This is a genomic window from Amycolatopsis sp. NPDC005961, from assembly GCF_040629235.1.
GTDB classification, from domain to species: domain Bacteria; phylum Actinomycetota; class Actinomycetes; order Mycobacteriales; family Pseudonocardiaceae; genus Amycolatopsis; species Amycolatopsis camponoti.
Map to the genome: position 1 here is coordinate 1 of NZ_JBEXVF010000019.1, position 113,161 is coordinate 113,161.

Genomic DNA, 113,161 nt, shown 5'->3' on the forward strand with positions numbered 1-113,161 from the left:
AGCTGACGCCGTCGAGCTGGGACAGCATGAGCGCGCCGTAGACGGCGGCGCCGATGGTGCCGGCGGCCGCCGCGACCAGCATCGCGCGCATCTTGGAGTAGGAGGCGAGCGCGAAGCAGGCGGACGCGCCGGCCCCACCGAGCACGACGAGCGGCAGCTGCTGCGGCGTCGACCCGCTGACCTCGGGCAGCGGCGTCCGCGGCAGGCCGAGCATGACGGCGATCCGCAGGGCGAGCACGACCCCGGCGATCAGGCCGGCGGACATCAGCGCGGTCTCCATGGTGCGGCCGGCGGCGGTGACGTTGTAGCCGGTGATGGCGTCTTGGACGGCGGAGACGGTGGAGAGCCCGGAGAGCAGCACGGTGACCGCGGCGGCGACGACGAGCGTCGGTTTGTCGGTGGTCAGGAGGTTGCTGCTGACGATGGCCATCGCCGAGAGGGTCGCGACCAGCCCGCCGATGACCTGCTGGAAGAAGAAGGGCAGCCCGTAGCGGTTGACGAGCCGCCCGATCCGGTCGATGACACCGCTGATGACGAACGCGACGAGCGCGATGTCGATGCCGCCCCCGAGCAGGATGGTGATGAAGGCGGCGACCCCGCCCCACGACAGCGTCGCGACCCAGCGCGGGTAGGGGTGCGTCGCCGAGGTGATCCGCTCCAGCTCGGTCTGCGCCTGCTCGGCCCCGACGTTCCCCCGGACGATCTGCCGGATGAGCTTCTCGGTCTCGGTGAGCCGGGTGTAGTCGAGACTCCGGCTCCGCACGACCCGCAGCGCGGTGACGGGCGAGAGGTCGGTGCCCCGGTGACAGGTGACGGTGATCGAGGTGAAGATGACGTCCACCTCGCAGTGCGGCAACCCGAGAGCGGCGGCGATGGCGATGATCGTCGCGGTGACGTCCGAGGCGCCGGCGCCGCTGGACATCTGGACCTCACCGATGCGCAGGGAGAGGTCGAGGACGAAGTTGACGGTGGCCTCATCGGGCAGCTGAGGCCCCATGGCCTCATCGGCGTCAACGGCGGGGAACTCCCCGGTGGGAGCCTCGAGAACGTGCCAGGGGCGGCGCTTGAGGAGGTTGGGGCGGTGGGTTTTCGCTTGTTGCGGCGGACCTTCGAGGAGGGGCCATCTGGTCACGGTGCCCCCGTTGGTGCGCTCGTTGATCTTCAAGATCCACCTCCTCGCTCTACGTGTCTCTCCGGGACCATCGACGACAGTGTGTCGTTCGTTGCAGTGGCGTGCACCACGTGGCTCCATAGTGGCCTGGAGCTGGGGATCATGCCTCTCGAGAGGATCTTGTGGACAGCCCGATACACTGGTGCTGGCGCTTGGGCGTCAGGCCGCTATAGCTCAGCTGGTAGAGCATCTGTCTTGTAAACAGAAGGTCAGGGGTTCGAGCCCCCTTGGCGGCTCCGAAAGGCACTACGCGCGCTTACGCGATCGTCGCGTTCGGTGCCGCTGCTACAAGCCGTTGCGGCAGACGAGTGCCGCGACCCGGTCGGCTTCGATCTGCCAGCGCCGCGTCCGGTGCCGCAGCGTCACGATGACGAGGGCGACACTGCTCAGCACACTCGCCGTGGCGACGTCGGCGACGTCCCCTTGCAGACCGCCGGTGACCGCCCAGACCAAGCCGATCGCCGCGGCCGCCGTGCTGAGCACGAACGCGTTGGTCGGCGCGCGCCACGTCCACGTCTCGCCTGCCTCGATCTCCTTCCGGAGCGATCGGGCCGCCGACTGAACGGCGTTGCCACCCGCGCCGAGCTCGATGATCCGGTCGGCCGCGGCCGCGCAGAACTCCCGCTGCCCCCGCGTGGTCATGACCGGACGGCGATCGCGGGTCAGGCTCCGTACCCGCACGGTCGATTCCGCCAGCGCGCGTGCGAGCCGATCGCGGATTTCCTCATCGCCAGGATCTGCGGTCATCGCGTCTTCCAGACGTTTCAAGTCGACGAAAAGATCTTTCAGGGAACTGTTCACGGGAGGATTCTCCAATGTGTTCACATCGGGTCGGGGGCACCATGCTACGGTCTGCGCCCTCGGCTACGCGGCCAGATCACAGTTTTGGGGAGGATCTTGGAAATGTCCGCGAGCAACACCCGGTTCGCAGCTGTTCTCGGCGCGGCGAACTTCCTTGTTTGTGCGGCGGTCGGAACGGTACTGCTGCTGGTGAACGGAAGCGAAGGGCAAACCGTCCAGTCGGTTTCGGCAACGGACTCGGTTTCGCCCGGAACCACCACGAGCTACGAATCTTCGACCCCGGCCGCCGGGGTTTACCCGAGCACGCCGGCGGCGGTCGGTGAGAGCTACGAAACCGTCACCGCACCCGCGGGGTTCAGCACCGTCGTCCCGCGAGGCTGGCTGAGCGAACCGAAGAACCCGGGCTCCTTCCAGGCCAATGATCCGGTCGACGAATCGCACTACGTCCGCTATGGCGCAAGCGAAGCGAACGGTGATCTCGTCAAAACGCACGTGGACGCGGAGAAGAGCGCGGCGACTCGGCTCACCGGCCTGCACCGCGTCCGGATGGACCGGACCGATGTGCGCGGCAGCGAAGCCGTCGACTGGGAGTTCACCTGGGAGTCGTCGACGGAGGGAACGCGGCACGTGCGCGCGATCTATTGGCGCACCGGAGGAACGGAGTACTTCGTGTACGTTTCCGCCCTGGACTCGGCGTGGGGGCCGATGCCGGAGCTGCTGACCACGATGGTCGACCGGAGCCGCCCGTGACCATCCACGAGCCGTCGACCGACTGGACACGCTTCGCCGCGGCCGAGCACACCCAAGCCGAACTGCCACCGCTCGACGAAAACACCCGCTACCTCGCCGCGGCGGCCCACCTGGACCGCCGTTATGCCGACGACGTCGTTCGCGAACTGCTGGTCGAAGACACCCGCCAGGTGCCGTTGACGCCCGGTCTGGACACCGCCACGGTGCTGACCGAAGTCGTCGCGGCGCGGACCCGGCGCAAGTTCCGCGACGGTGCTCTCGGGCTGCTGACGATCGCCTTCGTGACGACCAGCTTGGGAGGCCCAGGCCTGGCCGCGTGGCTGAGCTGGGCCGCGTTGCTGTCGATCAAGCCGATCTGGAAATCGGCCCGGTGGGGCCGGCCCGGCTCGGGACTGGTCGTCTTCGGGAAGTTCTTCGCCGTGTTCTGGCTGCTCACGGTGGCCGCCCTGCTCCCCGTGATCGGTGAACTGGAGTCCACGCTGCAGAGTTCTTCGAGCCGGTACGCCCGCGGTAGCTCGGAGACCAATCCGCTCGATTTCGCCAACCTGCTTCCCGGCTGGTTCGGACTGGACGCGGACGTGATCTCCGGCTCCTCGGCATTGCTGATGCTGGTCATCCTGGTCGCGGACCGCGTCATCGTCTGGCGGACGGTCAGGCGGTACTTCGGCCGCCGTGCCCGGGTGCCGGGCGCGGTGGAACGCCCGTCATCCGATCGCCTCTCGCTCCTCTGCAGCCCGCCCCGGCTCCGCCGGGCACTCGATCGCCACCGCGCCGGCCGAGTCGCCGAGTCGCCCGACGCCCGGGTACCGCTGGTCGTCTACCGGGGGCGCAACCCGTTCGTCGGCGCCGGGACCAGTGTCACTCCGTGGTCACTGGCGTTGCCGTTGGAGCGGCTGGGTGACGTCGCCTCGCCGGCCGAAGAGCCGCTCACCACCGCGCGGTTCTACCAAGAAGTCGGGAAAGCGGTCGAGGAACTGCAGCGGCACGCGGCTCTCTCACCGGACGAACGCCTCCGGGACCTGCGGGTCGAAGGCATGGTGTTCAGTCCGGCCGAGGGCCTGATCGACCACGTGCACGAACCGGTCACGAAGCCCTACCTCGGCAGCGTTTCCCAGCCGCCCGCGCACTACCTGCCGACGGAGGAGGCGGAGCGGATCTACCACCGCCCGAGGGAGTGGGCGCGGTACTACCTCTGCTTCCAGGTCGAGACGTGGAACCGTGAACTCGTCCTCTCCGCGTTCCTGCACGCGGCCGTCGAGGAGAGCACCCTGTACATCGAGTGGACGCCGTGCGTGCTCCTGCCGATCCGGCAGGAGTTCCGCGCCGGGGACACGATGACCGCGGACTGGTGGCGGCCGGTCTGGCAAGGCGTCCTCCGGTGGCTGAAGCTCCCGGTCACCGGCCCGGGCCGCTTCTGGGCCGCTCTCAAGGTGATCCGGCCGCTACCGCACGACGGGCACACGCTCAACGCCGATCGCTACGGCTCGGCGCGCACGTTGCGGGAACTCGGCGCCGCCGAGGCCGCCCGCGACTACTTCCAGGTCGTCGACGCCGAGCGGTACACGAAGCTGCTGGAAAGCCGGCTGGTGCCGGCGATCAGCAAGGTGCTCAGTGATTCCGGGTATTCGCCGGCGTCGTTCGAGCGCCGGGTCGCCGCTGTCACGACGAACAACGTGACCATCCACGGCAGCAACACCGGTCCGATGGTCTTCGGCGGCGTGGTCGAAGGCGATGTTTCCGGCGGAACTTCCGTGCCGGCACCCCGGATTTGAGGTCTTCCATGCCCGAGCAGAACTCCTTCACCAACGCCGGGACGAACACCGGGCCGGTGATCTTCGGAGGCACCATCCACGGTTCCGTGCGCGGGGGTAATGTCCAGCGGGAAGTCGCCGTACGCGAGGTGGCCGAGGAATCGCGGCCGCCACGGTCCGTGTCCTCGGGTTCGATCGCGGTGACGCCGGGCGTGGGGAAGCCGCCCAGGGTTTTCATCACCTATTCCCACGACGACGAACGGCACCGTGTCCTCGTTCGTGAGTTCGCGACGTTCTTGCGCGCCGACGTGGGAATCGACGTCCGGCTCGACCAATGGGCCGACGACGGTCGCCGGGACTGGTCGCTCTGGGCGATCGATCAGCTCGCCGAAGCGGATTTCGTGCTCGTGATCGCGTCCCCGGACTACAAGCGACGGGCGGAGGGCACCGAGGAACCGCACCTGGGGCGCGGTGCTCAGTTCGAGGCCGCGATGATCCGGGACAACATCACCCAGGACCTGCCCCGCGCCACCCGGCGGATCCTGCCCGTCGTGCTGCCGGGCCGACGGGTCGACGAGATCCCGTCGTTCCTCAACGCGCATTCCACCACGCACTACGAGATCAAGGAGTTCACGCCGGACGGCGTCGCGGAACTGCTGGTCGCGATCACCGGCGTGGCTCGCTTTTCGCTGCCCGATATCGGCACCTTCGCGGGCGCGCCGCCCGAAGCGACCGGGCGAAGCGGGTCTTGCTGACTTCCGTCGGTACCCGGGTTCGAGGCGCGGCGCTTGTCCCCCTCGCGAGCTACATCCGACTGTCCTCTCCGCGGTGACGTTTCCCGGGGCCGAAATCCCTAGCGTTTCCCTCGACCGCAGCACTTCCGCCGCGGGAATGCGAAGGAGTCGTCGTGCGACTGTTGTTGCAGCTCGTGACCGTGGCCGCCGTGGCCATGGCCGGTAGCCTGGCCGTCAGTGCCGTGCAGTGGAACACCCTGCTCACCCTCGTCCTCGGGCTCGGCACCGCCGTCCTCGCCGTGGTCGCCTACCGGTGGATCGTGCGGAAGACCGAGGACCGCGTTCCGGTCGAGATCGCGAAGAACCGCGCCGCGCTGGGGCGGGGCCTCGTGCTCGGGACCGGGTTGTTCGGGCTCGTCATCGCGGCCATCGCCCTGAGTGGTGGCTACGAGGTGCTCGGCTGGGGCTCGCTCGCCGGTGCCCTCGCGTTGTTCGGGTTCAGCGCCGCGGCCGCCGTCACCGAAGAGCTGCTCTTCCGCGGCATCCTCTTCCGGTTTGTCGAGGGACGCATCGGTACCTGGGCCGCGCTGACGCTGACCGGGCTGCTCTTCGGCCTTTCGCACCTCTTCAACGCCCACGCCACCCTCTGGGGTGCCATCGCCATCGCCGTCGAAGCCGGGGGCATGCTCGCCGCCGCCTACGCCGCCACCCGGAACCTCTGGGTGCCGATCGGGCTGCACTTCGCGTGGAACTTCGCCGAGGGCGGCCTCTTCGGCACCCAGGTCTCCGGCACCGACGCTCCGAAGGGCCTGCTGGACGGCGTCATGTCCGGTCCCACCGCGATCAGCGGGGGCGAGTTCGGGCCGGAGGGGAGCGTCTATGCGGTGCTGGCCGGGATCGTCGTCACGACCGTGTTCATGGTGCTCGCCCGCCGGCGCGGGAACATCGTTCCGCTTCGGCGTCGCGACGCCGCTACGCTCGTCCCGTGATCGACCACTGGCGGCGGCTCGACGTCACGGTCCGGGACCTCGCGCTGGGGCTGCTCCTCGCCGGCCTGGCACTGGTCCCCGCGCTGGGCGGGCACGGGACCCAGGTCGGGGACCTGCCGACGCGGCCCATGGACGCACTGGGCTTCGTGGTCATCGCCGTCGAATGCCTGCCGCTGGCCATACGGCGGCGGTGGCCGGCCGCGTGCCTCGCGCTCGTGTCGCTCGGCTTCGCCGTCGACCAGCTTTGGGGCTACCACACGGTTTCCGGCACCGCGTTGCCGATCGCGCTGCTGAGCGCGGCGGCCCACCTCGGGCGCTTCCGGTGGACGACGGTGGCCGTCGCGTCCGCGGCGTACGTCCCGCTGGCCTTCGCGCTCGCCCGGCGCGGATCGACCGAGGGCGTGACCGGCTTCGTCACGTTCTACCTGGCGCTGGCCCTCGCGTGGGGCATCGGCGCCTGGCTGCGGCAGACCCGCGCCGCCGAGGCGGAGCACCGCCGCTTCGTCGCCGAGAGCACCCGCACCGCCGAACGGACGCGCATCGCCCGCGAACTGCACGACGTCGTCACCCACCACGTGACGGCGATGGTCGTGCAGACCGAGGCGGCGCGCTACCTGACCGCCGCGCCGGAGCGGCTCGACCAGGCGCTGACCGCGGTCACCGACACCGGCCGGCTGGCCATCGCGGACCTGCGGCAGCTGCTCGACCTGCTCAACCCCGACCACGGCGCCGAACGGCTTCCCGTCGGGTCCCTGCGGACCCTGGTGGAGCAGACGCGGCGCTCCGGCCAGCCGATCGAGTTCACCGAGGCCGGTACGCCGGTCGCCGACGACGTCGTCTACCGCGTCGTGCAGGAGGCGCTGACGAACGCGCTCAAGCACGCGCACGGCCGCCACACCGAGGTCCGGGTGCGCCGCAGTGATGTGGACACCTTCGTCGAGGTGGCCACCGACGGCCCGAAACTGTCGGTGCCCGCCGGTAGCGTGGAAAACGGGGGCGCCCCCGGCGGCCCGGTGTCGCTGCGGGGGAGCGGGCGCGGCTTGGCCGGGCTCCGCGAACGCGTCAGCGCGCTCGGCGGCGAGTTCACCGCGGGCGATCGTGACGGCGGCGGGTTCGTCGTCCGGGCCCGGATTCCTGCGGAAAGGTCGTCGTGATCAAGGTTCTCGTCTGCGACGACCAAGCGCTGATCCGCACCGGGTTCGCGACGATCATCGACGCCCAGCCCGACCTCGAGGTCGTCGCCGAGTGCGCGGACGGGCGCGCGGCGGTCGACCTCGCCGGGTCGCTGCGGCCCGACGTCGTGGTGATGGACGTCCGGATGCCGGTGCTGGACGGCATCGAGGCGACGCGTCTGCTCGCCGGCGCCGGCGTAGCGCAGCCGGTCAAGGTGCTGGTGGTGACGACGTTCAACCTCGACGAGTACGTCTACGAGGCGTTGCGTGCGGGGGCCAGCGGGTTCCTGCTCAAGGACGCGCCGCCGGCGCAGCTGCTGCACGGCATCCGGACCGTCGCGACCGGCGCGGCGCTGCTGGACCCGGAGGTGACGCGCCGGCTGGTCGGCCAGTACGCGGCGCGGATCCGGCCCGCCGCGTCCGGCGAAGTCGCTTTGGCGCCACGGGAACTGGAGGTGCTGCGGCTGATCGCGGACGGGCTGTCGAACAGTGAGATCGCCGCGGCGCTGGTGATCAGCCAGGAGACGGTCAAGACGTACGTGTCGCGCATCCTGACGAAGCTGGACCTGCGCGATCGCGTGCAGGCGGTGGTCTACGCCTATCGCACCGGGCTCGTGCGTTAATGCGTTGACCCGCCTCCGCGGGGTGGGTGATGATGCTTTCACACGATCCGGACCGAGGAGTTGTCGTGACGCATATGCGGGAACACAATCTTCAGGGGCTCCCACCTGTGACGTAAATCGTCGTCACGCCACGGGAGCCGCCCATCGGGAAACCGATCCGGGCGGTTTTTTCATGCATTCTTTTTTCCCGCGCTCGTCTTCGTCGTACGGATACGGCGGACGCGAGTGCCCTCCCCGGTCGGTGCGACCGGGGACCACGGCGCGTTGGTCCAGCGGTACGGATCCCCGGTTCTCACCCGGGAGACCCGGGTTCGACTCCCGGACGCGCCACGGTGGCCGAAGCCGAAGGAGGCGAGGCCCCGGGCTGTGACCCCGGGCGAAACCGGTGCGAATCCGGTCGGCCGCCCCACGCGCGCGGTTCGGTAACCAGCGGGGTCTCATACGCCCCGCCCACGTGGATCGACACCACGGCGCGCGACCACGCGAAACTGTCGGTACCCCGGTTTACGCTGCCCCCGAGACCCGGACCAGGGGGAGGAACCCATGACCACTCATACGTTGGAAACGCCCGAGGCCGACATCGTCTACGACGTCCACGGCACCGGTGAGGGCCCGCCGCTGCTCATGGTCGGGCAACCCATGGAAGCCGGCGGGTTCAGCACGCTCGCGTCCTACTTCCCCGACCGGACCGTCGTCACCTACGACCCGCGGGGGCTCGGGCGCAGCGTCCGCAAGGACGGCCGGGAAGACCACGTGCCCGCCACCCAGGCCGGCGACCTCCACGACGTCATCCAGGCGCTCGGCGCCGGGCCGGTCGAGGTGTTCGGCAGCAGCGGGGGCGCCGTCACCGCGCTCGCGCTCGTCACCGCCCATCCCGATGACGTCAGCACCCTCGTCGCGCACGAACCGCCGCTCGTCGGGGTGCTGCCCGACGCCGCGGCGGCCGAGCGGGCCGGGAAGGCCTTCCGGGACGTCTACCAGGCGCGGGGCTTCGGCGCCGGCATGGCCGCCTTCATCGCGATGACGTCGTGGAAGGGCGAGTTCACCGACGACTACTTCGCGCTGCCCGCGCCGGACCCGGCCCAGTTCGGCATGCCGTCCGAAGACGACGGCCGCCGGGACGACCCGTTGCTGACCGATCGCTCCTTGGCCGTCACGGCGTACGAGCTGGACGTCGCCGCCCTGAACGCGGCGCCGACGCGGATCGTGATCGCGGTGGGCGAGGAGTCCCTCGACGTCATGACCGGACGCGCCGCGCTCGCCGCCGCCGAGCGCCTCGGCCAGGAGGCGACGGTGTTCCCCAGCCACCACGGCGGTTTCCTCGGCGGCGAGTTCGGCTACGCCGGCCAGCCCGAAGCCTTCGCGCGCAAGCTGCGGGAGGTCCTCGAAGGCTGACCCGTCGTACATCAGTGCTCGACCGGTTCGCTGGTGGAGACGGCCGGGCCGCTCTGGCCGGGCGTGCTCGCCGGGGCGGCGGGCCCGGCCAGGGACACACCGGCGACCAGAGCCACCGCGACGATGAACAACGCGGTGCGGAGGAGGGCGGAAAAAGAACAGACGACCATCATGGCAGGCTCCTCGGAAACGGGGGTTTCGCAATTCCGCGATTTCCGCGGAATTCGGGACTGCTTCAATGGTGCGCGCCGGAAGGGTGTTGCTACAAGGCGTTTCCGTTGCCCGAAGCGGCGGGAAACCCGTTCACTTCCGCGCCGGCGAGCCGATTCCGGTACGCGGCCTCGCCGAGCACGGTGGGATCGAGCGTGACCCGGTACGCGGCGGCCTCCGCCCACCAACGGGCCGCCGCCGGTCGATCGCCGCGGCCGGCTGCCGTGTTGCCCAGGCCCGTCAAGGCCCGCGCGTGCTCGTACTCGTTGCCCGCGTCGTCCGCCAGTTCGGCCGCGCGGCGGTAACCGCGCTCCGCGTCGTCCCACTGCCCGGCGCGGAAACGCACCCACGCCTCGCCGTTGACCGACATCGCCCGGTCGACCGGCAGCTGAGCGAGCTCGACGGCCTCGCGTGCGCTGGACAGCGCTTCGGGGAACCGATCGAGAGCCGCCGAAGCGAGAGCGATGCCGCGCAGGGCGATGACCTCGTTGCGGGTCCGCCCGGTCCGGCGGTAGACGTCCAGCACCGTCGTCAAATCGGCCAGCGTCGCTTCGGCTTCGCCGCGGTACAGGCGCGCCCAGGCCAGGCTGGACAGCGCGTCGATCGCGCCGCGGTCGTCGCGGGCCTGCGCGAAACACTCCTGCGCCTGCTGGTGGAACCGGACGGCCTCGTCGACGCGGCCCGACTCGATGTGGGCCATGCCGAGGTTGTTGAGGATCATCCCGGTCGCGCTGAGGTCGCCGGACGCCCGCGCGGCCTCGAGCGCGCGCTCGTGCGTCCGGATCCACGGCTCGAACAGCTTCTCCCGGAAGAAGAACGCGCGGAGCACGAAAGCGAGCTGCCAGCAACGGTCGTGAAGCCCGTGCCGGAACGCGGATTCGACGATCTCGGCCAGCGCCGGCCACTGCGCGGCGAGCCAGGTCAGCGCGCCGTCCGCGTCGGTGAACGGAACGCCCGCCGGAGCGGGGAGGCCGGTGGCGGGCCGGTACCGGTAGGGCTCCGCGAGCTCGTCGGCCGCGAGCGTCGTCATGAGCGCGTGGTCGACCAGGCGGCTCACGGCGACTTCGCGGTCGGCTGGCTCGACGTCGGGAAGCGCGTGCGTGGCGGCGAACATCCGCATCAGGTCGTGGAGCTCGACGTACCCCCGTTCGTCCCGGACGACCAGGTGGGCGTCGTGCAGCCGGTCCACCAGCCGATCCGCCTCGCCGGGGCCGAGGCCCGCGAGTGCTTCGACGGCGGCGATCTCCGCGGCGGTCGCGGGGTGGAGGGCCAGCAGGCCGAGCAGCCGCCGCTGGTCGCCGGGCAGGGACTCGTAGGAGACGGTGAACGCCGTGGCGACGCTTCGCTCGCCGTCGTCCAGCGTGCCGAGGCGGGTCCGTTCGTCGGCGAGCCGGTCGCGCAGCCTCGCCGCCGTCCAGCCGCCGGCGACGAACCGGGCGGCCACGATGCGGATCGCGAGCGGCAGCCGTCCGCAGTGCCGGACGAGCTCGGCCGCCACACCGTCGTCGTCCGGTGCGTGTCCGCCCGCGACGGACCGCAGGAGCCGCACGGCGTCCTCGAGCGGCAGGACGTCGACGGGGAAGTGCCAGGCGTCGTCGAGCGCGGGGAGCCGGCCCCGGCTGGTCACCAGGATCCGGGACGCCGTCTCACCGGGGACGATCGCGCGGATCTGTTCGGCGGACCGCACGTTGTCCAGCACGAGGATCATCCGCCGGCCGCGCAGCTGGTCGCGGACCAGGTTGGCCAGGCCGTCCTCGTCGGCGGGCAGCTGGTCGGCCGAGACGTCCAGCAGCCTCAGCAGCCGGCCGAGGGCTTCGCCCGGCGAAAGCTCGGTCGCGCCCGGGGTGTGCCCGCGCAGGTCGAAGAAGAGGGAACCGTCCGGGAAGGCGTGCTCGACCCGGCGGGCCGCGGCGACGGCCAGCGTCGTCTTGCCCGCTCCCGCCATTCCGTGCACCACGCCGACGCGGGCGTCGTCCGGGTCCAGCAGCAGCGCGGAAAGCGCGTCGAGCTCGGTTTCCCGGCCGACGAACCAGCGCCCGCCGTCCGGCAGCCCGGCAATGCCGCCGGCGCTGCGGCGCGCGGGCGTTCCCGGTTCCGTGGCGAGGGCGAGCAGTTCTCCTCCGGCGCCGAGTGCTAGGTCGCAGGCCTTGGCCAGGTCCCGGTTCACCCGGGCTTTGCCGTTCTCCACTTTGCTGAGATAGCCCTTGGTGAAATGCACGGCGGTCGCGAGTCCGGTCAGTGACATACCGACCGACGTCCGGCGACGTTTCAATTCCGCTCCAAAGTCCGGCATAGGTCAATCATCCTGTATTCGGTGATCGGGGGGAAGGACGGCCGGCGGCCCGGGCCCGCCGGCCTGCAGCTGATCAGCCCAGCAGGGAGACCAGCTGGCCGAGCACGATGATGAGGTGCGTGTGCATCGTGTTCACCTTTCCGGATCGAATTTCTTGTTCTCGTCGAAGGATTTCGACGACCCAAGCTTCACCCGGTGAATTCGGTGATAACAGATGTTTCCCGTTGCCCGTCGAGAGGAAACGGTGCTGACCAGTTCAACCTGCGCTGTTTCCCGATTTCGGAAACAGGCGGGAAACGGGTGACCGCACCGCGGTGGGCGGGGACGATGAGTACACTTCCCCGCAGCGACCGAGACGGAGGTGGCGGCTTGGCTCAGGAGGCGGCCGAAGCGAAGATCAACGCTCTCTCAGTGGAGCTGAAACTGCTTCGCAAAGGTGTGGGCGTCCAAGCGAAGAACCTGCCCGGTGTCGTCGGCGAAGAACTGCGCGCGGTGTGCGGTGTCCGCGAAGACGACAACCCGGGAACGGTTCGCGCCAAGGTCCTCGCCGGGCTGAGAGCCTTGATCGACAAGCTGCCCGAATCGCAGCGGAAAACGGCGCGGATCGTGCTGGGTTTCGGCACCGGCGCGGACCAGCGGTACACCGCGCGCCTCGAACTGCTGGGCACCGGCGCCGATCGCAACATCCGGACGATGCAGCGCCGCGCCGACGACGTCGTCTACCTGATCGCCGAGGCCGCGTACGAGACGCCGTCGGCGTCCGGGGGCTCGCTCGTGAGCAGCGAGGGACCGTGGCACACGTCGGCGCTCGCGGTCCGGCTGACCCTCAGCGGTGCCGCGGCCGAGGTCTTCGAAACGCGGCGGATCGTCAGCCACGTCACCGGGCTCGAGGAGATCGAGCACGGGGTCTCCCTCGCGCGGCCGGTCAGCACGACCGGTGAGCCCGACCTCGACGGCCTCGGCATCGACGTCGTGTCCGGCGGGGAGGTGCATTCCGTGCGGATGGTCTCCTCGACCCGGGTGGCGTTCCGCCTCCGGCCGCCGCGGCCGCTGGACGCCGGTGAGCAGCACGAGTTCTTCTTCCGCATCCGGCTGGAGGAGCTGCCGGCGCCGTTCTACTGCTGCACGCCGGAGTTCCCGTGCGAGAGCTTCGAGCTCAATGTCCGGTTCGACCGGCAGGAGCCACCGCAACGGATCTGGCGCATCGACGGCGACCTCTCCAAGGACGCGGGCGATCCGGTGCCGGCCCGCAAGCCGCTCTTCCTCGACAACGCGGGCGAGGTGCACACCGGTTTCCGCGGCCTCCGGCCCGCGAGGTCCTACGGAGTGGGCTGGCAGCCGGCTCACTGACCGGCCGTGCGGGGTGCGCGCCATGCTCCTCCTCGCGTGAGCGCCTTCTTCCAGCGTGCCGTATCCGGCCGGGGAAAGCCGCGTCGAACCCACGACAAGAACACGACAGTTCCCCGCGCCCGAGCGGAGCGGTGAATCGGCTGACCAGCACCGTGCGTGCCATGATCGGGCATGGCCACCCTTCGCGACGCCCGCGAGCCGGAGCTCAACAGCGGGATTCTGCCCGGGAATGTGCGGGCCGACGACTGGATCATGCTCGTCCTCGCCGCCGGGTCGGTCGGGTTGCTCGGGTTCATGGTGCTGAGCCCGCCGGCGCGGGACGTCGGCCTCGTGATCTTCTACGTCGACTGCGGGATCTGCTCGATCTTTCTCCTGGAGTTCCTCTGGCGGTGGCGGAAACGCCGGTGGGCCAAGAAGTTCCTGGTGCGCAACTGGTACGAGCTGTTCGCGATGATCCCCGTCGCGCACCCCGCGATGGTCGCGCACAAGTTCGTCAGCGTCGTGCTGCTGCTGGTGCGGATCGGGCGGGCCGCGGACCGGGCGCTCGGGGAGCAGTTCACCTACCGGCTCGTCGACAAGCTGTCCGAGCCGATCGTCAAGGCCATCAAGAAGCCGATCACTATCGCGGTGCTCGACGAGGTCGTCAAGGTGCTGGAAACCGGGAACTACCCGGAGAACCTCGCCAAGTCGCTCGGTGCCAACAAGGACGAGCTGCGCACGATCATCGCCGAGAAGATCGCCGCGGATCCGCAGCTCGGGAAGCTCAAGCGGCTCCCGTTCCACGACGAGATCGTGCGGACCGTCGTCGACACCTCGTTCCGCGTGCTGCTCGAAGTGCTCGTCGACCCGCGGATCGACGACTTCTTCTCCGCCGTCGTGCGCGACAACCGCGAGCAGATCCGGCAGGCCGTGCAGCTCGGGCTCAACGAGGTCGACGACGACGAGAAGGAGCAGTCCCTTCCCGTGCGCACCCAGCACTCGGCCGCGCTCGAGTACGACCGGCTGCACCCGAAGTCACGGCTGTGAGGCGAGGTACTCGCCGAGCCGGGCGGCCGCGTCGAGCATGGCGACGCCCCGCGCGGTGAGCCTTTCCTGCCACGTCCGCAGCGCGTCGGCCAGGGATTCGGTGCCGCCGGCGGTGCGGACCTGGCCGACGACCGTCGCGATGTGCTCCAGCGGGTAGCCGCCGCGCCTGAGCAGGTGGGTCAGCTCCGCGTCGCGGACGTCGGCCGCCCGGAAGACCCGGTAGCCCGTGGCGGGGTCGCGCGACGGGGTCAGGATGCCGGCGCGCTCCCACGCGCGGATGGTGGCCGCGGTGACGCTGAGGCGATGCGCGAGTTCGCCGATCGGCCAGCCGGCCCCGGCCGGTTCCGCGGACGGCCCGGCGGTGAGGTCGCCGATGGCTCTCCGCACCGTGTTGAGGGTTTCGCGGTCGCGGAGCAGCTGTTCGTGGCCGCGGTCGACGAGCGTCAGAGCGCGATCCAGGTTTCCGGCGTGGACCGCGTGCATGATCCCGCCCCCCGTCGCGTGCCCGTACGCCCGGACCGAAGAGAGAAAGGCCCGCAGCGCCGCAGCATGGATCGGCGTGTAAATCCGGTAGCCACTCGAAGTGCGCGAAGCCGGGGGAAGGAAGCCGTCCCGCTCGTAGTTGCGGACCGCTTGCGTGGAAAGGCCGTGCTCACGGGCGAGATCCGCAGGTCTCAATGAAGTGTTCAAGGATACGATTCAACCACATGGACATCACGGACTTCACCGCCGAACTGCTCGCGTTCGGCGAGCCGACGCATTTCGAACCGGCCTTCGCGCGGATCCGCAACGACCTCTTCGCCCGGCTGGCCAGCCACGGCTTCCGGGCGATCGCACTGGAGACCGACCGCGTCGCCGCGCTCGACGGCGAGTTCTCACACGGCTTCGGCGACCTGGCCGCCAACCGGCAGCTGCTCGCTTGGATCCGCGAGTACAACGAAACCGCCGACGAGCCGCTGACGTTCCACGGCTTCGACGCCCCGACCGAGATGTTCAGCGCGCCCAGCCCCCGCACCTACCTCGAACACGTCCGCGACTACCTCGGCCTCGACGTCGACATCGCGGCCCTGACCGGCGACGACGAACGGTGGAGCCGCTCCGAAGCGATCCTCGACCCGGCTGAGTCGCCGGGTGCGTCCCCCGAGGCCCACGAGCTGCGAGTCATCGCGGACGACCTGCTCCTGACCCTCGACGCTCGCGTCGAGCTGGCCGCGCACGTCGCGAGAATTCACGCCATCGCCGGGCTCGACCTGCTGCGCTACCACGCGGCGTCGGCTAGGCCGGGCGACCGGGACACGCGGATCGCGCGCCTCGCGGGTGTCCGCGCGGTCATCATGGCCCGGAACCTCCTGGACATCCACGCTTCCCAACCCGGCCGGACCTTGGTGTTCGCGCACAACGCCCACCTGGGGTCCGGCGCGGGGGCGATCGTCGCGTCGCGACTCGGCGACCGGTACGCCTTCATCGCCGGCAGCCTCGGCCACAGCGAAGCCCTCGGCCTCGGTGAACCGGCCGCGGACACCTGTGAAGGCCGCCTGCAGCGCGACACCGACGGCTGGCGGCTGACCGCCGAAATCCCGGCCGGGCACACCCGGGAAGACGCCGACTACCGGTACGCCCCGCTCACCCGGGAGCTGCTCGACAGCGCCGACGCCGTGCTGCACATCGCCTGAAAAAAAGGAACCCCCGCACCGGGGTCGGGTCCGGTGCGGGGGCGCCTGTCACCCGGGTTACGGGTAGCTGACCACGTTCACCGGCACCGTGCCCGAAGGCGTGACACCGCCGGTGTCGTTGATGACGTGCGTGATCGTGCCGCGGTAGTTGAGCGACACCGACAGCAGGCTGTGGAACTTGACGCCGCTGGTGTTCGGCACCTCGAACGCGTGGTAGCTGGACACCGCGGGGTTCGTGTCGAAGAAGCAGTAGCTCCCGAGACCCCACGCCTCATGGGACGTCACGTTCGACGCGACCTTGTAGGCCGCGTACCCGGCGACGCCGGATGGCGCGTTCCACGAGGCCTGGTTCGGCACGTCGTAGGGCATCTCGTTCTGGAAGAAGATCGTCTTCCCGCCCTGGCCGTTCCAGATCACCTGGTACTTCTGGTAGTGCTCGACGAACAGGCCGGTGGCCAGCACGTTCGCGCCGTTCACCACGAGCCCGGTGTCGGCGGTGTTCGTGTTCCAGCCGACCGTGCCGCTGTTGCCGTGGTCGGCCCGCCATGCCCAGATGTGGTCGATGATCGTGTTGGCGCTGTTGACGATCAGGCTGTTCGTCGCCTTGCCGGCGATCGCGCCGCCGATCCGGAAGAACACGTCCTGGACCGTCGTCGGGTTCGAGGCGTGCGACGCCGACGAGCCGGACTGGCCGACCGTCAGCAGGGCCTGCGAGTTCGTCGTGCCGGCGTCGAAGAGCAGGCCCTTGAGCCGGACGCCGTCCACATCGGACACCTGCATGGCGTTGACGCCGTTGTCCGGCACCAGCGTCGGGTAGCCGATGCCGAGGATGGTGGTACCGGCCTTGGTCACGTTGAGCGTCTGGTTGAGGTGGTAGATGCCCGGCGTGAAGAACAGGTTGCAGCCCGCCGCGAGCGCGTTGTTGATCGACGAGGCCGTGTCGCCGGACTTGACGACGTAGAACTGGCTCATCGGCGCCGACGTGCCGGGGGTGCTGCCGTTGGCCCAGCTCGGGCCGGACGCGTTGGTGCGCAGCGAAGGCAGGAACACGCGGTACTTGCCGGTGCCGTCGACGTACAGGTAGGGCACGTCGCGCGAGACCGGGGTGGTCGCGAGCGTGGTCTCGGGCGGGTTCGGGAAGGTGTTCGCCGGCGCGCCGCTGGTGCCGGAGAAGACCATGTTCCAGACGCCGCCGTTCCAGCTGCCGAGCTGCGAGTCGCGGGTGTACCACTGCTGCTGCGAGACCGACGCGGCCTGGCCGGCCACCTTGGTGTCGGCGATGTAGCCGCCGCTCGCGTAGCCGTAGCTCGCCGGGTACAGCTGCAGTCCGCCGCGGACGTCCATCCGGCGGAACGGCGCGGCCTGCGCGACCGCCCAGCGCTCCTGGCCACCGGAGGGGTTGACCGCCATGTTCTCGGCCGAGCGCCAGAAGTTCTGCAGCGCCACGCCGTTGTCGGAGGCGTTGAAGGCGTCGACCGTGACGTCGCCGTTGATCAGGACGTCGCCGGGGTTCTGGCCGAGGCCGGCGACCGAGGTGTAGAAGCCGACGTTGTCGTGCACGTTGTTGTACGTGCCCGGCTTGAACAGGTGGGCGACGCGCCGGTCCGCCATCTGCGCGGTGAGCGTGTCCTTCTGGTTGTTGAAGTCGGTGTCGAGCTGGGCCTGGATCGTCGCCGCCGACATGCTCGGGTCGAAGATCCGCACGTTCGAGCCGAAGTTCGGCGTGTCCGACTGCGTCGGGCAGCCGGCCTGGGTGCCGATCGTGTAGGTCGCGCTCGACACCGGGGACGTCGTCGAGCCGGACTTGAGCGCGATCGCGTTGACCGTGCGGGAGTTCGGGACGCTGATCGGTCCACTGTAGAGCGTCGAAGACGCGGTCGGCGTCGAGCCGTCCACCGTGTACCGGATGGTCGCGCCGGAGGTGGCGCTGCTGATCGTCACGGTCTGGGCGGACGAATACGTGCCACCGGGCGGGCTGAACGTCGGCGCCGCGGCCGTCGTCGTGCCCCCGCCGCCGACCGTGTAGGTGAAGTGCGGGGTGTCGTACTGCGGCCCGCTCTTCTCGTAGGTGAACCAGTAGTCGAGCGTGTTCCCGGTGCTCAGGCCGTTGACGGTGGTCTGCCAGGTGCCCGAGCCGTTGGTCATCCGCACGTTCTGCTGGCCGACGCCCGGCACGCCGGTGTAGTGGACGTCCACGTACAGCGCGGGGGTCGTCGGGGTGAAGTTGAGCTGCAGCTGCGTCGAGCTGAGCTGGGTGACGCTCTGGGTGTAGTCGTCCGCGGCGAGCGCGGCGGGGGCGGTGAGCCCGGCGCCGAGCAGCAGAGCCGCGGTGAAGGCGACGACGCCGCGCCGGCGCCGTCGAAGCTTGTCAAAGGTCCGGTTCACGCCGTGACACCTCCGCCGTTGGGGATCCACGAGCATTCGTTGCGAGTCACAACAAATTAGCTCCCACTGAGCGGTGCTTCGGTCTCGTTTCGGTAACACTTGTCTGGACCAATGCGCGAACGGGTGAAGCGGTTCGTGGCCCTTCGTCGGGTTGACGGCGGGGTGGGCGAATGACTGAACCGAGAAACCTTCTTCCGTCGGGTGACCCCGAACGAGTGACATGCGACGATCCCGTGCCACACCTCGTCCCCTACCGAGGAGTAGGCCATGGCGCCTCGACGGTTGTTCCGGTCCCTCGTCGTCCTCTCCCTGATCGCGGCCCCGCTGACGGTCGCCACCTCGACGGCCGAAGCCGCACCGCTGCAGAGCGGCGGCATCGTGAACTTCGGCTGCGCCACCTCCGGCAAGATGCACTGCCTCGGCAAGGCGATCCGGTCGCCGAAGGGCAGCGGGCCGCTGATCGTCTCGACCCCGGTCGGCTACGGGCCGGCGGAGATCCAGGCCGCGTACAACCTCGGCGGCCTGCACGCGAACGGCCGCACCGTGGCCATCGTCGACGCGCAGGACGCGCCCACGGCGGAGGCCGACCTGGCGAAGTTCCGGTCCGCCCGCGGGCTTTCCGCGTGCACGACGGCCAACGGCTGCTTCAAGAAGGTCAACCAGAACGGCGCGGCGAGCCCGCTGCCGGCGCCCGACTACGGCTGGGCCGAGGAGATCAGCCTCGACCTCGACGCGGTCTCGGCGACCTGCCCGGACTGCAAGATCCTGTTGGTGGAGGCCAACTCCCCGGACACCGACCCGCTGATGACGGCGGTCGACACGGCCGCGGCGACGCCCGGCGTGGTGGCGATCTCCAACAGCTACGGCGGCACCGAGGACTCGACGATCCTCGCCGCGGACGCCCACCTGAACCACCCGGGCATCGCCGTCACGGCCTCCTCGGGCGACTCCGGGTACGGCGTCAGCTGGCCGGCGTCCTCGCCGTACGTCACGGCGGTGGGCGGCACGACGTTGAAGAAGTCCACGACCACCACCCGCGGCTGGACCGAGACGACGTGGAGCGGCAGCGGCAGCGGCTGCTCGGCACTGGAAGCGAAGCCGGCATGGCAGCACGACACCGGGTGCGCCAAGAGGACGGTCGCGGACGTCTCGGCGGTCGCGGACCCGGCCACCGGGCTCGGCGTCTACGACACGTACAACAGCTGCGGCAGCTCGTCGTTCTGCGACTTCCTGTTGGCGCTGGGCCTGGCCCAGGGCGCGGACGGCTGGGTGCAGGTCGGCGGCACCAGCCTGTCGTCGCCGGTGATCGCGAGCGTGTACGCGCTGGCGGGCAACTCGGTGACGTCCGGGTCCTACCCGTACGCGCACACCGGCGGGCTGAACGACGTGACGTCCGGCTCGAACGGCAGCTGCGGCGGGAGCTACCTCTGCACGGCGGGCGCCGGGTACGACGGGCCCACCGGGCTGGGCACGCCGAACGGGACGTCAGGCTTCTGACCGCCGGAGCGGCTCGCCGAGCGCGGCGGTCAGCTCGGCGTCGATCCGCGTGAGGAGCTCGCCCCACACGCAGACCGTCTCCTCCCACGGGTGCCCGAAGGTGCCCAGGCGGAGGTCGTGGGTCAGGTAGAGGTGGTAGTCGCCGTCCGGGAAGACGGCGCCGGGCCAGCGCGGTCCGGCGCCGTCGACCCTGGCCGGGTCGAAGCGGTACCCCGCGTGGTGCCAGTCGAGCCAGTACAGCTCTTCGCCGACGGCACGCAGTCCTTTGTGGACGATGTCGGACAGGGCGTCCAGCCGGGTGTCGTCCAGCTCGCCGACGTGCCAGGTCGCCGAGCCCGCCGGTTCGGTGATGCCGGGGAACGCCCTCATGTCGGGCCGGAAGGCGAACTCTTCGTAGAAGCGGGCCCAGATCTCGTCCTGCTCCGGCTCGGCGAACAGCCGGCGGACCGGCCGGGTCCGTGCGGGCTCGCCGGGGGACGGCAGGCGGTACCGGGTGACGGTGGTGGTCTCGCGCATCCCGGCCGCCTCGAAGGCTTCGCGCAGATCGCCGTCGGCTTCCGCGAGCAGCGACCGCACGCCCGGATGGGACCCGCCGACGCGGGGCATCGCCCGCCAGTCGTGGCCGGCGAGCGTGGCGGCGAAACCGGGATCGGTGACTCCGCCGACGACCATGACGTCACCGATTTCTTCGAGCCACGCGGCCCGATCGCCGTCGAGGACGACCTCGGAAGACTGGCCCAGGTGGGCCGAATCGGCGAGGAACTCGGTGTAGGGACGGCGGTGCGGGCCGGTCCTGGCGGCCAGTTCGGCGATGCGCTGGTGCCCGGGCCAGTGATCGCCGATTCGGGGGAGCGCGGTGGTGTCCGTCCCGATCGGACAGACCAGCACCGACCGTTCCGGATCGGGAGTGAAGCCCGCGGCGAGGAGGGCTTCGGCGAGCCGTGGGTCGCCGTAGACCGGCCACACCACCGGTTCGTTCCGGCGCGCGAACGCCTCGACCTGCCGCGCGACGAGCGCGTCGAGGTCGCCGTCCGGCAGCGGCCCGTGGCTCACCTCGCCGTGGGTGCCGTAGTGCGTCCGGACGATCGGCCCGTCCCGCTCGATCACCGCGCCCACCGGAGGGAGCCGGGGCAAGTCGTTCAGCATGCTGTCCATTTTCCACGGACGGGTGACCTTCGTGTACGGGCTCCCGGTGCGGGGTAAGGATCACTGCATGCTGGACACGGAAGTCCTGTCACGGACATCCCCGCGGGCGCTCGACGTCGTCACTCCGCTCGGTGACGTGCGGTTCGCCGTCCGCATCGGCGGGTGGGACGTGCCCGCGAAACCCGAACACACCTGGGGGCTCGACTCGGGTGCGCGGCTGTGCCGGTGGCGGCACCGGTCCGTGCGCCTCGACGTGCTCTCCGGGACCACCGAGCCCGAACAGCCCCACGTCACCCGGGAGACGGCGATCTTCCGCGTGCTGGCCAGGGAACCGCTCAGCGAGTTCGTCGTCCAGGCCGAGCTGGACGCGCCACCCGAGGACGTCCGGGCCGGTGACGGCGCCTTCACCGCCGGAACCGCCGACGCCGTGGTGAGCGTCGGCGGCCCCGCCACCGAGATGCTGCGGCACTGCTCGCGGGCCGGGCAGCACGCGCCGCCGTACTGGTCCACCGCGCTGCCCGATGACGCCGTCGAGCTCGACGGCGCGCGGCTCACCTGGCAGCTGCCCGGCGTCGAGCGCGGGGACTACGCCGAGCTGTGGGTGTCCGTCGCCTGGAGCGCGTCGGGCGACGGCCCGGCCCGCGCCGTCGACATCGACCCGGCCCGCGTGCTGCGCGAGCTAACCCAGTGAAATCCGGTCCAGATCCGGAGCCCCCGCCCGGTCGTTGCCGATCCGGATCGAGTTGGCGTCCGCGTTCAGCGTCACCGGGACCGAAGTGGTGTACGGCGTGCTGTTGCCGGCGCCGCTGACCTTCACCTCCACCGGCGCACCGCCGTTGACCGACACGAAGTACGACCGGTCGCCGTTGACGGTGAAGTCGAGGTAGAGGGTGTACTGCCCGGCCGTGGCCACCGTCACGCCCGGGAACGTCACCGCCGCGCCCGCGCCACCGCCGATGTTGCGCACCTTCTGGCCGCCCGAGCACGGCGAGCAGCTCGTGACACCGGCGTCCCCGATGTCGTTGGCCGAGTCCTCCGCCTCGCGCATGAACACGCGGTCGGCCGGACGTTGCTTCACCTGCACCGGCTTGCTCACCGACTTCGCACGGCCGAGCGTCGAGAACGACGCCGTCACCGGGATGGTCACGTCCTGCGCGACCGGGGACGTCACGGTCCACGACCCGCTCAGTACCTGGCCGAGCCGGAGGTTCGCCGCGGTCACCGGGGCGCCCTGGAGCGTCCAGCCCGCCGGGACGACCGGCGCGAGCGTCACCTGGTCGAGCGGGTCGTCGACGTCGAGCCGCAGGGAAGCGGTGATCTTCAGGGCCTGCTGACCCGGCGAAACCCACTGCACGCCCGCGGGTTGCACGGTCAACGTCGTCTTCGGCGTGTGCGACTCGGGCGGCAGCGGCGCCACGGCGATCCGGTCGAGGCCCACGGTCCCGGAAACCTTGATGGTGTTGGCTCCCGCGTTCAGCGGCACGGCGATCGCCGCCGGGGCGTTGACGGTGATCGGCGCGGCGCCGTTCACGCTCACCGCGAGCGAGCCCGGCCCGGTGGTGTCCAGCTGCAGCCGGGAGGGGCCCGTGGCCTGGACGTTCCGGAAGGTGACGGCGCCGCGGTCGAGACCGGTGACCGCGGCCGTGCCCGAGCACGCCTCGCACCACACCGGCGACGCCTTGCCGTCGAAGCCGTTGCGGGGTGACTCCGCCTCCAGCGGCACCTCGCCGCGGGGATCGGGGTAGCCGTAGGCGACGTCGATCTCGTCGAGCGCGAGCTGGTGGAAGAACGGCTTGGCCTGCGGGCCGGACCACGTGTTCAGCACCTCGAGCTTGAGGTAGCGCGCGTGCACCTCGCCGACGTCGACGAACTGCACGCCGCGCGTGCTCGGCAGGGCGCCGGTGCGCACCGGCTGTCCCCAATTCGTGCCGTCGTCACTGGCGTAGACGAGGTAGTCCTTGATCCGCGCGGAATCCTCGGCGCGGCCGAACGACTCGCGTGCGGCCGTCGGCGACGACTCGCGCTCGTGCACGGCCAGGTAGGCCGTCGATCGCTTCCTGCCCAGGTCCAGCGTCACGGACACCGGCTGCTGCCCGCCCGCGTCCCAGTAGTTCAGGTAGCTGCCGTCGGTGAGGTTCGCCGCCGGGTGCCCGGGCGCCGAGGCCGACGCGGTCGCCTTGATCGTGCTCTTGTCGTAGAAGTACTGCTGCCCGGCGGTGTCCACTTCGAACACCGTGTCGTAGGTGTCCCAGTCGGTGATGTCCAGAATGGACAGATAGCCGCCGGACTGGGCGAACCGCATCGGCTTTCCGGTGCGCACATCGGACACCCGCGTGACGCGGTAGCCGTTGTCGCGCAGGCGGACCAGGTTCGTCGACGGCCGCGTGACGACGTGCACGTACTGCGTCCTGGCGCCCGGCTTCACGGTGATGACGCCGTGCGCGCCGTCGTTCCAGAAGCCGGGTTGCATGCCGCCGTACATGTACCCGCCGCCTTCGGTGCCCTCCAGCGTCTTCTTGATCGGCTGGGTCCAGGACGCCATGAAGTTGTTGAACGCCTCCTGCTGCGGCGGGAACTTCCCGTTCAGCATGGCGGTTTCGGCCATCAGCGACTTGATCGACGAGCCCGCGTTCGTGATGTAGCGGCCGGTCGAGAGCCGGACGTCGACGGCCTGGTCGCCGCCGCTGTACCACCAGTCGCCGTTGGTCGGCAGCTTGTAGTCGGCCTCGGTGAGCCGCGGCATCGGCGTGTAGATCGCCTGCGGGTAGTCGTACGACGGCGTCATGCCGGTCTTCTGCTCGTTGCTGACCGTGTCCATGATCGGCGTGTCCTCGTTGTTGTTGCTCAGCAACCAGGACGGCCGCTTCTCGCGGATGTGCTCGTAGAGCCCGTGCTGCTCCCAGTACTCGTTGTCGTTGTCGATCCAGAACCCGGCGAGGCCGGCGTAGCGGTCCATGACCTCGTCGAACAGGTCGTAGCTGTACTCGCCGAAGCCGGGGCGCGTCGTCAAGTCGACTTGGTGGCCCTTGTACGCCGAATAGGCGGCCGAGTCGAGCGACTCGTGGCCGGTTTCGTTGTGCCACTGGGGGTCGTCGGTCATGTAGAGCATCACGCGGACGCCCTTGGCCTGGCCCGCGGCGATCAGCTCGCCGAGGAAGTCGCGCTGCGTCGAGCAGCTGCCGGGGATCTTCGACGGCCACGGCCGCGCGTAGCCCAGCCGGCTGTGGAAGGTGGTGAGGACGACGTAGGACGCGCCGAGCTTCTTCGCCTCGTCGATCCAGTAGTCCGGCGTCCAGCCGCCGGCGGTGACGTCGTGCTCCCAGGCGGCGCAGTCGGTGTGCCGCGGCGCGGTGAACATGCCCCAGTGCAGGAACAACCCGGCCGTCGAAGCCCGCAGCCAGTCCTGGCGCGGGTTGAACAGCTCGGCGCTCGCGGGGGTGACCAGGCTCGCCAGCAGCACGATGACCGCGGCGAGGCAGGCTCGGACTCTCATGGCCGCTCCTTTGTCCAGAGAGATCCGATGATTATGCGGTCATATATCGTACGTCAAGGGAGGATGCCGCTCAGCGGTACCCAGTCGTCCGATCTGTCACATCTTCACCGCCGGACACGTCAAGGTGACGACGCCCCGCGAAAGGACCGGCCCGTGAACGACGACCTGCTGGCTGACAGCTTCGAGACCCACCGCGCCCACCTGCGGTCGGTCGCCTACCGGATGCTGGGTTCGCTGACCGAGGCCGAGGACGCCGTCCAGGAGTCGTGGCTGCGGCTGAGCCGCAGCGACTCGGCCGCCGTCGAGAACCTGGGCGGCTGGCTGACCACGGTCGTCGGGCGCGTCTGCCTCGACATGCTGCGCTCGCGCAAGGCCCGGCGCGAGGAGCCGTGGGACGTCCTCGTGCCCGACCCGATCGTCAGCCGCGACGACGCCGGGCCCGAGCACGAGGCGCTGATGGCGGACTCGGTCGGCCTCGCGCTGCTGGTCGTGCTCGACACGCTCACCCCGGGCGAGCGGCTGGCGTTCGTGCTGCGGGACATGTTCGCGATGCCGTTCGACGAGATCGCGCCGATCGTCGGGCGGTCCGAAGCGGCGACCCGGCAGCTGGCGAGCCGCGCCCGGCGACGGGTCCAGGGCGCCCCGGTCGCGCCGGACCCGAACCTGTCCCGGCAGCGCGAGGTCGTCGACGCCTTCCTGGCCGCGGCCCGCGGCGGCGACTTCGAGGCGCTGGTCTCGGTCCTCGACCCGGAGGTCGTGCTGCGCGCCGACCGCGGCGCGGCGCTGGGCGGGTCGATCGAGGTGCGCGGCCCGTCGGCGGTGGCCGACCAGGCACTGACGTTCTCCCGGCTCGGCGCGGGCGGCGGCGTGGTCCACCGCGCGCTGGTCAACGGCGCGGCGGGCGTGGTCGGCACCCGCGACGGACGGCCGTTCTCGGTGCTGGGCTTCACGGTCGCCGGCGGGCGGATCGTGGAGATCGACATCCTCGCCGACCCCGCGCGCCTCGATCGGCTCGACCTGGCGGTGCTCGACTGAGGTCGTGAGTGGGAAACCGTGTGCTAACCCTGTGCTTCAGTTCAGGACATCGCCGACAGTTGATGTCTCAGGACCTCACAGACACTGGTCGGCTTGTCGGTGTGGTGACCAGGGCTTTCGTGGTGACCATGCGTCGATGGGCAGAACGGGGTTTTCGATGGATCCTGAGTTCGTCGCCGCGGTCGCTCGGGTCGCTCACGGCGAGAAGATCAACGTGGCGCGATTCTGCCGCGAGCACGGCATGTCCCGGGACACCTTCTACAAGTATGTAACACGGGTTCCGCACCGAAGGAGCGGACGGGTTCACCGCCCGCAGCACCGCCCCGCACCACCGTCCAAGCGCCCTGGGGCCGGAGGTGGCCGAGGCGGTCCTGCGGGCCCGCAAGGAACTGGCCGACGAAGGCTGCGACAACGGCCCGATCTCCATCCGCTGGCGGCTCGAAGACACCGGGCAGCTGCCGCTGCCCTCCCGCGCCTCGATCCATCGCATCCTGTGCGCCCACGGCCAGATCGTGGCCCAGCCGCGCAAAAAACCGAAAACCCGCCGCCGCTTCACCTACACCGACCCCAACGGCTGCTGGCAGATCGACGGCACGGAGCACTACCTCGCCGACGGCACCAAGGTCTGCATCCTCCAGATCCTCGACGACCACTCCCGCCTCGACGTCGGCTGCTACGCCGCCACCGGCGAGACCACCACCGCCGCCTGGGCCGCGCTGCAACAGGCCTTCGCCGGCTACGGCGTGCAAGGCGACCGGGTCACCATCATGATCGGCAACACCGTCGTCCGCCAGCTCACCCTCGACCGATCAGTACGCTACCAACGTCTCACCAACCACAAACTGTCCGGAACCTCCTGAGACATATCCGTCCATGAGGTCGTGAGTGGGAAACCGTGTGCTAACCCTGTTTCTCACTCACGACCGCGCCGGTCTCGTCGGTGACCAGTGCGACGTTGTCGGCCGCGTCGAAGTGCAGGTGGTGGCGGCGGCCGTCCGCGTAGCGGCGGACCGTGCCCGCCACCACGACCACCAGCTCGCCGTCCTCGACCGCGTACAGGTCGTCCGGGGTCAGGATCTCGTGGATGCGCGTGCCGTCCGTGATCAGCGTGCGGACGCGGCGGCCGGTGTGGTCGTAGCCGTACAGCGCGTTGACGCCGTCGTCGCCGTGGACCCCGCGCAGCCGGCCGAACGCGTCGCGGATCTCGCTGCCCGACGGCGGTTCCGCGGGCTCCCGCGGCACCACCTCGTGCAGCAGGCCGCCCGGGCCCGTGATGACGTGCACCGGGGTGAAGAGCTCGCTGACGCCGTTCGCGTGGTGCACCGCGGTGCGGCGGCCGTGCAGGTCGTACTGGACGGCGTCGACGAAGCCGGGCACGCTCACCAGCCGGCCGACCTCGTCGTACTGGTGGCGGACGGTCAGCCGACCGTCGCCGGCGTCGGGGTAGACCACTTCGGACAGTCGCCCGTCCGCGCGGCGCACGACGTCCAGCCGGTACTCGACGGCCACGTGCGCCGGGCGCCAGCGCCGGTCGGCCGGGTGGCCGAGCGCGTCGTAGCCGAACAGCGTCACGCCGGATTCGTCGGCGACGCGCACCAGCCGCCCGCAGCTGTGCGGCCCCGCTTCGGGTGGCACCGGGAGGCCGCCGTCGTGGTAGGTGAACGTCGTGACCGGGGTGCCGCCCGGGTCGTCGACCAGCACCGCCACCACGCGATCGGCCGCGTCGTGCACGCGGTACACCGTGTGGCCGTCCGCGGTCCGCGTCTCGACCGGGTTGCCGGCGGCGTCCCGCGCGTGCACGACGCCTTCCGCGTCGCGGATCTCCCGTCCGAGCAAGTCGCGGACGCCCGCGATCGAAGAGTCCGATGTGGACGCTCCGAGGAGCCGGCCCAGCGCGTCGTAGCGGAACTCTTCGCGGGCGAACGGAGGCTCGCCGTCGCGGAACGCGCGGCTCGTGCGGCACACCAGGCCGCGTGCGCAGTACTCGTGCTGCTCGTCGACGACGTCGCCGAGCAGCTCGGCGTGCCGACGCTGCAGCAGCCGGCCCGCGCCGTCACGCAGCTCCGACGTCACGAGCACCTCCGCCTCACCGGACACCGCCCGCTGCTCGGTGGTGACTCGCGGGCCTTCGTAGCGGTAGCGGACGGTCGGCAGGTCCGCCGAGTCGCCCGGCCGCACGACGGTTTCCGGGCGTCCCAACGGGTCGAGCGTCACCGTCGTCACCGCGCCCGCCGGGTCGGTCACCTCGCACACCCGTGCCGTGCGGACGTCGTAGCGCGTCGACGTCACGTTCCCCAGCGGGTCCGAGGCGACCTCCGGGAAGCACCGGTCCGCGGAGTAGCGCACCTCGTGGGTGTGGCCGTGCGGCCCGGTCGTCGTGGTGCGCAGCCCGGCGACCGTGTCGAGCCGTCCGTGGAACGTCGTCGTCCACCAGCCGTCCTCACCGGGACGCCGGTGGTAGCCGTGGTGGCGGAAGTCCGGCGGGACCGGGCCGTAGACGTCGGCGACGAGCGCGTCGGTGAGCACCAGCTCCTCCCGCGAGGTGAGCAGGCCGTGGGACCCGGCGTGGCCGTCGGGCCGCTCGTCGTAGCGGAACACCCTGTCGGACAGCACTTTCCCGCCGGCGTCCAGCTCGCGCACGCGGGCGGGCAGCGCGCCGAACCGGCGTTCGGGAGCGGTCGCGTACGTCGTGCGCGTCTCGCGGACCACCGGCTCGTGGCCCGGCCGCTTGGTCGTCTCCACCTCCCGGACCGGGTTGCCGGCGGCGTCGAAGGCCGTCTCCGTCGTGGTGACCGAGACGGGCCGATCCCGGCGCTCGAACACGGTCGCCACCGACCGTGTCCACTGGGGACGGCGCGAGTGCTCCACGCGGCGGTACGGCCGGTCTTCCTCGGCGGAGCCGTCGAGGCCGTAGGTCTCTTCCTTGTCGAGCAGGCCGTCGACGCCGAACCAGCGCACGGTCCGCAGCGTGGGCGCGTACTCGTCGCCGAGCTCGTCCTGGACGACGCGCCCGAAGCCGGCGGTGCGGCTGTCGTGGTATTCGAACTTCGTCACGCCGGTCTGCCCGGTGGCCGCTTCGCGCCGCGTGACGCGCCGGACCACCGGCACCGCCTCGACGGTCGCGTACTCGACCGACGTGTGCAGCCCGATCCCGTTGTCGATCTCGCTCAGCCGCCCGGTGCGCGGCAGGCCCGCGGACTCCAGGGAGAAGTAGGGCACCGAGTCGTCGAGGAGCATTACGCCGCCGCCGGTCCGCGCCTTAGCGGCGCGCTGGAGCCGCCGCGGAGCCGGCGGTTCCGAGAGGGCGTAGGCCAGGCGCAGCACCGGCGCGGCCGCCTCGGCGCCGTGCGCGTCGAACCCGGTGAGCGTGACCGACGTCAGCAGCGACGAGCCGGTGACGTCGTCTTCGTCGTAGCCGAAGCGCCACCGCCGGACCAGCGGCCGCGCGTCCGCGGGCACCCGCAGGTCGACCCGGGCGCACCGCAGCGCCGTCGTGACGAGGGTGCCGCCGCGGCCCCAGCGCAGGACGTCCGGCCGCGGTTCGTACGTGAAGTCCACTTCGTACGGTCCGTAGGACACGCGCGCGAGGTACGCCTGGCCGCTGTGGTGGACCCAGCCGAACGCGACGGCGTTGCCGAACGCGTCCTCGGTCCGCTCGAGGTACCAGGCCGAGCCGGCGGACCGGCCGCCGTCGGTCGTGCCGAGCAGGTGCCGGACCCCCGACCGGGTGGTCAGCACGAAGCCGTCGCCCCGGCGGCTGAGCCGGCCGTCGGCGGCGGAGCGCGCGTCGCCGCCGGCCAGCCGGACCTGCGGCAGCGGCAACGCGAACCCGCCGCCGAAGGCGCCGTTCGGCGCGCCGGTGGTGTGGCGCAGCGCCAGGACGGGCGCGATCCCGCCGGGCCCCGGCGGGAGGTCGAGCGGCACCGCGAAGCTGCCCCCGCCGGTCGCGGGGTCCGGGGTGAACGCGCCGCCCAGCCCCCGCACCGGCGCGGGCCGGCTTGCTTCCTGCGCGCTCACCCGGAGCGGAACCATGCTGATCTCCCCGACTCGATCCGTGACGTACGGACGGCCAAGTGGGTGAGCAGAGCCCGCCAGATACGTCGTCACCCGTTTGCCGCGTCCGTTACCCATTCGTGATGTCCGTGTCGTATCCCGGTGGCGGCTCACCGGTCTTTCCCGGGTGCCATCAGTGATCAATGGCGGAGGGTGGACCCGATGGTCGTCAAGTTCGTGCGGGACGAGACCGTGGAAGCGGCGGCGGAGGACGCGAGCACGCTCAACGAGCTCCCGACCCCGCCCCGGCAGTTGCTCGACCGCCACGGCGCGCGGGTGCTCGACCCGGCGACCGCGGTCGTCGTCGCCGGGCAGCCGGTCCCGCGCACCACCGTCTACCGGCCGGGGACCTTCCTGCTTCCCAACCGGTACCTGCGCGACCAGGAGTCCCTGGCCGCGATCAACCGCGTCCTCGCCCGCATCGGCATCCAGGCCGAGCCGGCCGACCGCGGCGGCGACAGCAAGGGCTATGGCCGCGCCCGGCAGCTCGACGACCTGCCCGTCCGCGCCCTGCTGCGGGTCCGCGAGGACTCCGACCCCGTCGTCGTCGACTGCTGGAAGGCGCTGCAGCTGCTGCGGTCGGCCGCCTCGGGGGAGAAACCCGAAATCGACCCGGAGATCGTCCGGAACGTCTCCGTCGAGCACCTGCTCTTCACCTCGCCGGTGTTTGGCGGGGTGCCGTGGGAGACCAGCGGCCTCGGCGGCACGCCGTGGGAGACCAGCGGGTTCGGCGCGGGCAGCTCCTACGGGCGCACCCACGGGGCCAACCGGATCCCGGTGACGCTCGCCGCGGACCCGCCCTACCGCAGCAAGAAGCCCGCGCACCGGCGGCCGGTCGTCGCGGTGCTCGACACCGGCATCGGGCCGCACCGCTGGTTCGGGATGACCGACCGCAGCGGCCCGCCGCCCGCCGGCTCCGGCCTCACCGTCGCCCCCGGTATCCAGGCCGCGATCCTGCAGGCCGAGCAGGATTCCGGCACCACGCTGCCGACCCAGTTCCTCGAGGACTACTGGGACGCGCCGACGACCGGCCAGCCGCTGATCGGCGACGTCGACACCGACACCGGGCACGGCCTGTTCATCGCCGGCATCATCCGGCAGGCCTGCCCCGAAGCCGACACCCTCGCGATCCGCGTCGTGCACAGCGACGGCGTCGCGTACGAGGGCGACGTGCTGCTGGCTCTGCACCTGCTCGCCGACCGCGTCCGGAACGCGCAGGCGAACAACCGGCCGCAGGACATGGTCGACGTCGTCTCGCTCTCGATGGGCTACTACGTCGAAGACCCGGCCGACGTCGCCTTCACCGGCCAGTTCGCCGCGGCCATCGCGGACCTGCTCGGCCTGGGCGTGCTCGTCGTCGCGGCCGCGGGCAACGACGCCACCACCCGCCGCTTCTACCCGGCGGCCTTCGCCGACCAGCCGCTCGGCAGCGGCTGCGGCCCGCAGGTGATCAGCGTCGGGGCGCTCAACCCCGACGTCGGCACCAGCAAGGCGCTGTTCTCCAACGAAGGCCCGTGGGTGCGCTGCTGGGCGACCGGCGCCGGCGTGGTCAGCACGTACCCGACCGACGTCCGCGGCAGCGCGGCCGCCGACCACGAGCTGCCCGGCCGGAACTCCTTCGACCCGGACGACTACAGCGCCGGCTTCGCGGTGTGGGACGGGACGTCGTTCGCCGCGCCGCTCGCCGCCGCGGAGATCGCCAAGGCGCTCGTCCTGTCCGGGTCGGACCTGGCCACGGTCGACCGCGACACCGTCGTCAAGCGCGCTTGGACCGCGCTGGGCTCGCTGTGACCGTGGCCAAGACCGACCACAGCCGGGTAGCGGCACTGTTCGACGCCGCGCGGGAGGGCGACCGCGCGGCGCTGGACGAACTGGTTTCCCTGCTCACGCCGCTGCTCTGGCAGGTCGCGCGTGATCAGGGCCTGGACGCCGATCAGGCCGCCGACGTCGTGCAGACGACGTGGCTGCGCCTGCTCGGTTCGTTCGCGGAGATCCGCTCGCCGGTCGCGCTGACCGGCTGGCTGATCACCGTCACGAAGAGGGAAGCCTGGCGCACTGGGGAAAAGCGCCAGGTCGAGCGGCCGCTTCCGGAGCTTCCGGAGCGGCTGTCCGAAGCGTCACCGGCACCCGAGGAGGGGGTGCTGCGCGACGACCAGCGCGTGCGGTTGTGGCGCGCGGTCGACGCTTTGCCCGAACGCTGCCGCAGCCTGCTGCGGATCGTGGCGTTCGTGCACCGGCCGGACTACGCCGAAGTGGGCGCCCGGCTGGGAATGCCGAGGGGGAGTATCGGCCCGACAAGGGGACGTTGCCTCGCGCGCCTGCGCGAGCAGCTACTCGCCAACGGCGAAGGAGATTGGCTGTGACCACCGTCGAACCACCCGGCGCGAACGAGCCCTTGGACGAGCTCGACTTCCGGCTGTTGACCGGATTGCGCGAGCTGTGGGAAGACGCCGACCCGATGCCCGCCACGCTCGTGGAGCAGATCCGCTTCGCGATCCAGCTGGAGGACGTCGACTTGGAAGTGATGCGCATCCGGGAACAGGAGGGGATCGCCGTCACGCGCAGCGCGGCGGAGCAGGGCCGGCTCATCACGTTCGACAGCGAGAGCTTGACGATCATGGTGAACGTGAGCCCCGAGCCGGGAGGGACGATCCGCCTGGACGGCTGGCTGACGCCCCCGGCCGAGCACCCGATCGAGGTCCGCACGGCAACCGGCCCGCTGACGACCACATCGGACGCCGAAGGGCGGTTCGCGGTGAGCGGGGTGCCGCACGGGATGGTCCAGGTGCTGGTGCGGACGCTGGGCCGGTCGAGGACGGTGAGCACGCCGGCCATCGAACTCTGAGCCCCGGCCGTCGGGACCACCCCGGTTGTCGCGCCCCGACGTGAAAATCTGCCCGTCCGGCAAGAACTCCCGGACCACCCGGACCCGGAGGTACGATCCGGGGCGTCCTTCTCGGCCGAGGGGGACGGCCCCGGCCGGAAGGGCAGCCTGTGGTCGCGTCGCCGAGGGCGGAAGACCGGGTGCGCGACCTGCATCGGCGTGCGGTCGCGGCGACCAACAACGGCCAGCCCGTCGTCGGCGGCCGCCTGATCCGGTCCGCCGCGCGGCTTCTCGGGCTGCCCGCGAACCAGCCGCCGCCGGAATGGCCGTCGTGGCCTGATCTCGCCACGCGCGTGCTCGGCACCTACGCCGCCGTCGAAACCGCGCTGGGCAACAGCACCCGCGGGCTCGCGCTGCTCGACGAAGCCGACGTCCTCGTGTCCGACGCCGGGCGCGGGATCCTGCGCCAGCAACGGGGTCTCGTCTTCATCCTGATCGGCCGGATGGACGAAGCCCTCGCGTGCTTCGACGAAGCGATCCCCCTGCTGCGGCAGGCCGGCGAGTTCGTCGTGCTCGCCCGGACCCTGCTCAACCGCGCGATGCTGCACCAGTACGCCGGCCGCGTCCGGCTCGCGCTCGCCGATCTCGACCAGTGCGAGCAGATCGGGGCCGGCCAGCCCGAGGAAGAGGGCCTGGCCCGGATCTTCGCCAAAGCCGCGCACGGCCGCGGCCAGGCGCGCGTGCTCACCGGTGACATCCCGGGCGCCCTGCGGGACTTCGACGCGGCGAGCGGGTTCTACGCCGCGCAGAGCGTCGGGATGCTGCCCGTGCTGGCCGTCGACAAGGCCCGCGCGCTGCTCGCGGCCGGGCTGCCGCAGGAAGCCGCCGCGGAACTGGACGCGGCCCTGGAACTGTTCCCGCGCCTGCGGATGAACCAGGAACACGCCGAAGCCGAGCTGACCCGGGCCCTGGCCGCCTTGGCGAGTGGCGACCCGTCCACCGCGCGGAGCTGGGCCGGCCGAGCCGAACGCCGGTTTCGCCGCCGTGGCAACGAAACCTGGGCGGCGGTCGCGCAGCTGACCGTGCTGCGCGCCGACTTCGCCGCCGGACGGCGGATCGCCCGCGTCGCCACCGAGGCGACCGCGCTGGCCGGCCGGCTCACCGAGCTGGGCCTGCGCAACGACGCCGAAATCGCCGCGTTGCTCGCCGCCCGCGCGCGCATCGCGCTGGGCGATCTCGACGGCGCCCGCGCCGGCATCGCCCCGCGCGACCGCCGCGCCGCCCCGCTGGAGAACCGCCTCGTCCGGCGGCTCGCGCTGGCCGAGCTCGGCGCCGCCAGCGGCGACCGGCGCATCACCTTCGCGAACGCGCGCGCCGGCCTGACGCAGCTGGAGCGCCACCGCGGCCGGTTCGGCAGCATCGACCTGCAGACCGCGACGACGTCGCTGGGCCGGGAGCTCGCCGACGCCGGCCTGGCCGCCGCGCTGGCCCAGCGTTCGCCCGGCGTCGTCTTCCGGTGGCTCGACCGCTCTCGTGCCCAGGCGTTCCGCTTCCGGCCGGTGCGCCCGCCCGCGCACCCGGAGACCGTCGACGCCGTCGCCGAGCTGCGCTACCTCTCGATGCAGATCCGCGCGGGCGAGCTGTCCGGGAAGCCGGACACCCAGGCCGCGAAGCGCTGTGCCGCGCTGGAACGCGAGATCCGCGCCAAGGGCTGGCAGGCCGAAGGCACCGACGTCGACCACCCGGAAGCCAAGCTGCGCGAGGTCGGCGACGAGCTCGCCGCGACCGGCAGCGCGATGGTCTGCTTCCTCGCCGACCACGGCGCGCTGTGCGCGCAGGTGATCGCGAACCACCGGGTCGCGCTGATCGAACTCGGCCCGGCGTCGGCCGTCGCCGAACCGGTCGCCCGGCTGCACAGCGACCTCGACGCGTTGTGCGGGCGCCAGCTCCCCGCCCAGCTCGACCACGTCATCCGCCGCTCGGTGCGGACGCAGGTCACGGCACTGGACGGGATCCTGCTGGCGCCTCTGGCTTCCCGGCTCGGCGACCTCGACGTCGTCGTGGTGCCGACCGGCGCGCTGTCGGCGATCCCGTGGGGCCTGCTGCCGACGTTGCGCGGGCGCCCGGTGACGGTCACGCCGTCGTCGTCGGCCTGGCTGGACGCGGGCCGGCGGCCGCGCCGGGCGGCCGGGGCGCCGCTGCTGGTGGCGGGTTCGGACCTGACGCACGCGGAAACCGAGGTCTCGCTGCTGGCGCCGTTCTACCCGGAAGCCGAGGTGCTGACCGGGCCGGACGCGACGGTGGCGGCGACGCTCAAGGCGTTCGACGGCTGCCGCCTCGCGCACTTCGCCGCCCACGGTCACCACGAACAGGAGAACGTCCTGTTCTCCCGGCTCAACCTGGCCGACGGGCCGCTGATGGCCTACGACGTCCAGCAGCTTTCGACCGCACCCGAGCAGGTGGTGCTGTCGTCGTGCGACGTCGGCCAGGCGGTGGTCCGCGACGGCGACGAGGTCCTCGGCTTCACGGCGGCGTTGCTCTACGGCGGCAGCCGCACGGTCGTCTCCAGCGTGGCGCGGGTCGACGACCGGACGGCCGGCGGGGTGATGCTGGCCTACCACCGGGCGCTCTCGGCGGGCACACCCCCTGCGCGTGCCCTGGCCGACGCGGCCCAGGCGGAACCGCTGATGCCGTTCGTCTGCTTCGGCCGTAGCTGACTCTCTTTTCGACGCCTGGGCAGCTCCGAGGTTGCTTTCCGGTGATCGACCCCATCGCGGCGCATCCCCGGGCGGCCCCCGGGCATCTCTCACTGTGAGTCCAGTTGATCACGGAACGAGGGAGGATGACCATGAAGCGAACCGCAACCGCGCTGATCGTCGGGGGTCTGGCGGCCGGCGGCCTGGTCCTGGCGGCCGGGGCCGCGAACGCCATGCCGAGCGACACGCCGTGCGGTGCTTCGGACGTCCGGGTGTCCGTCGCGCCGGACCCGTCGCACGCCGCCGGGCACGAGGCCTACGTCCTCACCTACACCGCGGCTTCGCCGACGACGAACTGCAAGCTCGAGGGCGCGCCGACGGCGTTGACCTTCATCGCCGGCGGGCAGCGGCTGCCGGTCACCGCGACCCCGGACGGCAGCGAGTCCGTGCCGGTGAACCTGCGTGACGGCCACCCGGCCGTGTCGCGGATCGTGCAGCGCTCGGCCGCGACGCCGTCCGCCGTGCCGTCGTTCGTGACGTTCGACCTGCCGACCGGCCCGTACGGCCAGCCGGTGAGCGTCGAGTGGCCCGCGGGCGCGCCGCTGAAGGGCGGCACCGTGCAGGTCACGCCGGTCAGCAACTGATTTCGGGAGGGGAACTCACATGAAGCGCATCTTGGTGGGGATCGGCACCGCCGCGGGGGCGTTCGCGCTGGCGGCTTGCGGGACTTCGACGGCGGCGGCTCCGGCTCCGGCTGCCGCGGCTCCGGTGGCTCAGGCTCCGGCGCGGGGGGCGTCCGGTGGCGGGGTGGCCCCGGCGTCGGCGGGCACGCCGCGGTGCACCACGGCCGACCTCGAGGTCCTGCTGGGCAAGCCGGCCGAGAAGAACGACGCGCCGGGCCAGTTCGACATCCCGCTGACCTACCGCAACACCACGAACCACACGTGCGGCCTGTACGGCGTGCCGGGCGTCGACCTGAACGGCCCGGACGACGCGACGTTCGGCCCGGTGTACCACCTGCCGCGCGTCGACAACGGCGTGAAGTACAACGAGGTCCCCGCGGGGACGACGGCGTCGGCGACGATCACGGTGCTCACGCCGGCCGAGGGTGGCGCGTCGTGGACGCCGACCAAGCTCACCACGATCCCGCCGGGTTCGACGAAGGCGCTGACGGTGAAGTGGCCGTCGGACCTGCCGGTGCTCCGCCAGGACGCGGCGACCCACCCGGGTTCGTACGTGAACGGCATCCTGGCCGACCCGGCCTGAAAATCTCTTCGTCACTCGATCGGGTGAAGCGGGGAGCCGCGCGTCATTCCTGGCGTGGGGCTCCCTCTTTCTCGGTGCGGCGGTAACCGGCCGGCACGCCCCCCGACTGGCCGGTTACCGCTGCGGCCTTTCTACGCACGGTGGAGCAGCACGACGGAGTCCGTCTCCGCGACGCGCAGGTATCCCGTGCTCTCCAGCTCCTCCGCCGCGAACGCCTTCGTGGCCAGGGTCGTCGGCCAGGACTGCTCCGGCCTCGCCACCGCCACCCACTCCGGCCGCTCCGCCGACACGCCGTCGAAGAACAGCACCGTGCAGCGGGACGTCAGCCGCGGGGCCAGCCGGTTCGAGGCCAGGACGTCCGCGCCGTCCGGGATCCGGGCGAGCACCGCGTCGATGCCGGCCCGTTGTGACGGCGTCCAGACGCCGTCGCTCAGGTGCGCCGCCTGCAATCCCAGCGAGCCCAGCCCGGCCACCAGCGCGCACGCCGGGAGCAGCGTCCGGAAGCGCGGTCCGCAGCGCCGGACGCCGTCCGCCGCCGCGAGGAACACGATCGGCATCAGGACCGCGCTGTAGTGGTAGCCCATGCCCCAGTAGCGGTCGTTCGCCGAGACCAGCCGCCACAGCAGCGTCGGCACCGCCAGCAGCAGCACCGGGGATCGCAGCGCCGTGAACGCCGTCGGCGCCACCAGGGCCAGCAGCATCGACACCTTGACGATCGACCCGCCGAAGGGGTTGAAGCCGCCGCTGTGCGCGTAGGCGCCGGCCGGGTTCAGCAGCGGCAGCACGACCGTCACCAGCAGAACCGTGGTGGCCACGCCGAAGCCGATGACCGCCCACCCGAGCCGGCGCTGCCGGTTGAGCACCAGGACGACGCCCACCGCGGCGAGCGTCATCGGCAGGTCCTCCTTGACCAGCACCAGCGGCAGCGCGCACCACACCGCCGCCCGCCACCGTTCGCGCAGCAGGTGCTCCGCGGCGAACGCCACCATCGGGACGGCGAAGCAGACCTCGTGGAAGTCGAAGTTCACCGCGGAAAGCAGCCCCCACGAGAGCACGTACCCCGCGGCCACGACCGCACCGCGGCGGGCGCCCAGCACGCGGGAAGCGCAGCGCGTCACGGGCACCACCGACAGCGCGAACAGGAAGGCCTGCGCGACCAGCAGGCACGCCGGGGACGGCCAGAGCCGGTAGAACGGCGCGAGCAGCGCCAGGATCGGGTGGAAGTGGTCGCCGAGCGTCGGCCAGTCCGCGCCGAGCAGGTCCGACACCGGCCAGTGCCCGTGCGCGTAGGACCGCACCGCCTGCTCGAAGATCCCGAGGTCGAACCCGCTCGCGTCGAACGTCCGGAGCCGTTCCGACGACCAGCCGGCGTACCCGGCGAAGGCGACCGCGGCGACGACGTAGGGGGCCCTGCGGGTGGCGCGCGCCGGAGCCGGCGCGAGGTCGATCAGCATGGCGGGATGCTCTTGAGACCATGCTGAACCGGAGCTTAAGCGAGCTGAAGACGTCTTCAGGCAAGCGGAAGGCGCAGCTCCAGACGCGCACCGGACGCGCCGTCGGCGACGCGCAACGTGCCCCCGTGCGTGCGCGCGATCTCCGCGGCGATCGCCAGGCCCAGCCCGGAACCGCCGTCGTCTTCGCGGGCGCGGTCCTCGTCGAGCCGCACGAACCGGTCGAAGACGCGCTCGCGCTGCCCGGCCGGAATGCCGGGCCCGTCGTCATCGACCGTCAGCACGCATTGGCCGCCGGACGCGGTGAGCGTGACCGTCACGCGGCTCTTCGCGTGGCGCTGGGCGTTGTCGACGAGGTTGCGCAGCACGCGCTCCAGGCGTCCGGCGTGGCCGCGCACCACCGGAGACGCTTCGAGCTGCACCTCGACGCCGTCGTGCGGGACCCGCGCGGCGACGTGCGCGGTCACCAGGTCCGCCAGCGCGACCGGCTCGGTCCCGGCCGGCTGGTCCGCGTCCAGCTTGCTGAGCAGCAGCAGGTCCGCGGCCAGCGTCTCCATCCGCGTCACGTCGAGCACGGCGTTTTCGCAGCTGCGGCGCCAGTCGAGCCGGTCGGGGTGGGCGAGCTGCACCTCGAGCTGGGTGCGCAGCGACGCCAGCGGGGTGCGCAGCTCGTGCGACGCGTCCGCGGTGAACTGGCTCTGCCGCCGCACCGACCGGTCGAGCCGGGCCAGCATCTCGTTCATCGTCACGGCGAGCTCGGTGATCTCGTCGCCGGAGTCCGGCACCGGCACGCGGCGGCCGAGGTCGCCCGCGCGCACACCGTCGACCTCGGCGCGGAGGCCGCCCACCGCGCGCAGCGACCGCCGCACGGCGAACCAGGCGACGCCGCCGACGAGCAGCGCGGCCGCGGGCACGCCGCCCCAGAGGATCCGCTGCGCGGTGGTCACGGTTTCGAGCCCGATGGGGTCGATCGGCACCGACGCCCGGACGAAGTGCTTCTGGTCGAGGGTCCCGGACTGCGACACGACGGTGTTGCCGCCGCCGAAAGGCCGGCTCAGCACGCAGTCCGGTCCGTAGACGATGGCCTTGCCGGCGGTCGTACCGGCGGTGCCGGGGTCGGTCGGGCAGCCGGTGTCGCCCGACTTGTCGCGGCTGATCCAGTAGCCGGTGTAGTCGAGCTGCTTGGCGATGTCGACGGGCTTGACCCCGGCGTCGAGCAGCGAGCCGACCGCCCGGGCCTTCTCGCTGGCGAGCTGGCTCGCGGAGCTTTCCAGGCCGCCGCGCAGCGCCCGCACGAACCAGTACGACCCGAGGCCGAGGACGAGTGCCGAAGCGAGCGCGGCGAAGAGGGCGACCCGCCACCGGGTCGACCGGGGCAGGAGCCGGATCATGAGCAGAAGATAACCGCACCTGGGGAGACCCGGGACGCCGTCCGGCCTCCTACCGTCGAATCCGTGACGCTCGAGAAGTGGCAGGCGGTGCGCGCCGCGCTGCCGGAGACCGGTGCCCGGTTCGCGGACCTGGTGGCCGGCGTGCGGTACGGGCACGTGACGTCGCTCGGGGAGTGGACGATCGCCGAAACGGCGTCGCACGTCGGGATGATCGCGCTGATGTACACGTCGATGATCCGCGGCGACGGCGGTCCGCTGCCGCTGCCGGGTCTCGAAGAGCCGATCGACACGGCCAGCGTGGACACGATCTCGCGGATGAACGCGCTCGCGCTCGAGCTGTACCCGGAACGCGACCCCGCCCGGCTGGCCGAGCGCCTCCGCGCGGACATCGCCGAGGTGCTGCTCGTCAGCGCGGACCTGGACCCGGAGAAACCGGTGTGGTGGCTGGGCGGCTCGCGCGTGCCGGTGGCCGGCGTGCTCGCGCACCTGGTCAACGAGATGCTGCTGCACGGCCTCGACATCGCCCGCGCGATCCGGCGGCCGTGGCCTATCCCGGCGGCGCACGAGGCGTTGTTCCTGGAGCTGTTCCTGTTCGGCATGGTGCGCAACGACATGGGCCGCCTGCTCGACGACGCGACGCCGTCCCCGCGCCGGATCGCGGTCGAGTTCCGGTCGGCGCACACGAAACCCGCCGTGCTGGCGCTCCGGCACGGCGAATTGCGCTTCGAGGAACCGGACGGCGGCGCCGACGTGCGGCTGACGTTCGACCCGGCGGTCCTGGTGCCGATGATGTTCGGCCGGATCTCCAAGGCGCGAGCCGTACTGGGCGGCGGCGTCCGGATCGGCGGGCCGCGGCCGTGGCTGCTGCCCGCGTTCCTGAAGACCGTGCGGATGCCCTAGTTCAGGACGCGGTAGATCAGGTGCGTCGCGTTCGGCGTCTCCTCGACGGCGGTGCGCTCGAGCTTCACGTGCGCGCCGGTCTCGGCGTCGAACAGGCGGACCCCGGCGCCGAACAGCAGCGGGACGACGTGCAGGCGCAACTCGTCGACCAGCCCGGCCAGCAGGTACTGGCGCAGGGTCGTGCCGCCGCCCATCAGCAGGACGTTCTCCTCGCCCGCCGCCGCTTTCGCCTGCCGCAGCGCGCTTTCCGGGCCGTCGGTGACGAACGTGAACGTCGTCGGCCCCTTCACCACGGGCTCGTGCGGGCGGTTGGTGACGACGAAGACGGGCTTCTTGAAGGTGCCGTCGTCGCCCCAGGGGTCGACGCCGACGTCGAACATCGTGCGGCCGACGACGAACGCGCCCGTGCCGTCGAAGAGCCGCTTGCCGATGCCGGCCTCGGCGTCCGTGCCCTCGAACAGCCACTGGTGCAGAAGATCGCCGTCCTGGCCGAGGGGGTGCTCGGTGCTGGTGTCCGGCCCGGCGACGATCCCGTCCGCCGACACGCTGATCTCCGCGATCACCTTCACCAGCCGTCGCCCCACTCCGCGTCGCGGGCCGCGCGGTACCGCGGGCCCTGCTTCTTCGAGACTGCCACGCCGGGCTTGAGCCCGTCCGACGAAGTGCACAGATCGAGCGCGACCCAGCCCTTGTGCTTCTTCGGGTGGCGGATGATCCGCGCGTCCGGCCGCTCCGGCGCCGACCGCGACGCGACGACGTAGGCGAACTTCTCGTCCTCGAACCCGAGCGTGCCCGCCTTGAGCCGCCGGTGCAGCCCCGACCGCGGCAGCCGCGCGGAGAAGTGGCACCAGTCCGCGCCGGGCACGATCGGGCAGACGTCGTCGTGCGGGCACGGCGCGACGACGTGCAGGCCCAGCTCGACCAGCTGCGCGCGGGCGGCACGGATCCGCTCGTAGCCCGCGGGGGTGCCCGGCTCGATCAGCGCGACCGCCCCGGCCTTCCCCGCCAGCCAGCGCACGACGTCGGCACGGGTGGCGTCCGGCAGCTCGCCGAGGACGTAGGACAGCGTCACGAGGTCGGCTTCCGGCGACGGCGCGGCCGGGTCGACGAGCCCGCGCCGCCACTCGGCGTCCCGGACCGCCGCGTTCCTCGCACCCGCGGCGAGCCGCTTGCCGAGCCCGATGGCCCCGGCGACCTGCTCGACGACCGTGCACTTCACGAGCGACGGCCAGACGCCGGCGGCCGCCCAGACCGCGGCGCCGGTGCCGCCACCGACGTCGACCTGCGTCCGCGGCTCGAATCCGGGCGTGCGCGAAGCGGCCTCGGCGAGCACAGCGTGGACGGCGGCGTAGGTGGCCGGCATCCGGTAGCCGGCGTACGCGGCGACGTCGGCTTCGGAGCTGAGGATGGGTGAGGTCGCCGCGTCACCCTGGCGGTAGCGCGTGCTGAGCCGGTCGACGGACTGCGTCAGCCGCGGCACGGGGTGCCGGGCCAGCTCGTCGTCGAGCGCGGAGGAGAGGTCGTCGGGGAGTACCGCCACGACCGGAGATTCTCCCCTGTCCGAATTGCCCCGCCGAAGCGGCCCTGAGCTGCTAGTTTTCCGTCGCGAAAGTTTTTTGGCGGAAGCTGTCGATCCGGGACGCGGCCGTTCGACGCGTAGGCAGACCGAGCGAGAGGAGACCGCGATGCGGTTCATGGTGATCGTCAAGACGAACGAGGCCACCGACGGCAAGGCCCCGAGCGCCGAGCTGCTGGCCGAGATGGGGAAGTTCAACGAGGAGATGGTCAAGGCCGGCATCCTGCTGGCCGGCGAGGGCCTCGCGCCGAGCTCGGAAGGCGCCCGGGTCGTCTTCGACGGCAAGGAGACCCCGACGGTCGTCGACGGCCCGTTCACCGAGTCGAAGGAGCTCGTCGGCGGGTTCTGGATCCTGCAGGTCCGCGACCGCGAGGAAGCGATCGAGTGGATCAAGCGGATGCCGAACCCCGACGGCGAGCCCGGCGAGGTCGAGATCCGGCGCGTCGCCGAGGCGTCCGACCTCGAGAACATGACGCCCGAGCTCGAAGAGCTGGAGGGACGTCTGCGCGCGCAGAGCGCCGCCCGGGAGGCCTGATGCGGTTCCTGGTGATGGTGAAGGCCAGTCCCGAGTCCGAGGCGGCCGGGTACCAGCCCGGCGCCGTGGAGCTGGCCGAGATGTCGAAGTTCAACGAGCGCCTGCTGAACGAGGGCCGGATCGTGCTGGCCGAGGGCCTCACGTCGAGCGCGGAAGGCGTGCGCGTCGTCTTCGACGGCGATGTCGAGCCGAAGGTCATCGACGGGCCCTTCGCGGAGACGAAGGAGCTGGTCGCCGGGTTCTGGGTGCTGAACGGCGAATCGCTCGAGGACGTCGTCGAGCTGATGCGGCAGGCACCGAATCCGGAGGAGCGGGGTGGCGTGATCGAGATCCGCACGATCAGCGAATAGCGGGTTGCACCGCGCCGGATCACCCTGTCTGATGGCCGGGTGACGGTTGCGGACACCCGGAGCACGGTGGAGACGGTTTGGCGGATCGAGTCGCCGCGGCTCATCGCGGGTCTGGCCCGCATGGCCCGCGGTGACGTCGGCCTGGCCGAGGAGCTGGCGCAGGACGCGCTCGTCGCGGCGCTGGAGCAGTGGCCGGAGTCCGGCGTGCCCCGCAACCCCGGCGCGTGGCTGATGACCATCGCCAAGCGCCGCGCGGTCGACCAGTTCCGCCGCAACGAGCGGTACGCGGAGAAGCTCGAAGAGGTCGGGCGCGACCAGCAGCTCGGCGAGGGCGTCCTGCCCGACTTCGACGCGGCGCTCGACGACCACATCGAAGACGACCTGCTGCGCCTGCTGTTCGTCGCCTGCCACCCGGTGCTGAACACGCAGGCCCGCGTCGCGCTGACGCTGCGCATGCTCGGCGGCCTGACCACCGACGAGATCGCGCGCGCCTTCCTGGTCCGCGAATCGACGATCGCCCAGCGGATCGTGCGGGCGAAGAAGGCCCTCGCCGAGGCGAAGGTGCCGTTCGAGGTACCGGAGGGCGACGAGCGCGTGGCCCGGCTGTCGTCGGTGCTCGAGGTCATCTACCTGGTCTTCAACGAGGGCTACTCGGCCACCCGCGGCGACGACTGGATGCGGCCGGCGCTGTGCGAGGAGGCGATGCGCCTCGGCCGCGTCCTGGCCGGGCTGATCCCGGGCGAGTCCGAAGTCCACGGTCTGGTCGCGCTGATGGAGCTGCAGTCGTCGCGCTCGAAGGCCCGCACGGGCCCGAACGGCGAGCCGGTGCTCCTGCTGGAGCAGGACCGAGCCCGCTGGGACCGCCTCCTGATCCAGCACGGCCTGGCGGCCCTGACCCTGTCGGAGCAGATCGCCGACGGCGCGTACGGCCCGTATTCCGCGCAGGCGGCGATCGCGGCGTGCCACGCCAGAGCCCGGACGGCGGACGAGACGGACTGGTCCCGCATCGCGGCGTTGTACGAGGGCCTGGGCAAGCTCCAGCCGTCCCCGGTGATCGAGCTGAACCGCGGAGTGGCGGTGGCGATGGCGTACGGCCCGGAGGCGGGCCTGGAGATCGTGGACGGGGTAGCCGACGAGCCGGCGTTGAAGGACTACCACCTGCTCCCCAGCGTCCGCGGCGATCTGCTGGAGAAGCTGGGCCGGCTGGCGGAGGCGGAGGCGGAGTTCAGGCGGGCGGCGGAGATGACGGAGAACGCCCGCGAGCGCGCGTTGCTCCTGGACCGCGCGACGGCGGTGGGTCGCTGACACCGTGCTGGCCTCGCTGCTGCCCGGCTTCCGGGACGTCCGCAGTGCGCTGGTGGCGGGCTACATGTGGTTCTGCGCCGGCTGGCTCCTGATCGGCCACTACCACCCACCGCAGGCTGGGTTGCTGGGGAAACCGGCGCTGGACCTGCTGGAGCTGTTCGGCACCGGCGGCCGGCTCGCCGCGATCAGCGTGCTGTGCCTGCTGATCGGCGAGGTGACGGGCACCCTGGTGCAGTCGGTGTTCTTCCAGCTGAGCGTCGCCTACCTGCGGCGGCTCACCCCCGAACGCCTCGATCCGCGGCCGCGCGGGCCGCTCACGGTGTTCCTCGACGCGGTGCGGGAGGTGCTGTACATGTCACCGCGGCTGATCGTCGCGAAGCCCGAGCTGTACGCCGAATTCAGCCGCATCAAGGGGGAAAGCGAGTTCCGCGACGCCATCCTGCTGCCGTTGCCGGTCCTCGCGGTGGCGGTGTGCGCCGACCTGTCCGCGCCCGGGTGGGTCAAGGCGCTGCTCCTGGCGGGGACCGTGATCGCCGACGGCTACCTGTTCGCGCAGGCTCGCCAGCGGTTCCGCCAGGCGCACAGCCTGATCTCGCACAGCATCGCCGACGGGACGATCAGGTCGGCGGCGATCGCCGACTGGGAGTCATCGATCGCGCCAGGAGAGCGGTGACAAGGTCAGCGCCGCTTCGGCGATCTTCCGCGCCGTCTCCGTCGTGAGGCCCTTCCGCGCCGACTCGATCCACTCGTCGACGCGCCGCACCCCGACGTCCCGGTACTCCAGCGCCTGCAGCAGCATCTCCAGCTTGTCGGCGTCCTTCGCACACAACGCCTCGGCGGACGAGCGGGTCTCGTACTCGTCCACGGCCTCCCGCACCAGCGAGCGCGAACTGTCCGGCAGGGACGCCGTCTGGTCGGCCGTGATCTGCCGCGGCGACGGCTTCCGCAGGTAGTCGACGGCCGTCAGCGGAAGGTCACCCGTCCGGGTCTCCTGCGTGTCGTGCCACAGGGCGAGGAACGCCGCCCGCTCCGGCGATGCCCCTTCCTCCGCCGCGATCAGCGCCGCCAGCTGGGCCGCCCGCAGGCTGTGCTCGCCGACCGACTCCGGGTCGCGCACCCCGGCGTGCCACCAGCCCGACCGCCGGACGCGCTTCAGGAGTCCCAGCTCGTACCCGAAGGACGCCAGACCATCAGAGCTCATCCGCCCAGCCTAGGGCGTCGGGATCATCGCCGTGAGGATCGTCGCCTGCAGCAGGGAGATCACGCCGACCACCGCGGTCAGCAGCAGCGACCACAGGAACGTCTGGCGCAGCAGCGATCCCTCCTTGCCGCTCTGCCCGATCGCCGTCGCGCCGATCGACAGGTTCTGCGGCGAGATCATCTTGCCCATCACGCCACCCGAGGTGTTCGTCGCGCCCGCGAGGATCGGATTCAGGTTCAGCTGCTGGGCCGAGATCACCTGCATCGGGCCGAACAGGCTGTTCGTCGACGCGTCCGACCCGGTCAGGAACACGCCCAGCCAGCCGATGTACGCCGAGAACAGCGGGAAGACCGCACCCGTCGTCGCCAGGGCCAGGCCCAGCGTCTGCGTCGCGCCCGAGTAGTTCATGACGAACGCGATCGCCAGGATCATGAAGATCGTCGCGAGCGCCCAGCGCATCTGGACCAGCGTCTGCCGGTACGTCTTGGCCAGCAGCCCGGCCCGTCCGCCCATCGCGAAGCCGGCGATGACCGCCGCGATCAGGGCCACCGTGCCGGGTGAGTACAGGAAGTCGACCGTGAACGTCGCCGCGTACGGCGCGTTCTTCGCGGTGATCGGCGGGTGCTGGACGACGTGGTTGTGCAGCCCCGGCCAGGCGAAGATCCAGTCCGCCTTGTGCAGCAGCTTCGTCAGGTCGAGCCAAGCGGGCAGGTTCTTGAAGATCGTGCCGATCCGCGACAGGAAGATCGCCAGGATCAGGATGATGTAGGGCATCCACGCGTAGAGCGCGCCGCGTTCGGACTGCGCCGCACCCAGGCTCTTGACAGCGCTTTCTTCGCCCTCGAACCGCCACACCGACGCCGGCTGCCAGAACCGCGTCAGGATCCACAGCGCGGCCATCGCCGTGAGCGCGGCGAGGACGTCGACCAGGCTGGCGCTGATGTAGTTGGACGCGACGAACTGCATGGCCGCGAACGCGAGCCCGGCGGTCAGCACCGCCGGCCACACCTCGAGCATGCGCTTCCAGCCGGCCAGGACCACGACCAGGAACGCCGGGATGATCAGCGCCAGCACCGGCACCTGGCGGCCCACCGCCGCCGAGAACAGCTCGGTCGCCTGGTCCGGCTTGAGGTGCATGATCGGCGCGGTCAGCCGGCCGAGCACGATCAGCGGGTTGCCGAGGCCGCCGAACGCGACCGGCGCGGTGTTCGCCAGCAGCGCCAGCACGACGGCCTTCACCGGCGGGAACCCGAGCGCGGCCATCATCGCCGCGGTGATCGCGATCGGCGACCCGCCGCCGGCGACGCCTTCGAGGAGCGCGCCGAAGCCGAACGCGATGAGCAGCGCCTGCAGCCGCCGGTCCTCGCTGAACCCCGCGAGCACGCGCTTGATCGCGTCGAACCGGCCGGTGGCGACGGTGACGTTGTGGAAGTACACGGCGTGGAAAGCGATCCAGGCCACCGACCACACGCCGAAGAGCACGCCCATCGCCGCGGAGTCGAACGCCAGCGCGGCCGGCATCCGGTACAGCAGCAGGGCGACGCCGAGCGCGGTGACCAGCGCGAGCGCGGCCGAGAGGTGCGCGGAGAAGCGGATCACGCCGAGCGCGACCAGCAGCACGATGATCGGGAGCGCGGCGAGCAGCGCGGAGACCCACAGCCCGCCCGCCGGCTGGTAGTCCTGGATCCAGGTCATCCCCGCTGCCCCCGCACGTATCCGAGCCGCAGTGAAAGGGCGGCGGCGGTTCCGGCCACGGAGGCACCGAGCTCGTCGAGGCGGCGCAGCACGCGCGGCGCCGGCCCGGCGATGCTGATGGCGGCGATCGGCCGGCCGGAGTGGTCGCGCACGGCGGCGGCGACGCACCCGACGTCCGGCTCGTTCTCGACCTCGTCGATCGCCCAGCCACGACGGCTGGTGCGCGCGAGGTCGTCGAGCAGCCGGAGCGGGTCGTTGATCGTCTTGAGCGTCAGGGAATCGAGCTTCATCCGCCGGACGCGCTCGGCCCGGTCGGCTTCGGGCAGCGCGGCGAGCCAGGCTTTCCCGAGCGACGTGGCGTGCTGCGGCCGCCGGGTGCCGAGGCGGCAGGCGAGGGTGACGGCGCTGGCACTGCGTTCGGTGGCGACGTAGACCATGGTGTCGTTGTCGGGAACGGCGAGGTAGGTGGTCTCCCCGGACCGTTCGGCGAGCGACGCGAGATACCGCGGCGCACACCGGTGCAGATCGGTGGCGGCCATGGCCCGCGCGCCGAGCTCCACGAGCCGGGTCCCCAGCCGTACGCGGCCGGTGACCTGGTCGGCTTCGAGGTATTCGAGACTCTTCAGGGTGCCGACGATGCGGTAGGCGGCACTGCGGGAAAGCCCCAGTTGCCGCGCGATCGCATTGGTGGAAATCTCCTGGTGCCGACCCACGTGCTCGAGCACCGCGAGTCCGCGTTCGAGAGTTCCGCTGTTCTCCAGTGCGCGCTCCGGTCCCACGATGCCCTCCGTTGGACGTTCCCGGTTTCCGTTCAGCGGTACGCATTTCCGCTGGGTGGGGTTGGACGGTAACACCTCCGATGTATGTGGGGAAGATCTTGAAACGTCTCAGCAGAATGCGGTTACTTGCGCAGGCTAATTGGTACAACCTCCGATGGTTAAGTTTCCTACCTATGGCGGTTGCGGAGGTGTTGACGGCCTCGTTCGACAAGTTCGACCGAGGGTGGTTCATATTCGTGAATGGGTCGTGAAGGAAGTAGAGGGTTGTCAACAGGCCGGCCGTAATGTGGACAAGCGGGGGTGGGCGGGTCTTTTGGGCCGGTTTTGTCCGGGGCGGCCGATACGCTGGAAGCGGGGACGCCCCCCCCAGGGACGGGCGGGGGCTGTGTCGGCGGGGGCTGTGTCGGCGGGGGCTGTGTCGGCGGGGGCTGTGTCGGCGGGGGCTGTGTCGGCGGGGGCTGTGTCGGCGGGGGCTGTGTCGGCCCCGCAGCTGCGAGGCTGGTCGCAGCGGGCTCCACTGCGGCATGACATCACCGTCGCCCAAGCGGCGCGACGGCATCCGTAAACGCCGCCGGGAGCCGCAAGCCGGTCACGCGGGCCCACTGCGGCGTGCCGCGTCATGACCGGCTCGTCCACGACGTCAGCCGGGGCGGACGGCCGACCGGGCAACCGGCACGACCGTCCCGAATGGCTCATTCAAGACGAACGACGCCGCCGGAGCAGGGCGGGGAGACCCGAGTCACGGACTCAGCAAACTCACAGCGCCCACCGAGCACCATCCAGGCGATGACCGCCCGAAACCCCTTCCGTACCCGCGCGTCCGTGGCCGCCGGGCGGGTCAGTGCCTGGCTCTCCCGGCACGCCGGCCTCGGCCAGGGCGGCGTCATCGGCGGCCGCGTCACGCTCGCCCTCGACCCCACGGCTCTGAAGACCCTCGGCCGGGAACGCACCGTCGTCCTCGTCACCGGCACCAACGGCAAGACCACCACGGCCCTGATGATCACCCGGGCCCTCGAAGCGCTCGCCGAGGTCGCCGCCAACAGCGATGGGGCCAACATGCCCGACGGCATCCTCGCCGCCCTGGCCGCGCGCCCCGACGCTCCCTATGCCGTCCTCGAAGTCGATGAGACCTACCTGCCCTGGGTTGCCGAACAGCTGCGCCCCGCCGTTCTCGTCCTGCTCAACCTCAGCCGGGACCAGCTCGACCGCGTCGGCGAGGTGCGGTCGACCGAACGCGATCTGCGCGCCGCGATCGCCTGCCATCCTGAAACCACGATTGTCGCCAATTGCGACGACGTTCTCGTCGCCTCCGCCGCGACCGCGGCCGCCAAGCCGCTCTGGGTCGGCACCGGCCGCCGCTGGACCGGGGACTCGACCTCCTGCCCGCGCTGCGACGGCCTGATCGTCCACGAAAAAGACCACTGGAGCTGCGCCTGCGGCCTGGCCCGCCCCGAACCCACCTGGACCCTCGACGGCGACCTCGTCCGCACGCCCGGCGGTCGTCAAGTCGACCTGGACCTGCGCCTGCCCGGGGACGCGAACCGGGCCAACGCCGCCTTCGCGCTCGCCGCCGCGCACCGGCTGGGCGTGCCGCCGCACACCGCCGCCGCGCGGCTGCGGACCATCACCGACATCGGCGGCCGCTACCGGACCATCCGCCGGTCGCGGCACTCCGTGCGGCTGATGCTGGCCAAGAACCCGGCCGGCTGGGTCGAAACGCTGCGCGTGCTCGACGAAGACACCCCGGTCGTCGTCGCCGTCAACGCCCAGGAAGCCGACGGCCGCGACCTGTCCTGGCTCTGGGACGTGCACTTCGAACGGCTGCGCGGCCGCCAGGTCGTCGTCACCGGCGAGCGCGGCGCCGACCTCGCCGTCCGGCTCTGCTACGCCGAGGTCGCGCACTGGGCCGAGCCCGACCCGGTCGCCGCCATCGACGCGCTGCCGCCCGGCGGGGTCGAGCTCGTCGCCAACTACACCGCGTTCCGCGACCTCGTGGGCAGGCTGCCCGGTGCGTGACTCGATCGTCCACATCGGACTCCTTTTGCCCGAGGTGCTCGGCACCTACGGCGACACCGGCAACGCGCAGGTCCTCTGCCAGCGGCTGCGCTGGCGCGGGCTCGACGCCGAGGTCGTGCCGGTCGGGCTCGGCGAGCCGGTACCGTCCACTTTGGACCTCTACCTGCTCGGCGGCGGCGAGGACGGCGCGCAGGCGCTGGCCGCGGCCCACCTGCGGAAGTACCGACGATCCCTGACCCCCGAATCGGTGGTCTTCGGCGTCTGCGCCGGCCTGCAGGTGCTCGGCACCCGCTTCCGCGGCCTCGACGGCGTCGACCACGACGGTCTCGGCCTGCTCGACGTCGCCACCGAGCCCGGCGTGCGCCGCGCGGTGTCCGAGCTCGTCGCCACGGCGACCGAACTCCTGGACAAAGCCCCGCTCACGGGGTTCGAAAACCACCTCGGCCTCAGCAAGCTCGGCGCCGGCAGCGAGCCGCTCGGCCAGGTCGTGCGCGGCGCCGGCAACGGCGACGGCACCGAAGGCGCGGTGACCGGCCACGTCGTCGGCACCTACCTGCACGGCCCGGCGCTCGCCCGCAACCCCGCGCTGGCGGACCTGCTGCTGACCTGGACGGCCGGGTACCCGCTGCCGCCGCTCGAGCTGCCCGAGGTCGACCGCCTGCGCGTGGAACGGCTCACCGCCACGCGCCGGCGGCGGACGTCGTGACCGCGGCGTTCCGTGGTTACGCTGAGTTGGTGAAACTGGGCAGCGTGATCGCCGCGACCGGCGTGCGGATGCGGACCACCGCGGTGGCCGTCTTCGCGCTCGCGCTGGCCATCGCGGCCGCGCTCGCCGTGGTCGTGGTGCTGCTCGAAGAGTCGCTCGACCGCAGCGTCACCGAGAGTGCCCGCAGCACCGGCCGCCAGGTCGCCATCCAGCTGGTCCGCGAGGGCGCACGTGACCTCAGCGCGTCCGACGTCGCCAGCACCGGCGACACCGAGGCCGTCACCCAGGTGCTCAACGCGCGCGGCGTGCCGATCGCGAGCGACCCGGCGATCGTCGGGCACCCGCCGCTGACCACCGCCCGCCCGCCCGTCGGACAGGAAGCCATCGAGACGCTCCCGCTCGGGCTCAACGGCGACAGCGACGACTACCGCGTCGTGTCGCAGCAGGTCAACGGGCCGGGCGGGCCGTACACGGTGGTCTCGGCGCGCTCGCTGGAGCCGGTGACCGAGGCCTCGACCCGGCTGACGCTGCTGCTCGGGCTGATCGCGATCCCGCTGCTGGCGATCGCCGGGCTCGCGGTCTACCGCGCGGTCGGCTCGGCGCTGCGGCCGGTCGAGCGGATGCGCCGGACCGTCGCCGAGATCTCGACGCGCGACCTCGCCGCCCGCGTCCCGCTGCCGCCGGGTGGCGACGAGGTGCACCGCCTCGCCGTGACCCTCAACGGGATGCTCGGCCGGCTCGCGTCGGCGCAGGCCGCACAACGCCGGTTCGTCGCCGACGCGAGTCATGAGCTGCGCTCGCCGCTGTCCACGATCAGCACCGCGCTCGACGTCTCCGGGCGGCACCCGGAGAGCGCGCAAGACCTGGTGCCGGTGATCGCCAGGGAGACCGCGCGGCTGCGCGAGCTCGTCGACGACCTGCTCATGCTCGCCCGCACCGACGACACGACCGACCGGCCGGCGCGCACGGAGGTCGACCTCGACGACATCGTGCGCGCCGAGGCCGAGCGGGTCCGCGGCGAGTGCGCGCTGGACGTCGAGGTCCGCGCCGGGCCCGCGAAGGTGCGCGGCAGCGAGGCCCAGCTGCGGCGGGCGGTGCGGAACCTGGTCGACAACGCCCGCGGGCACGCGCGCTCGCGCATCCGCGTCGCCAGCTCGGTGCGCGGCGATCTCGCGGTCGTCGAGGTGAGCGACGACGGGCCGGGCGTCGGGGAGGCCGACCGCGACCGGATCTTCGAGCGGTTCGTCCGGCTCGACGCGTCGCGGCAGCGCGGGCACGGCGGCACCGGGCTGGGCCTGCCGATCGTCGCGGGCATCGCGGCACGCCACGGCGGCCGGGCGCGCTACAGCGCGTCGGACGAGCAGGGCGCGCGGTTCGTGCTCGAGCTGCCGGTGCTCGAACTGCCGGAGGAGGAGTAGTGCGCCTGCTGATCGTGGAGGACGAGCGCGAGTTCGCGGAGACGCTGCGGCGCGGGTTGGTCGCCGAGGGGTTCACCGTCGACGTCGCGCACACCGGCCGGGAAGGGCTCTGGCGGGCGACGGAGCAGGAGTACGACGTCGTCGTGCTCGACATCATGCTCCCCGAGCTGTCCGGCTACGAGGTGCTCAAACGCCTGCGGGCGGCCGAGAACTGGACGCCGGTGCTGATGCTCACCGCGAAGGACGGCGAGTACGACGAAGCCGACGCGTTCGACCTCGGCGCCGACGACTACCTGTCGAAGCCGTTCTCCTTCGTCGTCCTGATCGCCCGGCTGCGCGCGCTGCTGCGCCGCGGCGCCCCGGCCCGCCCCGCCGTGCTGGAGGCGGGCGACCTGCGGCTCGACCCCTCCGCGCGGACAGTCCACAGAGGACAGCAGCGGATCGAGCTGACCGCGCGGGAGTTCGGGCTGCTGGAGTTCCTCCTGCGGCGGCCGGGGACCGCGCTGACGAAGAACGAGATCCTCGGCCACGTCTGGGACGCGCACTACGACGGCGACGAGAACGTCGTCGAGGTCTACATCGGCTACCTGCGGCGCAAGATCGACGTGCCGTTCGGCACTCGCACCATCGAGACGGTCCGGGGCGTCGGCTACCGGCTGGTAGACGTTACTCGATCGTGATATTCGGGGCGGAATCCGGGAATTGGTTCCGCTGGCCGTCCGGTGCTGGGCCGTTTGCCGCCGCCGGTTGCCGCAGATCGCCCAGCCGTTCCCGCGAACCGGTGAAAAATACCGTGTCCCAGCTCGTCTGCGGATGGTTGTGCCCGTTGCTACGGTGGGCACCCACCCGAGACCAGGAAAGCGATGACGCAATCGCCGAAGCCGTTCCTTGCCCAAAACAACAATGTCTCCGAAAGCTCTGAGAAATCCGTTTCCCGGCTTCGCGCCGCCGATGCCATCAGGGAAGCGACGGCCCAGTTCGGCGTGGTCACGGGGCTGGCCCCGCACGCCGTGACCGGGCTCCGGACCCGCGCCGAAGGGGGCTGGTCCGTGCTGGTCGACGTCGTCGAGCTGGCCCGGATCCCGGACTCCACCAGCGTGATGGCCACCTACCGGGTGGACCTCGACGCCGACGGCGAGCTCACCGCGTGCGAACGGCTCCGGCGGTTCACGCGGGGTGCCACCGATTCCTGAAAGGAAGAGTGACACGATTGGCCGCTTCGTCCGATTCATTGGCGGACATTCTGGAACGCGTGCTCGACAAGGGTGTCGTGATAGCCGGTGACATCGGCGTCAGCGTCGTCGACGTCGAATTGCTGACGCTGCGGATCCGGCTCTTCATCGCCTCGGCCCAGACCGCCCGGGAAATGGGCATGGACTGGTGGACGAACGACCCGTTCTTCTCGCCGAACGCCGTGCGCGAAGAGCTGGCGGACAGTGCCGGTCAAAAGCTGGACTTGGCGGCGCGCGTCGCCGCACTGGAGGCCCGGGTTCCGGGCGGAAGGGACGCACAGCGGTGAGCACCCGCGAATGGCTCTGCGCGTACGCGATCACCCGCAACCGGGACGGGCTGGACCTCGGCCCGGCGCCCCGGCTCGTCGGCTACCGCGACCTGGGCGTCGTCGTCTCGGAAGTGACGCCGGCGCGCTTCGACCGCCTGGACACGCTCGACCCGGTCGACGGCGCGCTCGCCGAGCTGGCCCGCGAACACGACGCCGTCGTCCGCGCGGTCTTCCGCCACGAACCCGTGCTGCCGCTGCGGTTCGGCACGGTGCTCGACGGCGAAGCTTCCGTGCGGCGGCTCCTGGAGGTCGCCTACGACCAGGCCCGCGACTGCCTCGACGAGGTCGAGGGCCACCGCGAGTGGGGGGTGCGCGTGCGGCACGTCGAGCCGGCCGCGACCACCCGCCCGGACCCCGCGGGGCTGTCGGGCACGCAGTACCTCGTGCGCCGCCGGGAGCGGCTGAAGGCGATCCAGCAGGCCCGCGAAGACGTCGTGGGCGTGGCCGGACGGCTCGAGGAGGCCCTGCGGCGGCACGCCGCCGACAGCATGGGGCGAGCCCGGCCACACGGCGTGCTGGTCAACACCGCCTACCTCGTCGCCGAGGGCCGGGAGGCCGCGTTCCACGCCGAGTTCGAGTGGTTCGCCCGCGAGCTGCGGGAGGCCGGGGCGACGGTGGAGACCACCGGCCCGTGGCCGCCGTACTCGTTCACCGACGTGGAGCTGGGCGTGCTGGCCGATGGCTGAAGCCGAAGTCGTGGCCATCGGCACCGGTTCGGCCGCCGAGGCCGTCGCCGACCTGCTCGACCGCGTGGTGCACCGCGGCGCCGTCGTGACCGGCGACGTGATCATCTCGCTCGCCGGCATCGACCTGGTGCGGCTCGATCTCCGGCTGCTGCTGCTCGGGCTCGAAGAATGAGCGAACCCCTCCGCATCCCCGCCGACACCGGGCGCGGGCTCGGCCACCTCGTCGTCACCGTGCTCGACATCCTCCGCGAGGTGCTGGAACGGCAGGCACTGCGCCGCATGGACTCGCTCACCCCCGCCCAGGTCGAAGACCTCGGCCAGGCCCTCATCGCGCTGGAACTGCGGTTCGCCGAGATCCGCGCGGCCCTCGACGAAAGGACCTAAGTGACCAGACCGGGACAGACCGGCGGCGGCCTCGCCGACACGCTCGACATCCTGCTCGACAAGGGACTCGTCATCGACGCTTCGGTGCGGGTGTCGGTGATCGGGATCGAGCTGCTGGCGATCGAGGCGCGGATCGTGATCGCCAGTGTCGACACCTACATCCGGTACCTCGAAGCGATGCAGCGGCTGCAGAACACGACCGTGCCCGGGCAGATCTCGCAGGGGCTCGGGCAGACGACCGGGCTGATCCCGCCCCCGCCGCCGACGCCCGCGGTGGCGGTGCCGGTGGAACCGGTGATGCCGGTCGAACAGCCGTGACCCTGCAGCTCTACGGCGTCGTGCGCGCCGGGCACCCGCGGGCGCCGCGGACGGTGTGCTGGGACGACCTGGCGATGGTCGTCGGCGAGCCCGAGCCCGATCCGGCGGTGCACCTGGCGGTGGTCTCCGCGCTCGTCGAGGGCGGGCCGGTGCTGCCGGTCCGGTTCGGCACCGTCGCCGACGACGAGGCGGCCGTCCGGGACGAGGTGCTCGCGCCCGCGGCCGAGGAGTACCGCGCCGACCTCGACCGCCTCGACGGCCTGGCCGAGGTGCACGTCTGCCTGCGGTTCACCGAGCCCGGCTCGGCCTGGCGTTCGGCGCGTTCCGACGTGCTGCTGAGCGAGGTCGCCGGACGCGCCCGCGATTCGGTGGCGCTGCCGGCGGGCGAGTCGGCGGACGAGCGGTGGGCGTTCCTGGTCGGGATGGGCGACCTGCTCGTCGTGCGGGACGCGGTCAGCGGGCTGGCCCGCGGTGGCGGCGTCCAGGCGGACTGGGTCGGGCCGCTGCCCGCGTACAGCTTCCTGGAGCGGCGGACGTGCACGCGGTGGAGCTGGTGAGCGACGGCGGAACAGTCGCTGAACACTCTTTTCGGTACTGGCCGCCGTGGCTCGCGGTCGGCGATCCTGGCGTCGTGGCCACCAGTGAAGTCGCGGCGCTTCCCCGCGCTTTCGGCGGGCCCGGCTCGGGGCCGGGCCAGTTCCGCGCGCCGTCCGCGATCGCCGTCGACGTCCGCGGCCGCGTGTGGGTGGCGGACACCGGCAACGACCGCGTGCAGGCGTTCACCCACGACGGCGCGCTCGTGCGCGTGCTGGCCGGACGGCTCAAGGCGCCGGAAGGGGTCGCGGTCGACGCCGCGGGCAACGTCTACGTCGCCGACACCGGCAACCGCCGCGTGGTGCAGTTTTCGTGGTGGGGCGGGTTCGTGCGCGAGTTCGGCGGCCTGGACCGGCCGCGCGGGCTGGCGCTGGACCACGCCGGCCGGTTGCTGGTCGACGACACCGGGCGCGTGGCCCGCTTCGACACGCGCACGGGAGCGGCGCTGTCCGACACGACCGAGCCGATCGGCTCACCGCGCGGCATGGCCGATGACGGCGTCGGCGGGGTCTGGGTGGCCGAGACCGGGAACCACCGCATCGTCCACTTCGGAGCGTCGGCCTAGGTGGATTCGGCCAGCAGCGCCAGCAGGCGATCCCAGTGCAGCCGCAGAGCGGCGGGGTCGAAGGCGTCGGTGTCGGACATCGTGAAGCCGTGGACGGTGCCGGGGTAGATCTCGGACGTGTGGTCGATACCCGCGGCGTCCAGGGTCCGGTTGAGCTCGCCGAGCGCCTCGGGCGTCAGGTCGGTTTCGGCGTGGCCGAAGTGGACCCGGGCGGTGAGCCGGTGCAGGTCGGGTCCGGCGGCCCGCACCGGGGCGTGGAACGCGGCGAGGGCCGCCACCTGGCCGGGGTGGGCCGCGGCGGTGCGTGTCGCGAGGAGGCCGCCGATGCAGTAGCCGGTCACCGCGACCGGTCCCGCGCCGACCTCGGGCCGGGTGCGGAGGAACCGGAGGAAGGCGTCGGCGTCACGCAGGACGCGTTCGGTGGTGTGCGCCTCGATCATGGGCATCAGCTCGGCGAAGATCGCCGGCCGGGCCTCTTCGCCGATGTGCTCGGGAAGGTCGAGCACCGGCGCCGGGCCGGTGCGGTAGAAGAAGTTGGGGACGAGCACGTAGTAGCCGTGGCCGGCCAGTTCGCGGGCCATGTCCCGCAGCACGGGACGGATGCCGAAGCCGTCCGGGTACATCAGCACCCCCGGGTGCCGTCCGTGGCCGGGGAAGACGGCGAAGGCGTCGGCCACGCCGTCGAGGGTGGGGATCCGCAGTGGCGTCGTGAACAGGTTCGTCTCGGTGGTCATCGCCTCGGAGCATAGGGCGCCGGGCGGGCGGCACCGCCTAGTTTTTCGAGATCGCGTTCGTCGCGCGGACCACGGCGGTGCAGCGGTTCTCGACGTACTCGAGCCCGCCCTCTTCGGCGATGCGGCGCGCCTCGGCGGAGACGATGCCCTGCTGCAGCCACAGCGCCTTCGCGCCGATCTCGACGGCGTCGCGGGCGATGCCGGGTGCCTCGGGAGACGGCCGGAACACATCGACCAGGTCGACCGGCTCCGGGATGTCCTTCAGCGACCGGTAGACCTTCTCGCCGAGCAGCTCGGTCGCGGTCGGGTGCACCGGGATGATCCGGAATCCGTGCGCCTGCAGGACCGCCGGCACGCCGTGCGCGGCCTTGGCCGGGTCGCGGCTCAAGCCGACGACGGCGATCGTCTTCGCGCCTTCGAGGATTTCCTCTGCTTTCATACCGGGGGAACGCGCGGCGGGCGTCAAAGCTTCCAGAGCCGCAGGCCGCGGACGCGGTAGACGGGCCAGATCACATGCCACGGCTTCCGGCGGGCGAAGGTCGCGGCACACGTCAGGATGTTGCGGGCGGACGTCACCGCGACCTCGTGCTGGTCCGGCCAGACCGCACCCTTGGCGCCGACGGCGATGCGGAACACCGTCAGCAGCCCGCGGCCCTGGAGGTCGTACTTCGCGCCGGTGTCACCGGAGTCCGGGGCCAGCTCGGCGATCTCGGCGCCGAACGCGCGGGCGGCCTGCGGCGCGACCTCGGCGGGCACGACACCGACACTGCGCGTGATCGCCTTGCCGTGGAGGCGCCGCGCGTACCGGAACAGCAGCGCGCGTTCCCACCACGGGAGCAGGCGGTGGTGCGCCAGCAGCGTGGCGCACTCGCCGTGCCCGATCGCGAAGATGCTCGTCAGCTCGTCGTAGGCGCCGTTCGTCATCGGCTCGTTGAGGTGCAGCCGGACCTCGAACCGCGTGCGCGCGGTGAGCTCGTCGAGCAGCTCGCGGCGATCGAGGCGCGCCTTCGCGCGAGAGAGCGTCCAATCGGACATGGGACCTCCAGGCGTCGCGCACAGGCTAAACGGCGCGCGCCGCCCGGAACAGGAGTTTCAGCCGATCTTCTCGCCGTACATCTCGCCCAAAGGGTCGGAGATCAGCTCGACGCGGGCACCGTCCGGATCGGACAGGTAGATGGAGGTCTCGCTCTCCAGCAGGTACTTCACGCCGGCTTCGTCGAGCTTGTCCTTGATCACGCTCCACCGTTCGGGCGTGACGGACAGGGCCAGGTGGTGCAGTCCACCGAGGACTTCCGCGTACGGGCCGAGGTCCAGACCGGGCAGGTCGAAGAAGGCGACGGCGTTGCCGTTGCCGACGTCGAAGAAGAAGTGGCTCGAGCCGGGGTAGTCGCGGTTCTCGATCAGCTCGGTGAGCGGGAAGCCCAGGATGTCCTGGTAGAACCCGATGGTCCGCTCGACGTCGCTGGAGATCAGCGCGGTGTGGTGGATGCCGCGCCCGTTCGTCGCCGGGCGTTCGGCGGCGGGGTGCAGGTGGCGCTCGCGCAGCTCGTCGCGGATCTCGGCGAGCTTGGTGACCTCGGCCTGGGTCGGTGCCATGTCCCTCACGTCCCTTCCTGGTGGTGTCGTTCACGCTACGCTCCATTTATCTCGCGCGCAAGAGGTTGCCTGGCGAGAGTTCCGTTCAGTGGAACGTCGAGGCTTGTGTGCGGGGTGCGCTCACGGCAGAGTCCCCGGAGTGGACGACAGCTTGGTGCAGGAGGCCGCCGCCGTACTGGCGCGGGCCTACGCGACGCGCGAACCGATCGAGCCGCTGATCAAGACCTACCCGGAAGCGGGGGTCGAAGACGCGTACCGGATCCAGCAGGAGCAGGTGCGGCACTGGGTCGACGGCGGCGACGCCGTCCGCGGGCACAAGGTCGGGCTCGCGTCCGCCGCGATGCAGCGGCAGATGGGCGTCGACCAGCCCGACTACGGGCACCTGACCGGCAGCATGTTCCACCTGGAGCACCAGGCGATCCCGATGTCGGCGTTCCTGCAGCCGCGGATCGAGCCGGAGATCGCGTTCGTGCTCGGCTCGGCGCTGCGCGGCCCCGGCGTCACGGTCGCCGACGCGGTGCGCGCGGTCGACTTCGTCCTGCCGTCGCTGGAGATCGTCGACTCGCGGATCCAGGACTGGAAGATCTCGCTGTTCGACACGATCGCGGACAACGCGTCGTCCGGTGGTGTCGTGCTGGGCAGCAGCCCGACGGCGCTGGGTTCCGTGGACCTGCGGCTGGCCGGCTGCGTCCTCTACCAGAACGGTGCGGTGGCGGCGACGGGCGCGGGCGGCGCGGTGCTCGGCTCGCCGCTGAACTCGCTGGTGTGGCTGGCGAACACGGTCGGCCCGCTGGGCGTCACCCTGGAGCCGGGGCACGTCGTGCTGCCGGGGTCGATGACCCGGGCGATCCCGGTGTCGCCGGGCGACACGGTCGTCGCGACCATGGCCGGCCTGGGCAGTGTCACCGCGGTCTTCGCTCCCGCTACGGAGGAATCGTGAACGTGCGCGAGGCGGCCGCTGCGCTGCTGGGAACGGTTTCGGAGCGTTCGCCGCTCTCGGAGGAGTGGCCCGGGTTGGACGTCGACACGGCGTACGCGATCCAGGACGAGGCTCTGCGGCTGCGACGGGCCCGCGGCGAGACGCTCGTCGGGCTGAAGCTGGGCCTGACGTCGCGGGCGAAGCAGCAGCGGATGGGTATCGATTCGCCGTTGCTGGCCTGGCTGACGGACGCGATGGTCCTGCCGGCGGGCGTTCCCGTGCCTTCGCTGATCCACCCTCGCGCCGAGCCGGAGCTGGTCTTCGTGCTGGGGCGCCGGCTGGCGGGTCCCGGCGTCACCGCGGCGACGGCGCTGGCCGCGGTCGACCGCGTGTACGCCGGCATCGAGGTCATCGACAGCCGGTACGCCGACTACCGCTTCACGCTCCCGGACGCGGTCGCGGACAACGGCTCGTCGGCGTACTTCAGCGTGGGCCCGGTCGGCCTGCCGCCCGCTTCGCTGGACTTGTCCCTGGAAGCGACGCTGTTGGAGGTCGACGGCCAGATCGTCGACACGGCGACCGGCGCGGCGGTCCAGGGCCATCCGGCGGAGGCCCTGGCCTTGGCCGCGAACGCCCTGGGCGCGCGCGGCCTGGCTTTGGAGCCGGGCTGGCTGGTCCTGACCGGCGGCATGACGGACGCGGTCCCGGTCCGCCCCGGCTCCCGCATCGCGGCCCACTTCTCCCACCTGGGCTCGATCACGCTCTCGTCGTAAGCCGTGTCGTCCTCCCAATCACGCGTGATGCCCCTTCAATCACGCGTGATGCCCGCTCAATCACGCGTGTGCGCCACTTCCGCACGGTCGGCGATGCGCGTGATGCCCTTGACCACCCGCGGCCAGACCGCACGGGGCAGGTCGTGGCCCATGCCGGGGACGACGTCGAGGTCCGCGCCCGGGATCGCGCGGGCCGTCGCGCGGCCGCCCGAGACGTGGACCAGCGGGTCGCGGGCGCCGTGGACCACCAGGGCCGGCACCCGCACCTTGCGCAGCCGGGGCCCGCGGTCGCGTTCGGCCATGATCGCCGCGAGCTGACGGACTGTCCCGCCCGGGTGGACGCCGCGGTCGAACGTGCGCTCGGCGCGGTCCCGCATGCGCGCTTCGTCGAACGGGTAGCCCGGCGAGCCGATCAGCCGGAACGTCCGCACGAGCAGCTCGACGTAGTCCGCGCGGTTGCGCGGCGGCGCGCTGAGCAGCATCGACATGGCCTTCGGGCTCGGCCGGCCGACCAGCCGGCCGCCGGTGCTGGACATGATCGACGTCAGCGACAGCACCCGCTCGGGGTGCCGGATCGCCAGGGTCTGCGCGATCATCCCGCCCATCGACGCGCCCACGACGTGCGCGGCGGGAATGCCCAGGACGTCCAGCAGACCGGAGGCGTCGGCGGCCATGTCCGCGAGCGAGTACGGCGCGCGGTGCAGCAGGTACGCCTCCGCGAGGTTGGCCCGGCCGCGCATCCGGCTCGACCGCCCGGCGTCCCGGTTGTCGAACCGGATGACGTGAAACCCCTGCGCGGCAAGGGTTTCGCAGAACTCTTCGTCCCACCAGATCATCGGCGCGCCGAGTCCCATGACGAGCAGCAGTGGCCGGCCGCCCGCGTCGCCGAACGTCTCGTGGCACAGCTCGACGCCGTTGACCGCCGCGACCTGCTCCGCCATCAAGCCTCCCGGGTGTGCTCGGCGGCCAGCTTGGTGAGCTCGGCCAGCGCGTCGTGCAGGTGGTCGATCAGGTCCCAGACGTCCGGGATCAGCTCGCGGCAGGCGACGAGCCCGAAGTCCAGCTTGCCGTCGTAGGACATCACGGTGATGTTCAGCCCGCCACTCGCGTCGGTGATCGCGGACACCGGGTAGTTCGCGAGCAGCCGCGCGCCGGCCAGGTACAGCGGGCTCTGCGACCCGGGCACGTTCGACACGACGAGGTTCACGACCGGCGCGGTGGCCCCGAGGAACTTCATCGTGGCCCGGGCGGCGAGCCCGCCGAGCGCGGCCGGGAGCATCCCGCTGAAGTCGACCAGCCACGACGCCGGCAGCGGCTGGTACCGCTGCTTCGCGGCGACCATCGCCGTGGTGACCTCGGCCAGCCGCGCGGCGGGGTCGGCGAGGTGCGTCGGCAACGGCGCGAGCATGACCGACACCTGGTTGCCGGCGTCCTTGGCCTGCTCGGGCGTGCGTACGGACAGCGGAACGAGCGTGACGAGCGGCTGGTCGGGCAGGGCGTCGTGGTCGACGAGCCACCGGCGCATCACGCTCGCGCACAACGCCATCACGACGTCGTTCACCGTGACGCCGAAGGTGTTCTTGACGTGCTTGACCTCGTCGAGGGGCAGCGAGCCGTACGCGAAGCGGCGGTGCGGGCTGATCGGGCCGTTGAACGGAGTGTCGGGCGCGACGAGCCGCGGCCGGTCGGCTTCGTGGCGCCCGGAGCCCTGGCGGGTGACGCGGTTGAGCACGCTGCCGGCCTTCGCGAGCAGTCCGACGCCGGGGTAGCGGCCGAGGCCGGGGACCTCGTCGAGGTGCTGGAGCAGTTTCGGCACCTGCAGCGCGGCTTTGACGGGGTGCAGCGCGAGGCGTTTCACGCCGTTGAAAGCGAGTTCCGCGCCGCTGGGCACGGGTTCCATTTGCGGCGTCTTGGGCGGTTTTCGCGTGGGTGGCTCGGCGGTGGTGTCCATGAGGACGCCGATGAGCTCGGCCCCGGAGACGCCGTCGATGGCGCTGTGGTGGACCTTCGTGTAGACGGCTTTGGTCCCGCCGCGCAGGCCGTGGATCAGGTAGGCCTCCCAGAGCGGCCGCCGCCGGTCGAGCGGCCGCGCGGTGAGGCGGGAGATCTGCTCCGCGAGCTGCCGTTCGTCGCCCGGCGCGGGGAGAGCGATCTCGCGGACGTGGTACTCGAGGTCGAACTCGGGATCGTCGATCCAGTAGGGGTGGTCGAGCCCGAGCGGTACGGGCAGCAGCCGCCAGCGGAGCGGTTTGGCGAGGTGCAACCGCGAACCGATGTGCTCGCGGAGGTCGTCGAGGGTGAGGGTCTGGTTCGGAGCGGTCGCGGGATCGAGGATCGAGATGCCGCCGACGTGCCCCGTGGTGGTGGTCGACTCGGCGTTGAGGAACTGCACGTCCAGGGCGGTGAGCTGGCGCATCGTGTCTCCTCGGGCTCGGCAAGCCAGTCTGCCCCCGAGGTCGGCGGGGGTAAATCCGCTGGCCGGGTGCGAAGGTGCCGCCCGCTCGGACGGTCAGCGGGCCTTCACGTCGTCCGCCCCCGGCGTGCTCGTGCCGCGGGGTGCCGGGACCTCCGTGCCGTTGCGGTACGCGCGCGCCTGGATTTCGTACAGCTCGTGGTAGACCCCGCCCGTGCTGATCAGTTCCTCGTGGGTGCCCTGCTCGATCAGTCTTCCCTTCTCCAGTACCAGGATGCGGTCCGCCGAGCGGATGTTGGCCAGGCGGTGCGTCACCAGGATCGTCGTGCGGCGGCCGTCGTGGGAGGCACTTGCGTGCTGGAGGCCCGCGAATACCCGGGCCTCCGCGCGGGCGTCCAGGGCCGCCGTGGGTTCGTCGGCCACCAGGATCGAGGCGTCGCGGTAGATGCCGCGGGCGATGCCCATGCGCTGCCACTGGCCGCCGGACAGGTCGTGGCCTTCGTCGAACTTCTTCGACAGCACCGTGTTCTCCTTGGCGGGCAACGACTCGATCACCTCGTCCGCGCCCGAGTAGTCCACCGCTTCGCGCCACGCCCGGCCGTCCGGGTCGGTGCGGCCGAGGCGGCCCACCGTGATGTTGTTCGCCGCCGTCATCGGCCACTCCGCCGGCTCCTGCGCGATCACCGCGATGTTCGCGTGCACCGATGCCGGGTCGGCGTGCGCCAGGTCGACGTCGTCCCAGCGCACCACGCCTTCGTCCGGCGGGTAGAGCCCGGTCAGCAGCTTGCCCAGCGTGGTCTTGCCCGAGCCGTTCTCGCCGACGAGCGCGACCACCTCGCCGCGCCGGATCGTCAGCGAGATGTCCCGCAGTGCCGGGCTCTTCCGGCCCGGGTAGGTGAACGTGACGTTCTCCAGCCGGATCTCGCCCGGGTCGGCCGGCGCGGAAACCGCCGTCGGCGGCGGCTGCCGCTTCACCGACTCCACCAGCAGCTGGTTGTAGAACCCGATGTAGAACGAGTCCTCGTACAGCGAGTTGACCGCGCGCATGGTGTTGGACAGCGCCGTCGACGCCGTGCGCATCGCCAGCACCGCCGTGCCGGCCAGCGCCAGCTCCATCCCGCCGGAGTAGAGCAGCCAGCCGAGCACCAGGTACGCGACGGCGGTGCCGAACCCGGCCGCCGCCCGGCCGGTGGTGCGCACCAGGTTGCTCCGGTGCGCCAGCCGGACCTCCTCCCGCGCCAGGCTGCGCGAGATGCGCCGGTACTCGCCGAGCAACGGTTCCTGCAGCGTCAGCGCGTGGCGTTCGAGGGCCATCGAACGCCAGGTGGCGACCTCTTCGACGACCGACTTGCGGATGTTGCGCCCGACCGTGTCGATGAAGTGCCGGTAGTTCAGCTTCGCGATGCGCGCGGCGGCGAAGCCGTCGGCCGCCGCGGCGAGCAGCAGCACCGGCGCCAGCCACGGGTTGAGCAGGCCCGCGGTGAGCATCGCCGCCGCGAGCGAGATCGCCGACGACGTCAGGTCGGCCACCCGGCGCAGGCTCGTCTCGATCGACCGGACGCCGAACCGCGCGCCCTGCCTGGCCAGCTCCCGGAAGTCCGCGTCCTCGAACGCGATCAGCCCGACGCGCACGACCGCCGCCGTCACCGCGTCGTCCGCCGCCGCGGTGACACGGGGCCGCAGCGCCCCTTCGACGGCCGCGACCGCCGCATCGAGCATCGCGCGCGCCGCGTACGAACCCATGACGACCGCGATCGCCGGCAGCGACTGCAGCACGCGCTCCGGCGTCGGGCCCTGTTCGAGCAGCGCGGTGAAGACGTTCGCGGTGGCCAGCAGCCCGAACGCCGTGACGCAACCCGAGACGACGTGCACGAGGCCGGCCAGCAACGTCAGCTTCGGCGACGTCCGCCAGGCCAGCCGCAGCACGACGGCGATCGCGGCCGGCAACGCGCGCACGGCCTGGCCGAACCCGGCGTCGGCCACGCGTTCGTCGACGCGCGCCCATTCGGGCATCTTGATGTTCTCGACCCCGATCAGCGGGGGCGAGTCCTGAGGCGGTTCGGCGGTTCTGCGCACTCTTACATCTCTACTCCGGGGGTCCGACAATTCCGGACGCCCGAACGGGGCCCTACCCGGTTTTCCGCGTGTACCGCGCGCGCAGGAATGGGCTGAATTCGCGGTCTTCGCCCAGCTTGACGTCGATTTCGTGCGTCAGGGTGGCGCCGTCGGGGGTCAGCCGGTGCCGGGCCACCCCGCGGGCCGTCTTCTTGTCGAGCACGAGCGTGGTGCCGGTCCAGTCGCCGCGGGCGGGTGACTCGGGCGGGAAGCCGTAGCTGTCGAAGCCGTACCAGAGCGTTTCGCCGGACTGCGGGTCGACGGTGAACACGTTGTGCCCCAGGAACTCCGAGCCGTCTTCGCGGTGCTGGCGATAGTGCTGGACCAGCGCGAAGCCGTTGAGGGCCAAGCGGTATTCGCACTCGGCGCGCGCGGTCGAAGCCGGTGCCCACGGCGAGGCGGCGAGGTCTTCGGTGCCGGTCCAGTCGCCCGCGAACGCCTTCAGGGCGTCGTGCGCGGGGTCGAGGGTGGGCATGTCCATGGTCGTCTCCATTTCGACAGGTACCTGTCGATGTGCGAGACTAGCACGCATGCGGTCGCATCGAGCCGAGACTTTCACCCGGGTGGTCGACGCGGTCTTCGCGTGCAACGGCGGTTTCCTCGCGGCGGGTGACGCGCTGACGGAGCCGGTCGGGCTGACGGCGGCCCAGTGGCAGGTCCTCGGCTTCCTCGAGGACGGCCCGGCGACCGCGGCCGAGGTCGCGCGCCGCCGCGGGCTGCGCCGGCAGAGCGTGCAGGAGACGGTGAACCGCCTGCTGCGCAACGGAATGCTCGACCGCCTGCCGAACCCGGCCGACGCGCGGGCGCCGTTGTTGTCGGTGACGCGACGGGCGAAGGAAGCGCTGCGCGAGCTGGGGTCGGCGCAGGTCGGCTGGGCGGAGGACGTGGCGGGATCCGTGTCCCAGGAGGACCTGGAGACGACGCTGCGGACGTTGCGGCGGCTACGGGAGGTCGTGGCCCAGCCGCGGCTGCTCTGACGGCTGGTTCGCCGCGCCGGGGCCGGGGAGCACGTCGATGTCGCGCGCGTGCATCGACTCGCCGCAGTGGGTGCAGCGGAGGTCGACGGTGGTGATCTCGCCGCACGCGTGGTGGCGGTAGAGCACCGGCGGGCCGGCCTCGCCCGCGAGCCACTTGTCGCCCCAGCGGGTCATGGCCATGAGCATGTCGACGAGCTCGGTGCCCATTTCGGTCAGGACGTACTCGTAGCGCGGCCGCCGGTCGTACGGCCGCCGCTCGACGATCCCCTGGTCGGCGAGGTGGTTCAGGCGTTCGGTGAGCACTTTGCGCGAGATGCCGAGGTCGGCCTGGATCTGCTCGAACCGGCTGATGCCGACCCAGACGTCCCGCAGGATCAGGGGTGACCAGGGTTCGCCGATGACGTCGAGCGTGCGCGCGATCGAGCACGCGGCCAGTTCGCTGAAGTTCGTGCGCTGCATGAAGCCACTTTAGCATTCGGGGTTCCCTCAGGGAACTCTGACTGCTACGGTTTGAAGTCTCCTCAAGGAACTCCGAAAGGATCGCGGCGATGAGCAAGGTCTTGAGCGCCCACGCGGTGTCGGTCGACGGGTACATCACCGGCCGCGACGCCGGCCCCGGGCACGGCCTGGGCGACGGCGGCACGCTTTTCGACTGGTACACCGACGGCGACACGCAGAGCCGGGTGTTCGACTTCTTCAAGCTCAGCGCGCCGAGTGCCCGCGTCTTCGACAGCCTCGCCGGCCGCATCGGCGCGGTCGTCGCGGGCCGCAACACCTACGAGGACTCGGACCGCTTCGGCGGCGGCAGCCCGCACCCGGGCGCCCCGCTCTTCCTTGTCAGCAACCGGCCGGCGCCCGAGCTGACCGAGCGGCAGACTCTGTTCGGTGACGTCAAGGAAGCCATCGAGGCCGCTCGCGAGGCAGCCGGCGGGAAGGACGTCGGCCTCATGGGCGGCGGCGTCCTGACCTCGGCGCTCGCCGCGGGGCTCGTCGACGAGGTCGTCCTCCACCAGGTGCCCGTGCTGCTCGGCGGCGGCCGGTCGTTCTTCCAGGAGCTTCCCTCCCACGTCCGGCTCCGGCTGATCGAAGCCGTCGCCGCGCCCGGTGTCACCCACCTCCACTACGCGATCGCCTGAAGGAGACCGTCATGATCAACGCCGACGTCCGCCGCATCCTCGAAACCGCCGTCGTGGGTCACCTCGCCACGCTGCTGCCCGACGGCGCCCCGCACTCGATCCCGATCTGGGTGGATCCGGAAGGGGACCACATCGCGATCATGACCGGCCCGGACTCCCGCAAGGCCCGCAACCTGCGGCGCGACCCGCGAGTGGCGCTCTCCCTGACGCCGGTGGACAACCCGTTCGAGCCGGTGATCATCCGCGGACGAGTCGAGAAGTGGATCGACGGGGACGCGGGCTGGGCGATCATCGACCGGATCGCGACCAAGTACATCGGGCAGCCGTACCCGCGCGAGCAGGCGCGGGAGGTGGCGCTGATCGCGGTGGAGCGCCAGAGCGTGGGCATGGGCTGAGGGGCGGCCGGGGGACGCACTCGCGCGCTGCGGCGCGGGGAAGTCCGAGCCGGTCGTGGGACCGCGTCAGTCCGGCTTGATGCCCAGCAGTGTCAGGAACGTGCGGAACCCGGCCGGCATGTCGACCTCCGCCGGGTCGAGCAGCCACTGCAGCTGCAAGCCGTCCAGGACCGCGATCGCGATCGGCGCCAGCTGTTCCGGCGTCGCTCCCGGCGGGAGCTCGTCGCGGTGGCGTTCGAGCATCTGGGTCATGCCCGCCCGCACCCGCTCGTAGCGGTCGTGGAAGTACTCGCGCGCCGGGTGGTCCTCCGTGACGCTGTCCGCCGCCAGCACCGTGTACGTCTGGACGATCCCCGGCCGGGTCGCGTTGTAGTCGACCAGCTCGGCCAGCTGGTTGACCGTCATCGACGACTCGTCGCCCTGCGGGGCGTGGCCGAAGTGCAGCAGATCCCACTCGTCTCGGGTCTCCAGCACCGCCGCCAGCAGATCCTCCTTCGTGGGGAAGTAATGCATCAGCCCCTGTTGGGTCAGCCCCACGCGGTCGGCCACTGCCGCCAGCGAAGTGCCGCGATAGCCGCGTTCCGCGATCACTTCGAACGCCGCTCGGACGATGCTCGCTCGGCGGTCGGCGCCCCTGGCCCGGGTCATGATCCCGAGCCTACGGGACAAGCTGTCACGGAACCATAACGTTCACTACCCGGCGCCAGGTAGAGTACGGGCCCATGAGCTTCGACGTCGACGCGCTGCTGGCCGAGCTCGACCTGGACGCCAAGGCGAGGCTGCTCGCCGGCCAGGACGTCTGGAGCCTGCCCGGGCTCCCGCGGATCGGGCTCCGGTCCGTGGTGCTCTCGGACGGCCCGGTCGGCGTCCGCGGCGTCCGGTGGAGCCCGGACGACCCGTCGGTGACGCTCCCCAGCCCGACGGCCCTCGCCGCGAGCTGGGACCCGCGCCTGGCGGTGCGCGCCGGCCGCCTGCTCGCGCAGGAGGCCCGCCGCAAGGGCGTGCACGTCCTCCTGGCCCCGACGGTCAACCTCCAGCGCTCGCCCCTGGGCGGCCGCCACTTCGAGTGCTACTCGGAAGATCCCCTCCTCACCGGGATGATCGGTGCCGGTTACGTCACCGGCGTTCAGGACGGCGGGGTCGCCGTCACGGTCAAGCACTTCGTGGCCAACGACTTCGAGACCGAACGCTTCACCGCCGACGTCCACGTCAGCGAGCGCGCATTGCGCGAGCTCTACCTCGCGCCGTTCGAACTCATCGTCCGGCGGGCCAGGCCGTGGGGGATCATGGCCGCCTACAACAGTGTCAACGGCACCACGATGACCCAGCACGACGAACTGCTCAACGGCGTGCTGCGCGACGAATGGGGCTTCGACGGCTTCATCGTCTCCGACTGGCTGGCCGCGCGCGACACCGTCGCCTCCGCCAACGGCGGCCTCGACGTCGCGATGCCCGGCCCCCGCACGGTTTTCGGGGAACAGCTCGCGGAAGCCGTGCGCGGCGGCGAGGTCGACGAAGACGTCGTCGACGAGATGGTGCGCCGCGTGCTCCTGCTGGCCCACCGGACCGGCGCGCTCGGCAGCGGCCCCACCCCATGGCAATCCACTGTGGACGGTGAGGTGATCGCGCGTGAGATCGCGCACCGGTCGTTCGTGCTGCTCAGCAACGAAACCGGCGTGCTCCCCCTGCGTGCCCCGCAGAGCATCGCCCTGATCGGCGCGCTGGCCGCGGACCCCAAGATCCTCGGCGGCGGCAGCGCCACCGTGTTCCCCGAACACATCGTCTCCCCTCTGGACGGCCTTCGGAAGGCCGTTCCCCCGAGCACCGACCTGGCGTTCGCCATCGGTGCCGATCCGCGAACGACGCTACCGCCGGCCACCGACAATTTCCGGCTCCGCGCGACGGCCAAGGCGGCGGACGGCACCCGATTGGCTGAATTTCCGCTCAGGGAAGCCAAAATAAACTGGATCGGTGAGCTGCCGAGAGGGCTCGACCTGGCCACGCTCGCGTCGGTCGAGATCGAAGGCACCTACCTGCCGGAGCGAAGCGGCACGCACACCTTCGCCGTCACCGGCCCCGGCGACCTCCGCCTCACCGTCGCGGGCCAGACCCTCTTCGACGGCGTCAACCTGCCCGAAGGCGGCGACGTCTTCACGTCGATCATGCAGGTGATCGAGCAGCGCAGGGAGGTCGAGCTGACGGCGGGCGAGCTCGTCGACGTCAGCCTGACGTACTGGATCCCGTCGGAGATGGCGGAGTTCGCCCGCGGCACCTTCGCCTGGGTCACCTTCGCGCTCGGCCACCGCGGCCCGGTCCTCGACCCGGACGCCGCCCTCGACGAAGCCGTTGCCCTGGCGGGGAAGTCGGACGTCGCGGTCGTCGTGGTCGGCACCACCGCCGAGGTCGAGAGCGAGGGCTTCGACCGGACTTCCCTGGCGCTGCCGGGAAGACAGGACGAACTCGTGCGGCGGGTCGCGGCGGCCAACCCGAACACGGTGGTCGTCGTCAACGCCGGCTCCCCGGTGGAGCTGCCGTGGCGCGATGACGTCGCCGCGGTGCTGCTCACCTGGTTCCCCGGCCAGGCGGGCGGCGACGCGCTCGCCGACGTCCTCCTCGGTCGCGAAGAACCCGGCGGCCGCTTGCCGACGACGTGGCCCGCGAAGCTCGAAGACGCCCCGGTCACCGACGTGACGCCGGAAGAAGGCGTTCTCGAGTACGGCGAAGGCGTGTACATCGGCTACAGCGCCTACGCGAAGACAGAGACGCAACCCGCGTACTGGTTCGGCCACGGCCTGGGCTACACGACCTGGGTCTACGAAGAACTCGACGTCTATCCGGACGACGAAGGCGGCGCACGCGTCCGGGTTCGCGTCCGCAACTCGGGGACGCGCAAGGGTCGCGAAGTCGTCCAGCTCTACCTGGCCCCGACCGAGCGCGGTGACCGGCCGCCTCGCTGGCTCGTGGGGTTCGCGAGCGTCGAAGCGGGGCCCGGCGAATCGGTCGAGTCCGACATCGTCGTGCCGCCGAGGTCCGCCGAAGTCTGGCGAGACGGCTGGCGGCACATCGCCGGCGAGTACGTCCTAGAGGCTTCGCACTCCTACACGCAGCCGCGGCTGAGCACGCGGGTCGTCCTCCAGAAAATACGTTGACGTGCCGCCGGGCGCGCCCTAACTTCAGCGGCGCACCCCAGAACGAGCGAAAGGGAGGTGGGTCCGATGATCACGCAACCGATCACGCGCTCCCACCTCGCCTCGAGGGTGCCGGGTTTCTGACCGGGAGCGCGTACTCCCGGAAGGACTTCCATGACCGATCTGGTCGTGCGCCCGCTCGAAGCGGGCGAAGAATCACTGTTCACCTCCCTGCCCGACCGCGGCCTCGTCGGCCGCAAGCTGCTCGGCAACGACTTCGCCGAGATGGCGGCCAAGGGCGAATACCGGCCCGAATGGGTCTGGGTCGCGCTGCGCGATGACGTCGTCGTGGCGCGGGCCGCGTGGTGGGGCACGCCCAAGGACGCGGAACCGATCGCGCTCGACTGGTTCGACTTCACCGACTTCGACGCGGGCGTCGAGCTGCTGAAGCGGGTCCCGCTGCGCGCGGAGTACTCCCTGACCACGCCGCCCGGCTGGCAGGACGACCCGGACGTGGCGCACGAGGTCACCATCCGCGTGGAGGCGGCCGAGAAGGCGGGCTACCGCAAGCTCGTCGAGCGCTACCGGTTCTGCTGGACGCCGGAAAACGGCCTGCCGGCGCGGACCGGCCGGCTCGTCTTCCGGCCCGAGCCGGACGACGACGTGATCCTCGACGTCTTCAAGCGGGTGCACGCCGGCAGCCTCGACGCGCACGTGCGGAAGACGGTCGAGGAGCACGGGCTCGACGCGGCCGCCCGCGAGGACCTCGACATCATGCTGTGGATGCCGGCGCCGCGGGACTGGTGGCGGTTGGCCTACACGCCCGAGGGCGAGCTGGCCGGGTTCGTCCTGCCGAGCCGCAACGCCTACGACCCGGTGGTCGGCTACGTCGCCGTCGTGCCGGAGCAGCGTGGCCACGGTTACGCGTACGACCTGGTGGTCGAGGCCACGCACGACCTCGTCGGGTACGGCGCGGAGCAGATCGTCGCGGGCACCGACGTCGGCAACGTCCCGATGGCCAAGGCCTTCGCCAAGGCGGGCTACCCGGTGACCCAGCACCGCATCGACCTCGTGTGATCCCCGGCGGCGGCCGCGTCTTGCCCGGCGCGGCCGCCGCGCGGTACCGTCGCTAGAGCGATCTATCAAATCGGGGGTTCACGATGGACGTTCTGCAGGAAAAGGGGCTGGCACCGCTCCGCGTGATCCTCTGCTTTTCGCTGGTCAGCACGACAATCCATTACGCGCACAACGCCATCCGCGTCGCGGACTACCCGCAGCTGCCGGGCGTCTCGGCGACGGTCGCGGGCATCGTCGTCGCCTTCGGCTGGGTGCTGTTCACGACGTTCGGCTGGCTCGGCTACCGCGCGTACGTCCGGAAGAAGTACCCGCGGGCGCTGGCCTTCCTGTTGGTCTATTCGCTGGCCGGGATGATCACGCTCGGCCACTTCCTGACCGGCGTACCGCAGATCCCGGGGTTCTTCTTCGCGACGATCTTCACGGATGCCGCAGCGGGGCTCGCACTCTGGGTGTTTCTCACCTGGTCCTGGGCGACACTCGACCGGGTGACCTCGCGAGATCAAGTTTCTACACAACATTGACGTTCGTCGGAACTGTGTAGACACTCGGACGGGTGACCACCACCACACCGGTGACCTTCGAACGCCGTCCGGACGAGTACCGCCACTGGCGCCTCCAGCTCGACGGGGAGGTGGCGTGGCTGGAAATGGACGTCGACGAGCAGGGCGGGCTCGTCCCGGGCTACGAGCTCAAGCTCAACTCCTACGACCTCGGGGTCGACATCGAGCTGTACGACGCCACCCAGCGGCTGCGGTTCGAGCACCCCGAGGTCCGCGTGGTGGTGGTGACCAGCGCGAAGGACAAGGTCTTCTGCGCGGGCGCGAACATCCGGATGCTCGCCGCGTCCGAGCACCACTGGAAGGTGAACTTCTGCAAGTTCACCAACGAGACCCGCAACGGCATGGAGGACGCCACCGCGCACTCCGGCCAGACGTACGTGGCCGCGGTGAACGGCGCCTGCGCCGGCGGCGGCTACGAGATCGCGCTGGCCTGCGAAAAGATCCTGCTGATCGACGACAACTCGTCGACCGTCGCGTTGCCGGAGGTGCCGCTGCTCGGCGTGCTGCCCGGCACCGGCGGCCTGACCCGGGTCGTCGACAAGCGGCGCGTGCGCAAGGACCTCGCCGACGTCTTCGCGACGCGCTCCGACGGCGTCAAGGGCAAGACCGCGGTCGACTGGCGGCTGGTCGACGAACTGGTGCCGCGTCAGGGGTTCCGCGAGGCCGTGGCGGCGCGGGCCCGGGAGATCGCGCGGGAGTCCGACCGGACCGGTGAGGGCGGGATCGAGCTGACGCCGCTCGAACATCGCTATGTCGACACGGAAGTGGCCAAGGACCAGGTCACCATCACCGTCAAGGGGCCCGAAAACGACCCCGGTGACCTGCACGAAGAAGGCGCGAACGGCTGGTTCCTCGCGATGACCCGCGAGATGGACGACGCCATCCTGCGGCTGCGCACCAACGAGGTCGAAGCCGGCACGTGGATCCTGAAGACCCAGGGCGACCCGGAGAAGGTGCTCGCGCACGAACGGGCCGTGTTCGGCGCGAAGGACTGGCTGGGCAACGAGATCACGCAGTACTTCAAGCGCACGCTCAAGCGCCTCGACGTCACCAGCCGCACGCTGATCGCGCTGATCGAGCCCGGCAGCTGCTTCGCCGGGTCGCTGCTCGAACTCGCGCTCGCCGCCGACCGCCAGTACCTCCTCGACGGCCCGCCGATCGACGACGAAGACAGCGACGCACGCGCGACCATCAGGCTCAGCGAGGCCAACTTCGGCCCGTTCCCGATGGGCAACGGCCTGACCCGCCTGCAGACGCGCTTCTACGGCGACGACGACCACCTCGCCTGGCTCGCGCGCGAAAAGGACCACGAGCTGAGCGCGGCCGAAGCCGTCGAGCTCGGCCTGGTCACCGACGCCCCGGACGACCTCGACTGGGAGGACGAGATCCGCATCGCGCTGGAGGGCCGGGCGTCGCTCTCCCCGGACGCGCTCACCGGCATGGAGGCCAACCACCGGTTCGTCGGTCCCGAGACCGTCGAGACCAAGATCTTCGGCCGGTTGGCGGCTTGGCAGAACTGGATTTTCACCCGGCCGAACGCATCCGGGCCCGAAGGCGCGCTGCGCCGATACGGTACGGGGCAGAAGGCCGTCTTCGACAGGAAGCGGGTCTGAGCGCAGATGCCCGAGAAGATCGACTACGACGCCAAGATCCCCAACAACGTCAACCTCTCCGAGGACCGGCGGCTGCAGCGCGCGCTGGAGGGCTGGCAGCCGAAGTTCATGCACTGGTGGGGCGAGATGGGCCCGACGCTGGAGACCCAGGGCGTCTACCTGCGCACCGCCGTCAGCGTCGGCCGGGAGGGGTGGGCGCACTTCGACCACGTCAACGTGCCGGACTACCGGTGGGGCATCTTCCTCGCCGAGCGCGACCCCGACCGGCGGATCGCCTTCGGCGAGCACAAGGGCGAAGAGGTCTGGCAGCAGGTGCCCGGCGAATACCGCGCCGACCTGCAGCGGCTGATCGTCATCCAGGGCGACACCGAGCCGGCGTCGGTCGAGCAGCAGAAGCTCCTCGGGCTCACCGCGCCGAGCCTCTACGACCTGCGGAACCTGTTCCAGGTCAACGTCGAAGAGGGCAGGCACCTGTGGGCGATGGTGTACCTGCTGCACGCCTACTTCGGCCGCGAAGGCCGTGACGAGGCCGAAGGGTTGCTGCTGCGCAACTCCGGCAGCCCCGACGCGCCCCGCATCCTCGGCGCGTTCAACGAGGAGACCGCCGACTGGCTGGCCTTCTACATGTTCACCTACTTCACCGACCGCGACGGGAAGTACCAGCTCGGCACGCTCAAGGAGTCCTCCTTCGACCCGCTCTCGCGCACCTGCGAGTTCATGCTGAAGGAGGAGGCGCACCACATGATGGTCGGCACCACCGGCGTCGACCGCGTGGTGACCCGCAGCGCCGAGCTGATCCGCGAGCACGACACGCTCGACATCGCCGCGCACGGCGGCATCCCGCTGGACATCATCCAGAAGTACATCAACTTCCACTACACCGTCTCGCTCGACCTGTTCGGCAGCGAGACCTCGACGAACGCGGCGAACTACTACACCGCCGGGCTCAAGGGCCGCTGGCAGGAGGGCCGCCGCAAGGACGACCACAAGCTCACCGGCGACGCCCGCACGCTGGAGAAACCGGCCGGCGACGGCACCTGGACGTCGGAGGAGATGCAGGCGATCCTGCTGCTGAACCTCGACCTGCGCAGCGAGTACGTGGCCGACTGCCAGACCGGCGTGAAGCGCTGGAACAAGATCCTCTCCGACGCCGGGATCGACTTCACGTTCCGCTTGCCGCACCCTGGCTTCAACCGGGAAGTCGGCATAAACTCCGGCCACCACGTCACTCCCGACGGCACCATCGTCGACGAGCCGACCTGGCAGGCGGGCAAGAGCAAGTGGCTGCCCACCACCGAGGACCTCACGTTCGTCCGCTCGCTGATGCACCCGGTGTACGAGCGGGGGAAGATCGCGAGCTGGGTGGCGCCGCCGCGGCAGGGCATCAACGGGAAGCCCTTCGACTACGAGTACGTCTACCTCACGTAGGAGGCCTGGTGGCGACAGGGTTCAATGCCGCGGAGTACCTGCTCTCGGCCGGGCGACCGGACGCGACCGCGGTCGTGTCGCCCCGCCGCACGCTCACCTACGCCGAGCTGGCGGCCGAGTCGCGGCGGGTCGCGGGCGGGCTCGTCGAGCTCGGTGTGCGGCCCGAAGAGCGCGTCATGTTCTGCATAGTGGACGACGTCGAGCTGCTCACCGGGATCCTCGGCGCGATGCTGGCCGGCGCGGTCGCCGTGCCGGTGTCGACCATGGTCACCGGGCTCGAGCTGGGCAAGATGCTGGCCGACTCGCGGGCGCGCCTGCTGTGCGTGTCCGGCGAGTTCGCCGAGCAGGCGGTGACCGCGCTGGGGTTCGCGCCGGAGGTCACCGACGTCGTGCTCGACCGGTCGGACGCGGCGGCGTTCGGCGTCCGGACGCACGAATGGTCGTCGCTGACCGGCGCGTTCCGAAGTGGACAGACGTGGGAGGACTCGCCCGCGTTGTGGCTGTACACGTCCGGGACGACGGGACAGCCGAAGGGCGCGATGCACCGGCACGCGAGCATCCGCGCGGTGTGCGAGACGTACGCGCGCGGCGTGCTGGCGACGACGTCGGCGGACCGGTTCCTGTCCGTCCCGAAGCTCTTCTTCGCCTACGGACTGGGGAACTCGTGCTTCTTCCCGCTGGGGGCGGGCGGGACGACGCTGCTCGAGCCCTCGCGTCCGACGCCGGCGTTGTTCGCCAGACGAGCGCGTGAAGAGAAGCCTTCGCTGTTCTTCGCCGTCCCGACGTTCTACGCGGCCCTGCTCGCGAGCGACGTGCCGGACGACTCGTTTTCCTCGGTGCGGCACGCGGTTTCGGCCGGTGAGCCATTGCCCGCGTCGTTGTTCGAACGGTTCCGGGCCCGCTTCGGGCTGGAGATCCTCGACGGCATCGGGTCCACCGAGGCGTTGCACATCTTCCTGTCGAACCAGCCCGGCGCGGTGCGGCCGGGCACCACCGGCGTCGCGGTGCCGGGCTACTCCGTGCAGATCCGCGACGAGGCGGGCGCGGTGATCGACGCCGTCGGCAAGCCCGGCGAGCTGTTCGTGGCCGGGCCGTCGACGGCGACCGGCTACTGGGCCCGGTACGACGCGACGAAGCTCGTGTTCCAGGGCGAATGGCTGCGGACCGGCGACAGCTACGTCCGCAACGAGGACGGCACGTACTCCTGCCTGGGCCGGTTCGGGGACATGCTGAAGGCGGGCGGGATCTGGGTGTCACCGTCCGAAGTGGAGGAACGGCTGCGGCAGCACCCGGCGGTGGCGGAGGTGGCGGTGGTCGCCGCGCCGGACGCCGACGGGCTCGACAAGCCGGTCGCGTGCGTGGTGGCCGCGCCCGGGTTCGCCGTGGACCCGGCCGAGCTGATCGAGTTCTGCCGCGAAGGTCTCGCGGCGTTCAAGCGCCCGCGAGGAGTGGTCGAACTGGCGGAACTGCCGAAGACGGCGACGGGCAAGATCCGCCGGAACGTGATCCGCGAGCAGGTCCGGGACGTCCTGCGGGTGGTGCCCAGCCAGTGATCGACGGTTACTTCGTGGTCGACGCGCACGTCCACACGCCGCGCCTGCCGACGCTCAAGCCCGCCTGGACGCAGTGGGCGCACGACTTCGCGGGTTCGTACCCGTGGCGTTCGGTCTACTCCTCTTCGGGGGAGGTGATCCCGTCGGCGATGGACGAGCTGATGGAGTCCGAGGGCGTCGACCGGGTGCTGCTGTTCTGCGAATACAGCCCGCGGGCGACCGGGATCCAGCCGATCGAAGACAACTTGCCTTTGGTGGAGCACAACCCTTCGCGCTTCCGGCTGGTGGCGAACGTCAACCCGTACCTGCACCACCCGCCGGCGTCGGAGGTCGCCCGGCAGCTGGACCTGGGCGCGGTGGCGCTGAAGATCCACCCGGTGCACGGCGCGTTTTCCCCGGCGGACAAGGAGCTGTACCCGGTCTACCAGCTGTGTGCCGAGCGCGGGGTGCCGGTGATCCTCCACTCGGGAACGTCGAGCTTCCCGGGGTCTCGCACGAGTTTCGGGAACCCCGAGCTGATGTCCGATGTGGTCGAAGACTTCCCGTCTCTGCAGTTCGTCTTCGCCCACGGCGGCCGCGGGTGGTGGTACGACGTGGCGGCTTTCCTGGCCTTGGCCCGGGACAACGTCTGGCTGGACCTGGCCGGGTTGCCGCCGAAGAAGCTGCCGGAGTACTACCAGCGGTTCGACCTCGCCCGGCTGGCGGGGAAGTTCGTGTTCGGGACGGATTGGCCGGGAGTGCCTTCGGTGGCGAAGAACGTGCGGGCGTTGACCGGGCTGGGCTGGCCCGAGGACGTCTTGAACGGCGTTCTCGGCGGCAATGCGATCAAATTGATGCCGGGCCTAGCCTAGAACCTCGTGCAGGCAGAGCACGTTGCCTTCGGAGTCCGAGAACCACGCCGCCCGCTCGTTGCCCAGCTGTGCGATGTGGTCGACGGTCTTCAGGTCTTCCAGCTCGAAGTCCTGGAACCGGATCCCGCGGTTCTCCAGCGCTTTGACCTCGGCCGGGAGGTCCGAGACTTCGAAGCTCAACGCCGTGCTCTCGCTCTGCGCGCCCGCCGGCATGGTGCGGAGCCCGATGGCTCCCGCGCCCGCCGCGAAGTACAGCGTTCCGTCTTCGCCCTTCCCCGTCTGCTTCAGGCCCAGGGAGTCCGCGTAGAAGTGGCCGGCGCGTTCGCTGTCGGTCACCGGGAGCATCGTCGTGATGGTCGATTCGGTCAGCATGGACCCATCGTGCGCGCTGACGAAACCGCTGACCAGCGAAGCTTTTTCAACCTCAGGCGTTGAACGCGCGCAGTGTCCGCATGGCTTCCGCGAGTGCCGGCGCGTCGTCACCCAGCGGGGTCAGCACGATGCGGCGCAGGATCTCCGCCGCCGCCGTCCGGGCTTTGTTCGCCATGTCCAGCCCGTGGTCGGTCAGTGCCGCGAACGTGACGCGGCGGTCGTCCGGGCTCGGGACGCGGCAGATCAGGTCCGCCGCCACCAGGCGGTCGGCCACCTTCGTGAAGCCGCCGCTGGACAGCGCCGCCTCCGTGGCCAGCTTGGTCATCGGCATCCGGTGGTCGGGCGAGCGGACCAGCCGCAGCAGGATGTCGAACGACGCGGGCGCGAGCCCGAGCCGGTCGGCGATCTCGCCCATCAGCTTCTCCTGGGTGGCCAGGTAGCCCTCGATGACCAGGCCCCACCACGTGACGATCTCGTCGTCGTCGGTCTTCGGATCCACCGGCTCAGCCTACCGGAAAGTCTGTACGGAATATATCTTGCTCGCGAGAGGTTCTGCGGTTACCTTGAATCCAGGAGGCAACCATGGCGATCAAGACGTCCGGCCTGCACCACGTCACCGCGATCGGCGGCGACCCGCAGCGCAACGCCGACTTCTACCTGCGGACCCTGGGCCTGCGGCTGGTGAAGACCACCGTGAACTTCGACGACCCGGGCACCTACCACCTCTACTACGGCGACAGCGCGGGCAAGCCGGGCTCGCTGATGACCTTCTTCCCGTGGCCCGACGCGCCGAGTGGCCGCCACGGCACCGGGCAGGCGACGACCACGTCGTTCTCGATCCCCGAATCCTCCCTCGGCTGGTGGAAGCAGCACCTCGCCGCGAACAGCGTCGAGACCGGCGCAGTCCGCAACGCCGACGACGAAGAGACACTCACCTTCCGTGATCCCGACGGCCTGAAGCTCGCTCTCGTCGCGCACCCGCAGGGCGACCCGCGCGACCCGTGGGACACCGAGCTGGTCCCGGCCGAGCACGCGATCCGCGGCCTGCACTCGGTGACGCTCTCCGTGACCAAGGAAGACGCCACCGCGGGCATGCTCACCGACGGCCTCGGCCTCAGCTTCGCCCACCAGGACAGCAATCGCTTGCGCTTCGCCGCCGGCGAAGGCGGGCCGGGCGCGCTGGTCGACGTCCTCGTGACGCCGGACGCGCCGCGCGGGCTGGTCGCCGCGGGCACCGTGCACCACGTCGCCTGGCGCGCGCCGGACGAGGACACCCAGAAGGCGTGGCGCGAAGAGCTCGTCGACCAGGGCGTGCACGTCACGTCCATCCTGGACCGCCAGTACTTCCGCTCGATCTACTTCCGCGAGCCGGGCGGCACGCTGCTGGAGGTCGCGACCGACGAACCGGGCTTCGCGATCGACGAACCGCTGCTGGAGCTGGGCCGCGCGCTCAAGCTGCCGCCGTGGCTGGAGCCGCGCCGCGAAGAGATCCAGCACATGCTGCCCAAGCTCAACCTCCCCGCCGAGAACAACCCGGAGCTGTCATGACGCTGGAGCACAAGTACGTCGAAGGCTCGCCGGACGCGCCGGTGCTGCTCCTGCTGCACGGCACCGGCGGCAGCCCCGACGACCTGCTCGGCCTGGCGCACGAGCTGAGCCCGGACGCCGCCGTCCTGGCCCCCTTCGGGCCGGTGTCGGAGCACGGCGCCGGGCGGTGGTTTCGGCGGCTCGCCGAGGGCGTCCTCGACCACGAAGACGTCGTCAAGCGCGCGAACCAGCTCGCGGACTTCGTCCTCGAAGCGCGCGAGAAGTACGGGCTGGGCGACCGGCGGCTGGTCGCCGTCGGCTTCTCCAACGGCGCCAACATCGCGGCCGCGGTGACGTTGCTGCGGCCGGAGGTCGTGCGCGAGGCCGCGTTGTTCGCGGCGATGTCGCCGGTCCCAGACCCGCCGTCGCACGACCTGTCCGGCTCCCGCGTCTTCCTGGCGAACGGCGAACACGACCCGATGGCACCCCTGGCGTCCACGGAGGAGCTGATCGGGCTGCTGCGCGAGCGCGGGGCCGACGTCGTCACGCAGCGCCACCGCGGCGGGCACCAGATCACGCCCGACGGCGTCCGCGCGGCCGTCAAGTGGTTCACGCCCTGACGTTTGTACGGAGCGTATATCGGTGCGCCCTACGATCGGGCGATGACTAACGAGGCACTACAGCGTGCTACGAAACTGCTGGACGCCGCCATCCTCGCCGACGGGCACAACGACCTGCCGTGGGAGCTGCGGGAGCACGGTGGCCCGAACCCGGTGGAGGCGGCCGCGTCGCTCGACCTGACCGTCCGGCAGCCGGCTCTGCACACCGACTTCCCGAAGCTCGCCGACGGGAAGCTCGGCATGCAGTTCTGGTCGGTGTACGTGCCGTGCGAGTTCGAGGGCCACAGCGCCGTGACGGCGGTGCTGGAGCAGATCGAGGTCGTCCACCAGCTGGCCGAGCGCTACCCCGACCGGCTGCGGCTGGTCGACACCGCGGACGAGGCCGAGGCTGCGTTCGCCGACGGCCGGATCGCGTCGCTGCTTGGCGCCGAAGGCGGGCACAGCATCGCCGAGTCGCTCGGCGTGCTGCGGATCCTGCGCCGCCTCGGCGTCCGCTACATGACGCTGACGCACAACTACAACACCACCTGGGCCGACTCGGGCACCGATGAGCCGGCCCACGGCGGCCTCACCGAGTTCGGCCGCGACGTCGTGCGCGAGATGAACAAGATCGGGATGATGGTCGACCTCTCGCACGTCGCGCCGACGACCATGCGCGCGGCGATCGAGGTCAGCTCGGCGCCGGTGATCTTCAGCCACTCCTCCTGCCTCGCGGTGAACGACCACCCGCGCAACATCCCCGACGACGTCCTCGCGCTGCTGCCCGGCAACGGCGGTGTCGCGATGACCACGTTCGTGCCGGCGTTCATCTCGCCGAAGGTCAGCGCGTGGGACCAGGAGCTGAAGGCCGCGATGGAGACCGCGGGCAAGGAGTACCGGAACCTCGCCCAGCGCGGGGAGTTCGTGAAGGCGTGGGACGGCCCGGTCAAGCCGAAGGCCACCGTCGACGACGTCGTCGCGCACGTCGAGCACGCCCGCGAGGTCGCCGGGATCGACCACATCGGCCTCGGCGGCGACTACGACGGCGTCGGCACGCTGCCGGAGGGGCTGGAGGACACGTCCAAGTACCCGGTGTTGTTCGCGGCGCTGCTCGAGCGCGGGTGGAGTGACGAAGACTGCGTGAAGCTGGCCGGGAAGAACACGCTCCGCGTGCTGCGGGAGGTCGACGGCTTCGCCCGTTAGGGGGTTTGACACAGCGCTCCCCGCGCGCCGGACGGACACTGGTCACATGACGCACGCGCGCGGGGGCGCGGCCGACCGCCCCACCGGCCCGACCCACCACGACCTGCCCGGAAACGGCCGCCACAACCTGCCCGGCGACGAGGTACCCGAGGGTGCCCTCGAGCCCGCCGAGCTGCGCGCCGGCGACGTCCGGCCCGGCGCCGAGGAGGTCACGCCGGTGCGCCCGGCGCCGTCGAGGACCAGCGCGGCCACCAAGAAACGCTCCCGGCCGACGCGGATCAGCGGCACCTGGGTCGCGGTCATCGCCGGGCTGGTCGTGCTGGTGGTGCTGCTGGTCTTCATCCTGCAGAACCTCGACCCGGCGACGGTGCACTTCTTCGGCGCCGAGGGCAGCCTGCCGTTGGCGATCGCCATGCTGTTCTCGGCCATCGGCGGCGCGGTCCTGGTCGCGCTGATCGGCGGGGCCCGGATCCTGCAGCTGCGGAAGCAGGCGCGCCGCCGCTGAGCGCTAGACGATGATCGACGTCATCGTCAGTACCTGGGCGCAAACGTTTTCGTCCCCGGTGGTCCGGACGCGGCCGACGTCGGCGGCGTTGCGGGTGCAGAGCCGCCAGAACGTGTCCAGGTCCGTCGTCACGGTGGCCAAGGGCGTGCGTGACGGCGGCGCGCCGCGGTCCAGGACCCAGCCGTCGCGCTCGCGGCGGGCGTGCCACTTGCCGGCGCCGGTGACCGTGTAGCCCACCTGCTTGCCGACCCGCGCCTCGACGTCGCGCAGGGTGTGCGGCAGCGCGCGGACGAACGTGTCGGCGATCGGCTCGGCGTACTCGGCCTCCAGCGGCGTGTGCTCCAGCGCTTCGCGGATCTGCACGTGGTGGACCCAGAACTCCGAATAGTCGCGGGCCGCGTCGAGCCAGCGCGGCGCCGGCCCGTCGCCCGCCCAGCTCACGGGCTCGCCGTCGACGTCGAGATCCAGCTTCGCCCAGTATTCGGTCGTCTGGCCCATGAGCTCGTACATCATCGTGAGCAGCACGTCCGTCGAGAGACGGCGGCACGCGACGACCCACTCCTCGTTGATCCGGTCGATGAAGCGGGCGAAGGACTCACCCGGGCGGGGGGCTTCGGCGGTGTGCCCGTCACGGCTTCGCGACAGCCGTCCGGCCTTGTCACCCAGCAGGTGGGCGGCGATGTCCTTGACCGTCCAGCCGGCGCACATGGTCGGCCGCTCCCAGTCTTCCTCGGTCAGCGCGCCGAGCAGCGTCATCAGCGACTGTTCTTCCTTGGAGAAGTACGGGAGGACGTCGATCGGCGGGCCCCAGCGCGTCGGACTCATGGGGTACATGATGCCGGTCGTCACACCACCGTTCGGCCTACCCGCAGGTAGCATCAGCGCGGAAGCAGAGGGGAGCCCACCGGTGAACGCAGAGCGACCGAACGGCCGGGGCACCGGCGACGAGGTGGCCGACCTGGCGCGGCGCGCCGGGCAGCTGGCGGGCTGGGCCGCGCGCACCGGGTTCGCACTGGGGCGCAAGCTCCCCGGCGTCGAGACCGCCGAACGCGGGGTGCGGCAGGTCGAGCGCCAGCTGCTGGGCGAGCTGCGCCGCCGGCTCGACGAGGTCGACGACCCGTACCACGCGGCGCTGACGGCGGCGTCCGCGATGAACCGCCCGGCGGTGCCCGGGAAGGTCGAGGCCAGCGTCACGCTCGTGCCCGCGCGCGACAACCACGCCGAGCCGCTGCGCGCCGCGATGGCCGAGCTGCTCAACCACTCCATCGGCTTCGGCCGCGAGCGGGCCCGCGAGTACTTCTACGCGATCATCCTGCGCCAGCTCACGCCGGACGAGGCCCGCATCCTCTCCGCGCTGTCGGACGGCTCGCCGTTCCCCGTGATCGACGTCGTCGAGCGCACCGGCCTCGGCGGCACCGGGCGCGTCGCGCTGCGCAACGCGTCGACGGTCGGCAAGGCGGCCGGGGTGTCGCTGCCCGACCAGGTGCCCGGGTACGTCACGCGGCTGATCGGGCTGGGCCTGGTCGACCTCGACGAAGAGGTGCCGTCGCTGGAGACGCAGTACGAGATCCTGCTGACCGACGAGACCGTGCGCGACGCGGAGAAGCACGTCAAACGCGCGAAGTACGTCCGGCGGACGATCCACGTTTCGCGCCTGGGGGCGCAGTTCTGGCAAGCCTGCGACCCGAGCTTCGGCTGACCGCATGGGGTCGTTCCTCGCCGGCATCGTCGCCGACTTCGCGCAGCACTGGCCCCTCTACGTCTCGATCCCGGTCGTCGCCGCGCTGATCGGCTACGGCACCAAGCTCGTCGCGATCCGGATGATGTTCCAGCCGGTGGAGTTCATCGGCGTCAAGCCGTTCCTCGGCTGGCAGGGCATCGTGCCCAAGCGCGCCGCGCGGATGGCGAGCATCGCCTGCGACACGATGACCGAGCAGCTGATCAAGCCGGCCGAGGTCGTGGCGCGGCTGGACGCTTCCCGGATCGCCCAGGAAATCGAGAAACCGCTACTCGCGGGCGTCGAAGACATCGTGCGCGAGGTGGCGGGCCACTACCAGCCGGGGCTGTGGGAGTCGCTGCCGGTGCGGGTCCAGCGGCTGGTGATCGAGCGCGTCCAGCACGAGTCGCCGCGGATGGTCGCGGCCGTGCTCGACCTGATCAAGTCCGATGTGGACAGTGTGTTCGACCTCAAGGGCATGGTCGTCACCAGCCTGGTCAAGGACAAGCGGCTGCTGAACCGGATCTTCCAGGAGGCGGGCGCGAAGGAGTTCAAGTTCATCGCCCGCTCCGGCCTGGTCTTCGGCGGCGCGATCGGCGTGATCCAGATGGTCGCGTGGGTACTGTTCAAGTTCCCGCTGATCATGCCGTTGTTCGGCCTGTTCACCGGCTGGTTCACCGACTGGCTGGCGCTGCGGATGATCTTCTACCCGATCGAGCCGAAACGCTATTTCGGCGTGGAGTGGCAGGGCCTGTTCCTGAAGCGGCGCGCGGAGGTCGCGGAGGCGTACGGAGCGCTGATCGCCCAGGAGATCATCACCCCGCACAACGTGATCGAGGCGATCCTGCACGGCCCGCTGTCCGACCGGGTACTGGCGCTGATCCAGCGTCAGCTCGACCGGGAGCTGGGAAGTGTCGCGAGGCCCCTGCTGGTGTTCGCGGTCGGCAGCCGCAAGTACCAGGACGTGAAGCTGGCGATCGCGGAGCAGATCATGTCCCGCCTCCCGGAGACGATGCGCTACATCGAGGACTACGCGACCGACGCGATGGACATCAGGAACGTGCTGGTGTCGAAGATGAAGGAGCTTTCCCCGCACGAGTTCGAGCGGTTGCTGCGGCCCGCTTTCGAACAGGACGAGTGGATTTTGATCGCCACCGGGGCGGTGCTGGGCTTCGCCGTCGGTGAAGGTCAGGTGCTCTTGCTGGAGCACCTGGCCGCATAGGGCCGCGGTCGACCTCACTTGAGGGGGTTTCGGCCCGCGGTCGCTGCCAGCCTCGCGGGCATGTCTTGCATGACCCGCCGCTTGGAGCAGTCGATTGCCGCTCGCTGGCGTACTCGGACGGCCGGTGACGGTGGACGAGCGCGCAACTGGCAGACCCGCCTCGGCTACTACGAAGCTCTCGACGCCGCGCTGGAGCGGAACGGCTCGCCCGACATCGACGTCAACGACATCGTGCGGGCGCACCGGAACGGAAAGCTGTCGACCGCGTACGCCATCGTGACCAACGGTGGCCTGGCGCGGTTCTACCGCACCGAGCAGATACCCCCCGACCGACGGCGGATCGCCGACTTCGTTCCCGAGTCACCGATCCACCAGTTGCTCGCCGAAACGAAGGTCTGGAGCTTCTGGCCGGGCCGCGAAGCGTGGCTGCGGGAACTGGACGAGCGGTTTCCGACAGCGCCGTTCCGGACCGCGGCGCAACGGCTCGCGCAGGTGATCGCCGGGTGGCGGGAGCAGCATCCCCTGCTTGCCGCGACCCAGGGCGGGCTCCCGCCGCTCTGCGCGATCGAAGACCTGGTGATCCTCGGGCGCGGCGCCCTGTCCGCCGCTCGGGCGGTGGAACTCCTGCTCGGGGCCGGCCCGGCGGGTGAGCTCGAGTTCCCCCAGGAACTCGGGTGCGGCCAGGTTCCCGTCCTGAACCACTCCGCGATCGATGACATCGCGACCCGGCTCGACACCGCCATCGGCCTGCTCGGTGCGGGTGACGGGACCCGGTTCGCGATGGGTCTGCTCACCTCGGCCCGTCGCGACTTGGCGGCCTTGCGCCGAGGCAGGGCGCGGTCGCACCCCGGCTGAGCCGGATTCACCTTCCGTGGCAGGCGAACGCCGCCCAGACGGTGACCTCGGTCAGGTCGCACTCCTCGAGGTCGCCGAGCATCGCCTCCGGCATTTCCGGGAGCTCGGCCCGGCCGGCGTCGAGCATCCAGAGCTGTGCCGAACGCAGCGCGTGGGCGGGATCCTGCGCCTCGCGGGCGAGGAAGTGGTGGAAGGCGAACATCGCGGCGGCGGTGGCCTGGTCGTCGACGGGCCACCGGGACCCGACCACGGTCACCGCACCCGCCGCGACGAACGCCGTGGCCAAGGTCAGCGCTTCGTCGTAGTCCTGTTCGGTCAGGTCGCTGAGGCAGGTCGACAGGACGACGAGCGGACCCGGGGTGTCGGCGGCGCGGCCCGCCGCGTGCTCGAGCACGGCCTTGATGGTCAGCTGCCGGGTGAGCTCGAGGTACGACGCCTCGACCGCGCCCGCGTTGCGCGCGTGGCACGCCAGGTGCAGCATCGACGCGCCGAGGGAACGGTCACCCGGCAGGTTCGCGAGCACCTCTTCCGGCGTTCCGATCCCGGTGGCCGGTGCATCGCCGCCTTCGGACGGGGTGAAAGCGGACAGATCACCGAAGATCTTGGCGTCGGGGTAGAAGGCGTCGCGCAGGGAGATCACTTCGTCGGCCGCGAACGTCAGGTCGCCGAGGGGCTCGGTCACCAGGACCGGTTCCAGGTGGAGGGGCAGCGCGGCCCGGGACGCCGTGTCCAGGAACTGGCGCGCCGACGCGGCGCTCGAGAGCACGAACTCCTCGATGGCGGGCCGGCCGTCGAGGAGGCGGGCCGCGGGCCACGGCACGACGCCGAGGACACCGCTCGGCACCAGCACGACCCGCGCCGGGCGCCCCTCCGTGCCGAGTGCGGCCCGCAGCGGTTCGAAGACCGCCTCGCCGGCCCAAGCGCACACGTCGGCGATGGCCGCGGCCCTGGCGTCCTTGTCCTTCGCGCCGACGACGCGGGAGAAGCGTTCAGGCGGACCACCGGGCTGGATTCGCAGGGCCGGCGCGGGCACCGCGGTGGGTACGCCGTCCTGGTCGACGACCAGCAGGTAGCCGTCGCGGTCGCCGGCTCCGGGCAGGAGGTACACGAGAGCGTCCGCGCCCACGGCGGTGAGCGCGTCGGCGATTTCGGCGGGCGCGGGCGGCGTGAAGAGCCGGCCGCCTTCGGTTGTGCCGCGCAGCACGGCCAGCACCTTGTGCCGCAGATCGGTGGCGGCTCGCGCGTGGTCGGGCTCGCCCGCGCCGGCCGGGTCGCCCGTCGCCGCCCACGGCGCGGGTTCGTCCCGCCGTGCCGCGGAGTCGGCTTCCCACGCCGCGGCCAGGTCGGACCGGCCGATCCGGCGCAGCAGGCCGGAGACGGCGAGCGCGGAGGTGGCAGCGTGCAGGGCCAGTCCCCGGCCCAGTTCGACGGCTTGCACGGCGCCCGCGATCTCGCCGTCGTCGAGGCACCAGGCCGCCAGGGCGGCGGCTTCGGCCGTGGCTCCCCGGGCGGTCACGACGGCGTGCCCGACACCGGTCTGCAGCAGCACCGTGCCGGCGTGCACCGCGAGCGCTTCGAACGCCGTGCGCCGGGCCGGTTCGAGGTCGCCGCGCTTGCGGTAGGCGTGGGCGAGCTCCCGGAGGACGTCGGCCATCGCCACGCCCGCCCGGTGCCGCTCGAGGGTCTGCCGGGCGCCCTCGAGGTGGTCGACCGCGCGGTCCGCGGCGACCTCCGGATCGACCCCCGCGTCGTGGGCGGCGAGGTACGCCTTCGCCAGCAGCGCCTGCTGTCCCGCCTGCTGGACGGAGGCGGCCGCGGCGGCCGCGACCTGCTGTTCCATCCGGTTGATGCCGTTCACCATCGCCGCGGCGTCGGCGGTCATCAGGCCGTCGAGGACCTCGACCGTGTCCGACATGGTCGCGATCACGCCTTCGGGGATGCCGGGGAACCTGCCGCCGGTCAAGAGGCCGCGCAGACCGCCCAGCCCGGCCCGGATGTCGCCTCCGTCCGACGTCGCCAGCCGCAGCTTCGCGAGGGTCAGCACGAGCTCGGCGTTCGGGCGCATGACGTGCTGGGCGGGAAGCCGGTCCAGACTGTCCTGCAGGGTGGCCGCGGCGGCACTCACGCTGCCGTCGTCCTTCGCTCCCAAGGCCTGGATGACGCGGCTGATCGCGCCGAGGCACGACAGGAAAGTGGCCGAGCCGTCGTCGTCGTCGGCCGCGACCGCGCTGGTCGCGCGATCCAGCAGGTGCCGCGCGGCTTCGGCGTCCTCGACCAGGCCCTCCCGCAGATGACGGTCGGACAGCAGCGCGGCCAGCTGCCCCACGGCCGCCGGCCGGAGATCGTGGCCGGCGGGCAGCACTTCGAGCGCTTCGACGAGGTCCTCGAACGCCTGCTCGGGGTGGTCCTCGCCGTCGGCGTGGCCGCGCAGCAACCCGACCATCGAGCGGAGGAACAGCTCGGGCCCCGCGACGGTGGATCCGCTGTCGCGAGCTTGGGCCAGCACCTGCGCGGCGACCTGCTCGGCCCGCGCCAGGCTGTCCTCGGTGGCGTCGGTCGCGGCCGACGCCACGAGCGCTCCCGCCAGGGTTCGCACCGTTTCGCCGTAGAACGGGTGGTCTTCGGGCATGCCGGCTGCGGCCTGCTCCATCAGCTGCGTGACGCGCGCCAGCCCCTCGGGGCCGTGCTGGTCACTGCGTTTGACGAGCGCCTGCGCGAGGTCACGCCGGAGTATCGGGGTGAGGAGGTGGTCTTCGCTCAGGCCGGTGAGGGCTTCTTCGAGCTCGGCGATCCGGCCGGGTGCGGGCGTCGGCCGCAGCCACGCCTCCGTGGCCCGGAGCAGATCGAGCCCGGGCATGGCCGGGGTGGCCTGACCGACGGCCTGGGCCAGCACCTCCGCCGCGTCGGGCTCGTCCGCTCCGGAGCCGAGCAGGGGCGCGAGGGTGCGGAAGACTTCGAGGCTGGCCCGCAGGTCGGGGGGCAGGGACTCGAGATCGTGGACGTCGGCGATGGCGGTCAGGACGTCGGCGATCCCGGTCTCGACCGCGTCGGGATCGGCGTCGCGCCGCCACTTCTCGGTCTCGCGCAGCAGGTCCATGTTCGGCTTCCAGCTCCGGCCGCGCAGCGCGTGGGCCACGGTGCCCCGGCCGATCCGGAGGGCCACCCGGGCCACCGAGGCCTGCTGCCGCTGCTCCGCGGTGGCGTCCGCGTCCGCGAGCACCGAGCTCAGGATCTCGTCCGCACGCGAGCAGTCCGTCTCCACGCCCTGGTGCTCGATGTAGCGGGAGCTGAGCCCCGCGGCCAGCTTCATGCGCACGGACCGGGTTTCGGGATCATCCGCGGCGGAGCCGGTCAGCACTTCTTCGAGCTCGGCGATGCGTCTGTCCAGGTCTTCAGGCATCGTGGTCCCCTCGCATCAACTTCACCGTTCCGGTCACGGTCAGGCTGAGCCGGACGGAGTCCTCCTGGCTCAGGACGTGCTTCTTGCCCGGGGGCAGCGCTTCACCGTTCACGTGGGTCAGGTTGGTCGCGTAGTGGTCGCTGACCCAGGCCCGCCCGTCCTCGTCCAAGCCGAACACCGCGTGCCGGCGCGAGACGTTGTCATCGCTTTCGAACAGCTTCGCGTGGGGCGAGAACTCGGGGTCCCGTCCCACCATCGCTTCCGCGCCCGCCGCGATGGCGACGGTGCCGGTCTTGAAGACGACCCGCAGTTCGCGCACGGCTCGTAGCCGGGTGGTCCGCGGTGCGGGTGCGGCCGGCGCCTCGGAGACGGCCCCGTCGGCCGTCACCGGGCTGCGGTCCATCGGGCACAGCCCGTTCTCCGGCACGGCGTCGGCGGAGAACCGGTGCCCGTTTTCGCAGAGGTACGTCGGCTCACTCATCGACGACGAGCTCCAGCGCGGGCGGAGTGCTCCGCTGGTCGAAACCGGACACGGTCACCCGGGTGCCGCGGGGCAGCGGCTCGTCGAACAACGCGCGGGCGAGGGGGTTCACGAGCCGCGCTTCCACCTGGTTGCCGATCCCGCGGCCACCGAAGGTCAGGTCGGTCGTGCAGTCCTTCTTGAGCGCGCCCGTGACCCACTCCGCGAGTTCGACGGACACGCCGTGCTCCGCGGCGACCAGGTTCCGCACGTTCGCGACCTGGCCGAAGAAGATCATTTCGGCCGCGGCCTGGCCGATGAAGTCGAAGACGACGATGTTGTCCCCGATCCGGTTGAGCAGTTCCGGCCGCTTGATCTCGTAGCGGAAGTGGTCGGAGATCGCTTCGCGCACGGCGACATCGACCTTGTCGAACGCGAGGCCGGGTTCGATCAGGTTGCGCAGCACGCCGGTCTTCGGGTCCTTCTTCTGCACGCCGAGGTTGGACGTGAAGATCAGGATCGACTCCGAGAAGTACGCCGTGTCGCCGCGGCCGTCGGTCAGCCGGCCGTCCTCGAGGATCTGGAGGAACTTGTCCAGCACCAAGGGGTGCGCTTTCTCGATCTCGTCGAAGAGCACGACCCGGAACGGCTGGCGGCGCATGGCGTTCGTCAGCTGGCCGCCCGCGTCGTGGCCGACGTAGCCGGGTGGTGAGCCGATCAGCCGGTCGGCCGCGTGCGACTCCGAGAACTCGCTCATGTCCAGCCGGAGGAGTGCGCTCTCGTCGCCGTAGACGAGCTGCGCGATGCCCTTGGCGAGCTCGGTCTTGCCGACCCCGGTCGGTCCGGCGAAGAACAGCACGCCGCGCGGTCGCGTGCCGGGCTTGCCGGTGTGCGCGCCGGAGAGACCCATCGCCGCCCGCTTGAGGACGTCCAGCGCCTTGGCCACGGCCTGTGGCTGGCCCTTCACCCGCGCTCCCAGGTCGCCGGCGCGTTGCTGTAGCCGCGCCCGCAGGTGGGACTGGCGCCACGGGTTCTCGATCACGCCGAGCCGGTAGGTGGCGACGCTCTCGGCCAGCCGGTCGAACGGGACGCGGCTTTCCTGGGCGAGCTGCGCGACCCCGGCCATCGCGTCGAGCGTCATCCCGTGGGACTCGACGGCGAAGGCGTCCACCACCTTCTGTTTCGCTTCCGCGGCAACGGACTCGGCGCCCTCGTAGTCCTCGATCAGCAAGGCGGCCGCGCGCTGCCGGTCCCCGAGGTCCGGCGGCGGCACCGCGATGCTGCGGACGTGCGCGTTGCCCACGGTGAGCCAGTTCGGCAGGTCGCCTTCGTTGTCGACGAGCCAGATCACCGGGTTGTAGGGAGCGGCGCCGCCGCGGCGCAGCGCATTGACCCCGAGTTTGGCGCAGAACAGGAAGAAGTCACGCTCTTTCGCCCCGAGGTCGCTGTTGCGGAGGCTGAGGCGCGACGCGTGGGCGAGGACGAACGCGCACCGCTCGCCGGCGCCCACGACCGCGCTGATGTCCTGCTGCAGCTCGGTCAGGTCGGGGGTGCGGCCGAGGCCGTTGAGGAGCCGGCCGGCCGCGAGCTTGGCCTTGTCGGCCCCGGGCCCGGCCGCCGGCCGGACACCGAGCCCGTCGATCTGGTCGTAGGTGAACAGGCAGGTGAAGCCGTTCTCGCGCAGGACTTCCCACAGCAGCGCGGGCAGCGACGTGAGCCGGCCGCCGTCGGCGGTCACGAACTGGTCGTGCACGTTGCCGTGGAACACGAACTGGGAGTGCACGGACAGGGTCGTGGCGAACTCGCGCAGCCAGCCGGGGCTTCCGGCGGCGGAGGGAGCGAGCTCGGGTTCGGTCGCCGGGGCGTGCTCGGTCATGGTCATCGCGGGAGGGGCCTTTCTGCGAACTTCGGCGTCTGGCGCCGGGCGTATTCGTCGTCACCGATGTCGCGGACCGGCAGGTCGGGAAGCCCTTCCACATAAAGCTTCCCGCACCGGACGCCGGCTTCCTCCAGCCGTTGCCTGGCTTCCGAAGCGTCCCTCGCCCACTGCGTCAGGCGCAGATCCGCGCGGCCGGCCGATCCCGTGGCCCGGAAGTCGGCGGTGAACTCTCCGGCGTGGATGTCGACGTCGGCGTGGTGGTCGCCGCCCCAGTTCTCGTGCGTCACCCGCATACCGGTGCCGTGCTGTTCATCGACGGCGTAGCCTATGAGCTTCAGCTGCAGGGCGAACTCGGTTCGGATGGCCCGGTCTTCCGCGGCGCGCACGGCCACGGCCTGGAGCTCTTCCGCGGCCAGCCGCAGCCCGGGATCCAGCTCCCGTCGTTCGGCGAGCACCTCCTCGAGAGCGGCCAGCACCTTTCGCTGGTGAGCCGTCAGTCCGTCCGGGGTACCGGCCAGCGGGGCGAGGGCCGCGAGCCACTTCGCGGCGTCCTCGGCGTCCGCGACCCGGCGTTCCTGGCGCACCCTGGCTTCGTGGGCCTGCAGGTAGAGCTCGTCGAGGAAAGCCTTGCCCGCGCTGACGCCATCCTGGGCGAGCACTTCGGCCGCCAGCTCGCTCAACGAGGCCATGTCGTCACCACTGATCCTGCCGATCGCACCGGCCAGGATGTCGTCGACCACCGGCCGCAGGTCGACCGGGAACCGGCCGCCCGGTCCGGGGCGGGGCCCACCGGAGCCGGGGCCGCCCGACGGGGGACGGTTGCCCGGACCGGATGCCGGCCGGGAGACGACCACGCGTTGGACACGCTGGTAGACGACCCGGGCCCGGTCACTCACCGGCCGGCCGAGGGAGGCTCGGATCCGTGCGTCGGAGAGCTCCTGCTCGGTCTTGAGCAGCTGGGCGTCCACGGTGGTGCACCAGGAGGTGATCTCCTCCGTCGTCTGTCCGTTGTAGACGAACGACGGGGGTGGGCTCACCGGGGTCGACGCCGAAGTGGACAGTCCGCGCAGCCGGGCGATCCGGTTGTTCCGGATCAGCACTTCGGCGAAGGCGCGGTCCCAGGCGATCGTCTCCGCCCGGTTCTTGTTCGCTTCGGCCAGCTTGCCTTCTTCCGCCTCGGCGACCCGGCCGAGTCCGCGCAAGGCCGCCCGGGTCAGGAACACCGCACCGGCCGCGGCCGCGGCTCCGGCCACGAACGGCGCCGCCGAAGCGGCCGCGCTGCCCAGGGAGTGGAGTGCCGGGGCGAGCGAAATGCTCGGGGTCGGCGCGAACGCCGGCGTCAGGTTCATGGCCAACGCCTTGCCAGTGCTCATGACGGCTGCCTTTCCGGTGTGGCCGCAGGGCCGGTGCTGCTGTTGCGCAGCTCTTCGTGGTCGTCCTGCCAACGCCGGTACCTGCGGCGCGCCGAACGGAGATGGAGTACGAGAAGCGCCGAAGTGACGAGGTAGGGCGCGGTGAGCAGGATCGCCAGTGTCGCGGCGGCCGCGGCCGCCACACCGACGAGCAGGAGGGCCGACCGGACGAGGCCGGCGTCCTTGCCGCCGACGCGGTTCACGGCCCGCAGGAAGATCATGATCAGGGAGTACTCGCGGTGGTAGGGAGCGCCGATCAGCGCGGCCAGCCAAACCTCGCACGCCGTCTGCGCGGCCAGCCCGACCGCGACGAAACCCCAGGCGGTGCTGATCGCGTCGGCGGAAGCGAGCGAGATGGATCTCGGCAGGTTGTCGGCGCCCACGAGCAGGCCCGCCATCGCCACGACGACGATGGCCATCGAGGCCGCCGCCCAGCCCATCGCGACCGGGCGCTCGATCTCCCGCCACCGCTCCCGGCGGCGCCAGGCGAGGGTGCGGATCGACTCGTCCGCCATCAGCGACCGGCGGTGGGCGAGTTCGTCGTCGACGCCCTGCCGGACGTCCGGCGCGAGGAGGTGGAGTATCAGCAGCCCGACGAGCTCCTCGGGCACGGGCTTGGCGGATCGGCCACGCCGCCGCTCCGGCAGCACCGTGGCGGCCAAGTGCTCGAACATCGGCAGTGGCGCGCCCAGCTGAGCCGAGATGTACTCGCGCAGCCGCGAAAGATCACCGGACAGCTTCGCCTGGAACGTCCGGTCGACGGCGACCCGCAAGAAGGGCGCCCGCCACTCTTCCTCGGAAATCCGGGTCAAGGGTGCGGTGTAGGGATTGTCGCTGCGGAGCACCGATATGACGGCCCGGCAGCGGGCCACCAGTTTCCGCCACAGGTCGTCGACGTTCTTCAGCTCCCGGGCCCCCGCCGCGCCGTCCAGCTCCCTGAACAGGCGCCACCGCCAGAAGTCCTCCGCGAAATCGGCGAACTTCGGATCCTTCCACCGTGCCGCCTGCCGCATCCCGGTCGGCTCGGCCGGCAGGTCGCGGTACCGGGGGACCAGAGAAGGATCCGCGTGCCGGAGCAGGACGAGCAGCAGTGCGTCGGGGGAGCCGGGGTCCGCGCCGCTGCCGATCCGGTCGACGTGCTCGATCACCCGGGCGGCGGAGAACCCCGGGCGGCCGTCGAACTGGCTCAGCCAGTCCGCGAGCTCGGCCCAGCGGGGGTCTTCGGTGCCGAAGAGTGCCGCGGCCGCTTCGCTCCAGTGCTTCTGGAGACACTCCATCAGCGCGTGGACGTGCCAGAACTCTTCTCCCGCGAACCTGAAGGGGCGCACGGAAAGGGCCGGCTCCGGCGGCGGCGCCGAAGTGGGTTCCTGCGCGATCCACGAGCGGACCTGTTCGGCACCCCAGCGGTGGTAGTGATCACGTGTCGTGAGCCCGCGGAACAGCGGCGCGACGCGTGCGGCCAAGCCGGCCGGTTCGGGGACGTTCCAGGTCGCCAGCTGCCGCCGGATGTTGGGTTCGGACAGGTCCCCGAAGGGGTGGCGGCCGGTGGACAACTCGGCCGTGATCATGCCGAGCGACCACCAGTCCGTCTCGGCCGAAACGGAAGCCGACAGCAGTTCCGGTGCCGTGTAGGGGGTCAGGGGTCGCGAAACCTCCCAGGTGACCCCCTTGTCGAGTGGCTGCGCGAGTCCGAAGTCGACAACGGTCACCTCCCAGCCCGTGCCGCTTTCGCGAGGGGAAACCAGGACGTTCTCGGGTCGTAGGTCGAGGTGGGCCAACGAAACCCGGCCGAGCGCTTCCAGCGCGCCCGCCAGCTGGCCGACGACGTCCGCGACCGCGTCGTCGGTCAAGCCTCCCGGGTGGTCGGCCAGCACGTCGCGCAGGGTCGTCCGGCGCGCGCTCTCCGGCGCGCCGGAGCCGCCCACCCGGGCGCCGCGGTCGTCCATGATCTCGAACGTCCGCCCGGCGACCTCGCCCGAAGTGTGCAGGCGCACCACGTTCGGCGCTTTGTCCGTGATGCCCCGCCATGCTTTGTGGACACCGTCGACCGGCCCGCGGCCAGGCTTGTACAGCTTGAGGATCCGGTCCGGCGCCTTGCTCTTCCGTCCGTGCCCGACGAGCGCGACCCGCTCGACTTCGCCGGCGCCTTCGACGTCGATCCAGTGGCGGAGTTCGCAGTCCTTCGGCAACTCCACCGGGTCCGCCGGCGCACGCCCCTCCGGTTCGCTCTCGGGACGGGTCGTCGGGCGCAGGGCGGCGGGCCTGCCCGCGTCCCTGACGGTCGGCGTCAATGCCGTCATGAATTGCCCGCCGTTCCGTTGTAGCCAGTTCGTCGGCATCGAGGTTTACCCGAAGTCGCGCGCCGCTCGCAAGCTACTACACGGTTTTATTCTGATCTGTCGAAAAGCGTAACAGAGTTCGCCGCCGAGACGAACTGAAGCCCGTACAGCATGCACAGCAGGGATTTCCAGGACGATGCACCGGTTCGTGGAATCCCCGCCGCGAGCGCGGTGTGGCACCTACAATGCGGAGGCACATATGCGGAACCCGATGCGGGAGAACGCGTCCTCGTGCCGTCGCGGACCACTGTCCGAGTAAATTCGTGATCATTTCAGGGGTTGTCGAAGAACATGATTAAACGCTCTCGAACAGAGGGCTGGCCTGGTGGTTCTCCGCGCAATGCAGTGGTCCGCTTGCGGCATCGCGTCGAGGCTCGGTGGCAGGCCGCCCGGGACAGCCGATCCGGCGCCTTGCTGACGCTGGAACAGTCCGGCGGGATCACGGTCGCGTCCACGAGGTACGTGTGGAGCCTGCACGCCGAAGCCGACCGCGCGTCGAACGAAGCCCTCGTGCGGCTGCACACCGACAACGAGCCACTCATCGTCGAGATCCGGAACCGGGCGTGGGCGGTCATCCGCGCGGAAGAGCTGGGCGCCACGAAGTCGGTGCACCACCGCCGCCTCGGGCACAGCCTCGCCGAATGGGAGACCGTGGCCAGCTGCGCCGCGCACGACGTCGGCGCGGTGGTGTCGGGCCTGAACCGGATCATCGACCGCTACTGGGCTCGGCTGGCCACCGCCCACCGGGCCTTGCGGTCCGACGGGCCGGCGGCGTCCACGTCGCCGCTGCAGCCTCGCCGGATCGTGCGTGACGACCGGTGGTCCCGGCCGCTCGACCTGCTCCCGCACCGGTGCAGCCCCAACCCCGCCGTGCCGGCGGCCGTCATCGACCGCGCCGTCGAAATCGTCGTCTTCGGAGCGACCGCGTGAAACCCGCGGCCCTCCGTCGAAAGGAGACCAGATGACCACCGAACACAGACGCCGCCGCCGGCGGTACGCGGGTGTTCTGCTCGCCGCGTGCCTCTCGTCGACCCTGTCGGCTTGCGGCAGCGACGGAATCTTCAGTGACGACGCGCCGACCCGGGCCTGCGGGGTCGTCGTCGACGCGTCGGGATCGGGTGCCGACTTCCACGCGGACGAGCGGATCAAGACGAAGCTCGAGTCCTTCTTGGAACAGCAGAGCTGCGGTCAGCTGACGTTCGTCGCCCTGAACAGCCTCAGCGACACGTCGACCTGCAACGAGGAGCGCTTGGACCTCGATCCGAAGGTCGGGGACCCGCAGGCGGTGCGCGCGGCCCAGCGGCAGGAAGCGGTCACCCGGGCACTGCGGCTGCTGGACTGCGCCCGGAAGGAGTCCCACGACTCGAATGTGCTCGGCGCGCTGCGCAAGGCCGCCTCGACCCGCCCGAGCGGAACGGGACCGTACGCGGTCCTGGTCATCAGCGACATGGTCCAGGCCGACCGGCGCGTGAACATGCTGACCGCGAACATCAGCACGCCGGAGGCGCGCGCGGCGATCATCGACCAGCTGGGTGATCTGACGCCGCACCTGAACGACACCGTCCTCTACCCGACCGACCTCAGCGCGAACCTGGCCGACCCCAAGCACGGCCTGAACGTCCGCGAGTTCTGGACGGAGCTGTTCGCCACCGACGCGTCCGGCCGACCGAAGATCGAGATGAACTATGGCTGAGAACCGGAAACGAGCAGGTGCCGCCGAGTCCGAGTTGGTCCGCCGCGGACGGGCTGACGGCACCCGCGCCGCGCGGGCCGGCCAGTACGACGAGTGGTCGTTCGAGCAGGAGCAGTCGATCCCGTACGCGCAGCTGCTCGACGCACAGGAGCAGTGCGACGTCACCGAGGAGGCGATCAACCACGAGAACCGGTTGATGGCTCTCCGGACCGCGCAGGCGGCCCAGACCCGGCAACGGCGGATCGCGCGGGAGGCGGCCGAAGCCGAGATCGGTCAGGCGCGGGGACGGCTCGCGCGGAACCAGGACCACCGCGAGACGAGCCGGGCCCAGCTCGACCTGCTGACCGGCGTCCACGACCCGATCCCGGAGGACGGGGTGGACCCCGGCCCGGCCGTGCCGGGGCGGTGGATCGGGCCGGCGGACGGACGGCTGAGCCCGGTGGTGCCACCCCTGCTGAAGTACGTCCTGATGGTCCTGCTCGCCGTCGTCGAGGTTCCCATCTACTTCTCGACGTTCCGCGCGTTCGACCCCCGGAACTTCGCCCTGGTCTGGTGTTTCACCATTCCGGTTGCGCTGTGCATGGTGCTGGCACCGCACCTGTCCGGGCTGTGGCTGCGGAAACGGCTGGCCAAGCCGTCGATCGGGATCGTCCCGACGGTGGCTTCGGGCGTCTTGATGACGGCGTGGTTCGGTGCCGCGGTGCTCCTCGCCAAGCTGCGCAGCACGACGCTGGTGCAGCCGCTGTTCCTGAACGGGCACCGCATCGAGAGTCCGGTGAGCAACCTCGGGCCGACGACCCTGCTGGCGACGTTCGGTCTCGTCATCGTCGTGTCCGGTCTCCTCTCGTTCCTGCTCGGCCTCGCCGACAACCACCCCGCGGTCAGTGCGTTCGCCCGCGCCGACCGGGGGCTCCGGCAGGCGGAGGAGGCGAACCTGAAGGCCGTCAGGACCCACGCGTCCGTGCTGATCGAAGACGCCGAAGAGCCCGAAGTGTCTCCGGAGGAGAGCCTGACCTTGGAACACGAGAAGCGACTCGAGGTGCTCCAAGCCGACTACGCCGCGGCCTGGGCCGCCTACCGGGACGCCTGGTCCCTCGCCGCCGGGAACCCGTCGAGGACGCAGGCCGCCGGTTCGGCCGCTCCGCACACCGGGGTGCGGGTGTGACACCGGCGACCGTGATCCGGCTGGAGCGGCTCCACTACCCCGTCACGGCCCTCGGCCCCGGCCGGCGGCTGGGTCTGTGGGTGCAGGGGTGCTCGCTGGCTTGCCCGGGCTGCATGTCCCAGCACACGTGGGACCCGTCCGGTGGCCGCGAGACGACCGTCGCGGCTGTGGGAGACGCCTGGCGGGAGGCCCTCGACGACGGTGCGGACGGCGTGACGATCTCCGGCGGCGAACCCCTGCAGCAGGCCGGGATCGTGAGCCTGCTCGCGGCGCTGGCCGAAGCTCGGGACCGGGCCCGCCCGGAGGCGGACATCCTGCTCTACACCGGATACACGACTCGTGAAGCCGAGCTCCGGGACCCCGCGGCGCTGGCCTTCGCCGACGCGGTGATCACCGGGCGGTACGCGCGGGCCCGGCCGACCCGGCTGATCTGGCGGGGTTCGGCCAACCAGCGGCTGGTCCCGCTGACGGCGCTGGGCCGGCGCCGGTACGAGCCCTACCTCGATGCCCAGCCCGCACAACCCCCGATCCAGGTCGGCCAGGACGGCGGCGACGTCTGGTTGATCGGCGTCCCGCGCTCCGGCGATCTGGCGAAGCTCGGGCACGCCGTGCGGGACTCGGGCATCGGGTTCACCGAAACGACCTGGTCCAGAGAGGAACACACCCGTGGTTGAAATCCCCGTCGAGGCGTTGCCCGACGAAGTCCTCGCCCAAGTCGACCTCGTCGCGAAGGGCGCGGGTGATCGCAGCGAGCTGGGCGGAGAGAGGCGCTTCGGCGGCGTGGTGCTGCGGAAGCCGTTGCTCTACCCCGCCCGTCCCGACGACCTGCCGGCGCCGGCCCGAAGGCGTGCCGACCAGGGAACGACCCAGCTCCTGGGGTTTCTCGCCGCGGTCGAGCTGGAGCCGCTGCGGCGGGGACGGACCTACGGCGCGGTCGAGCTGGAAGTCACGCTGCCGGAGTCCTGCCGGATCGTCGCGTTCCCGGGTGGTGAGCCGGATGTCGTGGGTCTGCACGGGAACGTCTTCGGCCGGACCGTCAAGACCCTGGACGGGCCGGGACTGGTGGTGCACGTCATCGTGGAAGCGCCGCGTGAGCTGCTCGAACTGGCCGGCCAGGTGCGGTGCAGTGCCCAGATCTGCCGATCGGTGGGCAAGCTCGTGCACATCGTCCAGACGGAGACGGAGAAGTCCGCGCCGTTCGCCGAGCGCGTCGCGAGCGGCCGCGCCGTGCGGCTGGTGGTCGCCGCCGACGTCCACGCGTACAGCGGGCGGGACGCCGGAGGCACGGAACGCGCCCAGGACCGGCTCGCGACGGTGCTGGACCGGGCCAGCCGCGCCACGGGTTCGGAGCTCGAGGACCGGCAGGAGGGCGGCGACTCGTTCATGGTCGTCTTCCCGCCCGGTATCGACGAACGAGCCGTCCTGGTCGCCTTCTACTCCGAGCTGGCGTCCGGCCTTCGCGAGGCCAACGTCGATCTCAGCGCCGACGCCGCGATGCGCCTGCGCGTCGGGGCGGACCGGGGCCTGACCCTGCGCGGAGCCAGCGGGTGGGTGGGCCACGGGCCCATCACGGCGGCCCGGCTGCGCGATTGCCGTCAGGCTCGCGATGTGCTCCGGGGCGACGCCGGCGTTCCTTTTGTCTTCGCCGTTTCCGACTGCCTGTACCGGGACGTCTTCAGCGAGCGAGGTCTGGTGCCCACGCCCGCTTCGTTCACCTCGGCGGAGGTGGACATGCCCGAGAAGGGGTTCACCGCGAAGGCGTGGATCCACGCCGGTGCCGCGAGCTGATCAGAAACCGGCGAGCTCGTCGAGCCGCCGCTCGTCGAGGATCCGGATCCACCGGTAGCCGGTCTCGGCGATCTCTTCTTCCCGCATCGACGTGAGAACGCGCTGGATGGTCGCTTCGGTCGCGCCGGCCAAGGCGGCGAGCTCCGGCTGGGCCAGCGCGATCTCGATGAGGACCCCGCGCTCGTTCCGGGTTCCGTGCGCCGCCGCGAGCTCCCGCAGCACGCGCGCCGCCCGGACGGGCGCGGGGAAGGTCGCGAACTCCACCCGGCGGCGGGTGGCGGACCGCAGCTTCGCGGCCATGGCCCGGGAAGCGGCCCGGTTGGCGTCCGGGTGCGTCCGGAGGATCGCGTGGTAGTCGCGTTCTCCGAGCCGGAGGCACTCTCCGCGAGCGGCGGCCCGGACGCTCGCACTGCGCGGCTCGCCGTCCGCGATCCCCAGTTCCCCCACGAGGTCGCCGCCGACGCGGATGGCGAGCAGGGCCTCGCGTCCGGTTTCGGTGAGGCCGACGACCTTGTAGAGGCCGGACAGCAGGATGACCGCGGAATCGGAACGCGCGCCTTCGTGGATCACGGTTTCCCCCGCGGAGCACTGCCGGCGCGTGCCCCGGCGCAGGATGGCGGCGCGAGTCCCGGGAGTGAGCTGGCCGAAGAAGCCGGTGGACGGCCACACGGGTCCGGCGGACTCCGCGTTCGGGTTCGTTGCCATCGGTGCGACCCCGTCCTGGGTGCCGGAGTGTGAGGACGGTTCTACGTGCCCGGCGTCCGGGAGCGCAATGCGCTTAGGCCGTCCGAGGGGTCCGGCCGGGGGAGGAAGTCCACCCGAACGGCCGTACACCCGGACGTATCCCCGCGCTTACCTTGCGCCTCTATTCTGCGCAGGACGACTACGGGCGGGGGAGCCCCATGCCTCAACCAGATGAACCTTGGCAGCAGGAGATCCGGCTGGCCATGACGATGGTGGGCGGTGCCAGCCTCGCCATCTGGATGGGCGGGGTCGCCACCGAGACGTCGCAGCTGCTGCGGGAGTCGCGGGGTGATGCCGGACCCGGGCTCTACCGGCGGCTGCTCGACCTGCTGCGCGCGTCGGTGTCGATCGACGTTCTCACCGGGACCAGTGCCGGTGGGGTGAACGCCGCCTGTCTGGGCCTGGCCGAGGCCTTCGGCTCGACGCCGCAGGTGTTGCGGGACACCTGGATCGAGATCGGCTCGCTGGAGAACCTCGTGCGCGACCCCGCCGAGGCGCAGCCGCGGTCGATCCTCGACGGGGATCGCGTGCTGCTCGGTGATCTCGAACGCGCGCTGCACCGGATCACCGATCCCGGCGCGCCGCCCGCCGAACCGCCGGACATCACCGTGCTGCTCACCGGCACCATGATCGACGGCGAGACCACCCGGTTCGACGACGCGCTCGGGAACCTCGTGCGGGACACCGAACACCGGATGCTCTTCCGCTTCGATGGTCCACTGTGGACTCAGGGCGTACAGACCCCGTTGGCGCTCGCCGCGCGCTCGACGGCGTCGTTCCCGGGCGCTTTCGAGCTGTCGCGGATGCCGATCGGCCCGGACGGCGCCGACGAGCTGCACCCCGACATGACCGCCTACACCGACCTGACCCGGTCGCACTGGCTCACCGACGGCGGTGTGCTGCTCAACAAGCCGCTGCGGCCGGCGCTGCGGGAGATCTTCGAACGCCCGTCGCACGCCGACGTCCGGCGCCTGCTGCTCTACGTCGTGCCGACCGGGGAACGGGAGGCGACCGAGATCGCCTGCGACGCGGCGAACCCGCCGTTGCTGTCGAACGCGATGAGCAAGGTCGTCTCGACGGTGATGAGCCAGTCGATCAGCGCCGAGCTGGAGGACCTGACCCGGCACAACGACGCCGTCGTCCGGACCCGCGACACCCGCGTCTCGCTGGCCGCGCTGGGGCTGCGCGGCGGGCCGGAGTGCCTGGTGGACAAGGGGATCGCCACTTCGTACCTGGAGCGGCGGACGGCCGAGGACGCGGCCGAGCTCGTCCGCGTCGCCACCCGCCGGTACGCGCTGTCCGATGTGGACACCGAGGACCGGGAGTGGGCCTCGGGGATGTCGCAGCAGCTGCGCGCGGTCGCCGTGGCCGGGCTGAGCAGCGGCATCCCGCCGGAGCCGCCGTCGGCGAGCATGACCGTCGCCGACCTCGTCGCGTACCGCACGAGCGCGCTCGACGACGCCGTCGCGACCGGGCTGCAGCTGATCAACGCGGGGTTCAAGCTCGGCCCCGACCCCACGCAGGCCAAGGAGCTCAACAACGCGCGGGCGGGCCTGCACGCGGCGCGGAAGACGTCCGCCAGGGGCGTGCGGCTGGCGCAGTGGGTCGCCGCGCACGACGAACCCGGCGCGAGCAGCACGCTCGACGGCTGGATCCGCGAGCTCGCCCAGGAGTGGGCCGGGCTCGGCCGCTCGGACGCCGTCGCGCAGGCCTGGCCGATGGTGGTGACGGCGTTGCGGTCCGCGACACCCGCGTTGCGGACCCTGAGCGCGGAGACCCCCGGCACGGTCAAGACGCTGCTCGACTGGCTGGCCCTGCCCGACGGCGGTGACGACGTCGTCCAGGCGCGGCTGCTCGGCCTGCACATCGCGACGCGCGGGCTGCTCGCCCAAGCGCCGTCGGTCGACCAGCGGGTCGAGCTCGTGCAGGTCAGCGCCGATTCGCGGACGTTGCTGGACCTCAAGCGGCGCCGGTCGGGAGACAAGCTGACCGGGTTGCAGGCCGACTACTTCGGCGCGTTCTACAAGTCGTCGTGGCGCGCCAGCGACTGGATGTGGGGCCGCGTCGACGGCGCCGGCTGGCTGGTGCAGTGCCTGCTCGACCCGCGGCGGCTGGAGACCCTGCGCGACCTCGTCGGGGCGGAGACCTTCCGCGAGGAGCTGGTCACCGCGCTGAAGCCGGCGTGGCGGGTGCCCGACCGCGACGACAACGCCGAGCCCGCCGAGATCGGCGAGCTGACCGGCCAGCTCGACGCCGAGCTGGCGTTCCTCGGGCTGGACTCGGCGCTGAACACCGTGGACTTCGCCACCGACCGGCCGGTCAGCATGCCGGTGACGGCGATGGTGCTGGCCCGCACGCGCCAGGCGGAGATCGCCGCGGAGGAGCTGCCGGTCGTGGCGACGCAGGCGGCCGCCGACGTCAAGGTGGGCGGCTGCAGCGGCGCGGCCTCGGCCGGGTTCCGCGCGCGGGCCGCGCAGCCGATCGCCGACGCGGCCGCGGCTCAGCGCGTGTTCCAGGCGTGCCAGGTGTCGGCGGAGAAGCTCGCCGGCGAGCAGGGCACGGCCCAGCTCACGCGGACGCTGGTCAGGCTCGGCGCGGCGACGGTCAACGCGGGGACGGTGGCGTTCCGCCTGCCCGGCGGCTGGCCGAAGACCGTCGCGGGCATCCTCCGGACGGTGGCCCGGAGCACGGCGAAGGTCACGCAGAGCGCGTCCAGGCTGGGCACGCCGGGTTCACTGGCGGCGGGCGTGCTGGCGCTGCTGGCCGGCCTGGTGATCGGCGACAGCGGCGGCGCGATCCTGCAGTGGATCGGCCTCCCGGTGCTGGCGGGCGCCGTCATCTACCTCGCGACGGCGCTGCTGACCATGGGCCGCACCGCGCGCCGGCTGTTCGCGGCCCTGGGCGTGCTGGTCGTGGCGGCGCTGCTGCTGGCGGCGTTCCTGCCCCCGATCGCGCAGCCGTTCTTCGGCTGGCTGGGCAGCGTGGTGGCCGGCTGGCGGCGCGGTGAGGCCGCGGTGTGGTGGCTCGTGGTGTCCGGCCTGCTGATCCTGCCCGCGGTGGTGATGCCGGTGAGCGGGATCTGGCGCCGCCTGCGGCACCGGCGCGGGGCCTGACCGGACGTCTCGGCGGCCTGCGGGCGGCCGAGACCCCAACCGTCCGGCCCGGGGCGCCGCTCGTGCGGAATCGTGCGGAATGCGGCCCGTCGCCTTGCGATCACGGCGCCGAGGGTTCAAGGTGCGGGTAGGTCGCGAGCCATGGGTGCGCGACCCAGCCGCGCGTATGCCCCGGAATGATCCACATCAAACATGTTTGTGGGCCTCCTCACCGGGTACTCCGCGTCGCCGCAGGTCATTGCGGGGGTCGTGAGCTGCGTCGCTGGCACGGCGAAAATTCTCTGTTACGTTTCCTGAGTATGTCCGTAACGCACTTGATCGAATCGCCGACCAAGGCGGACGGCGCGGAGCTCTGGCGAATCGCGCGCGATTCCGCCAAGCTCGATCTCAACTCGCCGTACGCATACATGCTGTGGTGCCGCGATTTCGCCCAGACATCGGTGGTCGCGCGCGAGGACGGCAAGGCGGTCGGATTCGTGACCGGCTACCGCCGGCCGCAGGAACCCGGTGTCGGGTTCGTCTGGCAGGTCGCGGTCGACGCGTCGCAGCGGGGAAAGGGCCTGGCCGGCACGCTGCTGGATGCGCTGTACACGCGGCTCGTCGCCGACGGGGTGCGTTACCTCGAGACCACCATCACCCCGGACAACGAAGCGTCCATCCGGCTGTTCACATCGTTCGCGAAGCGGTGGAACGCCGCGGTGGAAACCAGTGTGCTGTTCGACGGAGAGGATTTCCCCGAAGCCGGGCACCTCGCCGAAGAGCTTTACCGCATCGGTCCGCTCACCGCACGCAAAGATCCGGGCGAGTAGGAGAAAAGAAACGTCATGAGCATCTTCGAAGAGCTCGAATCCGAGGTCCGCAGCTACAGCCGCGGGTGGCCGGTCGTGTTCGACCGCGCCCAGGGCAGCCACCTCTACGACGAGAGCGGGAAGCCCTATCTGGACTTCTTCGCCGGAGCGGGCGCGCTGAACTACGGGCACAACAACCCGCGGCTCAAGCAGGCGCTGATCGACTACATCCAGCGCGACGGCGTCACCCACGCGCTCGACATGTACACCGTGGCCAAGCGCGACTTCCTGCAGACCTTCCGCGACCGGATCCTCGACCCGCGCGACCTGAACTACAAGGTCGTGTTCCCGGGTCCGGGTGGCGCGAACGCCGTCGAGGCTGCGCTGAAGCTGGCGCGCAAGGTGACCGGCAAGGAGTCGGTCATCAACTTCACCAACGCCTTCCACGGCATGACGCTGGGCGCGCTGTCGGTCACCGGCAACTCGATGAAGCGCGGCGCGGCGGGCATCCCGCTGGTGCACGCCACCCCGATGCCGTACGACAAGTACTTCGACGGCGCGATGCCGGACTTCCTCTACTTCGAGAAGCTCCTCGAGGACTCCGGCAGCGGGCTCAACGAGCCGGCCGCGGTGATCGTCGAGGGCGTGCAGGGCGAGGGCGGCATCAACGCCGCGCGCCTGGAGTGGCTGAAGGGGCTCGACGACCTCTGCAAGCGCCACAACATCCTGCTGATCCTCGACGACGTCCAGATGGGCTGCGGCCGCACCGGCCCGTTCTTCAGCTTCGAGGACGCCGGGATCAAGCCGGACATCGTCTGCCTGTCGAAGTCCATCAGCGGCTACGGCATCCCGATGGCGCTGACGCTGATCAAGCCGGAGCTCGACGTCTGGGAGCCGGGCGAGCACAACGGCACCTTCCGCGGCATCAGCCCCGCGTTCGTCACCGCGACCGAGGCGATCAACGCCTACTGGAGCGACGACGAGCTCGAGAAGTCGACCAAGGCGAAGGGCGAGCGCATCGCCGCCGCGTTCTCGGGCATCGTCGAGGCCTACCCGGAAGCGAACCTGGTCGCCAAGGGCCGCGGGCTCGCGCGCGGTCTCGAGTTCGCATCCGGCGACACGGCCGGCCGCGTCTGCGCCGAAGCGTTCGCGCGCGGAATGCTGATGGAGACCTCCGGTCCCGACGGCGAGGTCATGAAGCTTCTGCCGCCGCTCACCCTGACCGACGACGAGCTGACCCAGGGCCTGTCGACCATCGACGAGTCCATCAAGGCCGTCCTCAAGAAGTAAAGGAGTTCACCCGTGCTCGTCCGCACACTCGACGAGGTCACCGACACCGACGCCGACATCAAGACCCCGAACTGGCGCAGCAAGCGGATCATCCTCGCCAAGGAGGGCGTCGGCTTCTCGGTGCACGAGACCACGCTGTACGCAGGAACGGTCAACGACTTCTGGTACGCCAACCACATCGAGGCGGTGTTCATCACCTCGGGCGAGGGCGAGATCGAGGACCTCGCCACCGGCAAGGTGTACGAGCTCAAGCCGGGGACGCTGTACCTGCTCAACGACCACGACAAGCACCAGGTCCGGCCGCGGACCGAGATCAAGTGCGTGTGCGTGTTCAACCCGCCGGTGACCGGCCGCGAGGTCCACGACGAGAACGGCGTGTACCCGCTGATCACCGAGGACTCATAAACACCGGAGAGGAAACAGGAGGCGAAGCCCGTGACGCTGACGGACACCCGGGTCGACGACACCTACCCGACCCGGATCACCGGTACGCCGGAGCACCTGCCGCGCGTGCACCCCACGGTGTGGGGCACCGAAGCCGACGGCCCGATCGACGCCGCGACGCTGGCGAACCACGAGACCAAGGGCTACACCGTGGTCGACGACATGCTCTCCGTCGGGGAGGTGCAGACGTACTGGCAGGAGCTGGTGCGGCTGTCCTCCGACCGGGAGCTGGCCGGGGACGAGCGCGTGATCGCCGAGGCGAAGACCGGTGAGGTCCGGTCGATCTTCGACGTCCACGAGATCTCGGACCTGATCGCCGAGCTGGTGCGCGACCCGCGCGTGCTGGACCGGGCCCGGCAGCTGCTCGGCTCGGACGTCTACGTGCACCAGAGCCGCGTCAACTACATGCCGGGGTTCAAGGGCACCGGGTTCTACTGGCACTCGGACTTCGAAACCTGGCACGCGGAGGACGGCATGCCGTCGCCGCGCGCGGTCAGCTGCTCCATCGCGCTGACGGACAACTACCCGTTCAACGGCGGCCTGATGATCATGCCGGGGTCGCAACGGACGTTCGTCCAGTGCGCCGGCGAGACGCCGGACGACAACTACAAGGCGTCGCTCAAGGACCAGCGGGTCGGCGTGCCGAGCGAGGACGACATCACGAAGATGGCGGCCGAGCACGGCATCGACCAGTTCACCGGCCAGTCCGGCTCGGCCCTGTGGTTCGACTCGAACATCATGCACGGCTCCGGCAACAACATCACCCCGTACCCGCGCTCGAACATCTTCCTGGTGTTCAACAGCGTGGAGAACGCATTGCAGGAGCCGTTCGCGGCGAGTGCCCCGCGGCCCGCGTTCATCGCCGGCCGCGACTCGACACCGATCTCGCGCTAGCCACAGTGTCATTCCGAGGCTCCGCCACCCGGAGCCCCGGAACGCGGATGGCCCGGCGGTGACCGACCCGGTGCGCTTTGTTACCGTGTCGCCACCGCGCGGGCGTGTGGCCCGCGCGACAGACGTCTTCGCGGACGATCGGCGGGTGCTTCGCTCGGGGTGAGCTCACCCGCCCGGTCGCCTGGGAAGACGACGGGTGGACCGCGCCCCCTGGCGGCCCAGCCGGGAGTTCCAGCACGACCCCGTACCAGCGGCTCGGGACCGCCGGCACGGGGTCGTGTCACGTCCGGGGGTGACGCTCTGCCGGTGGATGTCGCACCCCGTCCCACTCGCCGCTGCGGAATCCGCAGGACGGCCAAAACTCCTGGTACCGGCCCCCTTCGACAACCCGTGACCACGGTAGGTTGATTTTCGCGGCGAGGGAGACCCCCGGGGAGGTGGGCGCGAGCATGGCCGAATGCCGGTTCCAGCTGCTCGGGCCCGTCCAGCTCTTCGACGGCGACGTCGCCGTCCCGATCGGCGGCCCCGGCGTCCGCGGGCTGCTCGCCCTGCTCGCGCTCAAGCCCGGCAAGGTCGTCGGGCTCGACGAGATCATCGACGCTCTCTGGGGCCACGACCCGCCCGCCACGGCCCGGACCATCGTCCACGGCAACGTTTCCCACCTGCGGCGGATCCTCCGCGACATCGACGGCCCCAGCATCGTGACCACGCCGCCGGGCTACCGCCTGGCGGTCGAGCCCGACCGGGTCGACGTCCACCGGGCGCGCGGCCTGCTCGACCGCGCGTCGGAGGCCACCCCGGAGGTCGCCGCCGCGCTGCTGGCCGAAGCGCTCGCGCTCTGGCAGGGCCCGGCGCTCGGCGGCGTGCCCGACTCACTGCGGGCACCCGAACTCGAGGACCTCCGGCTCGCCGTGCACGGTGCTCGCGTCGACGCCGACCTCGACCTCGGCCGGCACGCCGAGCTGATCGTCGAGCTGAGCCCGATCGTCCGCGCCGACCCCCTCGCCGAGCGGACCGCCGGCCAGCTCATGCGGGCGCTGTACCACGCCGGGCGCCGCGGGGACGCGCTCGAGCTGTACCGGACCGTCTCGCGCGCCACCCTCCGCACCCTGGGCGTCGAACCCGGCGCCGAGCTGCGCTGGCTGCACGAGCGCGTGCTCAACGCCGACCTCCCGGAGCTCTCCCGGGAAAGCTCCCACCTGCGGGCCGAGCTTTCCCGGGAAAGCGCCGTCCTCGACGAGCGGGGGCAGCCGATCTCCCAGCTGCCCGCCGCGGTGCCGAGCCTGGCCGGGCGCGCCGACGAGCTGGCCTGGCTCGACGGCCTGGTCACCCGCGCCGAAGCCGGCGAAACAACCATCGCGATCGTCACCGGGACCGCCGGGGTCGGCAAGAGCACCCTCGTGGTGTGGTGGGCGCACCGGATCGCGGCGCGGTTCCCGGACGGCGTCCTGTTCGCGTCGCTGCGCGGCTTCGACCCGCACCACCCGCCGCTGGAGCCCGCCGAGCTGCTCACGCAGTTCCTGCTCGGCCTCGGCGTCGAGACCGCGAAGATCCCCGAGCTGCTGCACGAACGCGTCGCGCTCTACCGGTCGCTGATCGCCGGACGGCGGATGCTCGTGCTGCTCGACGACGCCCGCACGGCCGAGCAGGTGCGCCCGCTGCTGCCGCCGAGCGCGCGGACGATGACGGTGGTGACCAGCCGGTCGCGCCTCGACGGGCTCGCCGTGTCGAACGCGGCCAAGCAGCGCGTCCTCGGCACGCTCGCGCCCGAGGACGCCGTCCGGCTCATCGAGGAGCTCGCCGGCCCGGCCGGGCACAACCACACGCTCGCCCGGCTCTGCGGCTACCTCCCGCTCGCCCTGCGGATCGCCGGGGCGCGGCTCTCGGCGAGCCCGCAACGGACCGCCGAGGAACTCGTCGACGAGCTGGGCAACGAGCGGACGCGGCTGGCCGGGCTGCAGGTCGACGGCGCCGACGACAGCGTGCGTGCCGCCTTCGACGTCTCCTTCCGCGGCCTGCCCGGCGAGATCGCCGAGACGTTCCTGCAGCTCGGCGCGGTGCCGGGGGTGATGGTCGGGCCGCACCTGATGGCCGCCGTGGCGCAGGTCCCGGTCGTCGAGGCCCGGCGGCGGCTGCGCGCGCTGGCCGCGCACAACCTGATCGCCGAGACGGCCCGGGACGTCTTCGCCCCGCACGACCTCGTCTGGCTCTACCTGCGCGAGCTCGCGGAACAGGAGCTCGGCGAGAAGGAGCGCGACGAGGCGATCGGCTGGGCGGTCCGCTACTACCAGGCGGCGGCCGACCGGGCGCGGCGCCGGCTGGGTCACGTCGCCGACCCGCTCGACTACACCGGCGTGCTCGCCGAGGAGGCGATGCCGGCGCTGACCGGCTTCGCCGAGGCGCAGGACTGGTTCGCGAGGGAGTGGCCGAACCTCCTCGCGGCGCTCGACGCCGCGTTCTCGGCCGGGCGCCACGACGACGTCTGGCGGCTGGCCCGGATCGGGCACAGCTACCGCGTCGCCTGCCCGCTGCTCGACGAGTGGTCACGGATGGCCGACCTCGGTGTCGCCGCCGCCGAAGCCGCGGGCGACGTCGCCGGCCAGTGCTGGCTGCGGCTCGCGCGGTGCGAGATCGCGCTGACCTTCGAGCTGCCGGGTGCCGGCCTGGCCGACGCCCGGCGGGCGCTGGAGCTCTCCGCGGGCTCGTCGGACGCGCGGCTGGTCACGTCGGTCGACCTGCACCTGGGCCGCGCGCTGAGCCGGCGCGGCGAGCACCAGAAGGCCATCGACCGGCTGGCTCGCGCGATCGCGGAGGCGCCGGACGTCACCCTGCGCGGCCAGGCGCTCAGCAGCTGCGCGCAGGCGGAGAAGCGGGCGGGCCGGCTGCCGGACGCGATCGCCCACCAGCTCGCCGGGCTGGCGATCGACCGCTCGCTCGGCGACGACGACCGGGTGGTCGTCTCCCTGGACAAGCTGGCCGAGCTCAGCCTCCGGGCGGGTGACCTGGAGGCGGCGGAGCGCCACGTCTGGGAAGCGATCGACCTGGCGATCAGCCGCGAGTTCGCGGCCCGCGAAGGAGCGCTGCGGCTGACGCTGGGCCGGGTGCTGCGGGCGAAGGGCGATCTCGACGGCGCCCGGGAACAGCTGGCGTTGTCGGTGCGCATTTACGAACGCGTGCACCCGAAGCTCGTCGGAGAGGTCCGGGCGGAACTCGCCGAACTGCAGTGACGATTTCGCGTGACAACTTTCCGGCGGTGATCCACAGTCGTGGGGAGAATGCCGGTTGCGAATGGATCACGACCCGGCTCCGGCGGTCGATCCTTAGTGGATTCTTAGTGCCCCCGGCCGGCGTCCGCGTAGGTTCGGGAGTGCCGGCTGAGCCCTAGGGGAGGGGCAGGCTGAGACGCCGGCGCCGGGCCCCGTGCGGGAAAACCCCGCCGGGGCCGGGAGCCGCCAGGAGCGGCTCGTGGCGGCCCGGCCGGCCGACGTGGGGGTAGGCCGGCCGGTCGCCAGGCTCGGCGAAAACCCGCAGCTCAGCTCACGTTCGCCGTGCAGAGCGCGATCGTCGTCCCGCTGTTTTCCGCGACCTTCTTGCCGTCGACCAGAATGGCGCAGGCGATTTCGTTGTTGAGCTGCGAATTGCGGGTGTCCGCGGTCAGCGTCAGCAGGTACGAACCATTGTTGTAGGAGGCCTGGCCTTCCCACGCGTCGGTGCTCGCGGGCGCGTTTTCCGTGCGCTGGTCCGAGAGGCTGCCGTACCGCACGGTCGCGCCGCCGGCGGAGGTCACCTGGAACGTCACGGTGTGCTTGTCCCCGGCCACCGAAGGCAGGTGGAGCCCGGCGTCGCCGCCGCCCAGGAAGGTCGAGTACAGCAGCATCCCGCCCGTCGTCAGCAACGCGGCGACCGAGACCACGGTGGCGGTGATCGCCAGCCCGCGATCGCCCGTCGTGCCCTTCTTGACCTGGACCAGCCCGACCACGGCCAGCACCAGCCCGATCCCGCCCAGCGGCCACGCGACGAACCCGATGTCCGGGACGAACGTGACGACCAGGGCGGCCACGCCGAGCACCAGGCCGGCGATCGCGAGGAGGTTCCGTCCGGGCTTCGCGTTGGCTTGACGACGCTCCGTGGCCGTCACCGGTGGCGCGGGCCGTCCATGGCGCGCGGCGGTCGGCGGCGGGTACTGCGGGTCGGTCATCATGCGAACCCCTTCGGGTGGGAGTGCGACGACGTTAACCCATAAGAGTGCCCACGAACGAAAATGTTACATTCTGGAAAAAGTCATTGTCCCACCGTTTCGCGCCAGGTATCGGTATTTCCTGACAACGCGCGCAGGGTGTGGCCCGGTGATCAATGAGAAGAATATCGGAGTTCCCACTGTTTCCGTGGCCGTGCGGCCTACGACGACGGTCGGTTCCGGTGTTCAAGACGAAAGTCGCGTACCGGACTTCTCAGTCGAAAAGGCTCACTTCGGGGGTGATTTCGAGGAGCTCGAAAACGGGACGGCCGCGGCGGCCGTCGATCGTCGTCGTCCGCACGACGCGCAGCCGGGCGGTCACCGGGCGGTCGAGGTTTTCCTTGATCTCGTCGAGCAGGTCCGGCGCCACCGCGCCCTGGATCGTGCCGCCCGACTCGCGGTCGAGGTAGAAGATGCGCCGCCGGGTGCGGACGCCGTCGAGCCGCCCGCGCACCGTCTCGTAGCCGACCTCCTCGCGGGACTCGCGGAGGCTGCCCTGCAGGATCCGCGCCTGCTCGGTGGTCATGCTGCGGGTGACCTGCTCGCCGGCGGTCGGGGTCAGCGCCATCCCGATGCCGGCGTTCTTCGCGACGGCGTTGACGATGTCGCTCACCGCGTTGCGGACGGTGTCGCGCTGCAGCAGCACGGCGTCGAGCGCGCCGTCGTCCGAGCCGTTCGCCGGCAGGAAGTCGCACAGCTCCTTGACCGCGCGCTCGGACAGCGTCTCGATGCCGTCGACGATCAGCGCGTCGTCGGAGACGTCGAGCTCCGGGAAGCCGAAGAAGATCGCGTTGCCCGCCTGGCCGCGCTGGATCAGCGGCGCCTTGTCCCGGTCGGTCTGCTGGACCTGGGTGACCTCGCCGGACGGGTTCCGGATGATGTGCCCGATCTTCGCCGTCGCGTCCTGCAGGGCGCGGCTGATGTCGGAGAAGGTGTAGGCGTCGATGGTCTGCTCGCCGATCACCGACACGTGCAGCAGCGGTGAGCGGGACGTCCGCTCGAACTTGGCGTTGGCCGCCATCGCCGAGGCGCGGGCCAGGTCGTCGAGCCACGTGCCGCCGGGGATCTCGTCGGCGATGCGCCGGAACTCGTTCCTCACCAGATCATCTCCGGGTAGCCCCTGCCGCCTTGGGCCCAGACCTCGGCCCACACGTCTTCGTCGCCGGGGCGGCACAGGAAGCCGTCCAGCATGCCGCCGACCGGCTGAACCTGATCGAGGTACATCGCGGGCTGCCCGACGATCACGCCGCGCAGCGTGAGCAGGCCGTACAGCGCCGACCGGCCGGCGTCGTCGAGTCGCTTGAGCGCGCCCCACTCGTCCGGGATGAGGACGACGTCGAGGCTCTGCGGCGGGTGCGCGGTGCGCGTGACGAGCTCGCCGCCGATCCACGCGCGGCCGGACGGCATGATCCGGCGGGCCACACCGAGGTAGCTGTTGAGCGCGCTGAAGAGGATCTCGCGCTCGTTCTGGTGCGGGGCGTCGAAGACCAGGCGTTCGTAGACGTCGGCGAGGTCGCAGGCGTGGCGGCCCGGCGGAAGGACCTGCTGGGGCGTCCAATGGGGGAGCGCCACGCCACCCCCTCCTCAGGCTCGCTCACAGTGCGTAGCCGAACTTACCAGGATGGGTGTCAGCCACCGCGCCCAGGCTGGTGCGGCCACTGCGGGGTGACCTCGTCGGCTTCCGGCCAGGCGGGTTCCTCTTCGGTCGGCCAGTCCTCGGCCTGTGCGCCGCGCTGCGGAGGCAGCGGCAGCCGGCCTTCGCGGTGGCCCGCGGGCTCCGGTTCTTCGTCGTCCTGGACGGGTTCGTGGCGGTCGGTCTCGGGCTGCATCCAGGCCGCGGGGATGAACTGCGTCTGCTCGGCGGCCGACGGCTCGGGCTCGTCGTAGACGTCCACGAACTCGGGCTCGGGCTCCGGTTCGGGCCGGGGCTTGGGGCGCTGGGTGCGCAGGACCAGCCACGAGGTGAGCGCGCCGAGGGCGAAGGCGATGATCAGCCACAGCCAGATCTGCCCGAACAGCCACACCATCTGCTCACTCACCCCTCAAACGACTGTGATCTCGACGCGCCGGTCCTCTTCGCCGCCGGTGGCGGGCCGGGTGTCGCCCAGCCCCCGGTAGGTCACGCGCTTGGCCGTCAGGCCGTTGGTGGTGAGGATCCGCGTGACGGCCCTGGCGCGGTCCCGGGAAAGCTTCAGCGCGCCGCCGGCGCTGCCGGACCCGCGGGCGGCGTGGCCGGTGACGCGGAACCGGAAGGTGCCCGGCGACTTGGCGAGGGCGATCGCGACGGTGCGGGCGGCCTGTTCGCCTTCGGGGGTGAGCCGGGCGGTGTCCGGCACGAAGGTGATCGGCGCCTCGGCGAGCATCCGGTCGATCTCGGCTTGCACACCGGCCTTGTCGGTGGGCGGCGGCGGAGCGGTGGCACTGGTGGTCGGCGGCGGGCTGCTGGTGCTGGGCGGAGTCGTCGGGGGCGGCGGCGCGCTGGG

General features: G+C 71.3%; 107 protein-coding genes and 3 tRNA genes (1 of these 110 cut by a window edge). 70 read left to right on the forward strand and 40 right to left on the reverse strand.

What is annotated here, in order from left to right; translation table 11 throughout:
* A partial coding sequence (locus ABZ342_RS19155; RefSeq protein ID WP_360474491.1) for a threonine/serine exporter family protein occupies positions 1-1,165 on the reverse strand: 1,165 nt, incomplete at its 3' end.
* A gap of 169 nt (positions 1,166-1,334) precedes the next feature.
* On the opposite strand from ABZ342_RS19155, the gene ABZ342_RS19160 reads away from it, so the two are divergent.
* Positions 1,335-1,407, forward strand: a tRNA-Thr gene (locus tag ABZ342_RS19160).
* Between the two features lie 49 nt (positions 1,408-1,456).
* Here ABZ342_RS19160 and ABZ342_RS19165 read toward each other — a convergent pair.
* On the reverse strand, positions 1,457-1,918 hold the full coding sequence (locus ABZ342_RS19165) for a hypothetical protein (protein ID WP_360474494.1): 462 nt from the start codon (positions 1,916-1,918) through the stop codon (positions 1,457-1,459).
* Positions 1,919-2,074: 156 nt separating this feature from the next.
* Between ABZ342_RS19165 and ABZ342_RS19170 the strand changes: the two genes are divergently transcribed.
* The 9 genes from ABZ342_RS19170 (at position 2,075) to ABZ342_RS19210 (ending at position 9,386) form a co-directional block, all read left to right on the forward strand.
* Complete coding sequence (locus ABZ342_RS19170) at positions 2,075-2,722, forward strand: hypothetical protein (protein ID WP_360474496.1); 648 nt, start codon at positions 2,075-2,077, stop codon at positions 2,720-2,722.
* Positions 2,719-4,494, forward strand: a complete 1,776-nt coding sequence (locus ABZ342_RS19175) for a hypothetical protein (protein WP_360474499.1) — start codon at positions 2,719-2,721, stop codon at positions 4,492-4,494. The genes ABZ342_RS19170 and ABZ342_RS19175 overlap by 4 nt, the downstream gene beginning before the upstream one ends.
* 8 nt (positions 4,495-4,502) lie before the next feature.
* Positions 4,503-5,228 carry an SEFIR domain-containing protein gene (locus ABZ342_RS19180; protein WP_360474502.1) on the forward strand — a complete coding sequence of 242 codons (726 nt, stop codon included), beginning with the start codon at positions 4,503-4,505 and terminating at the stop codon, positions 5,226-5,228.
* A 152-nt stretch (positions 5,229-5,380) separates the two neighbouring features.
* A complete protein-coding gene (locus tag ABZ342_RS19185) occupies positions 5,381-6,196 on the forward strand; it encodes a type II CAAX endopeptidase family protein (protein ID WP_360474505.1) in 816 nt (271 codons plus the stop codon).
* Positions 6,193-7,350 carry a histidine kinase gene (locus ABZ342_RS19190; protein WP_360474508.1) on the forward strand — a complete coding sequence of 386 codons (1,158 nt, stop codon included), beginning with the start codon at positions 6,193-6,195 and terminating at the stop codon, positions 7,348-7,350. Before ABZ342_RS19185 ends, ABZ342_RS19190 begins: the two co-directional genes overlap by 4 nt.
* Positions 7,347-7,991: a response regulator transcription factor gene (locus ABZ342_RS19195; RefSeq protein WP_155547580.1), complete on the forward strand. Its 645-nt coding sequence runs from the start codon at positions 7,347-7,349 to the stop codon at positions 7,989-7,991. Before ABZ342_RS19190 ends, ABZ342_RS19195 begins: the two co-directional genes overlap by 4 nt.
* 258 nt (positions 7,992-8,249) lie before the next feature.
* A tRNA-Glu gene (locus tag ABZ342_RS19200) sits at positions 8,250-8,321 on the forward strand.
* A gap of 2 nt (positions 8,322-8,323) precedes the next feature.
* Positions 8,324-8,400 (forward strand) — tRNA-His (locus ABZ342_RS19205).
* Positions 8,401-8,534: 134 nt separating this feature from the next.
* Positions 8,535-9,386: an alpha/beta hydrolase gene (locus tag ABZ342_RS19210; RefSeq protein WP_360474511.1), complete on the forward strand. Its 852-nt coding sequence runs from the start codon at positions 8,535-8,537 to the stop codon at positions 9,384-9,386.
* Positions 9,387-9,397: 11 nt separating this feature from the next.
* Here ABZ342_RS19210 and ABZ342_RS19215 read toward each other — a convergent pair whose 3' ends face one another.
* Together ABZ342_RS19215 and ABZ342_RS19220 are read right to left on the reverse strand one after the other, a co-directional pair.
* Positions 9,398-9,559, reverse strand: coding sequence for a hypothetical protein (locus ABZ342_RS19215; protein WP_155547578.1), 162 nt, complete (start codon positions 9,557-9,559; stop codon positions 9,398-9,400).
* A gap of 89 nt (positions 9,560-9,648) precedes the next feature.
* A complete protein-coding gene (locus tag ABZ342_RS19220) occupies positions 9,649-11,889 on the reverse strand; it encodes an NB-ARC domain-containing protein (protein ID WP_360474514.1) in 2,241 nt (746 codons plus the stop codon).
* Positions 11,890-12,258: 369 nt separating this feature from the next.
* Here ABZ342_RS19220 and ABZ342_RS19225 point away from each other — a divergent pair, with 369 nt between their 5' ends.
* Together ABZ342_RS19225 and ABZ342_RS19230 are read left to right on the forward strand one after the other, a co-directional pair.
* A complete protein-coding gene (locus tag ABZ342_RS19225; protein ID WP_360474517.1) occupies positions 12,259-13,239 on the forward strand; it encodes a hypothetical protein in 981 nt (326 codons plus the stop codon).
* Between the two features lie 171 nt (positions 13,240-13,410).
* On the forward strand, positions 13,411-14,265 hold the full coding sequence (locus ABZ342_RS19230; protein WP_360474520.1) for an ion transporter: 855 nt from the start codon (positions 13,411-13,413) through the stop codon (positions 14,263-14,265).
* On the opposite strand, the gene ABZ342_RS19235 is transcribed toward ABZ342_RS19230, so the two are convergent.
* Positions 14,254-14,943 (reverse strand): TioE family transcriptional regulator, encoded by a 690-nt coding sequence (locus ABZ342_RS19235; protein ID WP_360474815.1) that lies wholly within the window; start codon positions 14,941-14,943, stop codon positions 14,254-14,256. The genes ABZ342_RS19230 and ABZ342_RS19235 overlap by 12 nt on opposite strands.
* 29 nt (positions 14,944-14,972) lie before the next feature.
* On the opposite strand from ABZ342_RS19235, the gene ABZ342_RS19240 reads away from it, so the two are divergent.
* Complete coding sequence (locus tag ABZ342_RS19240; protein WP_360474523.1) at positions 14,973-15,938, forward strand: erythromycin esterase family protein; 966 nt, start codon at positions 14,973-14,975, stop codon at positions 15,936-15,938.
* A gap of 57 nt (positions 15,939-15,995) precedes the next feature.
* Here ABZ342_RS19240 and ABZ342_RS19245 read toward each other — a convergent pair whose 3' ends face one another.
* The gene (locus ABZ342_RS19245) at positions 15,996-18,323 is read right to left on the reverse strand and encodes a chitobiase/beta-hexosaminidase C-terminal domain-containing protein (RefSeq protein ID WP_360474525.1); all 2,328 of its coding nucleotides are present in this window, start codon (positions 18,321-18,323) and stop codon (positions 15,996-15,998) included.
* A gap of 267 nt (positions 18,324-18,590) precedes the next feature.
* Between ABZ342_RS19245 and ABZ342_RS19250 the strand changes: the two genes are divergently transcribed.
* A complete protein-coding gene (locus tag ABZ342_RS19250) occupies positions 18,591-19,820 on the forward strand; it encodes a peptidase S8 (protein ID WP_360474527.1) in 1,230 nt (409 codons plus the stop codon).
* On the opposite strand, the gene ABZ342_RS19255 is transcribed toward ABZ342_RS19250, so the two are convergent.
* Positions 19,809-20,966, reverse strand: a complete 1,158-nt coding sequence (locus ABZ342_RS19255; protein WP_360474530.1) for a DUF2716 domain-containing protein — start codon at positions 20,964-20,966, stop codon at positions 19,809-19,811. The two genes, ABZ342_RS19250 and ABZ342_RS19255, sit on opposite strands and share 12 nt — an antisense overlap.
* A 67-nt stretch (positions 20,967-21,033) precedes the next feature.
* Between ABZ342_RS19255 and ABZ342_RS19260 the strand changes: the two genes are divergently transcribed.
* Complete coding sequence (locus ABZ342_RS19260; protein ID WP_360474533.1) at positions 21,034-21,657, forward strand: hypothetical protein; 624 nt, start codon at positions 21,034-21,036, stop codon at positions 21,655-21,657.
* On the opposite strand, the gene ABZ342_RS19265 is transcribed toward ABZ342_RS19260, so the two are convergent.
* The gene (locus ABZ342_RS19265) at positions 21,646-24,459 is read right to left on the reverse strand and encodes an alpha-L-fucosidase (RefSeq protein ID WP_360474535.1); all 2,814 of its coding nucleotides are present in this window, start codon (positions 24,457-24,459) and stop codon (positions 21,646-21,648) included. The genes ABZ342_RS19260 and ABZ342_RS19265 overlap by 12 nt on opposite strands.
* Positions 24,460-24,612: 153 nt before the next feature.
* On the opposite strand from ABZ342_RS19265, the gene ABZ342_RS19270 reads away from it, so the two are divergent.
* Positions 24,613-25,494 (forward strand): sigma-70 family RNA polymerase sigma factor, encoded by an 882-nt coding sequence (locus ABZ342_RS19270; RefSeq protein ID WP_360474537.1) that lies wholly within the window; start codon positions 24,613-24,615, stop codon positions 25,492-25,494.
* Between the two features lie 356 nt (positions 25,495-25,850).
* Positions 25,851-26,354 carry a DDE-type integrase/transposase/recombinase gene (locus ABZ342_RS19275; RefSeq protein ID WP_360474540.1) on the forward strand — a complete coding sequence of 168 codons (504 nt, stop codon included), beginning with the start codon at positions 25,851-25,853 and terminating at the stop codon, positions 26,352-26,354.
* 40 nt (positions 26,355-26,394) lie between these two features.
* Here the strand turns inward: ABZ342_RS19275 and ABZ342_RS19280 are convergent, their stop codons facing one another.
* A complete protein-coding gene (locus tag ABZ342_RS19280; RefSeq protein ID WP_360474543.1) occupies positions 26,395-29,526 on the reverse strand; it encodes a SpvB/TcaC N-terminal domain-containing protein in 3,132 nt (1,043 codons plus the stop codon).
* 183 nt (positions 29,527-29,709) lie between these two features.
* Between ABZ342_RS19280 and ABZ342_RS19285 the strand changes: the two genes are divergently transcribed.
* From ABZ342_RS19285 to ABZ342_RS19310, 6 genes are all read left to right on the forward strand, one after another.
* Positions 29,710-31,338, forward strand: a complete 1,629-nt coding sequence (locus ABZ342_RS19285; RefSeq protein WP_360474547.1) for a S8 family serine peptidase — start codon at positions 29,710-29,712, stop codon at positions 31,336-31,338.
* Positions 31,335-31,910: a sigma-70 family RNA polymerase sigma factor gene (locus tag ABZ342_RS19290; RefSeq protein WP_155547564.1), complete on the forward strand. Its 576-nt coding sequence runs from the start codon at positions 31,335-31,337 to the stop codon at positions 31,908-31,910. Before ABZ342_RS19285 ends, ABZ342_RS19290 begins: the two co-directional genes overlap by 4 nt.
* Positions 31,907-32,392: a hypothetical protein gene (locus ABZ342_RS19295; protein WP_155547563.1), complete on the forward strand. Its 486-nt coding sequence runs from the start codon at positions 31,907-31,909 to the stop codon at positions 32,390-32,392. Before ABZ342_RS19290 ends, ABZ342_RS19295 begins: the two co-directional genes overlap by 4 nt.
* Positions 32,393-32,571: 179 nt before the next feature.
* Entirely contained in the window at positions 32,572-35,088 is a 2,517-nt protein-coding gene (locus tag ABZ342_RS19300; RefSeq protein ID WP_360474551.1) for a CHAT domain-containing tetratricopeptide repeat protein, read from the forward strand.
* Positions 35,089-35,219: 131 nt separating this feature from the next.
* Positions 35,220-35,711 (forward strand): DUF4232 domain-containing protein, encoded by a 492-nt coding sequence (locus ABZ342_RS19305; RefSeq protein WP_155547561.1) that lies wholly within the window; start codon positions 35,220-35,222, stop codon positions 35,709-35,711.
* A gap of 19 nt (positions 35,712-35,730) precedes the next feature.
* The gene (locus ABZ342_RS19310; protein WP_360474555.1) at positions 35,731-36,333 is read left to right on the forward strand and encodes a DUF4232 domain-containing protein; all 603 of its coding nucleotides are present in this window, start codon (positions 35,731-35,733) and stop codon (positions 36,331-36,333) included.
* A 131-nt stretch (positions 36,334-36,464) separates the two neighbouring features.
* Here ABZ342_RS19310 and ABZ342_RS19315 read toward each other — a convergent pair whose 3' ends face one another.
* On the reverse strand, positions 36,465-37,787 hold the full coding sequence (locus tag ABZ342_RS19315) for a DUF2079 domain-containing protein (RefSeq protein WP_360474558.1): 1,323 nt from the start codon (positions 37,785-37,787) through the stop codon (positions 36,465-36,467).
* Positions 37,788-37,843: 56 nt separating this feature from the next.
* Complete coding sequence (locus tag ABZ342_RS19320; RefSeq protein WP_360474561.1) at positions 37,844-39,175, reverse strand: HAMP domain-containing sensor histidine kinase; 1,332 nt, start codon at positions 39,173-39,175, stop codon at positions 37,844-37,846.
* Between the two features lie 63 nt (positions 39,176-39,238).
* Here ABZ342_RS19320 and ABZ342_RS19325 point away from each other — a divergent pair, with 63 nt between their 5' ends.
* Positions 39,239-40,075 carry a maleylpyruvate isomerase family mycothiol-dependent enzyme gene (locus ABZ342_RS19325; RefSeq protein ID WP_360474564.1) on the forward strand — a complete coding sequence of 279 codons (837 nt, stop codon included), beginning with the start codon at positions 39,239-39,241 and terminating at the stop codon, positions 40,073-40,075.
* Here ABZ342_RS19325 and ABZ342_RS19330 read toward each other — a convergent pair.
* Together ABZ342_RS19330 and ABZ342_RS19335 are read right to left on the reverse strand one after the other, a co-directional pair.
* Entirely contained in the window at positions 40,072-40,644 is a 573-nt protein-coding gene (locus tag ABZ342_RS19330) for a dihydrofolate reductase family protein (RefSeq protein ID WP_360474567.1), read from the reverse strand. The two genes, ABZ342_RS19325 and ABZ342_RS19330, sit on opposite strands and share 4 nt — an antisense overlap.
* Positions 40,641-41,615 carry a small ribosomal subunit Rsm22 family protein gene (locus ABZ342_RS19335; protein ID WP_360474570.1) on the reverse strand — a complete coding sequence of 325 codons (975 nt, stop codon included), beginning with the start codon at positions 41,613-41,615 and terminating at the stop codon, positions 40,641-40,643. The genes ABZ342_RS19330 and ABZ342_RS19335 overlap by 4 nt, the downstream gene beginning before the upstream one ends.
* A 145-nt stretch (positions 41,616-41,760) precedes the next feature.
* Between ABZ342_RS19335 and ABZ342_RS19340 the strand changes: the two genes are divergently transcribed.
* The 4 genes from ABZ342_RS19340 to ABZ342_RS19355 are packed head-to-tail and all read left to right on the forward strand — an operon-like array spanning position 41,761 to position 44,514.
* Positions 41,761-42,186: a YciI family protein gene (locus tag ABZ342_RS19340; protein WP_360474573.1), complete on the forward strand. Its 426-nt coding sequence runs from the start codon at positions 41,761-41,763 to the stop codon at positions 42,184-42,186.
* Positions 42,186-42,536: a YciI family protein gene (locus tag ABZ342_RS19345; RefSeq protein WP_360474576.1), complete on the forward strand. Its 351-nt coding sequence runs from the start codon at positions 42,186-42,188 to the stop codon at positions 42,534-42,536. The genes ABZ342_RS19340 and ABZ342_RS19345 overlap by 1 nt, the downstream gene beginning before the upstream one ends.
* A gap of 39 nt (positions 42,537-42,575) precedes the next feature.
* Complete coding sequence (locus ABZ342_RS19350) at positions 42,576-43,841, forward strand: RNA polymerase sigma factor (protein ID WP_360474579.1); 1,266 nt, start codon at positions 42,576-42,578, stop codon at positions 43,839-43,841.
* A 4-nt stretch (positions 43,842-43,845) separates the two neighbouring features.
* Positions 43,846-44,514, forward strand: coding sequence for a hypothetical protein (locus ABZ342_RS19355; RefSeq protein ID WP_360474582.1), 669 nt, complete (start codon positions 43,846-43,848; stop codon positions 44,512-44,514).
* Here ABZ342_RS19355 and ABZ342_RS19360 read toward each other — a convergent pair.
* Genes ABZ342_RS19360 through ABZ342_RS19370 form a run of 3 tightly spaced genes read right to left on the reverse strand, consistent with a single transcriptional unit; the run spans position 44,488 to position 47,516 of the window.
* Positions 44,488-45,042 (reverse strand): HD domain-containing protein, encoded by a 555-nt coding sequence (locus ABZ342_RS19360; RefSeq protein WP_360474585.1) that lies wholly within the window; start codon positions 45,040-45,042, stop codon positions 44,488-44,490. The two genes, ABZ342_RS19355 and ABZ342_RS19360, sit on opposite strands and share 27 nt — an antisense overlap.
* Before the next feature lie 9 nt (positions 45,043-45,051).
* Positions 45,052-46,737, reverse strand: coding sequence for a lactate permease LctP family transporter (locus tag ABZ342_RS19365; RefSeq protein ID WP_360474587.1), 1,686 nt, complete (start codon positions 46,735-46,737; stop codon positions 45,052-45,054).
* Positions 46,734-47,516: an IclR family transcriptional regulator gene (locus ABZ342_RS19370; protein WP_155547549.1), complete on the reverse strand. Its 783-nt coding sequence runs from the start codon at positions 47,514-47,516 to the stop codon at positions 46,734-46,736. The genes ABZ342_RS19365 and ABZ342_RS19370 overlap by 4 nt, the downstream gene beginning before the upstream one ends.
* 786 nt (positions 47,517-48,302) lie before the next feature.
* Between ABZ342_RS19370 and ABZ342_RS19375 the strand changes: the two genes are divergently transcribed.
* The 12 genes from ABZ342_RS19375 (at position 48,303) to ABZ342_RS19430 (ending at position 55,764) form a co-directional block, all read left to right on the forward strand.
* Complete coding sequence (locus tag ABZ342_RS19375; RefSeq protein ID WP_360474591.1) at positions 48,303-49,532, forward strand: MurT ligase domain-containing protein; 1,230 nt, start codon at positions 48,303-48,305, stop codon at positions 49,530-49,532.
* Positions 49,525-50,238: a glutamine amidotransferase gene (locus ABZ342_RS19380; protein ID WP_360474594.1), complete on the forward strand. Its 714-nt coding sequence runs from the start codon at positions 49,525-49,527 to the stop codon at positions 50,236-50,238. Before ABZ342_RS19375 ends, ABZ342_RS19380 begins: the two co-directional genes overlap by 8 nt.
* A 29-nt stretch (positions 50,239-50,267) precedes the next feature.
* Positions 50,268-51,656 carry an ATP-binding protein gene (locus ABZ342_RS19385; RefSeq protein ID WP_360474597.1) on the forward strand — a complete coding sequence of 463 codons (1,389 nt, stop codon included), beginning with the start codon at positions 50,268-50,270 and terminating at the stop codon, positions 51,654-51,656.
* Complete coding sequence (locus ABZ342_RS19390; protein WP_155547547.1) at positions 51,656-52,336, forward strand: response regulator transcription factor; 681 nt, start codon at positions 51,656-51,658, stop codon at positions 52,334-52,336. The genes ABZ342_RS19385 and ABZ342_RS19390 overlap by 1 nt, the downstream gene beginning before the upstream one ends.
* 183 nt (positions 52,337-52,519) lie before the next feature.
* A complete protein-coding gene (locus tag ABZ342_RS19395; protein ID WP_155547546.1) occupies positions 52,520-52,849 on the forward strand; it encodes a gas vesicle protein in 330 nt (109 codons plus the stop codon).
* Between the two features lie 8 nt (positions 52,850-52,857).
* Positions 52,858-53,175 (forward strand): gas vesicle protein, encoded by a 318-nt coding sequence (locus ABZ342_RS19400; protein ID WP_230862980.1) that lies wholly within the window; start codon positions 52,858-52,860, stop codon positions 53,173-53,175.
* Positions 53,172-53,903, forward strand: coding sequence for a GvpL/GvpF family gas vesicle protein (locus ABZ342_RS19405; protein ID WP_155547545.1), 732 nt, complete (start codon positions 53,172-53,174; stop codon positions 53,901-53,903). The genes ABZ342_RS19400 and ABZ342_RS19405 overlap by 4 nt, the downstream gene beginning before the upstream one ends.
* Positions 53,896-54,075 carry a gas vesicle protein GvpJ gene (gvpJ, locus tag ABZ342_RS19410; RefSeq protein WP_360474602.1) on the forward strand — a complete coding sequence of 60 codons (180 nt, stop codon included), beginning with the start codon at positions 53,896-53,898 and terminating at the stop codon, positions 54,073-54,075. The genes ABZ342_RS19405 and gvpJ (ABZ342_RS19410) overlap by 8 nt, the downstream gene beginning before the upstream one ends.
* Positions 54,072-54,287, forward strand: a complete 216-nt coding sequence (gene gvpK / locus ABZ342_RS19415) for a gas vesicle protein GvpK (protein WP_360474605.1) — start codon at positions 54,072-54,074, stop codon at positions 54,285-54,287. The genes gvpJ (ABZ342_RS19410) and gvpK overlap by 4 nt, the downstream gene beginning before the upstream one ends.
* Positions 54,288-54,605: a gas vesicle protein GvpJ gene (gvpJ, locus tag ABZ342_RS19420; protein ID WP_360474608.1), complete on the forward strand. Its 318-nt coding sequence runs from the start codon at positions 54,288-54,290 to the stop codon at positions 54,603-54,605. It abuts the gene before it with no gap.
* Positions 54,602-55,162, forward strand: coding sequence for a GvpL/GvpF family gas vesicle protein (locus ABZ342_RS19425; RefSeq protein ID WP_360474611.1), 561 nt, complete (start codon positions 54,602-54,604; stop codon positions 55,160-55,162). The genes gvpJ (ABZ342_RS19420) and ABZ342_RS19425 overlap by 4 nt, the downstream gene beginning before the upstream one ends.
* 74 nt (positions 55,163-55,236) lie before the next feature.
* Positions 55,237-55,764, forward strand: a complete 528-nt coding sequence (locus ABZ342_RS19430) for an NHL repeat-containing protein (RefSeq protein ID WP_360474614.1) — start codon at positions 55,237-55,239, stop codon at positions 55,762-55,764.
* On the opposite strand, the gene ABZ342_RS19435 is transcribed toward ABZ342_RS19430, so the two are convergent.
* Genes ABZ342_RS19435 through ABZ342_RS19450 form a run of 4 tightly spaced genes read right to left on the reverse strand, consistent with a single transcriptional unit; the run spans position 55,761 to position 58,094 of the window.
* Positions 55,761-56,480 (reverse strand): dienelactone hydrolase family protein, encoded by a 720-nt coding sequence (locus tag ABZ342_RS19435; RefSeq protein ID WP_360474818.1) that lies wholly within the window; start codon positions 56,478-56,480, stop codon positions 55,761-55,763. The genes ABZ342_RS19430 and ABZ342_RS19435 overlap by 4 nt on opposite strands.
* A 55-nt stretch (positions 56,481-56,535) precedes the next feature.
* On the reverse strand, positions 56,536-56,937 hold the full coding sequence (locus ABZ342_RS19440) for a CoA-binding protein (protein ID WP_155547539.1): 402 nt from the start codon (positions 56,935-56,937) through the stop codon (positions 56,536-56,538).
* A gap of 23 nt (positions 56,938-56,960) precedes the next feature.
* The gene (locus tag ABZ342_RS19445; RefSeq protein ID WP_360474617.1) at positions 56,961-57,533 is read right to left on the reverse strand and encodes a hypothetical protein; all 573 of its coding nucleotides are present in this window, start codon (positions 57,531-57,533) and stop codon (positions 56,961-56,963) included.
* 57 nt (positions 57,534-57,590) lie between these two features.
* On the reverse strand, positions 57,591-58,094 hold the full coding sequence (locus ABZ342_RS19450; RefSeq protein ID WP_360474620.1) for a VOC family protein: 504 nt from the start codon (positions 58,092-58,094) through the stop codon (positions 57,591-57,593).
* Positions 58,095-58,233: 139 nt separating this feature from the next.
* On the opposite strand from ABZ342_RS19450, the gene ABZ342_RS19455 reads away from it, so the two are divergent.
* Positions 58,234-59,034 carry a 2-keto-4-pentenoate hydratase gene (locus ABZ342_RS19455; protein ID WP_360474623.1) on the forward strand — a complete coding sequence of 267 codons (801 nt, stop codon included), beginning with the start codon at positions 58,234-58,236 and terminating at the stop codon, positions 59,032-59,034.
* Complete coding sequence (locus ABZ342_RS19460) at positions 59,031-59,786, forward strand: fumarylacetoacetate hydrolase family protein (RefSeq protein WP_360474626.1); 756 nt, start codon at positions 59,031-59,033, stop codon at positions 59,784-59,786. Before ABZ342_RS19455 ends, ABZ342_RS19460 begins: the two co-directional genes overlap by 4 nt.
* 56 nt (positions 59,787-59,842) lie before the next feature.
* Here the strand turns inward: ABZ342_RS19460 and ABZ342_RS19465 are convergent, their stop codons facing one another.
* The 4 genes from ABZ342_RS19465 to ABZ342_RS19480 form a co-directional block, all read right to left on the reverse strand.
* Positions 59,843-60,727, reverse strand: a complete 885-nt coding sequence (locus ABZ342_RS19465) for an alpha/beta hydrolase (protein ID WP_360474629.1) — start codon at positions 60,725-60,727, stop codon at positions 59,843-59,845.
* Positions 60,727-62,202, reverse strand: a complete 1,476-nt coding sequence (locus ABZ342_RS19470) for a wax ester/triacylglycerol synthase family O-acyltransferase (RefSeq protein WP_360474632.1) — start codon at positions 62,200-62,202, stop codon at positions 60,727-60,729. Before ABZ342_RS19470 ends, ABZ342_RS19465 begins: the two co-directional genes overlap by 1 nt.
* Positions 62,203-62,295: 93 nt before the next feature.
* A complete protein-coding gene (locus ABZ342_RS19475) occupies positions 62,296-64,275 on the reverse strand; it encodes an ABC transporter ATP-binding protein (protein ID WP_360474635.1) in 1,980 nt (659 codons plus the stop codon).
* A 52-nt stretch (positions 64,276-64,327) separates the two neighbouring features.
* On the reverse strand, positions 64,328-64,795 hold the full coding sequence (locus tag ABZ342_RS19480; protein ID WP_360474638.1) for a DUF1579 family protein: 468 nt from the start codon (positions 64,793-64,795) through the stop codon (positions 64,328-64,330).
* 49 nt (positions 64,796-64,844) lie between these two features.
* Here ABZ342_RS19480 and ABZ342_RS19485 point away from each other — a divergent pair, with 49 nt between their 5' ends.
* Complete coding sequence (locus tag ABZ342_RS19485; protein ID WP_360474641.1) at positions 64,845-65,291, forward strand: helix-turn-helix domain-containing protein; 447 nt, start codon at positions 64,845-64,847, stop codon at positions 65,289-65,291.
* Here ABZ342_RS19485 and ABZ342_RS19490 read toward each other — a convergent pair.
* Entirely contained in the window at positions 65,256-65,750 is a 495-nt protein-coding gene (locus ABZ342_RS19490; protein ID WP_155540551.1) for a helix-turn-helix domain-containing protein, read from the reverse strand. The genes ABZ342_RS19485 and ABZ342_RS19490 overlap by 36 nt on opposite strands.
* Positions 65,751-65,839: 89 nt before the next feature.
* On the opposite strand from ABZ342_RS19490, the gene ABZ342_RS19495 reads away from it, so the two are divergent.
* Together ABZ342_RS19495 and ABZ342_RS19500 are read left to right on the forward strand one after the other, a co-directional pair.
* A complete protein-coding gene (locus ABZ342_RS19495) occupies positions 65,840-66,427 on the forward strand; it encodes a dihydrofolate reductase family protein (protein WP_360474644.1) in 588 nt (195 codons plus the stop codon).
* An 11-nt stretch (positions 66,428-66,438) separates the two neighbouring features.
* A complete protein-coding gene (locus tag ABZ342_RS19500; RefSeq protein ID WP_155540553.1) occupies positions 66,439-66,822 on the forward strand; it encodes a PPOX class F420-dependent oxidoreductase in 384 nt (127 codons plus the stop codon).
* Between the two features lie 66 nt (positions 66,823-66,888).
* Here ABZ342_RS19500 and ABZ342_RS19505 read toward each other — a convergent pair whose 3' ends face one another.
* A complete protein-coding gene (locus ABZ342_RS19505; protein ID WP_155540554.1) occupies positions 66,889-67,470 on the reverse strand; it encodes a TetR/AcrR family transcriptional regulator in 582 nt (193 codons plus the stop codon).
* A 74-nt stretch (positions 67,471-67,544) separates the two neighbouring features.
* Between ABZ342_RS19505 and ABZ342_RS19510 the strand changes: the two genes are divergently transcribed.
* From ABZ342_RS19510 to ABZ342_RS19540, 7 genes are all read left to right on the forward strand, one after another.
* Positions 67,545-69,971, forward strand: coding sequence for a glycoside hydrolase family 3 C-terminal domain-containing protein (locus tag ABZ342_RS19510; RefSeq protein ID WP_360474649.1), 2,427 nt, complete (start codon positions 67,545-67,547; stop codon positions 69,969-69,971).
* Between the two features lie 153 nt (positions 69,972-70,124).
* Positions 70,125-71,027: a GNAT family N-acetyltransferase gene (locus ABZ342_RS19515; RefSeq protein ID WP_360474652.1), complete on the forward strand. Its 903-nt coding sequence runs from the start codon at positions 70,125-70,127 to the stop codon at positions 71,025-71,027.
* A gap of 83 nt (positions 71,028-71,110) precedes the next feature.
* Positions 71,111-71,548, forward strand: a complete 438-nt coding sequence (locus tag ABZ342_RS19520; protein ID WP_360474655.1) for a hypothetical protein — start codon at positions 71,111-71,113, stop codon at positions 71,546-71,548.
* Between the two features lie 32 nt (positions 71,549-71,580).
* Positions 71,581-73,200 (forward strand): 2,3-epoxybenzoyl-CoA dihydrolase, encoded by a 1,620-nt coding sequence (gene boxC / locus ABZ342_RS19525; protein ID WP_360474658.1) that lies wholly within the window; start codon positions 71,581-71,583, stop codon positions 73,198-73,200.
* A 6-nt stretch (positions 73,201-73,206) separates the two neighbouring features.
* Positions 73,207-74,628 carry a benzoyl-CoA 2,3-epoxidase subunit BoxB gene (boxB, locus tag ABZ342_RS19530; protein WP_360474661.1) on the forward strand — a complete coding sequence of 474 codons (1,422 nt, stop codon included), beginning with the start codon at positions 73,207-73,209 and terminating at the stop codon, positions 74,626-74,628.
* Positions 74,629-74,636: 8 nt separating this feature from the next.
* The gene (locus ABZ342_RS19535; RefSeq protein ID WP_360474664.1) at positions 74,637-76,181 is read left to right on the forward strand and encodes a benzoate-CoA ligase family protein; all 1,545 of its coding nucleotides are present in this window, start codon (positions 74,637-74,639) and stop codon (positions 76,179-76,181) included.
* The gene (locus ABZ342_RS19540) at positions 76,178-77,032 is read left to right on the forward strand and encodes an amidohydrolase family protein (protein WP_360474667.1); all 855 of its coding nucleotides are present in this window, start codon (positions 76,178-76,180) and stop codon (positions 77,030-77,032) included. Before ABZ342_RS19535 ends, ABZ342_RS19540 begins: the two co-directional genes overlap by 4 nt.
* Here ABZ342_RS19540 and ABZ342_RS19545 read toward each other — a convergent pair.
* Together ABZ342_RS19545 and ABZ342_RS19550 are read right to left on the reverse strand one after the other, a co-directional pair.
* Positions 77,024-77,404: a VOC family protein gene (locus ABZ342_RS19545; protein ID WP_360474670.1), complete on the reverse strand. Its 381-nt coding sequence runs from the start codon at positions 77,402-77,404 to the stop codon at positions 77,024-77,026. The two genes, ABZ342_RS19540 and ABZ342_RS19545, sit on opposite strands and share 9 nt — an antisense overlap.
* 52 nt (positions 77,405-77,456) lie before the next feature.
* Positions 77,457-77,903: a MarR family transcriptional regulator gene (locus ABZ342_RS19550; RefSeq protein ID WP_360474673.1), complete on the reverse strand. Its 447-nt coding sequence runs from the start codon at positions 77,901-77,903 to the stop codon at positions 77,457-77,459.
* Positions 77,904-77,986: 83 nt separating this feature from the next.
* Between ABZ342_RS19550 and ABZ342_RS19555 the strand changes: the two genes are divergently transcribed.
* From ABZ342_RS19555 to ABZ342_RS19570, 4 genes are read left to right on the forward strand one after another with little or no spacing between them, the layout of a single operon-like run.
* The gene (locus ABZ342_RS19555) at positions 77,987-78,952 is read left to right on the forward strand and encodes a ring-cleaving dioxygenase (RefSeq protein WP_360474676.1); all 966 of its coding nucleotides are present in this window, start codon (positions 77,987-77,989) and stop codon (positions 78,950-78,952) included.
* Positions 78,949-79,551: an alpha/beta hydrolase gene (locus ABZ342_RS19560; RefSeq protein WP_360474679.1), complete on the forward strand. Its 603-nt coding sequence runs from the start codon at positions 78,949-78,951 to the stop codon at positions 79,549-79,551. The genes ABZ342_RS19555 and ABZ342_RS19560 overlap by 4 nt, the downstream gene beginning before the upstream one ends.
* Positions 79,552-79,593: 42 nt before the next feature.
* Positions 79,594-80,733 (forward strand): dipeptidase, encoded by a 1,140-nt coding sequence (locus tag ABZ342_RS19565; RefSeq protein WP_360474682.1) that lies wholly within the window; start codon positions 79,594-79,596, stop codon positions 80,731-80,733.
* 46 nt (positions 80,734-80,779) lie between these two features.
* Complete coding sequence (locus ABZ342_RS19570; RefSeq protein ID WP_360474685.1) at positions 80,780-81,238, forward strand: lipopolysaccharide assembly protein LapA domain-containing protein; 459 nt, start codon at positions 80,780-80,782, stop codon at positions 81,236-81,238.
* Between the two features lie 3 nt (positions 81,239-81,241).
* Here the strand turns inward: ABZ342_RS19570 and ABZ342_RS19575 are convergent, their stop codons facing one another.
* Positions 81,242-82,063, reverse strand: coding sequence for a maleylpyruvate isomerase family mycothiol-dependent enzyme (locus tag ABZ342_RS19575; protein WP_360474688.1), 822 nt, complete (start codon positions 82,061-82,063; stop codon positions 81,242-81,244).
* Positions 82,064-82,145: 82 nt separating this feature from the next.
* On the opposite strand from ABZ342_RS19575, the gene ABZ342_RS19580 reads away from it, so the two are divergent.
* From ABZ342_RS19580 to ABZ342_RS19590, 3 genes are all read left to right on the forward strand, one after another.
* A complete protein-coding gene (locus tag ABZ342_RS19580; protein ID WP_360474691.1) occupies positions 82,146-82,937 on the forward strand; it encodes an Abi-alpha family protein in 792 nt (263 codons plus the stop codon).
* A gap of 4 nt (positions 82,938-82,941) precedes the next feature.
* Positions 82,942-84,177 carry a DUF445 domain-containing protein gene (locus ABZ342_RS19585; RefSeq protein WP_360474694.1) on the forward strand — a complete coding sequence of 412 codons (1,236 nt, stop codon included), beginning with the start codon at positions 82,942-82,944 and terminating at the stop codon, positions 84,175-84,177.
* A 69-nt stretch (positions 84,178-84,246) separates the two neighbouring features.
* A complete protein-coding gene (locus ABZ342_RS19590; RefSeq protein ID WP_360474697.1) occupies positions 84,247-85,032 on the forward strand; it encodes a hypothetical protein in 786 nt (261 codons plus the stop codon).
* A gap of 7 nt (positions 85,033-85,039) precedes the next feature.
* Here the strand turns inward: ABZ342_RS19590 and ABZ342_RS19595 are convergent, their stop codons facing one another.
* Genes ABZ342_RS19595 through ABZ342_RS19615 form a run of 5 tightly spaced genes read right to left on the reverse strand, consistent with a single transcriptional unit; the run spans position 85,040 to position 94,483 of the window.
* Positions 85,040-88,432 (reverse strand): CHAT domain-containing protein, encoded by a 3,393-nt coding sequence (locus ABZ342_RS19595; RefSeq protein ID WP_360474700.1) that lies wholly within the window; start codon positions 88,430-88,432, stop codon positions 85,040-85,042.
* Positions 88,425-88,913 (reverse strand): FHA domain-containing protein, encoded by a 489-nt coding sequence (locus ABZ342_RS19600; protein WP_360474703.1) that lies wholly within the window; start codon positions 88,911-88,913, stop codon positions 88,425-88,427. The genes ABZ342_RS19595 and ABZ342_RS19600 overlap by 8 nt, the downstream gene beginning before the upstream one ends.
* Positions 88,906-90,774 carry an AAA family ATPase gene (locus ABZ342_RS19605; RefSeq protein ID WP_360474706.1) on the reverse strand — a complete coding sequence of 623 codons (1,869 nt, stop codon included), beginning with the start codon at positions 90,772-90,774 and terminating at the stop codon, positions 88,906-88,908. The genes ABZ342_RS19600 and ABZ342_RS19605 overlap by 8 nt, the downstream gene beginning before the upstream one ends.
* The gene (locus ABZ342_RS19610; RefSeq protein ID WP_360474709.1) at positions 90,771-92,144 is read right to left on the reverse strand and encodes a hypothetical protein; all 1,374 of its coding nucleotides are present in this window, start codon (positions 92,142-92,144) and stop codon (positions 90,771-90,773) included. Before ABZ342_RS19610 ends, ABZ342_RS19605 begins: the two co-directional genes overlap by 4 nt.
* On the reverse strand, positions 92,141-94,483 hold the full coding sequence (locus ABZ342_RS19615) for a protein kinase (protein WP_360474712.1): 2,343 nt from the start codon (positions 94,481-94,483) through the stop codon (positions 92,141-92,143). The genes ABZ342_RS19610 and ABZ342_RS19615 overlap by 4 nt, the downstream gene beginning before the upstream one ends.
* 393 nt (positions 94,484-94,876) lie before the next feature.
* On the opposite strand from ABZ342_RS19615, the gene ABZ342_RS19620 reads away from it, so the two are divergent.
* Genes ABZ342_RS19620 through ABZ342_RS19640 form a run of 5 tightly spaced genes read left to right on the forward strand, consistent with a single transcriptional unit; the run spans position 94,877 to position 99,168 of the window.
* Positions 94,877-95,452: a hypothetical protein gene (locus tag ABZ342_RS19620; RefSeq protein WP_155540578.1), complete on the forward strand. Its 576-nt coding sequence runs from the start codon at positions 94,877-94,879 to the stop codon at positions 95,450-95,452.
* A gap of 31 nt (positions 95,453-95,483) precedes the next feature.
* Positions 95,484-96,215, forward strand: coding sequence for a hypothetical protein (locus ABZ342_RS19625; RefSeq protein ID WP_360474715.1), 732 nt, complete (start codon positions 95,484-95,486; stop codon positions 96,213-96,215).
* A complete protein-coding gene (locus ABZ342_RS19630; protein WP_360474718.1) occupies positions 96,208-97,380 on the forward strand; it encodes a hypothetical protein in 1,173 nt (390 codons plus the stop codon). Before ABZ342_RS19625 ends, ABZ342_RS19630 begins: the two co-directional genes overlap by 8 nt.
* Positions 97,377-98,054, forward strand: a complete 678-nt coding sequence (locus ABZ342_RS19635; RefSeq protein ID WP_360474721.1) for a 4Fe-4S single cluster domain-containing protein — start codon at positions 97,377-97,379, stop codon at positions 98,052-98,054. The genes ABZ342_RS19630 and ABZ342_RS19635 overlap by 4 nt, the downstream gene beginning before the upstream one ends.
* Entirely contained in the window at positions 98,047-99,168 is a 1,122-nt protein-coding gene (locus ABZ342_RS19640; protein ID WP_360474724.1) for a hypothetical protein, read from the forward strand. Before ABZ342_RS19635 ends, ABZ342_RS19640 begins: the two co-directional genes overlap by 8 nt.
* On the opposite strand, the gene ABZ342_RS19645 is transcribed toward ABZ342_RS19640, so the two are convergent.
* Entirely contained in the window at positions 99,169-99,873 is a 705-nt protein-coding gene (locus ABZ342_RS19645) for a Crp/Fnr family transcriptional regulator (protein ID WP_360474727.1), read from the reverse strand.
* Positions 99,874-100,070: 197 nt separating this feature from the next.
* Between ABZ342_RS19645 and ABZ342_RS19650 the strand changes: the two genes are divergently transcribed.
* The 6 genes from ABZ342_RS19650 to ABZ342_RS19675 all read left to right on the forward strand — a co-directional run bounded on the left by ABZ342_RS19650 (position 100,071) and on the right by ABZ342_RS19675 (position 109,668).
* Positions 100,071-103,025, forward strand: coding sequence for a patatin-like protein (locus ABZ342_RS19650; RefSeq protein ID WP_360474730.1), 2,955 nt, complete (start codon positions 100,071-100,073; stop codon positions 103,023-103,025).
* 299 nt (positions 103,026-103,324) lie between these two features.
* On the forward strand, positions 103,325-103,834 hold the full coding sequence (gene ectA, locus ABZ342_RS19655; protein WP_360474733.1) for a diaminobutyrate acetyltransferase: 510 nt from the start codon (positions 103,325-103,327) through the stop codon (positions 103,832-103,834).
* A gap of 15 nt (positions 103,835-103,849) precedes the next feature.
* On the forward strand, positions 103,850-105,103 hold the full coding sequence (gene ectB, locus ABZ342_RS19660) for a diaminobutyrate--2-oxoglutarate transaminase (protein ID WP_360474736.1): 1,254 nt from the start codon (positions 103,850-103,852) through the stop codon (positions 105,101-105,103).
* Positions 105,104-105,115: 12 nt separating this feature from the next.
* Positions 105,116-105,508 (forward strand): ectoine synthase, encoded by a 393-nt coding sequence (locus tag ABZ342_RS19665; RefSeq protein WP_155540587.1) that lies wholly within the window; start codon positions 105,116-105,118, stop codon positions 105,506-105,508.
* A 30-nt stretch (positions 105,509-105,538) separates the two neighbouring features.
* Positions 105,539-106,441 carry an ectoine hydroxylase gene (gene thpD / locus ABZ342_RS19670; RefSeq protein ID WP_360474740.1) on the forward strand — a complete coding sequence of 301 codons (903 nt, stop codon included), beginning with the start codon at positions 105,539-105,541 and terminating at the stop codon, positions 106,439-106,441.
* A 449-nt stretch (positions 106,442-106,890) separates the two neighbouring features.
* A complete protein-coding gene (locus tag ABZ342_RS19675) occupies positions 106,891-109,668 on the forward strand; it encodes a BTAD domain-containing putative transcriptional regulator (RefSeq protein ID WP_360474743.1) in 2,778 nt (925 codons plus the stop codon).
* 305 nt (positions 109,669-109,973) lie between these two features.
* On the opposite strand, the gene ABZ342_RS19680 is transcribed toward ABZ342_RS19675, so the two are convergent.
* The 5 genes from ABZ342_RS19680 to ABZ342_RS19700 form a co-directional block, all read right to left on the reverse strand.
* Entirely contained in the window at positions 109,974-110,642 is a 669-nt protein-coding gene (locus ABZ342_RS19680; protein ID WP_155540590.1) for a DUF4190 domain-containing protein, read from the reverse strand.
* Positions 110,643-110,892: 250 nt separating this feature from the next.
* Positions 110,893-111,777, reverse strand: a complete 885-nt coding sequence (locus ABZ342_RS19685) for a hypothetical protein (RefSeq protein WP_155540591.1) — start codon at positions 111,775-111,777, stop codon at positions 110,893-110,895.
* Positions 111,774-112,250: a hypothetical protein gene (locus ABZ342_RS19690; protein WP_360474747.1), complete on the reverse strand. Its 477-nt coding sequence runs from the start codon at positions 112,248-112,250 to the stop codon at positions 111,774-111,776. Before ABZ342_RS19690 ends, ABZ342_RS19685 begins: the two co-directional genes overlap by 4 nt.
* 56 nt (positions 112,251-112,306) lie before the next feature.
* The gene (locus ABZ342_RS19695; protein WP_360474750.1) at positions 112,307-112,717 is read right to left on the reverse strand and encodes a hypothetical protein; all 411 of its coding nucleotides are present in this window, start codon (positions 112,715-112,717) and stop codon (positions 112,307-112,309) included.
* Between the two features lie 3 nt (positions 112,718-112,720).
* On the reverse strand, positions 112,721-113,161 hold the 3' portion of the coding sequence (locus ABZ342_RS19700) for an OmpA family protein (RefSeq protein ID WP_360474753.1). Its footprint extends 294 nt past the window's final position; 441 of the gene's 735 nt are visible here — the last part of the coding sequence; its start codon lies off the right edge, out of view — the gene reads right to left on this strand; its stop codon occupies positions 112,721-112,723.

Excerpts from the sequence above, each read along its gene's own strand:
- ABZ342_RS19645 (WP_360474727.1), bottom strand. The coding sequence starts at position 99,873 with ATGGCAACGAACCCGAACGCGGAGTCCGCCGGACCCGTGTGGCCGTCC.
- ABZ342_RS19490 (WP_155540551.1), bottom strand. The coding sequence starts at position 65,750 with ATGCAGCGCACGAACTTCAGCGAACTGGCCGCGTGCTCGATCGCGCGC.
- ABZ342_RS19630 (WP_360474718.1), top strand. The coding sequence starts at position 96,208 with ATGGCTGAGAACCGGAAACGAGCAGGTGCCGCCGAGTCCGAGTTGGTC.
- ABZ342_RS19625 (WP_360474715.1), top strand. The coding sequence starts at position 95,484 with ATGACCACCGAACACAGACGCCGCCGCCGGCGGTACGCGGGTGTTCTG.
- ABZ342_RS19545 (WP_360474670.1), bottom strand. The coding sequence starts at position 77,404 with ATGCTGACCGAATCGACCATCACGACGATGCTCCCGGTGACCGACAGC.
- boxB (WP_360474661.1), top strand. The coding sequence starts at position 73,207 with ATGCCCGAGAAGATCGACTACGACGCCAAGATCCCCAACAACGTCAAC.
- ABZ342_RS19450 (WP_360474620.1), bottom strand. The coding sequence starts at position 58,094 with ATGGCACCGACCCAGGCCGAGGTCACCAAGCTCGCCGAGATCCGCGAC.
- ABZ342_RS19285 (WP_360474547.1), top strand. The coding sequence starts at position 29,710 with ATGGTCGTCAAGTTCGTGCGGGACGAGACCGTGGAAGCGGCGGCGGAG.
- ABZ342_RS19260 (WP_360474533.1), top strand. The coding sequence starts at position 21,034 with ATGCTGGACACGGAAGTCCTGTCACGGACATCCCCGCGGGCGCTCGAC.
- ABZ342_RS19315 (WP_360474558.1), bottom strand. The coding sequence starts at position 37,787 with ATGCTGATCGACCTCGCGCCGGCTCCGGCGCGCGCCACCCGCAGGGCC.
- ABZ342_RS19360 (WP_360474585.1), bottom strand. The coding sequence starts at position 45,042 with ATGAGCTCTGATGGTCTGGCGTCCTTCGGGTACGAGCTGGGACTCCTG.
- ABZ342_RS19170 (WP_360474496.1), top strand. The coding sequence starts at position 2,075 with ATGTCCGCGAGCAACACCCGGTTCGCAGCTGTTCTCGGCGCGGCGAAC.
- ABZ342_RS19600 (WP_360474703.1), bottom strand. The coding sequence starts at position 88,913 with ATGAGTGAGCCGACGTACCTCTGCGAAAACGGGCACCGGTTCTCCGCC.
- ABZ342_RS19675 (WP_360474743.1), top strand. The coding sequence starts at position 106,891 with ATGGCCGAATGCCGGTTCCAGCTGCTCGGGCCCGTCCAGCTCTTCGAC.
- ABZ342_RS19250 (WP_360474527.1), top strand. The coding sequence starts at position 18,591 with ATGGCGCCTCGACGGTTGTTCCGGTCCCTCGTCGTCCTCTCCCTGATC.
- ABZ342_RS19680 (WP_155540590.1), bottom strand. The coding sequence starts at position 110,642 with ATGATGACCGACCCGCAGTACCCGCCGCCGACCGCCGCGCGCCATGGA.
- ABZ342_RS19505 (WP_155540554.1), bottom strand. The coding sequence starts at position 67,470 with ATGACCCGGGCCAGGGGCGCCGACCGCCGAGCGAGCATCGTCCGAGCG.
- ABZ342_RS19210 (WP_360474511.1), top strand. The coding sequence starts at position 8,535 with ATGACCACTCATACGTTGGAAACGCCCGAGGCCGACATCGTCTACGAC.
- ABZ342_RS19395 (WP_155547546.1), top strand. The coding sequence starts at position 52,520 with ATGACGCAATCGCCGAAGCCGTTCCTTGCCCAAAACAACAATGTCTCC.
- ectB (WP_360474736.1), top strand. The coding sequence starts at position 103,850 with ATGAGCATCTTCGAAGAGCTCGAATCCGAGGTCCGCAGCTACAGCCGC.
- ABZ342_RS19590 (WP_360474697.1), top strand. The coding sequence starts at position 84,247 with ATGACCCGCCGCTTGGAGCAGTCGATTGCCGCTCGCTGGCGTACTCGG.
- ABZ342_RS19470 (WP_360474632.1), bottom strand. The coding sequence starts at position 62,202 with ATGCGCCAGCTCACCGCCCTGGACGTGCAGTTCCTCAACGCCGAGTCG.
- gvpJ (WP_360474602.1), top strand. The coding sequence starts at position 53,896 with ATGGCTGAAGCCGAAGTCGTGGCCATCGGCACCGGTTCGGCCGCCGAG.
- ABZ342_RS19440 (WP_155547539.1), bottom strand. The coding sequence starts at position 56,937 with ATGAAAGCAGAGGAAATCCTCGAAGGCGCGAAGACGATCGCCGTCGTC.
- ABZ342_RS19575 (WP_360474688.1), bottom strand. The coding sequence starts at position 82,063 with ATGAGTCCGACGCGCTGGGGCCCGCCGATCGACGTCCTCCCGTACTTC.
- ABZ342_RS19375 (WP_360474591.1), top strand. The coding sequence starts at position 48,303 with ATGACCGCCCGAAACCCCTTCCGTACCCGCGCGTCCGTGGCCGCCGGG.
- ABZ342_RS19280 (WP_360474543.1), bottom strand. The coding sequence starts at position 29,526 with ATGGTTCCGCTCCGGGTGAGCGCGCAGGAAGCAAGCCGGCCCGCGCCG.
- ABZ342_RS19340 (WP_360474573.1), top strand. The coding sequence starts at position 41,761 with ATGCGGTTCATGGTGATCGTCAAGACGAACGAGGCCACCGACGGCAAG.
- ABZ342_RS19305 (WP_155547561.1), top strand. The coding sequence starts at position 35,220 with ATGAAGCGAACCGCAACCGCGCTGATCGTCGGGGGTCTGGCGGCCGGC.
- ABZ342_RS19365 (WP_360474587.1), bottom strand. The coding sequence starts at position 46,737 with ATGACCTGGATCCAGGACTACCAGCCGGCGGGCGGGCTGTGGGTCTCC.
- ABZ342_RS19495 (WP_360474644.1), top strand. The coding sequence starts at position 65,840 with ATGAGCAAGGTCTTGAGCGCCCACGCGGTGTCGGTCGACGGGTACATC.
- ABZ342_RS19510 (WP_360474649.1), top strand. The coding sequence starts at position 67,545 with ATGAGCTTCGACGTCGACGCGCTGCTGGCCGAGCTCGACCTGGACGCC.
- ABZ342_RS19615 (WP_360474712.1), bottom strand. The coding sequence starts at position 94,483 with ATGACGGCATTGACGCCGACCGTCAGGGACGCGGGCAGGCCCGCCGCC.
- ABZ342_RS19520 (WP_360474655.1), top strand. The coding sequence starts at position 71,111 with ATGGACGTTCTGCAGGAAAAGGGGCTGGCACCGCTCCGCGTGATCCTC.
- ABZ342_RS19220 (WP_360474514.1), bottom strand. The coding sequence starts at position 11,889 with ATGCCGGACTTTGGAGCGGAATTGAAACGTCGCCGGACGTCGGTCGGT.
- ABZ342_RS19230 (WP_360474520.1), top strand. The coding sequence starts at position 13,411 with ATGGCCACCCTTCGCGACGCCCGCGAGCCGGAGCTCAACAGCGGGATT.
- gvpK (WP_360474605.1), top strand. The coding sequence starts at position 54,072 with ATGAGCGAACCCCTCCGCATCCCCGCCGACACCGGGCGCGGGCTCGGC.
- ectA (WP_360474733.1), top strand. The coding sequence starts at position 103,325 with ATGTCCGTAACGCACTTGATCGAATCGCCGACCAAGGCGGACGGCGCG.
- ABZ342_RS19165 (WP_360474494.1), bottom strand. The coding sequence starts at position 1,918 with ATGACCGCAGATCCTGGCGATGAGGAAATCCGCGATCGGCTCGCACGC.
- ABZ342_RS19465 (WP_360474629.1), bottom strand. The coding sequence starts at position 60,727 with ATGGCGGAGCAGGTCGCGGCGGTCAACGGCGTCGAGCTGTGCCACGAG.
- ABZ342_RS19570 (WP_360474685.1), top strand. The coding sequence starts at position 80,780 with ATGACGCACGCGCGCGGGGGCGCGGCCGACCGCCCCACCGGCCCGACC.
- ABZ342_RS19565 (WP_360474682.1), top strand. The coding sequence starts at position 79,594 with ATGACTAACGAGGCACTACAGCGTGCTACGAAACTGCTGGACGCCGCC.
- ABZ342_RS19605 (WP_360474706.1), bottom strand. The coding sequence starts at position 90,774 with ATGACCATGACCGAGCACGCCCCGGCGACCGAACCCGAGCTCGCTCCC.
- ABZ342_RS19555 (WP_360474676.1), top strand. The coding sequence starts at position 77,987 with ATGGCGATCAAGACGTCCGGCCTGCACCACGTCACCGCGATCGGCGGC.
- ABZ342_RS19650 (WP_360474730.1), top strand. The coding sequence starts at position 100,071 with ATGCCTCAACCAGATGAACCTTGGCAGCAGGAGATCCGGCTGGCCATG.
- ABZ342_RS19585 (WP_360474694.1), top strand. The coding sequence starts at position 82,942 with ATGGGGTCGTTCCTCGCCGGCATCGTCGCCGACTTCGCGCAGCACTGG.
- ABZ342_RS19265 (WP_360474535.1), bottom strand. The coding sequence starts at position 24,459 with ATGAGAGTCCGAGCCTGCCTCGCCGCGGTCATCGTGCTGCTGGCGAGC.
- ABZ342_RS19180 (WP_360474502.1), top strand. The coding sequence starts at position 4,503 with ATGCCCGAGCAGAACTCCTTCACCAACGCCGGGACGAACACCGGGCCG.
- ABZ342_RS19480 (WP_360474638.1), bottom strand. The coding sequence starts at position 64,795 with ATGGACATGCCCACCCTCGACCCCGCGCACGACGCCCTGAAGGCGTTC.
- ABZ342_RS19320 (WP_360474561.1), bottom strand. The coding sequence starts at position 39,175 with ATGATCCGGCTCCTGCCCCGGTCGACCCGGTGGCGGGTCGCCCTCTTC.
- ABZ342_RS19485 (WP_360474641.1), top strand. The coding sequence starts at position 64,845 with ATGCGGTCGCATCGAGCCGAGACTTTCACCCGGGTGGTCGACGCGGTC.
- ABZ342_RS19515 (WP_360474652.1), top strand. The coding sequence starts at position 70,125 with ATGACCGATCTGGTCGTGCGCCCGCTCGAAGCGGGCGAAGAATCACTG.
- ABZ342_RS19500 (WP_155540553.1), top strand. The coding sequence starts at position 66,439 with ATGATCAACGCCGACGTCCGCCGCATCCTCGAAACCGCCGTCGTGGGT.
- ABZ342_RS19445 (WP_360474617.1), bottom strand. The coding sequence starts at position 57,533 with ATGTCCGATTGGACGCTCTCTCGCGCGAAGGCGCGCCTCGATCGCCGC.
- ABZ342_RS19610 (WP_360474709.1), bottom strand. The coding sequence starts at position 92,144 with ATGAGCACTGGCAAGGCGTTGGCCATGAACCTGACGCCGGCGTTCGCG.
- ABZ342_RS19345 (WP_360474576.1), top strand. The coding sequence starts at position 42,186 with ATGCGGTTCCTGGTGATGGTGAAGGCCAGTCCCGAGTCCGAGGCGGCC.
- ABZ342_RS19310 (WP_360474555.1), top strand. The coding sequence starts at position 35,731 with ATGAAGCGCATCTTGGTGGGGATCGGCACCGCCGCGGGGGCGTTCGCG.
- ABZ342_RS19595 (WP_360474700.1), bottom strand. The coding sequence starts at position 88,432 with ATGCCTGAAGACCTGGACAGACGCATCGCCGAGCTCGAAGAAGTGCTG.
- ABZ342_RS19240 (WP_360474523.1), top strand. The coding sequence starts at position 14,973 with ATGGACATCACGGACTTCACCGCCGAACTGCTCGCGTTCGGCGAGCCG.
- ABZ342_RS19215 (WP_155547578.1), bottom strand. The coding sequence starts at position 9,559 with ATGATGGTCGTCTGTTCTTTTTCCGCCCTCCTCCGCACCGCGTTGTTC.
- ABZ342_RS19560 (WP_360474679.1), top strand. The coding sequence starts at position 78,949 with ATGACGCTGGAGCACAAGTACGTCGAAGGCTCGCCGGACGCGCCGGTG.
- ABZ342_RS19255 (WP_360474530.1), bottom strand. The coding sequence starts at position 20,966 with ATGCTGAACGACTTGCCCCGGCTCCCTCCGGTGGGCGCGGTGATCGAG.